The 86,367-nt window shown below is 69.9% G+C and carries 76 protein-coding genes, 3 tRNA genes, 1 rRNA gene and 2 pseudogenes; 41 read left to right on the top strand and 41 right to left on the bottom strand.

Translation table 11 applies throughout. The features are described 5' to 3' along the window. Positions 1-206: 206 nt before the first annotated feature. Positions 207-323: ribosomal RNA gene (gene rrf / locus SSMG_RS27605) — 5S ribosomal RNA — on the top strand. Positions 324-439: 116 nt separating this feature from the next. Here the strand turns inward: rrf and cobF are convergent. After that, positions 440-1,201, bottom strand: coding sequence for a precorrin-6A synthase (deacetylating) (gene cobF / locus SSMG_RS27600; RefSeq protein WP_009081420.1), 762 nt, complete (start codon positions 1,199-1,201; stop codon positions 440-442). 114 nt (positions 1,202-1,315) lie between these two features. Here cobF and SSMG_RS27595 point away from each other — a divergent pair, with 114 nt between their 5' ends. Together SSMG_RS27595 and SSMG_RS27590 are read left to right on the top strand one after the other, a co-directional pair. Beyond that, on the top strand, positions 1,316-1,522 hold the full coding sequence (locus SSMG_RS27595) for a heavy-metal-associated domain-containing protein (protein ID WP_037715058.1): 207 nt from the start codon (positions 1,316-1,318) through the stop codon (positions 1,520-1,522). A gap of 11 nt (positions 1,523-1,533) precedes the next feature. Beyond that, complete coding sequence (locus SSMG_RS27590; protein WP_009081419.1) at positions 1,534-3,765, top strand: cation-translocating P-type ATPase; 2,232 nt, start codon at positions 1,534-1,536, stop codon at positions 3,763-3,765. 390 nt (positions 3,766-4,155) lie between these two features. On the opposite strand, the gene SSMG_RS27585 is transcribed toward SSMG_RS27590, so the two are convergent. From SSMG_RS27585 to SSMG_RS27575, 3 genes are all read right to left on the bottom strand, one after another. Continuing rightward, complete coding sequence (locus SSMG_RS27585; RefSeq protein ID WP_009081418.1) at positions 4,156-4,437, bottom strand: metal-sensitive transcriptional regulator; 282 nt, start codon at positions 4,435-4,437, stop codon at positions 4,156-4,158. Between the two features lie 456 nt (positions 4,438-4,893). Beyond that, entirely contained in the window at positions 4,894-5,715 is an 822-nt protein-coding gene (locus SSMG_RS27580) for a DivIVA domain-containing protein (protein WP_009081416.1), read from the bottom strand. Between the two features lie 118 nt (positions 5,716-5,833). Next, on the bottom strand, positions 5,834-6,553 hold the full coding sequence (locus SSMG_RS27575; protein ID WP_009081414.1) for an MgtC/SapB family protein: 720 nt from the start codon (positions 6,551-6,553) through the stop codon (positions 5,834-5,836). Positions 6,554-6,636: 83 nt separating this feature from the next. Between SSMG_RS27575 and SSMG_RS27570 the strand changes: the two genes are divergently transcribed. Next, a complete protein-coding gene (locus SSMG_RS27570; RefSeq protein WP_009081413.1) occupies positions 6,637-7,257 on the top strand; it encodes an L-threonylcarbamoyladenylate synthase in 621 nt (206 codons plus the stop codon). A 969-nt stretch (positions 7,258-8,226) separates the two neighbouring features. Here the strand turns inward: SSMG_RS27570 and SSMG_RS27565 are convergent. Beyond that, positions 8,227-9,825, bottom strand: coding sequence for an FAD-dependent monooxygenase (locus SSMG_RS27565; protein WP_286156981.1), 1,599 nt, complete (start codon positions 9,823-9,825; stop codon positions 8,227-8,229). 128 nt (positions 9,826-9,953) lie between these two features. On the opposite strand from SSMG_RS27565, the gene SSMG_RS44930 reads away from it, so the two are divergent. The 3 genes and pseudogenes from SSMG_RS44930 (at position 9,954) to SSMG_RS27550 (ending at position 12,641) form a co-directional block, all read left to right on the top strand. Beyond that, positions 9,954-10,979, top strand: a complete 1,026-nt coding sequence (locus SSMG_RS44930) for a TetR/AcrR family transcriptional regulator (protein ID WP_050788298.1) — start codon at positions 9,954-9,956, stop codon at positions 10,977-10,979. Between the two features lie 35 nt (positions 10,980-11,014). Continuing rightward, positions 11,015-11,398 (top strand): YciI family protein, encoded by a 384-nt coding sequence (locus tag SSMG_RS27555; protein WP_037715054.1) that lies wholly within the window; start codon positions 11,015-11,017, stop codon positions 11,396-11,398. After that, positions 11,398-12,641: pseudogene (locus SSMG_RS27550) on the top strand (RNA polymerase sigma factor). The gene SSMG_RS27555 and the pseudogene SSMG_RS27550 overlap by 1 nt, the downstream one beginning before the upstream one ends. 546 nt (positions 12,642-13,187) lie before the next feature. Here the strand turns inward: SSMG_RS27550 and SSMG_RS27545 are convergent. The 8 genes from SSMG_RS27545 to SSMG_RS27515 all read right to left on the bottom strand — a co-directional run bounded on the left by SSMG_RS27545 (position 13,188) and on the right by SSMG_RS27515 (position 20,348). After that, the gene (locus tag SSMG_RS27545) at positions 13,188-13,583 is read right to left on the bottom strand and encodes a nitroreductase family deazaflavin-dependent oxidoreductase (protein ID WP_009081404.1); all 396 of its coding nucleotides are present in this window, start codon (positions 13,581-13,583) and stop codon (positions 13,188-13,190) included. Positions 13,584-14,401: 818 nt separating this feature from the next. Further along, positions 14,402-14,764 carry a thioesterase II family protein gene (locus SSMG_RS47225; RefSeq protein WP_286156980.1) on the bottom strand — a complete coding sequence of 121 codons (363 nt, stop codon included), beginning with the start codon at positions 14,762-14,764 and terminating at the stop codon, positions 14,402-14,404. After that, positions 14,761-15,141, bottom strand: coding sequence for a thioesterase II family protein (locus SSMG_RS47220; protein ID WP_009081403.1), 381 nt, complete (start codon positions 15,139-15,141; stop codon positions 14,761-14,763). The genes SSMG_RS47225 and SSMG_RS47220 overlap by 4 nt, the downstream gene beginning before the upstream one ends. A gap of 28 nt (positions 15,142-15,169) precedes the next feature. Further along, the gene (locus SSMG_RS27535; protein WP_009081402.1) at positions 15,170-16,327 is read right to left on the bottom strand and encodes an exo-alpha-sialidase; all 1,158 of its coding nucleotides are present in this window, start codon (positions 16,325-16,327) and stop codon (positions 15,170-15,172) included. Positions 16,328-16,406: 79 nt separating this feature from the next. Then, the gene (locus tag SSMG_RS27530) at positions 16,407-17,456 is read right to left on the bottom strand and encodes an AAA family ATPase (protein ID WP_009081401.1); all 1,050 of its coding nucleotides are present in this window, start codon (positions 17,454-17,456) and stop codon (positions 16,407-16,409) included. A gap of 43 nt (positions 17,457-17,499) precedes the next feature. Beyond that, on the bottom strand, positions 17,500-18,537 hold the full coding sequence (locus tag SSMG_RS27525) for an aliphatic amidase (RefSeq protein ID WP_009081400.1): 1,038 nt from the start codon (positions 18,535-18,537) through the stop codon (positions 17,500-17,502). A 25-nt stretch (positions 18,538-18,562) separates the two neighbouring features. After that, positions 18,563-19,189: an AmiS/UreI family transporter gene (locus SSMG_RS27520; RefSeq protein ID WP_009081399.1), complete on the bottom strand. Its 627-nt coding sequence runs from the start codon at positions 19,187-19,189 to the stop codon at positions 18,563-18,565. Positions 19,190-19,277: 88 nt separating this feature from the next. Continuing rightward, positions 19,278-20,348: a substrate-binding domain-containing protein gene (locus tag SSMG_RS27515; protein ID WP_009081396.1), complete on the bottom strand. Its 1,071-nt coding sequence runs from the start codon at positions 20,346-20,348 to the stop codon at positions 19,278-19,280. Positions 20,349-20,443: 95 nt separating this feature from the next. Here SSMG_RS27515 and SSMG_RS27510 point away from each other — a divergent pair, with 95 nt between their 5' ends. Then, complete coding sequence (locus SSMG_RS27510) at positions 20,444-20,851, top strand: MarR family winged helix-turn-helix transcriptional regulator (protein WP_037715052.1); 408 nt, start codon at positions 20,444-20,446, stop codon at positions 20,849-20,851. Positions 20,852-20,856: 5 nt separating this feature from the next. Here the strand turns inward: SSMG_RS27510 and SSMG_RS27505 are convergent, their stop codons facing one another. Further along, positions 20,857-21,339: a hypothetical protein gene (locus tag SSMG_RS27505; protein WP_100266899.1), complete on the bottom strand. Its 483-nt coding sequence runs from the start codon at positions 21,337-21,339 to the stop codon at positions 20,857-20,859. Between the two features lie 107 nt (positions 21,340-21,446). After that, the gene (locus tag SSMG_RS27500) at positions 21,447-22,193 is read right to left on the bottom strand and encodes an IclR family transcriptional regulator (protein ID WP_009081390.1); all 747 of its coding nucleotides are present in this window, start codon (positions 22,191-22,193) and stop codon (positions 21,447-21,449) included. Positions 22,194-22,299: 106 nt separating this feature from the next. On the opposite strand from SSMG_RS27500, the gene SSMG_RS27495 reads away from it, so the two are divergent. Together SSMG_RS27495 and SSMG_RS27490 are read left to right on the top strand one after the other, a co-directional pair. Next, positions 22,300-23,424 carry a CaiB/BaiF CoA-transferase family protein gene (locus tag SSMG_RS27495; protein WP_037715050.1) on the top strand — a complete coding sequence of 375 codons (1,125 nt, stop codon included), beginning with the start codon at positions 22,300-22,302 and terminating at the stop codon, positions 23,422-23,424. Next, entirely contained in the window at positions 23,421-24,611 is a 1,191-nt protein-coding gene (locus SSMG_RS27490) for an acyl-CoA dehydrogenase family protein (RefSeq protein ID WP_009081386.1), read from the top strand. Before SSMG_RS27495 ends, SSMG_RS27490 begins: the two co-directional genes overlap by 4 nt. Here SSMG_RS27490 and SSMG_RS27485 read toward each other — a convergent pair. The 4 genes from SSMG_RS27485 to SSMG_RS27470 are packed head-to-tail and all read right to left on the bottom strand — an operon-like array spanning position 24,578 to position 29,899. After that, the gene (locus SSMG_RS27485; RefSeq protein ID WP_037718073.1) at positions 24,578-25,780 is read right to left on the bottom strand and encodes an MFS transporter; all 1,203 of its coding nucleotides are present in this window, start codon (positions 25,778-25,780) and stop codon (positions 24,578-24,580) included. The genes SSMG_RS27490 and SSMG_RS27485 overlap by 34 nt on opposite strands. Next, entirely contained in the window at positions 25,777-26,265 is a 489-nt protein-coding gene (locus tag SSMG_RS27480) for a carboxymuconolactone decarboxylase family protein (protein ID WP_037715048.1), read from the bottom strand. The genes SSMG_RS27485 and SSMG_RS27480 overlap by 4 nt, the downstream gene beginning before the upstream one ends. A 48-nt stretch (positions 26,266-26,313) precedes the next feature. Next, a complete protein-coding gene (locus SSMG_RS27475; protein ID WP_009081379.1) occupies positions 26,314-27,705 on the bottom strand; it encodes a PLP-dependent aminotransferase family protein in 1,392 nt (463 codons plus the stop codon). Between the two features lie 58 nt (positions 27,706-27,763). After that, a complete protein-coding gene (locus SSMG_RS27470; protein WP_009081377.1) occupies positions 27,764-29,899 on the bottom strand; it encodes a phosphocholine-specific phospholipase C in 2,136 nt (711 codons plus the stop codon). A gap of 314 nt (positions 29,900-30,213) precedes the next feature. On the opposite strand from SSMG_RS27470, the gene SSMG_RS27465 reads away from it, so the two are divergent. Beyond that, positions 30,214-30,738 carry a hypothetical protein gene (locus SSMG_RS27465; RefSeq protein ID WP_037715044.1) on the top strand — a complete coding sequence of 175 codons (525 nt, stop codon included), beginning with the start codon at positions 30,214-30,216 and terminating at the stop codon, positions 30,736-30,738. 37 nt (positions 30,739-30,775) lie between these two features. On the opposite strand, the gene SSMG_RS27460 is transcribed toward SSMG_RS27465, so the two are convergent. The 4 genes from SSMG_RS27460 to SSMG_RS27445 form a co-directional block, all read right to left on the bottom strand. Beyond that, a complete protein-coding gene (locus tag SSMG_RS27460; RefSeq protein ID WP_009081373.1) occupies positions 30,776-31,117 on the bottom strand; it encodes a hypothetical protein in 342 nt (113 codons plus the stop codon). Between the two features lie 118 nt (positions 31,118-31,235). Then, positions 31,236-31,310, bottom strand: a tRNA-Val gene (locus SSMG_RS27455). Between the two features lie 34 nt (positions 31,311-31,344). Then, positions 31,345-31,416: transfer RNA gene (locus tag SSMG_RS27450), tRNA-Val, on the bottom strand. A gap of 83 nt (positions 31,417-31,499) precedes the next feature. Next, positions 31,500-32,690: a GAF domain-containing protein gene (locus tag SSMG_RS27445; RefSeq protein WP_199786003.1), complete on the bottom strand. Its 1,191-nt coding sequence runs from the start codon at positions 32,688-32,690 to the stop codon at positions 31,500-31,502. Between the two features lie 164 nt (positions 32,691-32,854). Between SSMG_RS27445 and SSMG_RS27440 the strand changes: the two genes are divergently transcribed. Further along, positions 32,855-34,672 (top strand): NAD(P)/FAD-dependent oxidoreductase, encoded by a 1,818-nt coding sequence (locus SSMG_RS27440; protein WP_009081368.1) that lies wholly within the window; start codon positions 32,855-32,857, stop codon positions 34,670-34,672. Between the two features lie 143 nt (positions 34,673-34,815). After that, a complete protein-coding gene (locus SSMG_RS27435; protein WP_009081366.1) occupies positions 34,816-36,315 on the top strand; it encodes a class I adenylate-forming enzyme family protein in 1,500 nt (499 codons plus the stop codon). On the opposite strand, the gene SSMG_RS27430 is transcribed toward SSMG_RS27435, so the two are convergent. Next, the gene (locus SSMG_RS27430; protein ID WP_009081362.1) at positions 36,316-37,725 is read right to left on the bottom strand and encodes a PLP-dependent aminotransferase family protein; all 1,410 of its coding nucleotides are present in this window, start codon (positions 37,723-37,725) and stop codon (positions 36,316-36,318) included. On the opposite strand from SSMG_RS27430, the gene SSMG_RS27425 reads away from it, so the two are divergent. Continuing rightward, positions 37,724-38,644 carry a DMT family transporter gene (locus tag SSMG_RS27425; RefSeq protein ID WP_037715042.1) on the top strand — a complete coding sequence of 307 codons (921 nt, stop codon included), beginning with the start codon at positions 37,724-37,726 and terminating at the stop codon, positions 38,642-38,644. The two genes, SSMG_RS27430 and SSMG_RS27425, sit on opposite strands and share 2 nt — an antisense overlap. 86 nt (positions 38,645-38,730) lie before the next feature. Here SSMG_RS27425 and SSMG_RS27420 read toward each other — a convergent pair whose 3' ends face one another. After that, positions 38,731-40,992 carry a helix-turn-helix transcriptional regulator gene (locus SSMG_RS27420; RefSeq protein WP_037718067.1) on the bottom strand — a complete coding sequence of 754 codons (2,262 nt, stop codon included), beginning with the start codon at positions 40,990-40,992 and terminating at the stop codon, positions 38,731-38,733. A 146-nt stretch (positions 40,993-41,138) separates the two neighbouring features. Between SSMG_RS27420 and SSMG_RS47215 the strand changes: the two genes are divergently transcribed. From SSMG_RS47215 to SSMG_RS27395, 6 genes are all read left to right on the top strand, one after another. Next, positions 41,139-41,378 (top strand): hypothetical protein, encoded by a 240-nt coding sequence (locus tag SSMG_RS47215; protein WP_037715040.1) that lies wholly within the window; start codon positions 41,139-41,141, stop codon positions 41,376-41,378. 32 nt (positions 41,379-41,410) lie between these two features. After that, positions 41,411-42,571, top strand: coding sequence for a serine hydrolase (locus tag SSMG_RS27410; protein ID WP_037715037.1), 1,161 nt, complete (start codon positions 41,411-41,413; stop codon positions 42,569-42,571). A 23-nt stretch (positions 42,572-42,594) separates the two neighbouring features. Beyond that, complete coding sequence (locus tag SSMG_RS27405) at positions 42,595-43,446, top strand: hypothetical protein (RefSeq protein ID WP_037715034.1); 852 nt, start codon at positions 42,595-42,597, stop codon at positions 43,444-43,446. Positions 43,447-43,469: 23 nt separating this feature from the next. Beyond that, the gene (locus SSMG_RS27400) at positions 43,470-44,558 is read left to right on the top strand and encodes an alpha/beta hydrolase family protein (RefSeq protein WP_009081354.1); all 1,089 of its coding nucleotides are present in this window, start codon (positions 43,470-43,472) and stop codon (positions 44,556-44,558) included. Positions 44,559-44,654: 96 nt separating this feature from the next. Next, positions 44,655-44,816 (top strand): hypothetical protein, encoded by a 162-nt coding sequence (locus SSMG_RS47210; protein ID WP_159396485.1) that lies wholly within the window; start codon positions 44,655-44,657, stop codon positions 44,814-44,816. A 45-nt stretch (positions 44,817-44,861) separates the two neighbouring features. Beyond that, complete coding sequence (locus SSMG_RS27395) at positions 44,862-45,755, top strand: NADP-dependent oxidoreductase (RefSeq protein WP_009081350.1); 894 nt, start codon at positions 44,862-44,864, stop codon at positions 45,753-45,755. Between the two features lie 148 nt (positions 45,756-45,903). Here SSMG_RS27395 and SSMG_RS27390 read toward each other — a convergent pair whose 3' ends face one another. The 3 genes from SSMG_RS27390 to SSMG_RS27380 all read right to left on the bottom strand — a co-directional run bounded on the left by SSMG_RS27390 (position 45,904) and on the right by SSMG_RS27380 (position 47,839). After that, positions 45,904-46,578 (bottom strand): GDSL-type esterase/lipase family protein, encoded by a 675-nt coding sequence (locus SSMG_RS27390; RefSeq protein ID WP_199786002.1) that lies wholly within the window; start codon positions 46,576-46,578, stop codon positions 45,904-45,906. A gap of 48 nt (positions 46,579-46,626) precedes the next feature. Beyond that, complete coding sequence (locus tag SSMG_RS27385) at positions 46,627-47,154, bottom strand: hypothetical protein (protein ID WP_199841229.1); 528 nt, start codon at positions 47,152-47,154, stop codon at positions 46,627-46,629. A 61-nt stretch (positions 47,155-47,215) separates the two neighbouring features. After that, entirely contained in the window at positions 47,216-47,839 is a 624-nt protein-coding gene (locus tag SSMG_RS27380; protein ID WP_009081343.1) for a DUF4291 domain-containing protein, read from the bottom strand. 357 nt (positions 47,840-48,196) lie between these two features. Between SSMG_RS27380 and SSMG_RS27375 the strand changes: the two genes are divergently transcribed. Next, positions 48,197-49,528 carry a PQQ-binding-like beta-propeller repeat protein gene (locus SSMG_RS27375; protein ID WP_100266898.1) on the top strand — a complete coding sequence of 444 codons (1,332 nt, stop codon included), beginning with the start codon at positions 48,197-48,199 and terminating at the stop codon, positions 49,526-49,528. A gap of 383 nt (positions 49,529-49,911) precedes the next feature. Here SSMG_RS27375 and SSMG_RS27370 read toward each other — a convergent pair whose 3' ends face one another. The 3 genes from SSMG_RS27370 to SSMG_RS27365 form a co-directional block, all read right to left on the bottom strand. Next, positions 49,912-50,478 carry an alkaline phosphatase family protein gene (locus tag SSMG_RS27370; protein ID WP_286157068.1) on the bottom strand — a complete coding sequence of 189 codons (567 nt, stop codon included), beginning with the start codon at positions 50,476-50,478 and terminating at the stop codon, positions 49,912-49,914. A 345-nt stretch (positions 50,479-50,823) separates the two neighbouring features. Further along, entirely contained in the window at positions 50,824-51,069 is a 246-nt protein-coding gene (locus tag SSMG_RS47205) for an NUDIX domain-containing protein (protein ID WP_009081335.1), read from the bottom strand. A gap of 602 nt (positions 51,070-51,671) precedes the next feature. Next, positions 51,672-51,863 (bottom strand): hypothetical protein, encoded by a 192-nt coding sequence (locus SSMG_RS27365; RefSeq protein ID WP_009081334.1) that lies wholly within the window; start codon positions 51,861-51,863, stop codon positions 51,672-51,674. Between the two features lie 813 nt (positions 51,864-52,676). On the opposite strand from SSMG_RS27365, the gene SSMG_RS27360 reads away from it, so the two are divergent. Both SSMG_RS27360 and SSMG_RS44430 read left to right on the top strand, forming a co-directional pair. Then, positions 52,677-52,883 (top strand): hypothetical protein, encoded by a 207-nt coding sequence (locus SSMG_RS27360; protein ID WP_009081332.1) that lies wholly within the window; start codon positions 52,677-52,679, stop codon positions 52,881-52,883. 243 nt (positions 52,884-53,126) lie between these two features. Then, on the top strand, positions 53,127-53,843 hold the full coding sequence (locus SSMG_RS44430) for a hypothetical protein (RefSeq protein ID WP_037715029.1): 717 nt from the start codon (positions 53,127-53,129) through the stop codon (positions 53,841-53,843). Between the two features lie 842 nt (positions 53,844-54,685). On the opposite strand, the gene SSMG_RS27350 is transcribed toward SSMG_RS44430, so the two are convergent. Beyond that, positions 54,686-55,015, bottom strand: a complete 330-nt coding sequence (locus tag SSMG_RS27350) for a YiaA/YiaB family inner membrane protein (RefSeq protein ID WP_050788297.1) — start codon at positions 55,013-55,015, stop codon at positions 54,686-54,688. Between the two features lie 312 nt (positions 55,016-55,327). Between SSMG_RS27350 and SSMG_RS27345 the strand changes: the two genes are divergently transcribed. The 5 genes and pseudogenes from SSMG_RS27345 (at position 55,328) to SSMG_RS27335 (ending at position 59,182) form a co-directional block, all read left to right on the top strand. Next, a complete protein-coding gene (locus SSMG_RS27345) occupies positions 55,328-56,896 on the top strand; it encodes a helix-turn-helix transcriptional regulator (protein ID WP_078560912.1) in 1,569 nt (522 codons plus the stop codon). Positions 56,897-57,085: 189 nt separating this feature from the next. Beyond that, positions 57,086-57,355, top strand: coding sequence for a hypothetical protein (locus SSMG_RS27340; protein WP_009081326.1), 270 nt, complete (start codon positions 57,086-57,088; stop codon positions 57,353-57,355). A 766-nt stretch (positions 57,356-58,121) separates the two neighbouring features. Then, positions 58,122-58,312, top strand: a pseudogene (locus SSMG_RS47200) (transcriptional regulator); the annotation flags it as partial. 130 nt (positions 58,313-58,442) lie between these two features. After that, positions 58,443-58,754, top strand: a complete 312-nt coding sequence (locus SSMG_RS45620) for a hypothetical protein (RefSeq protein WP_158688100.1) — start codon at positions 58,443-58,445, stop codon at positions 58,752-58,754. Then, a complete protein-coding gene (locus SSMG_RS27335; protein ID WP_037715024.1) occupies positions 58,721-59,182 on the top strand; it encodes a hypothetical protein in 462 nt (153 codons plus the stop codon). Before SSMG_RS45620 ends, SSMG_RS27335 begins: the two co-directional genes overlap by 34 nt. A gap of 1,638 nt (positions 59,183-60,820) precedes the next feature. On the opposite strand, the gene SSMG_RS27330 is transcribed toward SSMG_RS27335, so the two are convergent. From SSMG_RS27330 to SSMG_RS27320, 3 genes are all read right to left on the bottom strand, one after another. Next, positions 60,821-60,894: transfer RNA gene (locus SSMG_RS27330), tRNA-Arg, on the bottom strand. A gap of 1,120 nt (positions 60,895-62,014) precedes the next feature. Next, the gene (locus tag SSMG_RS27325; protein WP_078560910.1) at positions 62,015-62,437 is read right to left on the bottom strand and encodes a peptidase inhibitor family I36 protein; all 423 of its coding nucleotides are present in this window, start codon (positions 62,435-62,437) and stop codon (positions 62,015-62,017) included. Between the two features lie 189 nt (positions 62,438-62,626). After that, positions 62,627-63,667: a LacI family DNA-binding transcriptional regulator gene (locus tag SSMG_RS27320; protein ID WP_009081320.1), complete on the bottom strand. Its 1,041-nt coding sequence runs from the start codon at positions 63,665-63,667 to the stop codon at positions 62,627-62,629. A gap of 144 nt (positions 63,668-63,811) precedes the next feature. On the opposite strand from SSMG_RS27320, the gene SSMG_RS27315 reads away from it, so the two are divergent. The 8 genes from SSMG_RS27315 (at position 63,812) to SSMG_RS27280 (ending at position 77,931) form a co-directional block, all read left to right on the top strand. Beyond that, positions 63,812-65,824, top strand: a complete 2,013-nt coding sequence (locus SSMG_RS27315; RefSeq protein WP_009081318.1) for a cytochrome c oxidase assembly protein — start codon at positions 63,812-63,814, stop codon at positions 65,822-65,824. A gap of 102 nt (positions 65,825-65,926) precedes the next feature. Then, positions 65,927-67,603: an energy-dependent translational throttle protein EttA gene (ettA, locus tag SSMG_RS27310; RefSeq protein ID WP_009081316.1), complete on the top strand. Its 1,677-nt coding sequence runs from the start codon at positions 65,927-65,929 to the stop codon at positions 67,601-67,603. Between the two features lie 19 nt (positions 67,604-67,622). After that, positions 67,623-70,181, top strand: a complete 2,559-nt coding sequence (locus SSMG_RS27305) for a hypothetical protein (RefSeq protein WP_009081315.1) — start codon at positions 67,623-67,625, stop codon at positions 70,179-70,181. 685 nt (positions 70,182-70,866) lie between these two features. After that, a complete protein-coding gene (locus SSMG_RS27300; protein ID WP_009081313.1) occupies positions 70,867-75,846 on the top strand; it encodes an NAD-glutamate dehydrogenase in 4,980 nt (1,659 codons plus the stop codon). Further along, entirely contained in the window at positions 75,843-76,265 is a 423-nt protein-coding gene (locus SSMG_RS27295) for a thioesterase family protein (protein ID WP_009081311.1), read from the top strand. The genes SSMG_RS27300 and SSMG_RS27295 overlap by 4 nt, the downstream gene beginning before the upstream one ends. Beyond that, positions 76,258-76,893: a hypothetical protein gene (locus tag SSMG_RS27290; RefSeq protein WP_009081309.1), complete on the top strand. Its 636-nt coding sequence runs from the start codon at positions 76,258-76,260 to the stop codon at positions 76,891-76,893. The genes SSMG_RS27295 and SSMG_RS27290 overlap by 8 nt, the downstream gene beginning before the upstream one ends. A gap of 46 nt (positions 76,894-76,939) precedes the next feature. Continuing rightward, on the top strand, positions 76,940-77,209 hold the full coding sequence (locus tag SSMG_RS27285) for a hypothetical protein (protein ID WP_009081308.1): 270 nt from the start codon (positions 76,940-76,942) through the stop codon (positions 77,207-77,209). Positions 77,210-77,484: 275 nt separating this feature from the next. After that, positions 77,485-77,931: a DUF6292 family protein gene (locus SSMG_RS27280; protein WP_050788296.1), complete on the top strand. Its 447-nt coding sequence runs from the start codon at positions 77,485-77,487 to the stop codon at positions 77,929-77,931. A 6-nt stretch (positions 77,932-77,937) separates the two neighbouring features. On the opposite strand, the gene SSMG_RS27275 is transcribed toward SSMG_RS27280, so the two are convergent. Both SSMG_RS27275 and SSMG_RS27270 read right to left on the bottom strand, forming a co-directional pair. Further along, positions 77,938-78,834: a fatty acid desaturase gene (locus SSMG_RS27275; protein WP_009081305.1), complete on the bottom strand. Its 897-nt coding sequence runs from the start codon at positions 78,832-78,834 to the stop codon at positions 77,938-77,940. A 393-nt stretch (positions 78,835-79,227) separates the two neighbouring features. Further along, positions 79,228-79,431, bottom strand: coding sequence for a cold-shock protein (locus SSMG_RS27270; protein ID WP_009081304.1), 204 nt, complete (start codon positions 79,429-79,431; stop codon positions 79,228-79,230). A 385-nt stretch (positions 79,432-79,816) separates the two neighbouring features. On the opposite strand from SSMG_RS27270, the gene SSMG_RS27265 reads away from it, so the two are divergent. After that, entirely contained in the window at positions 79,817-80,005 is a 189-nt protein-coding gene (locus tag SSMG_RS27265; RefSeq protein WP_009081303.1) for a hypothetical protein, read from the top strand. Positions 80,006-80,449: 444 nt separating this feature from the next. On the opposite strand, the gene SSMG_RS27260 is transcribed toward SSMG_RS27265, so the two are convergent. The 3 genes from SSMG_RS27260 to SSMG_RS27250 are packed head-to-tail and all read right to left on the bottom strand — an operon-like array spanning position 80,450 to position 83,449. Further along, the gene (locus SSMG_RS27260; RefSeq protein WP_050788295.1) at positions 80,450-82,039 is read right to left on the bottom strand and encodes a glycoside hydrolase family 13 protein; all 1,590 of its coding nucleotides are present in this window, start codon (positions 82,037-82,039) and stop codon (positions 80,450-80,452) included. Beyond that, a complete protein-coding gene (locus SSMG_RS27255; protein WP_199786001.1) occupies positions 82,039-82,428 on the bottom strand; it encodes a globin in 390 nt (129 codons plus the stop codon). The genes SSMG_RS27260 and SSMG_RS27255 overlap by 1 nt, the downstream gene beginning before the upstream one ends. 28 nt (positions 82,429-82,456) lie before the next feature. After that, complete coding sequence (locus SSMG_RS27250; RefSeq protein WP_286156979.1) at positions 82,457-83,449, bottom strand: mechanosensitive ion channel family protein; 993 nt, start codon at positions 83,447-83,449, stop codon at positions 82,457-82,459. A gap of 420 nt (positions 83,450-83,869) precedes the next feature. Here SSMG_RS27250 and SSMG_RS27245 point away from each other — a divergent pair, with 420 nt between their 5' ends. Then, positions 83,870-84,322 carry an HNH endonuclease gene (locus SSMG_RS27245; RefSeq protein ID WP_050788293.1) on the top strand — a complete coding sequence of 151 codons (453 nt, stop codon included), beginning with the start codon at positions 83,870-83,872 and terminating at the stop codon, positions 84,320-84,322. 100 nt (positions 84,323-84,422) lie between these two features. On the opposite strand, the gene SSMG_RS46405 is transcribed toward SSMG_RS27245, so the two are convergent. Beyond that, on the bottom strand, positions 84,423-84,740 hold the full coding sequence (locus SSMG_RS46405) for a hypothetical protein (protein WP_199786000.1): 318 nt from the start codon (positions 84,738-84,740) through the stop codon (positions 84,423-84,425). Between the two features lies 1 nt (position 84,741). Here SSMG_RS46405 and SSMG_RS46400 point away from each other — a divergent pair, with 1 nt between their 5' ends. The 3 genes from SSMG_RS46400 (at position 84,742) to SSMG_RS27230 (ending at position 85,930) form a co-directional block, all read left to right on the top strand. Then, entirely contained in the window at positions 84,742-84,897 is a 156-nt protein-coding gene (locus SSMG_RS46400) for a hypothetical protein (RefSeq protein WP_199785999.1), read from the top strand. Positions 84,898-85,206: 309 nt separating this feature from the next. Continuing rightward, the gene (locus SSMG_RS27235; RefSeq protein ID WP_037715018.1) at positions 85,207-85,461 is read left to right on the top strand and encodes a hypothetical protein; all 255 of its coding nucleotides are present in this window, start codon (positions 85,207-85,209) and stop codon (positions 85,459-85,461) included. Beyond that, positions 85,448-85,930, top strand: coding sequence for a DUF5130 family protein (locus tag SSMG_RS27230; protein ID WP_009081291.1), 483 nt, complete (start codon positions 85,448-85,450; stop codon positions 85,928-85,930). Before SSMG_RS27235 ends, SSMG_RS27230 begins: the two co-directional genes overlap by 14 nt. The last annotated feature ends 437 nt before the right edge of the window (positions 85,931-86,367 follow it).

Genomic DNA, 86,367 nt, shown 5'->3' with positions numbered 1-86,367 from the left:
GAGGTATCCCACCCCATGTGGGTTAAGGCCCCCAAGAGACGATTGGGTTGATAGGCCAGAAATGGAAGCACAGTAATGTGTTGTCGAGTTGACTGGTACTAATAGGCCGAGGACTTGCCCACAAAGATCGCTCGCATCCACTCTACGGTTCTGAAACACCACACCGGCTGTCACGACAGTGACAGGTGTGTGTTGTTTCGGAGTGTTTCGGTGGTTTTAGCGTCAGGGAAACGCCCGGTCCCATTCCGAACCCGGAAGCTAAGCCTGACTGCGCCGATGGTACTGCAACCGAAGGGTTGTGGGAGAGTAGGACACCGCCGAACTTAACTTAAAAGAAGGGGCGGGGCCCCGGTCGAGAACCTGAATAAGGTTTTCCCGGAGCCCCGCCCCTTTTTTTCATGCCCGAAAAAAGGCAGGCCGCGAAAACGGCCCGCCGCCTTCACTCCGGCCGGCGCAGCAAGTATGTGTCCATGATCCACCCGTGCTGCTCCCGGGCCGCGGCCCGCGTCTCGCGGATCTTCGTCGCCAAGGCCTCATCCAACGGCCCGGACAGCAAGATCTCGTCCGGAGTGCCGACGTACGCGCCCCAATAGATCCACAACCCCTGGTCCGCGTACTGATCGAACGCGGTGTGCGCGTCAAGCAGCACGAAGACGTCATCGGCGTCGCTCGGCCAGCCCTCGGCCAACCGGCGCCCCGTCGTGAGCTGCACGGCACGGCCGATCTGGTTCATCGTCGTGCGATGCCGGGCCACCAGCGCGGAGATGCTGCTGATCCCCGGCACCACCTCGTAGTCGAACGCCACGTTCCCACGTGCCAGCACGGCCTCGATCAACGCGATCGTGCTGTCGTACAGCGCCGGATCGCCCCAGACGAGGAACGCGCCGGTCTCGCCGTCGGCCAGCTCGTCGCGGATCAGCCGCTCGTAGACGTCAGTGCGGAGCTGGTGCCAGTCGGCGACCGCGGTCCGGTAGTCCGCGGGCTTCCGGTCGCGGTCCGGGTCCTTCGCGCTCACTACCCGATACCCCGGCCGGCTCACGAACCGCTCCAGGATCTCCTGGCGCAGCTGCACCAGGTCGGCCTTCGCGCTGCCCTTGTCGAGCACGAAGAACACGTCGACGCGATTGAGCCGGTCGACTGCCTGCACCGTCAAGTGTTCCGGGTCGCCGGCGCCGATCCCGATCGCGTAGATCTTCCGCATCCGTGAAGTCTCTCCCGGCGGGTAACCGGGTTCACGACAGGGTCCTCTGGCATGCCGCTACCCCCTAGGGGTATAAAGGAGGTATCAGCGGAGAGCACGATAGGGAGTGTGGCGATGACCGAAGCGACTTACACCGTCCAGGGCATGACGTGCGGGCACTGCGTCGGATCGGTGAAAGAGGAGGTAGGCGGCCTGGCCGGGGTGCAGAAGGTCGACGTCGACCTCGCCACCGGCGCCGTGAAGGTCACCAGTGCAGAGCCGATTTCGCGCGAGGCCGTCGAGGCCGCCGTCGCCGAGGCCGGCTACCAGGTCGTCGCGTAAAAAGGAGTGACATGAGCACCACGACACCAGCCCCCGTGCAGTCAGTCGAACTCGCCATTGGCGGGATGACCTGCGCGTCGTGTGCTGCTCGGGTCGAACGGAAGCTCAACAAGGTCGAAGGCGTCACCGCGAGCGTCAACTACGCGACCGAGAAGGCGCACGTCGAATACCCCTCCACCGTTTCGGTCCACGACCTGGTGGGCGTCGTCGAAGCGACCGGGTACACCGCGCAAGCGCCGGAACCGGAGAAGCCGGAAGCGCCCGAGCAGGACGAAACGCGGCCGCTGCGCGACCGGCTCTTGTACTCGGCGATCCTCACCGTGCCGGTGATCGTGCTGGCGATGGTCCCCGCGCTGCAGTTCACGAACTGGCAGTGGCTGTCGCTCACGCTCGCCGCGCCAGTCGTGGTCTGGGGTGCGTGGCCGTTCCACCGCGCCGCCTGGACCAACCTCCGGCACGGCGCGGCGACGATGGACACGCTGATCTCGCTCGGCGTCTCGGCCGCCACGCTGTGGTCGCTGTACGCGCTGTTCTTCGGCATGGCAGGCATGCCGGGCCTGCGGCACGGCTTCGAGTTCAGCGTGTCCGGGGGATCGGGAACGGACAACATTTACCTCGAGGTCGCGGCGGGCGTCACCACGTTCATCCTCGCCGGCCGGTACTTCGAGGCGAGGTCCAAGCGTCGCTCCGGTGCCGCGCTCCGGGCACTGCTCGAACTCGGCGCGAAGGACGTCACAGTCCTGCGCGATGGCCGCGAGCAGCGGATCCCGGTCGGCCAACTCCGGGTCGGAGACACGTTCGTGGTCCGGCCTGGCGAGAAGATCGCCACGGACGGCGTGGTTACCGACGGTAGCTCGGCAGTCGACGTCAGCATGATTACCGGGGAGTCGGTGCCGGTCGAGGTCGCGGTGGGTGACGGCGTGACCGGCGCGACGGTGAACGTCGGCGGCCGGATCGCGGTGCGCGCCACCCGCGTCGGCGCGGACACGCAGCTCGCGCAGATGGCCCGGCTCGTGGAGGAAGCGCAGAACGGCAAGGCAGCAGTCCAGCGCTTGGCCGACCGCGTCTCGGCAGTGTTCGTGCCGATCGTCCTGGTGCTGGCTCTGGGGACGCTGATCACCTGGCTCTTGACCAGCGGAGACGTCACCGAGGCGTTCACCGCCGCGGTAGCCGTGCTGATCATCGCCTGCCCCTGCGCACTGGGCCTCGCGACCCCGACGGCCTTGCTGGTCGGCACCGGTCGCGGCGCGCAGCTCGGGATCCTGATCAAGGGTCCGGAGGTGCTCGAATCCACTCGCCGGGTCGACACCGTGGTGCTCGACAAGACGGGGACCGTCACGACCGGGCGAATGAGCCTGGTGGACGTCCACGTCGGGGAAGGCGTCACGGAGCGCGAACTGCTGCGTTACGCCGGGGCAGTCGAGCACGCCTCGGAGCACCCGATCGCGAAAGCGATCGCGGACGGCGCCCGCGAACGAGTCGGCGACCTCCCGTCGGCGACCGAGTTCCGCAACACCGAGGGTCTCGGTGTCTCCGGCCTGGTGGAAGGCGCAGCAGTCCTGGCCGGCCGCGCGGCCTTCCTGGCCGACTGGAGCGTCAAGATCGACGACCAGTTGACCTCCGCGAAGGCCGCAGCGGAAGAACGCGGCGCGACGGCAGTCTTCGTCGCGTGGGACGGCGTCGCGCGAGGCGTGCTGGTGGTCGCGGACACGATCAAGCCGACGTCCGCGCAAGCCGTCGCCGAACTCCGTTCGCTGGGCCTGCAGCCGGTACTGCTGACCGGCGACAACGCCGGCGCCGCGCGAGCGATCGCCGACGCCGCGGGCATCACCGAGGTCGTGGCCGAGGTGCTCCCCGCGGAAAAGGTGGCCGTGGTGAAGCGCCTGCAAGCCGAAGGCAGAGTGGTGGCAATGGTCGGCGACGGCGTCAACGACGCGGCCGCGCTCGCCCAAGCCGACCTGGGCCTGGCCATGGGCACGGGAACGGACGCGGCGATCGAAGCCGGAGACCTGACTCTGGTCCGAGGAGACCTGCGAGCAGCAGTAGACGCGATCCGCCTGGCCCGGCGCACGCTGGGCACGATCAAGGGAAACCTGTTCTGGGCGTTCGCCTACAACGTCGCGGCACTGCCGCTGGCAGCGTTCGGCCTGCTCAACCCCATGATCGCAGGCGCGGCGATGGCCTTCTCCTCGGTATTCGTGGTCTCGAACAGCCTCCGGTTGCGGCGGTTCCGAGCAGCGTGATGTCCCCCGGGACGGGCCAGTGGCGGGTTTCCACTGCTGGCCCGTTTTCGCGGCTGGCCTCTGGCGCTGGTCTGCCTGGCGATGACTCGCTCTGAGGCCCCCGCTGCGGTACGACGGTTGGCGGACGGCGAGCCGTCGACCTTGCCCGGAGTTGCGTCAAACGACCTGAACCAGCGACCGCTCGGACCCCTGCGAGGCACCGTCGCGGTTCAAACGCGGACTTCTGTCCCGGCGAACACTCCCGCGGAAACAAACCCGCCCTCCGGAGCGTCGAGCACCACGCACACGCTCTGCGCGGAGGAATTCTTTTCGCCCGCACCTGTGGTCTGGATGCGCAGCCGTCTCGTTGGCAATGGCGAGCCCGCTAGGAAGCAACTGCCGTGCGCTACCTCAGGAACGCACCAACCGCGCGATGGCATCGGAGGCCTCGCGCACCTTGAGGTCCGCTTCCTCCCCGCCCGCGGCCGCCGCCTGGACGACACAGGTCGCCAGGTGCTCGTCGAGCAACTCCAGCGAGAAGGACTGCAAGGCCTTCGTCGCCGCGGACACCTGGGTCAGGATGTCGATGCAGTACTTGTCCTCCTCGACCATGCGCTGCAGGCCGCGGATCTGCCCCTCGATCCGGCGAAGGCGCTTGAGGTAGGCCTCTCGTTCACTGCCGTAGCCGGTCATCGCACATCGTCCCTTTTTGTCGGCATCCCCGTTGGTTCACCACCGAGTATACCCACCCGGCGTATCCAGGGCCGGTGCTCGACATGGTCGGCCGCCAAGCAGGTGCGCCCGCCGGGCCTCGCGGCTGATGCGGCCGCAAAAGCCGCGGTGCCCGCCTGCGAGAGAGGAACGCAGGTGATGGTTCGGGAGGAACTCGACCTTCGCGCCTGTCGCACCGAGGGACCACGTGGTCTCCTGGGCCGAGGCTCAGCCAGTCACACCGCAGCTTCGATAACTTCTGCGAGCGTCGAGACTCGGCATCGATCAACCGCCGTCGCCTCCTGGACGGATGCTCGACCAGTCAAAGCGTGGCTTTGGCAACTTCTGCGAGCGGCGTGACCTGGCACCGATTCGGAACGAGGTCAGTGTTCACCGGGCCGACCAGTAAGCAGTCCGCGCCTCGGCCGACACCGGTGATCAGCCAGTCGGGGCGGCCTCGGCGACTTCGGGCAGCACTGAGTTGCGTCGCTGGTTTGGCACCGGCGTGCCGTCCGGGGCGAGGTCGGCGTTCGCGGTTGCCAGAAGTTCGCGGGCACCGCGCAGTGCGGCCTTCACCCGTTGCTGGACGGCGACGAGTTCGGCGACTCGCTGTTCGGCGTCGGAGACGATTCGGGTGGCGTGGTCGGTGGCTTGGCGGACGCGCGCGTCGGCTTCGGCGCGCGCGGCTGCGGTGCGGTCGGCGATTTCGCGGAGCGCGTCGGTGCGGCGGTCGGCCAACGTGCGCGTGAGGTGCTCTTCGAGCCGCTGGCGTTCCTTCGCCGCCGCTTCGTCCGCGGCCTTGCGTTCTTCGACTGCGCGGCGCAGCAGATCTTCGTGTTCCCGCCGCTGCTGCTCGCGATCCGCGGAGACGGCTTCGACGAGCGCGCGTTCCTTTTCGGTGAGGCGGACGGCTTCCGCCTTGGCGTCGGCGATGATCCGCGCGGCGGTGTCCTCGGCGCGTGCGGTGATCTCCGCCGCTTCCTCGCGCGTCAGCTCGACCATCCGGCGGGAGCGTTCCTGCAAGGCGTCCGGCGCGATGGGGGTACGGCTGATCCGGTCGACCGTCGCGCGCAGTTCGCGATTGCGCTCGGCGAGTTCGGCCGCTTGTCGTGCCGCGGCGTCGCGTTCCGCGGCGAGGCGCCGGAATTCCGCCTCGACCCACGTGACGAATTCTTCCACCTGGCCGCGCTGATAGCCGCGCCAAGCCAAGTCGAAGGACGGCCGGACGGCCATCAGGTCCTCGCCACCGCCGGGGGCCATGCTCTCACCTCCCATTTGGATGGTTTCTCCTCGGCGCTCGTTTTTCTTGCCGCGCCGGGGTTTCCGCACTGCCTCCAGTGTGCCTGAAGTCCGGCGATCCGTGTGAACCCGGGGCGGGTCAATCTTCGAGCGGATCCTCCGCGCCCGTCGCGGTGCTTCGCACGCCGGGCAATTCGGCCAGTTCCGCCGTGAGTTCGGGAAGATCGCCGCGTCCCTGCAACAGCAGGGTGACGACCGCGATCCGTTGCCCCTCCTCGGAAACTGTCTCGCGGTCGACCGCCACCCGGTGGACCGCCCAACCCCGATCGGTGCAAGTGGCGAGCACGGCTCGCAATACGCCGTGCCCGTCGGCATAACTCAACCGGAGGATCGGCGGCTGCCGCCGATGGCGCGCGACGAACCGGGAAATCCGCGGGAATCCGCGAGTGATCACCACCAGCCCTGCGGTGGTCGCGACAGCCAGCACCGGCAGCCCGGCACCGCACGCGACTCCGACGGCTGCGGCGAGCCAGACGGTCGCCGCGGTCGTGAGGCCGCGCACCGCGTCGCGCCGCACGAAGATCAGCCCGCCGCCGACGAACCCGATGCCGGACACGATCTGCGCGGCGATCCGCGACGGGTCGAGCGCCACGTGCTCGATGCCGAGCAAATCGGCGAAACCGTATTTCGACACCAGCATGAAGACCGCCGACCCGACGCCGACCAGCGTGTGCGTGCGCAGGCCGGCCTGTTTGTTGCCGACCTCGCGCTCGATGCCGATCACCGTGCTCAGCAGCAGGGCGAGCAGCACCGGCGGCAGCAGTTCCCACTGTTCGCCGGTGGACCAGAGAGCATGCACGGACCTACCTCCTCGCCCGTCACTGTGCCCGGCCCCCGGAGAGCCCGCGCGCCCGGCCCGGCGGGCACGCCTAAGCTCGGGCAATGGCCCGCTACTTCGACGTGCACCCGCAGAACCCGCAGCGCCGCGCGCTCTCCCAGGTGGTCGACCTGCTGCGCGACGACGGGCTCATCGCCTACCCGACCGACTCGTGCTTCGCGCTCGGCTGCCGGCTCGGCAACCAGCAGGGGATGGAACGGATCCGCACCATCCGCAAGCTCGACCACCGGCACCACTTCACGCTCGTCTGCCAGGACTTCGCCCAGCTCGGCCAGTTCGTGCACATCGACAACGCGGTGTTCCGGGCGATCAAGGCCAGCACCCCGGGCCCCTACACGTTCATCCTCCCGGCGACGAAGGAAGTCCCGCGGCGGCTGCTGCACGCCAAGAAGAAGACCGTCGGCGTGCGAATCCCCGACCACGTCGTGACCCAGGAACTGCTCGGCGAGCTGGGCGAGCCGATCCTGTCGAGCACGCTGCTGCTGCCCGATTCCGGCGAGCCCCTCACCCAGGGCTGGGAGATCAAGGAAGAACTCGACCACGTCCTGGACGCCGTCATCGACTCCGGCGACTGCGGCGTGGAACCCACCACAGTGATCGACTTCTCCTCCGGCGAGGCGGAGGTCGTGCGGCACGGGGCGGGAGACCCGTCCCGGTTCGAATGAGCGGTGCGGTCATCGGTTTTGTCGCCTCCTGAATGGGTCGTAATTCGATCTTTATGCGGACGGTGTTTCCGGGTCGCTCGGCGCGACGGTTGTTGACGCGGGTTGCCTGACTCGACGGCTAACCCTGACGGCTTCTTGACGCGCCAGCCCTCGACGTGACAGCCGCCGACCTGGTCTGCGCGAACTGGACCTGGTCTGCGGGCACTGACGGCCACCGGCGACCGCGCCTTGAAGCGACCGCTCCTGGCTCGGATTGCTCGCGGCGAGGCTGCCGGCTCAGGTCGCGTGGCAGACGCGCACAGTTCGGCCCCTCTGCGGACCTAAGCACTCGTTCGCTTTGGCTCGGACTGCTCGCGGCGAGGCTGTCAGTGCAGATCGCGTGGCCAACACCCGCAGTTCGGTCCCTCTGCGGCCCCGAGCGCTCGTCGACGTAGGCCGCTTGAAGCGACCACTGCGGCTGGTCGGCGGATGGTTGTGCAGGTCGCTGGCGGACCTCCCTTCTGATGCAGACTGCGGTTGGTTTCTCCTGGCCCGAGACGCCGAGCACCCTCGGCGTCGACGAGCACGTTCCGGTGGCGGATCTGGGGTGCTCCGATGCGCGCACTGCGTGAAGCGCAGTGGGTGGCCGCTGCCGCGCCTCCTCGGCTCTGGTGCGCGAGGCTGTGGGCAACGCGCCCGGGTCTGACTCTCTCTGGCTTCCCGTTGAGGCGGACCACAGCGATCCTCGCTGTCGTCGGCTGCTCTTCTCCCAGCACGAGCCGCGGTAAGTGCGGGCTGGCACGGTGGCGTGGCTCGACCTGGTCAGGAGAGGCAGCCGCGGATCGCAACCGGTCGGTGCCGAAGCGGGCTGGCTGGTACCGGCACCCGGATCCGCGCGTTCAGGTGTGTTCGATCAATGCTCCTCTCTTTCGGCAAAGGCGTGGCAGATCCAGTGCGCGGGGCGGGCGAACCCGAGCACCGTCGGCGAGGTCACACGGTTGCCTCCGCTCGGGTGTGGAGGAGGCGGGACAGGGCTTCGGCAAGCGGGACCCCCGACGAGGAATGCCACCCGACGATGGCGTCCGGCCGGAGCAGCAGCGCACCGTCGGCAGGCAATTCCGTCTCGGCCAGCCATGCCTCGTCCGAGACGGGAACGACGCGGAGGCCCAGCCGGCTGGCCTCGGCTGTCCACCGGGCGTGGTCCGGTCCGCAGAGCAGGGCGAAACCAGGCATCGCCAAGTCCACTGTGGACGTCGTGCCGTCGAGCCAGGCGTGCGGAACTCGGGTGCCCGGACGACCGGCCGGGCCGTACCGGTCCTCCGGGGCGGGACCGCGTCCGTCCGGGATGAAGGCGCCGCGTTCGTATTGCACGCCGAACAGCGCGGCCAACGGGTCGATGCGTGGTGCGTCGTCGCTGGTGATCGTGGCGAGCATGGTGCCGAGATGGCCGCTCACCATGCTGGAGAACTCGGCCGTCGCATACCCGATCGGGTAGCGCTCCGCGTGGTAGGTGTCGAGCAGGGTGGGCGCCGCCCTGCCCGACAACACTGCGGCGAGCTTCCAGGCCAGGTTGGCGACGTCCGCGATCGCGGTGTTCGCGCCCGCGGCGGCCATTGGCGGCATCGCGTGCGCGGCGTCTCCGGCAAGGAAGACCCGGCCGGAGGAGAAACACTCGGCCACGTACATCCCTGACTCCCACTGCATCCGGCTCAGCACTTCGACCTCGAGGTCCGGCACGCCGATTACAGTGCGCAGCAGCTCGCGCCAGCCGTCCTCGCTCAGAGAGTCCGAGCCGGGGAAGTCGGAGGTGGAGAAGAGCCAGCGGTCGGTGCCGTTGACCGACACGAACGCGCCGGACGCCGCCGGATTCTCGATCCGGCACAGGTTGAACGGTTTGTCCCGGACCAGCTCGGTCAGGTCGGCGCGGAAACAAATGTCGAGATTGTCGGCCAGGTGCCCGTGCCCGCCGCGAGGGATGCCGAGCGTGGTGCGGATCGGACTGCGCGCGCCGTCCGCCGCGATCAGATAGTCCGCGCTGACCTGGTACGGCTCGCCGTCGATTGGGCGCAGTTCGGCGGTTACCCCAGCGTCGTCCTGCTCGAACGACACCAGTTCGGTGCCGAAGCGAACCGAAACGCCGCGCTCGACCGCGGCCTGCCGGAGCACCGGTTCCAGCACGTCTTGCGGGCACAGGACGCTTGGCGCTGGGCTGAGGTCGGGCATTTTCGCGTGCTGGGCGAACCGCTCGCGCATGTTTTCAGTGACCTTCGGCCAGGTCGCGTCGGCCAGGGTGGAACCGGAGAGCATTCCGGTGAACGACGCGAGCGGTGCGCTTGCTCGCTCGACCTCGTCCATGAGGCCGAGCCAGCGGAACACCTCGGTGCTGCGCGGGTTGAAGCGGCGGGCCTTCGGCTGCGGGGAAGTGCCAGCGTGCTTTTCCACCAGCACCGGCGCGACTCCCTCGCGGTGCAGCAGCAGTGCCGCGGTGAGTCCGGCGATCCCTCCGCCGCAGATCAGAACAGGAATTCGAGCGGTCATCTCATAACCCCCAGGGTCGTGTACGTTGTACATCTTGTGTACGTTGTACATGACGATGTACTGTGTACGCAAGCGGGCTGGAGACAAGGAGCTGAATGGGAGATCAAGGGCCGACACCGCCGATTTGGGTATTGCCTGAGCCGCCGGAGCGCGGATGGGGCCTCGGACGAGTCGACATCGTGAACGCGGCTGTGCGCCTGGCCGACCACGGAGGCGCGGAGGCGCTCACGATGCGGGCTGTGGCGAAGGAGCTGGGCGCGTCCACTCCGATGTCGCTGTACCGCTACGTGCACAACAAAGACGGTCTGGTGGACCTGATGCTGGACCTCGCGAACAGCGAGGTGCGCACCCCGGAAGTCCCGGGCGAGGACTGGCGGGGCGAGCTGACTGCCGTCGCGGTCGACACGTGGGCGATGACGAAGCGGCATCCGTGGTACGCGCGGCTCGTGCACCAGCGGCCGCCGGCGGGGCCGAACGCGAGCCGGCGGACCGAGTTCGTGCTGGCGACGTTCGACCGGCTTGGCCAGGACCTCGCGTCGGCGCTCGGGTACGCCCGGCTGCTCGACGGGTACGTCCTCGGTCAGGCGCTGCAGTGGGCGGAAGAGCGGGCGATGTGGCAGCGCAACGCGTTCGTCGACGTGGTGGACGTGCAGCGGCACGCGCGGGCTTGGTTCGGCGATGTCGCACCCGAGGACGGGCCGTATCCGCTGCTCGCACGGGTGCTGGGGAGCTTTCTGGCCGAGGGGCACGAGGCCCCTGGCGAGGCTGCTGACGCCGGCGCGGGCGGTGCGGGAGCGGAAGCGGAGCCGGATGCGTCTGGCGGGGTGACCGGGGCTGGTACGCCGGGGGCTCGGTCGGGTGCGGAGGCGGCCGAGCGCGAGCGGTTCGCTGAGGCGGACCGTGCGGGCACTGGTTCCCGCGAGGCGGCTGAGGCTGGCGCGGCGACGGGCTCCGGTCGAGCGGGTGGGGCTAGCGCGGCTGGGACGGTCGATGGAACTGGCCAGCCGGCCGGGACCGGCCGGGCGGCTGGCACGGGCCGGATCGCCGGGCCGGGGCAGGTGGCTGACTCGGGCCGGGCGGTGTCGGGCCAGGCGGCGGACGCTGCTGGCGCGCGGAAGGTGGCTGAGGCGGCAGCGGCCGAGGACGCGCAGTTCGAGCTTGGCCTCGAATGTCTGCTGGACGGCATCGCCGCGCGGCTCCGCTAGGTTGGTCGCCTGAACCGGCTGCTGGGGAGGACGACGTGAAGTTCCTGCTGACGATGCACATGAACCCCGACGTATGGGAGGGGCTGAGCGAGGAGACCCGACAGGAGGTGATGGACGGGCACGCGGACTTCATCGCCAAGATCCGCGCGTCCGGCGAGATGATCAGCACGCAGGCGCTCGGCGGGCCGGAGGACAGCGCTGTCGTGCGGGTGCGCGGCGGGGTGCCTGCGGTCACCGACGGTCCGTACGCGGAGTCGAAGGAGTTCCTCGCCGGGTTCTACCTGGTCGAATGCGAGAGCCGCGATCGGGCGCTGGAGGTCGCCGCGATGATTCCCGACGCGGGGATCGACGGGCTCGGCATCGAGGTCCGGCCGGTCGTGTTCTTCGCTGACGCGGAAACACAGTCCGAACTCGGCTGATGGCGGACGTCGGCGAGCTGCTCCGGCCGCTCGTGCCGCAGGTGCTCGGGACGCTCGTGCGGCGGTACGGGCAGTTCGAGGCGTGCGAGGACGCGGTCCAGGAGGCGCTGGTCGCCGCGGTCGAGCAGTGGTCGGCAGGCGAGGTGCCGGACAACCCGCGCGCCTGGCTGCTGACGGTCGCCACGCGCCGGTTGACCGACCTTTGGCGCAGCGAGAGCGCTCGGCGACGGCGCGAGGAAACCGTTGCGGTGCAGGACGTCGCGCTGACCGCGGTCGTGGCCGGGCCGGAGGACGAGCAGCCGCCGGCGCAGGACGACACGCTCACGTTGTTGTTCCTGTGCTGCCATCCGGCGGTGACGCCCAGCTCGCAAGTCGCGCTGACGCTGCGCGCGGTTGGCGGGTTGACGACTGCCGAGATCGCACGCGCGTTCCTGGTGCCGGAGGGCACCATGGCGCGACGGATCACGCGGCGAAGGAAAGCGTCGCGGCGGCCGGTTCGACCTTTACGCCTCCGTCCGCAGAGGATTGGCCCGCGCGGCTGCAGGTCGTCTTGCATGTGCTGTACCTGATTTTCAACGAGGGATACACGGCGACCTCGGGTGAGGATCTGCACCGGGTCGAACTGTCCGAGGAAGCGATCCGGCTGACCCGGGCCGTCCACTCGTTGCTGCCGGACGATGGCGAGGTCGCGGGGCTGCTCGCGCTCATGCTGCTAACCGACGCCCGACGGCCGGCGCGCACCGGGCCCGACGGAGCGTTGACGCCGCTCGCCGATCAGGACCGTCGACTGTGGACAGTGCCGTTGATCGTCGAGGGCCTGGAGCTGGTGAACCGGGTGTTGGGCCGAGGTCCGGTGGGGCCGTACCAGGTACAAGCTGCCATCGCGGCGCTGCACGACCAGGCGGCGGGCACCGACTCCACGGACTGGGCGCAGATCCTGGAGCTGTACGGCCTGCTCGAACACCTCGCGCCCGGCCCAGTGACGACGCTGAACCGGGCGATCGCGGTCGCGATGGTGCACGGACCGGAGAAAGCGCTGGCTCTGCTGGCCACCCTCGAGGACGACGCGCGCCTGAAGCAGGGCCACCGGTTCGACGCGGTTCGTGCGCATCTGCTCGAACTCGCTGGCGACACCGCGGGTGCGCACGAGCACTACCTGCGCGCGGCGAAACGGACGAGCAGCATGCCGGAACGCCGATACCTCCAGGCGAAGGCGGCGAAGTTCCTGCCGCGCGGAAGGTAGCTGGCGGGGCGTGACTGAATCTTCGGTCCGGTCGCGCGGCGGCCGCCCGGGTGGAGGACCTGTGGCGATTGCTGGGGTCTCCGCGAGGTGCCGAGGGAAGGCCGGCCGGTTAAGTGGCTGGGTGGAGCGCTGGTGGTGGCCGCCGCGACTGCGGTTCTCCGCGAAGTGTCGGAATGTGAAGCGGCCGGAGGGCGGACAGGCCGGTCGGGTGGTCAGCTAGGGGCTAGTGGTGCTTGCGGGACGGGGGAGTTCTGCGAGGTGCGATCGGGCGGAAGAAGGGCCGGTTGGCTGGGTGGACTGCTGGTGGCGGCTAGGACCTGGTGTTCTCCGCGAAGTACCCGAGCGAAGTGCGGCCGGTCAGGTGGGCTGGTGGAGGGCTACGGGCGGGGGCTGGGCGGGGATTCCGCGAGGTGTAGCTGGCGAGGAGAACCGCGAGGTGCAGCTAGCGAGAAGAACGGCCAGTCAGGCGGCCGGGTTCGTGGGTTCCAGGAGGAAGACCCGGATTTCGCGGTGGGCGGCTCGTTCGGCGTAGCGGTTGTAGGCGGGCTAGTAGGAGGCGACGGCGTCCCACATTTCCTGTCGTTCGGTGCCTTCCAGGAGGCGTCCTCGGACCGGCAGGGTGCGACCATTCACTGAGACTGTCGCGTTGGCGTCGGACAGGAGGTTCGCCGTCCACGCGGGGTGGTTTTCGCCGCCCCAGTTGGAGCCGATTACCACGTAGCCGCCGGAGCGTTCGACGTACAGCAGCGGGACCTGGCGGGGTTCTCCGGTCGTCCGGCCGATTGTGGTGAGCAGGAGGGTGCGCAGCCCGACCGCCGCGCCGACGCCCAGGCGGCCGCCGGTGACGCGGAGGAGGAGGCGATCGGCGGGCATCATCGCTTGGCCGAACGCGGCGAATGCCTTGCTGCGTCCTAAACCGGTGAACATCCTGCGCAGTTCCATGGGCGGCAGCCTACGGGGTGGGGGAGCGGGGCCTGGTGGGATGGCGGAGCAGCCTTGGCGGGGTCGCGGAGCGGAGACTGGCGGGTGGCGAAACGGAGCCTGGCGGATGGCGAGGAGGGGGCTTGGCCGGGTGGCGAAGAGGGGGCTTGGCGGGCGGCGGAGCGGAGACTGGCGGGATCGCGGTGCAGAGCCTGGCGGGTGGCGAAACGGGGCCCGGCGGGGTCACGGTGCGGGGCTTGGCGGGGTGGCGGAGCGGGAGCCTGGCGGAGTGGTGGAGAAGAAGCTGGCGTGGCGGCGGTGCGGAGCCAGGCGGAGTCGCGGTGCACAGCCGGGTGGGTGGCGGAGCGGAAGTTGGCGGGTGGCGGAACGGGATTGGCGGTGGCGACGATGCGGGCTTGGCGGAGTCGCGGTGCACAGCCGGGTGGGTGGCGGAGCGGAAGTTGGCGGGTGGCGGAACGGGATTGGCGGTGGCGACGATGCGGGCCTGGCGGAGTCGCGGTGCAGAGCCCGGCGGGATGGTGGAGCGGAAGCTGACAGGTGGCGCAGCGGAAACTGGCAGGGGTGGCGGAGCGGAAATTTGGTTGGCAGCCGAAACACCGTGGCGCGGACTGGAGCGCCAGTGGTCGGCGGCGAACTTCTTCACCGGACCGCCGCGATGGTCCGGGTCTGGAATGCGTGCGCGGCCACGGCGAAACGCGCGCTGTCCGGGGCCGCCGCAGAAGGCATGCGGAAGGTCGGGACAGGTCTGCGGAAGGCCGAGATAGACGTCCGCAACCCGAGATGGGGAGTAATGGGCGGGCTGCGGAGGGCAGAGAGACCTAAAACCCGCTCGTAGTCAGTTTCAGCAACGCGTCCGTGAGAGCCGCCGCGTGGTCCGCCAGGTAGAAGTGGCCGCCTGGGTAAGTGGTCAGGGTGAAGTCGCCGTTGGTGTGGGCCGACCAGGCTTGTACGTCGGCCACGGGGGCGTGCGGGTCGGCGTCTCCGGTGTGGGCGTGGATGGGCGCGGAGATCGGGCCTGGGCTCGGGCGGTAGGTCTCGATGGCGGTGTAATCGGCGCGCAGGGCCGGCAGGAACCAGTTCTCGCAGTTTCGGGATCTCGCAGGACCCTCGGGTCGGTGCCGGCGAGGCCTTTCGATTTCGGACAGGAGGCCGTCGTCGTCTTGGAGGTGGAACTCGTTCACCGCACTAGGCGGGACGGGGCGCGTCGGCCGGACAGGACTAGTGCTTCCGCGGGCGTGCCTCTCGACTCGAGGCGCAGGCCTACCTCGTACGCGAGCGTCGCGCCCATGCTGTGGCCGAACAAAAACACCGGCAGGTCCAGCCACGACAGGAGGGCTTGGGTGACGCCGTCCGCCAGTTCGTCGATGGTGCGCAGGGCCGGTTCGGCCATCCGGTCTTGCCTGCCGGGGTACTGCACCGCCAGGACGTCGACGGCGGGGGACAGCGACTTCGACAGCGGATGGAAGAACGGGGCTGCGCCGCCCGCGTGCGGCAGGCACACCAGACGGGCGGGGGCGTCGTCGGCGGGGTGGAAGCGGCGTAGCCACGGGTCCGTCATGCGGCCGATTTTACCGGGGACCCCCGTGTCACAGGGGCAAGCGGCGGAATTCGATCCGTTCGTACGCGCTGGTGACTCCGGTTTCGAAGAGGACGCCGACGGTGAAACGGTCCGGCTGCACCAGGTCGGAGTAACCGGCGGGGGCGTCGGCGACCACGGTGGACGGCTGCCAGGTTTTGCCGCGGTCCGCGCTGGTCCTCAGCTGCATCGTGTGGCGGGCCGTGGGGTCGGACGGGCCTGAGTAGAGGAGTACGCGGCGGTTCGTCGTTTGCAGGACGCTGCCTTCCACCTTCGGACCGGACAGGGTGGGCTGCACTTGATACGGGCGGGTCAGGGTCCGGCCGCCGTCGGTGCTGTAGGCGGCTAGACGATGATCCGGAGCGGAGCCTTGGTTGCGGCTCGAGAAATAGACGGTGCCGTCCGGCAATTCGGTGGCGGTGGTTTCGTTGGGGGCGAGGACGCCGTCGGTCGGGTCGTCGGTGAAGCCGATGCGCCAGGTGCGGCCGTTGTCGTCGCTGTACAGGTCGTGTCCGCCGTAGTACTTGGCTTCCGTTCCGACGTCCGTCGAACCCGCCGGGGGCGCGCTGGAGTGGTTGGCGGGCACGATGATCCGTCCGGCGTGGCGGCCGTGCTGGAGGAGGGTGGCGTGGCCGGGGGCTGTGGCGTACCAGCGCCAGGACGGGAGTTTCGCCGTGGCGGTGATGTCCGCGGCGGGGGTCCACGTGCGGCCGTTGTCTGGGCTGCGTTGGACGAAAACTCGTCGGGTGTCTTGCGAGGACACGGTTCCGGACATGATGGCTTTTTCGCTGACAGGTCCGTTGTGGACAGTCAGGAGGACGAGGTCGCCGTTGCGGGCTACGACCGGCGTTGGGTTTCCGGCGGTGGCTTCGCCGTTGCTGTCGACTACGCGCAGGTCGCCCCAGGTGCAGCCGCCGTCTCGGGAGGTTTTGGCGACGGTTTGGATCGCGCCCGAGTCGCCGGGGGAGTCGCGGCGGCCTTCGGCGAACGCGAGGAGCGAGCCGTCCTTCGCGCGGACTGCCGCGGGGATGCGGAAAGCGTGGTAGCCCTCCGTGCCGGAGACGAACGGGGTCGATGAGGTGCACCCGCTGTGCGCGCTGGCCTGCGGGGCTGGGATGACGCTCAAGATCGTTGCGGCGAGCGCAAGCGTGACTGTTCTCGGGAGCACCGGGGGACCGCCTCTCGCTCCGGACGTGGGATGTCCGACGTCCTATGTCCGGAGAACTTAGAGAGGCGGTCGCGCGGCGTCAAGACTCCGGATCGGTGGCGGTCGCGCGGACGGTTCCGGTCGCGGCGGTCGCGGTGATCCGCAGCGGGGCCGTGCCGGTCGGGCGCACTCGCATGATTTCGGCGGCTACCGGGGCGGCCAGGTGGGTGCGGAGCGTTCGGCGCAGGCCGCGGGCACCGTAGACCGGGTCGAAGCCTTCATTGGCTAACAGGCGGACGGCGGATTCGTCTACCTGGAGGTCGACGCCGCGGCGGCGGAGTCTCGCGCGCAGCAGGTCGGTTTCGAGGCGGGCGACTTGTTCGATGGTGGTGCGGTCCAGTTCGTCGAAGATCACCGTTTCGTCGATGCGGTTGAGGAATTCCGGGTCGAAGAACGACTGAAGGGCTTTGTCGACGACCGCTCGGCGGGTGTGGCCGCGGTCCAGAAGCGTGCGCCAGCGGGAACCTCGGCGGCGGGCGAGTTCTTTTGAGCCCAGGTTTGAAGTGAGGAAGACGAAGCTGTTGCGGAAGGAGATCTTCTCCTGACCGTTCGCGAGGCGCAGCATTCCGTTGTCTAGGACGCCCAACAGGGCGCGCAGGACGGTGGGGTGGGCTTTTTCCACCTCGTCGAAGAGGACGATTCCGGGCGTGTACGGGTCACCCTCCACCGTGGAGCGATCGAAGACGGTGAAGGCTTCTTTGCTTCCCGCGTACCCGGGCGGCGCGCCGTTGAACGAGGCTGCGTAGTGTTCTTGGGCGAGCGAGTTCATGTCCACCCGGCACAGATCGTCCGGGCCGGAGCGCAGGGCGGCGGCGACTTGGCGCACCAGTTCGGTTTTGCCCACGCCGGTGGGGCCCAGGAGCAGGACTGTCGCGGGTGGACGGTCGGGTTCGGTCGCGCCCGCGCGGGCCAGGGTGATCGCGCGGACGACGGCGTCGATGGCCGGGTCTTGGCCGAGGACGCGGCGGCGCAGGCGTTGCGCCAGGGCATCGGGGGTGTCCGGAGTGGACGAAACCGGGGCGGCGGCGGCCGGAGCGGCTGGCTGCCGGTTCCGGTTCTGGTCGTGGTACCTGTCGGTGATGAACGGCATGGTGTCCTTTCCCTGAACCGAAAAACCGGCAGCCAGCGGGGAATCAGGCCTGCTTGGTCTTCTCCGCGGGCAGCTGGCCGACCGGGCATTCGGCGACGCCGATCGTGCTGCGCGTGATGGCCTCGACGTTTTCCTGCGCCTTCTGCGCGTCGGTGACCCACGTGCGGTAGAACTCGAACGGGCAGTCCGCGACGCCCTTGTCGCCGTCGCCGGCCGCGTGCACGCCCGAGTAGCCCCGGTGCAGCAGCTTGAACAGGTGGTTCTGCGACTGGTCGTACTCGCGCGCGTCCCGGATCGCCGAAAGCGACAGCTGGGCGAACTGGATGCCGTATTCCTCCTCGCCGGTTTCGCCGAGCGTCCGGCCGTCGAACCCGATGATCGCGGAGTGGCCGAAATACGAGTACACGCCGTCGAATCCGGCCGCGTTGGCGACCGCGACGTAGCAGTTGTTCGCCCACGCCATGGCTTTCGCCATCAGCACCTGCTGGTCCTTCGCCGGGTACATGTAGCCCTGGCAGCGGACGATCAGCTCGGCGCCCTTCATCGCGCAATCCCGCCAGATTTCCGGGTAATTGCCGTCGTCGCAGATGATCAGGGAGATCTTGAGGCCCTTCGGGCCGTCCGTGACGTACGTCGAGTCGCCCGGGTACCAGCCCTCGATCGGGCACCACGGCAGGATTTTCCGGTACTTCTGCACGATCTCGCCGTGGTTGTCGATCAGCACCAGGGTGTTGTACGGCGGTTTGTTCGGGTGGTCCTCGTGCTGTTCGCCGGTGATCGAGAAAACTCCCCACGTGTCGGCCTCGCGGCAGGCGGCGGAGAAGATCGCGGTTTCCTCGCCGGGCACGGTCGCCGCGGTGTCGTACATTTCCTGTTCGTCGTACATGATCCCCTGCGTCGAGTACTCGGGGAACACGACGAGGTCCATTCCGGGCAGGCCGCCCTTCATGCCGACGACCATGTCGGCGATCTTGCGCGCGTTGTCCAGCACCTCGGCCTTCGAATGCAGCCGCGGCATCTTGTAGTTCACGACCGCGATGCCGACCGTGTCCGGGCTCGAGGAAATGTCGCCGTGTCGCATGGGAGTTCTCCTTCTGGGTGGAGGGTCAGGCCGCGGCCGCGGCGCGGTCGGGGACGGAGCGGGGCTGGCCGCGGAAGCCGAGCACCGCGGCGAGAGCGACGAGCAGGACGGCGATCGCCGCCGCGATGAGGGCGGCGGTCGCGGTGGAGCGGTAGCCGCCGGTGAGCGCGAGGAACGCGGGCAGCGTGCAGGTCGGCTGGCTCAGCAGGACGGTCGTCCAGCCGGTGAACCGGGTCAGCCCCTCGCGGCCGAGCCCGAGCACGAGGAAGAACAGGCCCCACAACAGGGCCCAGGACAGCCAGATGACGCCGAACACCGGATCGTCCTGCCGCCAGAACGCCAGTCCGGCGTACACGAGCGCGGCGCCCGCGACGAACAGCGAGAACCAGCCGATGCCCTCGGGTTCGAGCCCGGCGAGGTTCGCGATCCCGACGTACAGATAGGTGAAGCCGAACAGGAACAGCCCGGACGCGCTGAGGATCGCCTCGGAATCCCCGTGCGCCTGGATGATCAGCACCGTCGGCGTCACGCACTGCAGCCCGCCCACGAACAGGTTCAGCGCGGCGGCCGACCGCGCGGGCACGCGCCCGAGCAGCATCAGCCCGTTGACCAGCAGTACCGCCCCGACGTAGAGCAGGCCGACGTTGTTCATCGCACGCTCCTCAGTTGGTACCAGATGAAATACTGTCAAGTGAAAATAAATGGGCGGACGGCGGCCGTCAAGAGCGGAGCGGGACGGGTCAGAGCCGGGTGATCGGATCGAAATCGCAGCCGTGCGCGGCGGCGAGGTGCACGTGCTGGGCGGCTTGCTGGCCGTGGAATTCGACGGTGCCGCGCGGTCCGTCGTACGCGACGCCGTCGATTGCCGCGTTGAATGCGCGCAGGTCCGGAGTGCCTGCGCGGCGGGCGAGTTCGGCGAGCGTATGCAAGCCCTCGTAACAGGATTCGGCCGCGTTGTTGAGCGGCGGCGCGGCCGGGCCGTGCAGGCGGACGTAGCGGCCGAGCAGATCCATCGCGTCCGCTGTGACGAGCGAGCGGAAGTACGCGGCGGAGGCGAAGAGGTTTCGGGTCGCCTCGGCGCCGCTGGCGAGCAGCATGTTTTCTTCCATCAGCGGGCTGAAGCGCAGCATCTGCTCGTGGAGCCCGCGCGCGGCGAACTGGCGGTTGAACCGCACCGCGTCCTGTCCGACGAACAGCATGAGAACCCCGTCGCACGCCGAGGTCTCGACGCGCCGGACGAGCCTCGCCATGTCACCGGAACCCAGTCCGACGAAGGCTTCTCCGGCGATCTGGAGATCGAGTTCCCTTGCGTAGCGCCGGATCGCGTCCGCGGAACCGCGCGGCCACACGTAATCGTCGCCCGCCACGAACCAGCTCCGCGCACCGCAATTGTCGCGCAGCCACCGCAGGGCGGGTTGGATCTGCACGCGCGGAATTTCACCGGAACAGTAGATGCCAGAACGACTTTCGCCGCCCTCGTAGAGCGACGTGTACACGTACGGAACGCGGTCGGCGAGGACCGGCGCGAGCGCGTTGCGGACTGACGAAATGTGCCAACCGGTGACCGCGTCGATCTCGCCCGCGTCGACCAGCCGGCGCACCGCCGACGCGACCTGGGCAGGAGGCGCGCCGCCGTCGACGACTTCCAGCGTCACCTCGCGGCCGAGAATGCCGCCCGCGTCGTTGAGTTCCCGGACCGCGAGTTCGCTGATCGCCTCGCACGAGGGCCCGAAAAGGCCCGCCGGTCCCTGCAGCGGGACGACCAGCGCGACGCGCAACGCGCTCGCGCGGCTGGCGACTCCGAGTCCCATGCCGGCTCCGGGCTTCTTTGCCGGTTGACTTGCTTCCATTTGGAAGTCTTACAATGCGAAGGCATTTGCGCAAGGGCGGGAACGAGGGCAGGCGGATGAGGCAGGCACAGGCGGCCGGGGCGTCGCTGATCCGCGAACTCACCCGCACCGCACGCGCGGTCACGCTGCGGATCGAGCCGCTGCTCAAGGAAGAGGGCCTGACCCTCGACGGCTGGCTGGTGCTGGACGCGCTGGCCGCGGGCGACGGCCTCACGATGACCGAGCTGGCCGGGCGCACGCTGGTCACCGGGCCGACGCTGACCCGGGTGGTCGACCGGCTGGTCACCACCGCGGCGGCGTATCGCGAGGTGGATGTCGAGGACCGGCGGCGGGTCCGGGTGTACCTCGCGCCGCGCGGACGCAGCGCGCATCAACGGGCGACGGCTCGGCTGGCCGAGGTCGAACGCGAACTGGACCCGGACGGCGGGGTGCTGGCGAAGCTCTCCGGCCTCGAGGCGGAGTAGCACGGTCAGCTCTGCGGGCGTTGCGCCCAGGGCGTTCGGAAGACGGCGAAACTGTCGAACAGAACCAAGGCGAGCAGTGCCGCGCCGCCGTAAGCGAGCATCGCCGGGAGAAGCCCGGCTCGTCCGTAGAGTTCCGCGGAGGCGTCGAAAACCGCGAGCGGGAGCAGGACGGCGCTGGCGGCTTGGGCGGCGTTCACGAGCATGGCTGCCCAGAACACCCAGGTCTTGCCGGTCAGCGCGAGCAGGCCGACCGCGTTGCCGGCGAGAAAGAACCAGCCGGCCGTGCGCAGTCCGGTCAGGAAGCCCGGCGCGTCGGAGGTGCTGCCGCGAGCGGACTCCAGTGCGAGGCGGACCAGGTCCACGTCGAGGATCAGGAGGTTCTGCAGGAGCGTCCCGGCGGCGCAGACCAGCGAGCAGACGGCGGTGGCGACTTGCAGCGGACGAGTCCACGCGGTGGGGCAGTACTTTCGGCCAGGCGCTGGGGACATGGGACTCCTCACCGATCGCGGACGACGTGCGGAGTCCAGCTTCGCCTTGTCCGAGCGCGCGGACATCGGGTGTCATCCCCGAATGGCGACCCCGGAATTCCCTGAGGCTAAGGCCGTTTCCGCCATTCGCGCCGGTGCCGGGTCAGCACCTCGATCAGCTCGTCCTTGCGCTCGGCCACCTCGGTGTGGCTGCCCATGATCCCGACCGCGGCGACGGTCCGGCCGTCCTCCACGACCGCGACCGACACGCCGTCCGCCTCGGTCGACGCGCTCGGGGCGGCGACCAGGCCTTCGGCGCGGATCCGGGTCAGGTCCTGCACGAAACGCTCGACCAGTTCGGCGTCCGCCGGCGGCAGCGAGCCGATCTGCGGCCACAGGTCCCGGTTTTCCATGGCGGCCAGCAAGATCCAGCCGGTCGACGTGCGGATCGGCGAGCGGCGCACGAAACCTTCGGCGAGGTAGGCGTACCGCGGATCGTGCGAGGCGTGGTCGACGTAGTAAAGGTCGCTGCCCACCATGATCGCCAGCACCGCGGTCATCCCGGTTTCCTCGTGCAGTGCTTCGAGATCCTCGTGCGACACCGTGGTGACCGTGGGGCGGCCGACCAGCCGGACGAGCAGGAACGGGGCCGGGCCGAGGGAGTAGCGGCGGTCGTGCTCGTCGAGGTAACCCGTCGCGACGAGGCCGTTGACCAGGCCCTGGATCGAGCTCATCGGCGCGTCGAGCTCGCGGGCGAATTCGGTGAGCGTGACCCCGTTCCGGGAGCGCGCGGCCCGCTCCAGGATGGTCGACACCCGGTCGATCATCCGGTGGTGCGGCCTCGGGCGGCCGTCCGGCGTGGGGTGCGTCGGCATCGGTGCTTTCTCTCCTCGGGTGATCGCGAACTCTACCCGGACCTGCAGGTTGCGTAAATACGTAGTTCAATGCCAGTATGCGTAGCGAGGAGGTGCGCTCGTGAGCATGCCACTGGACGGTGTCGTCGTCGCGGATTTCAGCCGGGTGCTGGCCGGTCCGCTGGCGTGCGTGAACCTGGCCGACCTCGGGGCGACGGTGATCAAGGTCGAACGGCCCGGTTCCGGCGACGACACCCGCGGCTGGGGCCCGCCGTGGACCGCGCACTCCAGTTCGTACTTCGAATGCGCCAACCGGTCCAAGCAGTCCGTGGTGCTCGACCTCGGCGATCCGGACGACCTGGTGCTGGCGCGGGAACTCGCGCGGCGCGCCGACGTGCTCGTCGAGAACTTCCGGTCCGGCGCGCTGCGACGGCGCGGGCTCGACTACGAAGCGGTCCGCGTGGGTAATCCCGGGATCGTGTACTGCTCGGTTTCCGGCTTCGGCGGCGACGCGGACCTGCCCGGCTACGACTTTCTCGTGCAGGCGATGGGCGGCTTGATGAGCGTCACCGGCACCGACGAACCGACGAAGGCCGGCGTCGCGCTGGTCGACGTGCTCGCCGCGAAGGACGCGACCATCGGCATCCTGGCCGCGCTGCGGGCCCGCGAGCAGACTGGACGGGGGCAGCGGGTCGAGGTGAATCTGCTGTCCAGTTTGCTCGGTTCGATGGCCAACCAGGCCTCCTCGTATCTCACGACCGGGCGCGCGCCGCGCCGGATGGGCAACGCGCATCCGTCGATCGCGCCGTACGAAACGTTGCGCTGCAAGGACGACGTGCTCGCGCTGGCCTGTGGCAACGACGGGCAGTTCCGCCGGCTCGCCGAGGTGCTGGGCGTTCCGGAGCTGGCCGGCGACGAGCGGTTCGCGACGAACGCCGAACGCGTGCGCCACCGTCCGGAGCTGCGGGCCGCGCTCGAAGAGCAGCTCGGTACCGACACCGTCGAGGCGTGGGCCGCGCGGCTGACCGAGGCCGGGGTGCCCGCCGGTCCGGTCGGCGATCTCGCGGACGGGTTCAAGCTCGCCGAATCGCTCGGGCTCGCGCCGACTGTGCCTGTCGGCGGCGATTCGCCGCCCCAGGTCCGCCATCCGATCGGCTATTCGGAGACGCCGGTCGCCCGCTATTCCGCCCCGCCCCGGCTGGGGCAGCACAGCGACGAGATTCGCCGCTGGCTCGCAGAGGAGAAGAAATGAGCGCCACGAAGTCCCTGCCGCCGCTGGATCCGCGCGACCCCGCCGGGCTCGGCGACCTGTTCACCGAAGACGAGAAGGCGATCGCGGCCGCGGTCCGCCGCGTCTGCGCGGAGCGGATCGACCCGTACGTCGGCGACTGGTTCGAGCGCGGCGAGCTGCCGGACGTGCGCGGCCTGGCCAAGGACCTGGGCACGCTCGGGGTGCTCGGCATGCACCTGGAGGGCTACGGCTGCGCCGGGATGTCGGCGACCGAGTACGGGCTCGCCTGCCTGGAACTGGAGGCGAGCGACTCGGGCATCCGCTCGCTCGTTTCGGTGCAGGGGTCGCTGGCGATGTTCGCGATCTGGAAGTGGGGCTCGGAGGAGCAGAAGCAGCAGTGGCTGCCGTCGATGGCGGCGGGCGAGGCGATCGGCTGCTTCGGGCTGACCGAACCGGACGCCGGCTCGGACCCGGCCAGCATGCGCACCCGCGCGCGGCGCGACGGCGACGACTGGGTCCTCGACGGCCGGAAGATGTGGATCACCAACGGAAGCGTCGCTGACGTCGCCGTGGTGTGGGCGCAGACCGACAAGGGCGTCCGCGGTTTCGTCGTGCCCACCGACACCCCAGGCTTCTCGGCTCCGGAGATCAAGCACAAGCTTTCGCTGCGCGCCTCGATCACGAGCGAACTCGTTCTCGACGGCGTTCGGCTGCCCGCGGACGCGGTGCTGCCGGAGGTCACCGGGCTGAAGGGACCGTTGAGCTGCCTCAACGAAGCCCGCTTCGGCATCGTGTGGGGTTCGGTAGGCGCGGCGCGTTCCTGCCTGCAGGCGGCGATGTCCTACGCCGAGGACCGCACGCAGTTCGGCAAGCCGATCTCCGCGTTCCAGCTGACGCAGCAGAAACTTGTCGACATGACGCTCGAGTACACGAAGGCGTTGCTGCTCGCGATCCACTTGGGACGGCGCAAGGACGCCGGGGTGCTGCGGCCGGAGCAGGTGAGCCTGGGCAAGCTGAACAACGTCCGCGAGGCGATCGAGATCTGCCGCACCGCGCGCACGATCCTCGGCGCGAACGGGATTTCGCTGGAATACCCGGTGATCCGGCACATGAACAACCTCGAATCGGTCCTCACCTACGAGGGCACGGTCGAGATGCACACGCTGGTCGTCGGTCAGGCGATCACCGGGCAGTCGGCTTTCCGCTGAGGGTTCCGCTGACGTTTCCGGCGCGGGACGGCCATGGCCGCCAGCGCGGCGGCCGCGGCCAGCATCCCGAGCCCGGCGAGCGTCCAGCCGAGGAAGCCGAACGTCAGCACGAGCGGGACCAGCACGAGCGGACCGGTGATGCGGGCGAGGGCGGTGCTGGTGGCGAACAGCGCTTGGTACTGGCCCTGATGTCCTTCCGGGGCAAGGCTGAACGCGAGATGCCAGGCTCCGGCGGAGGCGGTCGTTTCGGCGACGGTGAGCAGCAGCGCGCCGACGAGCGCCAGGATTACCGGGTGTGCTGAAGCGCTGAGCGAGCCGAAGACGGTGCAGGCGGCGATCAGGAAGATTCCGGCCACCACAAGGGATCGGCGTGCGGTGCGGGCGTCGCGGACCTGTCGGCTGATCGGCAGCTGGAGGAACACGACGAGGATAGTGTTGGCCAGCAGCACCACTGCGGAAGTCCATTGTGGAGCGGAGCTGCGGGTGACTATCCACAGGGGAAGCGTGACGCTGAGGATCGGCATGGTCAGCTGCGTGACCGCCGCCAGCACCGTCAAGGTGACGTAACGGCGGTCTCGCAGGGCTGGCCAGCCGGTTTGGCGTTCCGCGGGTGCGTCCGGCCCGGCGTGCAGGTACAGCGCGGTGGCGAACACGAAAAGACCGGCGTCGGCGAGGAAAACGGTGCCCGCGTTGGTCCCAGCGGCCAGGACGAGCGCGCCGATTCCGGAGCCCGCGCCGATGCCGATGTTGACGGCGGTGTGCAGCAACGCGCGGGCTCGGACCCGGCCTTCGGGAGCCACCACCGTCGCGACGACGGCTTGGCGGCCCGCCGCGAGCGCGCTCTGCCCGCAGGCGAAGAGCGCGCACGCGGCGATGTACAGCGGAACAGTGTGCGCGACGGCGAACAGCAGCAGGCCCGCGACCGCGGCGGCGGTGGCCGCGGCGAGTGCGCGGCGGGCGCCGATCCGGTCCAGCAGCGTCCCGAACGGAACGGTGGTGGTCAGGCTCGTCGCGGCGCCGAGCGACAGCCCGAGCGCCACGATTCCCGCCGGCAGGCCGACCCGGGTGGTGAAATGGACGGCGGACACGGCCAGTACCGCGCCGTCGCCCGCCGAGGTCAGGGCTTGTGCGGTGGCGAGCCGCCGGATCGCCGTGCGCGCGGTGGTCATGCCGGGCTGACCGACCAGCAGCGGGTCGTCACGCCGACCGTGTTCCACATGTTGATCGCGGTGATGAGCGCGATCACCGCCGCGGCGCCTTCCTCGCCGAGTGCTTCGACGGCCGCGGAAACGGTCGACTCGGGGACGTGCGTTTCGGAGAGGCGCGTGACGTCCTCGGTCAGCGCGAACGCGGCCCGCTCGGCCGCGGTGAACAGGCCGGATTCCGCCCAGACCGCGAGCGCGTCGACCCGCTGCGCGGTGACGCCTTCCTTGCGCGCGGCCTGCGAGTGCATGTCGACGCAGTACGCGCAGCCGTTGATCTGGGACGCGCGGAGGCGGACCAGTTCGCGCAGGCCCGGGTCGATGCCGGCGTGGTCGAGCTGCTGGGTCGCGGCGTCGTCCAAAGTGCTCATCGCACGGGAGAAAATCGGGGCCAGAGCGTCGAAATCGAGACGCTGGGGGATCGGGACCAGAACGGGGTTCGTCGTTGTCATGGACCTAGATTAGGACGCGAATGGACCGGATTACCGGCCAATCTCGCGCTAGAAACTCAGACCATTTGCCAGCGCGTCGGCGGCCAGCGCGAGGGCGCGCGCGGCGCGGGCGGACGACACCGCGCCGTAGCCGATGACGACTCCGGCCCGGTCTGGGTTGCCGCCGGGAGCGCGGTAGTCGGCGAGACCTTCGAGGGCCACGCCGAACTGGCGGGCGGCGGCGAGCGCGCGTTCTTCGGCGGCCGCGTCCGGCAGTTCGACCAGGCACTGCAGACCCGCGGCGAGACCGCCCGGCCGCAGCTCCGGTGCGCGTTCGGCGAGGAGCTGGGCGAACAGTTCGCGGCGGGTCCGGAAGGTGGCCCGGCGCCGGCGGACGGCGCGGTCGTACTCGTGGGAATCGAGGAAGCGGGCGAGGACCTGCTGGTGCAGTCCGCTGGGCGTGACGCCGCTGAGGCTTCGCTGCCGGAGCAGTTCGGGCAGCAGCTCGGGCGGGGCCACCGCCCAGGCGACGCCGACGGCCGGGGCGAGGGCCTTGCTCGACGTGCCCAGGTACACGACCCGATCCGGCGCGAGGGCTTGGAGCGCGCCGATGCTGCGGCGGTCGTAGCGGAATTCGCCGTCGTAGTCGTCTTCCAGGATCAGCGCGTCGCGGGCGTTCGCCCATTCGACGGCGGCTCGGCGCCGTTCCGGCGAGAGCGGCACCCCGGTCGGGAATTGGTGGGCCGGGGTGAGGAAGACCGCGTCGGCTTCGGCGTCGGCGAGGTCGGCCCCCTCGGAGTCGACCGGGATCGCGACGATCTCCAGTCCGGACTCGGCGATGATCCGCCGGTGCCGCTCGTGGCCGTACTCCTCGACGGCGATCCGCTTGCCGCCGCGCGCGCGAATGGCTCGGCAGGTCAGCGAAAGCAGGTCGCCGAAACCGCTGCCGATCAGGACTTCCGCCGCGGTGACCGCGACGCCGCGAGTCCGGGCGAGGTACCCGGCGAGGGTGTCGCGGAGTTCGACGGCCCCTTCCGGCGGGGCGTAGGCGAACGCGGAGACCGGCATTTCCGCCAGCGCTCGCCGGGTTTGGGCGCTCCATTGGCTGCGCGGGAAGTCGCCGGCGTCGGCGAGGCCGCCGCGAAGCTCGTACTCCGGCGGCGATTGTCGTTGCGCGACAGCCGGTTGCGCCTGTCGCGGGAAGCCCGCGATCCAGGTTCCGGCTCCGACACGGCTCTCCAGCCAGCCTTCGGCGGCTAGCCGCGAGTAGACCTCGGAGACGGTGCTGCGGGCGATGCCGAGATCGGCGGCGAGGGCGCGCGAGGCGGGCAGCCGGGTGCCCACCGGGAGCCGTCCGTCGACGACCGCGGCGCGCAGTGCGGTTTCGAGCGCGTGCGCGGGGCGGGTCGTGGAGACGGGCAGGTAGAGGTCCAGTCCGTCGGACACCGATGCGCGCTTCATGGCCGGACTTTAACCCGGCGCCCGGCCGGAATCCTCCGGCCGGGCGTTCACCCTGCGGCTACCGTTGCGGACCGGGGTCGCTGAAGCTGGGCCGGCCGGTCTCGTTGTGCCCGGCGAACCGGCGCAGGTAGCCCGGCGCGGCCGGGTCGGTCAGCGAGACGTCGAACCAGCCGAACGAGGACGCCGTCTCGCACTGCACGCGCCGGGTTTCGCCGGGGCCGAGCACGATCGTCCGGTCGGCGCTGCGGCTGTAATCGTTGCGCAGCTTCAGTTTCCGGCGCTGGCGGCCCGGGTTCGTGACGGTCAGGGTCAGCAGCGGGACCCCGTAGTTGTTCGTGGACACCGAAACCTCCGGCTCGGTCGTGTCCGCGGTGACGCCGGTGAACTGCGCGAGGTAACCGTTCGCGCCGGTGACGCGCAGGTCGTAGTTGCCGTGCTCGTCGGTGCCCGGCGCGCCTTCCCAGGTGTCGCTGATCGTGTCGTGCGCGGCGACCGTGTAGCGGCGGGGCGAATCGCCGTGCGCGTAGACGTAGAAGTACGCGCCCGCGGTGCCGTCGTTGGTGAACTGCACCGAAACCGAGCGGCCGTCGCGCTTTCCGGCGAGCGCGGTGGTGAACCGGTACGGCAGCGCTCGCGCGGGGCGGACGCCCGGCTCCTGCTTCGGCATCGCCTGCGGCAGCTTCACCGAGAACGGCTGGTTCTTGCTCGGCAGCGGGGCGGGCGTCGGCGTCACGACCGGTTTGGTCTGCGGGCGGGAGAAGTCGAACGCCGAGGTGAGGTCGCCGCACACGGACCGCCGCCACGCGCTGATGTTCGGCTCCGCCACGCCGAAGCGGGCTTCCAGGAAGCGCAGGACCGAGGTGTGGTCGAAGGTTTCGGAGCAGACCCAGCCGCCGCGCGACCACGGCGACACGACGAGCATCGGCACCCGGGAACCGAGCCCGGCGGGGTGTTTGCCGGTGAGCGAGACGCCGGTCGGCGCGCCGCCGGTGCCCTTCGGGAGCTTGTCGAAGTCGAGGGTCTCGTCGGGGAGGCTCGCCGCGAGCGAGCGCGAGACCAGGCCGTCCGTGCCCGGCTGGTTGAGCAGCGGCGGCATCGGCGGGACGACGTGGTCGAACAGGCCGTCGTTCTCGTCGTAGTTGATGAAGAAGACGGTCTTGCTCCACACCTCGGGGTTCGACACGAGCGCGTCGAGGACGAGGTTCAGGTAGTACGCGCCGTCGCTGGCGGACGCGGCCGCGTGCTCGCTGTACTTGTACGGCGGCACGATCCAGGTGACCTGCGGCAGCTTCCCGGCCTGCACGTCAGCGCGGAACTCCTTGAGCGTGTGCGTCGAAACGCCCTGCTCGACCAGCGGCCCGGACGCGCCTTCCTTCGGGTGGTACTTAGCGAAGAACTCGAGCGAGTTGTCGGTGTAGTTGTCCGTCGGCTCGCCGGGGATGCCGCTGCCGCCCTGGTAGAGCTTCCAGCTCACGCCGGCCTGCTGCAGCCGTTCGGGGTAGGTGGTCCAGCTGTAGCCGTTGGTGTCCGGCCGCTCCCACAGCCCGGGTCCGTTCTGCTTGCTGCCCAGGCGGTTCTGCGTGTCGATCGTGCCGGACCACAGCAGAATCCGGTTCGGCGCGGTGTCCGCGGGAACGGAGCAGTGGTAGGCGTCGCAGATGGTGAACGCCTCCGCGAGCGCGTAGTGGTACGGCAGCTCGGACCGCTGCTGATACGTCATGGTGAACACGTCCTGCTTTTCGTTCACCCAGCCGTCGTAGCGCCCGCCGTTCCACAGCGGTTCGCCGCTGCCCCAGCCGTGGTGGGTGCCGGCGATGTGCTCGCTGGTGCGCAACGCGTCGAGCGGGAACGGCAGGACGTACTCGGCGTCGTCCGGCAGGCCGCGGCTCTTGTAGCCGGAGGTCCGCACCTTGGCCGGGGGCTGGTAGAACACCGGCCGCCCGTTGGGCAGCAAGTGCGGCCGGGGGTCGCCGTAGCCGCGCACGCCGCGCATGGTGCCGAAATAGTGGTCGAAGGACCGGTTCTCCTGCATGAGGACGACGACGTGCTCGACGTCCTCGATCGTGCCCGACCGGCGGGCCGGTTCGACCGCGAGAGCCTTCCCGATCGACCCCGGCAGCAGCCCTCCGGCCGCCGCTCCGGCGAGCGAAGCGCCCGCCATGCCGAGAAAATTCCGGCGACTCGTACCCGCCATGGTTGCGTCCTCCGTGTGCTCGCGGCGAGACAGCGGTCGCCCGGAGTTACCGGCCGCCGCTCGCCCGGGGAGAGCATGAACGAGCCGAGTGTCCCGGATCTGGCGCGCGGGTGAATACTTTCGCCGGGGGAAGCGGGGCAGACTTGAAGCAAGATTGGCGGAAGGTTCTGCCGGTGGGCGCGGGAGCTGTCGGCAAGCAATGTGTTGCCCCTGGCGGTGATCCGTCGTTCCCTTGTCGCGGCGGGAGAATCCGAACAGCGGTCTGGACGACCGCCCGTGAACCTGGACGAGGGGGGTGCTCGAAGGCGTTGGACATGACGATGTTCCGAGCCGATCTGACCGCGTTGTTCGAGACCGCCGGGATGACCGGCGTCGACCTCGACGCGGCGGTCGTCGACGAGCACGTCCGCTCCGCTGCTTACCGGCGCGTCGTCGCGGCGCGCGGCGGGGCGGCTCCTCGCGAGCTGGCGGCGGTGCTGGTGCGCGATCCGGAGCCGCTGACGGCCAAGACGGCGGTGGTGGAGCTGGTCGACCAGGTCGCGAGAGAGACCGCCGATCCGGCGGAGTTCCGGCGGCGGGCAGCGGGGATCGTCGCGGAGGCGGACCGCCTCGGGCCGGTGAAGGACCGCGAGTTCGTCCGGCAGCGGGCGCGGGACTGGGAAGTGTGGCTGGAGACCGAAAACGGCCGGGTCCCGGACGTCGCCGAACTGGAGTCCGTGAGCGACTGGATGCAGCGGCGGCTGGCCGATTTCTCCGCTTCGCGGCAGGTGCTGGCCGTGATGGCCGAGCACGGTCGTACGAAGAAGATCCGGAACACTGCCGCGAACCGCGCCGCCTGAAACACCGGCCCGGAAACCGGGCGGTCACTCGGCTCGGTCAAGCCGGGGGAGCGGCCTCGGCTTCCTCGACCATCTCGACGAGCTCGGCGACGTTCTCCCGGGCGCCCTCGTTGCCCGGGAACCATTCTTCGACCGCGGCCGGCAGCTTCTCCCGGATCACCTTCATGATCTCCGCGGCCTGCTCCGCGGAATAGTTGCCGAGCGAGAAGAACGCGTAACCTCCGGCCACGAAGTCGCGCAGGTCCGCGGCCAGCGCCGGGTCCTCGACCTCGTCCGCGATGAACCCGAGGACCCGGCGCAGCAGCCCGCGGCTCGGCATCCAGTCGAGGAAGTCCAGATCGGCCTTGCCCGGCGGATCGACGATGAAATCAGCGGACACGGGTCACCTCGCGAGGGAGACGGACGGTTCGGAGACGGGGGCCTCGCTCAGCCAGGACCCGGCCGGAAATCACGAACGGCCCGCCGGCGAAGATCGTCGGCGGGCCGGGTGACCATGCTGGTGGGCGATACTGGGATCGAACCAGTGACCTCTTCGGTGTGAACGAAGCGCTCTCCCCCTGAGCTAATCGCCCGTTGTGCAACGCACCAGCCTGGGGTGGGCTGGAGTGCGCGATACTGGGATTGAACCAGTGACCTCTTCCGTGTCAGGGAAGCGCTCTCCCGCTGAGCTAATCGCGCTTGCTGCTGTGCAACGTGTCGTAAACATTAGCGGACGCCCCGGCGCCGCTCGCACCGGGGGCCCGTTTATCGGAGTGTGCTGGTCACTGTCCTGCGTGGACAGTCATGCGCACGCCGTCGGCGAGCCGGTAGGGGCGGGTGTCGACGATGGCGCCCAGGAGGCGGCGCAGGCGCGAGACCTCGGCGCGGACGGTGACCAGGTGTTCGGCGTCTCCGTAGAGGGCGTGGCTCAGCGCGACCGCGGACAGGCCGTCGCGGCCGGCTTTTTCCAGGCGGACCAGGATTTCCGCGTGCCGTTTGGTGATCGGGCGGCGCCAGCCGGTGTCGCCGGCCTGGAGGCTGAGCAGCGGGGCGGGCGTGAGGTCCAGGTCGAGCCGCACGGTGCGGGCGGTGCTGGCGGGGCGGACGAGCCAGCCGTCGGCGATGGGTTCCGGGAGGCAGGCGCCCAGCCCGGGGACGGCGACGACCTGGCCGGCCTGGGGAGCGGCGATGCGCTCGCCCGCGGACACGCCGACGCTGTGGGCGACCCAGCCGTCCTCGTCGACGACCAGGGCGGGGCCGGAGGACAGGACAGGTTCAGCCATTTGGCGCAGTCGTTCGAGGCGCTGGCGGTGCGTGCGCCACAGTTGCGATTCGGCCAGCCGCTTGCCGGTTTCGACGAGGGCGCCGATGGCCGGGTGCAGGGTGAGCGCGGGGCCGCTGACGTCGATGACGCCGAGGAGTTCGCCGGTGCGCGGGTCGTGGATCGGCGAGGCGGTGCAGTACCACGGGTGCTGGTTCTGCTCGAAGTGTTCGCCGGCCAGCAGCTCGATCGGCGCGGCTTCGGCCAGCGCGGTGCCGATCGCGTTCGTGCCGACGCGGGCTTCGGTCCATTCCGAACCTTCGATGAAACCCAGCGTGTCCGCCTTGCGCCGGACGGCGGACGAGCCTTCGCGCCACAGGATGATGCCGTCCGCGTCGGTGACTACCAGGAGCATGTGCGCCGAATCGGACGTCGCGCCGACGACCTGGCGGAGGTCTTCGATGACGTGCCGCAGCGGGGAGCCGTGCCGGCGGCGTTCGACCTCCTCGCCGGGGACCGAATCGCGGGCGTTCATCCCGTCCGCGGTCAGGCCGAGGCTCAGCACGCGGGACCAGGAGCGCGAGACGAGCGGACGCGGCGGCACCGCCGGACGGCTGCCGCCGATGACCGCTTCGTGCATCCGGACGAGGTCGCGCGCGTGGGTGGGCAGGTTGCGGCCCGGAGGCACCGCACTGTGCACCACCACAGTCACCTCCCGCACCATCGCGTCAGCGGCCCAGCATAGGTGACCTGCGCCGACGTTGTCATGCCTCGGCGCGTGCAACTCGCTGCAACCCTTGCCGCCCGGCTCGCCCGCGGAGTGTGATCGGCGCTACACCACCGACGACGCTGGCATCGCGAGCAGATGGAGGAGCCATGACACAGACGGTCGACCGGATCGCGCAGGCGAGCACGCCGCAGGCCCGGGTCGAGGACTGGCTGGCCCGGTTCGAGGCCGCGCTGGCCGCCCGCGACATCGAGGCTGCCTCGGCGTTGTTCGCCGTCGATTCCTACTGGCGCGACTTGGTTTCGTTCACCTGGAACCTCAAGACCGTCGAGGGCAGGGACGGGGTGGCCGGCCTGCTCGGCGGCTGCCTGGAGGCGACGGACCCGAGCGGATTCCGCACCAGCGAACCGGCCACCGAGTCCGGCGGCGTCACCGAGGCGTGGATCGAGTTCGAGACCGCCGTCGGACGCGCGAAAGGGCATCTGCGGCTGAAGGAAGAAGGCGCGTGGACGCTGCTCACCAGCCTGCGCGAGCTGAAGGGCTTCGAGGAGTCGCAGCGGGAACGGCGGCCCAAGGGCGTCGAGCACGGCGTGGTCCGCGGCCGCCGGTCGTGGGCGGAGAAGCGGGCGGAGGAGCAGGAAACGCTCGGCTACGAGCAGCAGCCCTACGTCGTCGTGATCGGCGGCGGACAGGGCGGGATCGCGCTCGGCGCCCGGTTGCGCCAGCTCGGCGTGCCCTCGCTGGTGGTGGAGCGCAACGACCGGCCCGGCGATTCGTGGCGCAAGCGGTACAAGAACCTCTGCCTGCACGACCCGGTCTGGTACGACCACCTGCCCTACCTGCCGTTCCCGGAAAACTGGCCGGTGTTCGCGCCGAAGGACAAGATCGCCGACTGGCTCGAGATGTACACGCGGCTGATGGAGGTGCCGTACTGGACGCGTTCGGCGGTCACCTCCGCGGTCTGGGACGACGACGCGAAGCAGTGGCACGTCACGGTGGACCGCGACGGCGAGCAGGTGGTCCTCACGCCGCGGCACGTCGTGTTCGCGACCGGGATGTCCGGCAAGCCGAATCTGCCGTCGTTCCCCGGGATGGACGAGTTCCAGGGCGACCAGCACCATTCGTCGCAGCACCCCGGCCCGGACGCGTACGCGGGCAAGAAGGCGGTCGTCGTCGGGTCGAACAACTCGGCGCACGACATCTGCGCGGCACTGTGGGAGCACGGCGCGGACGTGACGATGGTGCAGCGTTCGTCCACGCACATCGTGAAGTCGGATTCGCTGATGGACCTCGGCCTCGGCGACCTGTACTCGGAACGAGCGCTCGCCGCGGGCGTCACCACCGAGAAGGCGGACCTGATCTTCGCGTCGATCCCGTATCGGATCATGCCGGAGTTCCAGATCCCGGTGTACGAAGCGATCCGCGAGCGCGACGCGGACTTCTACGCCCGGCTCGAAGCGGCGGGCTTCAAGCACGACTGGGGCGACGACGGGTCCGGCCTGTTCATGAAGTACCTGCGCCGCGGTTCCGGCTACTACATCGACGTGGGCGCTTCGGAACTCGTCGCCAACGGCAGCATCAAGCTCGCGCACGGCCAGGTCGACCACCTGACCGCGAACTCGGTGGTGCTGGAGGACGGGACCGAACTGGAAGCCGACGTGGTCGTGTACGCGACCGGCTACGGCTCGATGAACGGCTGGGTCGCCGACCTGGTCGGCCAGGAGACCGCGGACAAGGTCGGCAAATGCTGGGGCCTCGGCTCGGAGACGACGAAGGACCCGGGTCCGTGGGAGGGCGAGCAGCGCAACATGTGGAAGCCCACCCAGCAGGAGGGGTTGTGGTTCCACGGCGGGAATCTGCACCAGTCGCGGCATTACTCGCTCTATCTGGCGCTGCAGCTGAAGGCGCGCTTCGAAGGCTTGGAGACGCCGGTGTACGGGCTGCAGGAGGTGCATCACCTGTCTTGACCGAGTGCCGGAAAACCCGGTGGCTGCGCTCGGCGCGGGCACCGGGTTTTTCTTACGGGGGCTACCATTCGGCTGTGGTCGAAAAGGTCGCCTCGGATCAGCTCGGCTTCCTCGCCGTCCACCTGACCCAGTGAGGACGAGCGATGACGCGTATTCACGACCTGCTCCGCACCGCTCCGGCGGACGCCGTCGGCTGGACGGCCGGTTCCCGCGACATCCGGTTCGCCGAGATGGACGCCTGGTCGGACCGGATCGCCGCCGATTTCCTGCGGCGGGGCGTGCGGCGCGGCGACCGGATAGCGGTCAACGGGCGCACGACGCCGGAGTGGCTCGCGGTGTACTTCGCCGCCGCGAAGACCGGCGCGGTGGTCGTCGGGCTGAGTCCCCGGTACCGCGAAACCGAATTCGCGCACATCCTCGCCGATTCCGGCGCGCGGCTCGTGGTGACCGAACCGGCGGCGGGCGACGTCGATTTCCTTGCCCTGCTGGGAAACCTCGAGCTGCCCGGCGTTTCCGTCGTGACCTTCGCCGAACTGGGCGCCGGGGAGCCCGGCGAGGCGGTGAAAGCCGCGGCGGCGGAGGTCGAAGCGGACGATCCGATGATGATCATCTACACCTCCGGCACCACGGGCCGTCCCAAAGGCGCGACACTGACCCACCGCGGCCAGCTGGCGTCCGCCGCCGCGGAGTCCGATCACCTCCAGCTGAGCCCCGACGACGTGTTGCCGGTGGCCGTTCCGCTGAATCACGTCAGCGGGATCACCTGCTGTGTCCTGTCCGCTTTGGTCGCGCGCAGCCGGACGGTGCTGCTGCCGTCGTTCGACGCCGGAGCGGCCGCCGATCTGTTCCGGACGGCCGGGCTGACGATGTGGGTCGGCGTGCCGACGATGCACACGCTGCTGCTGAATCACGAGCGTTTCGCCGGCGTCGACACTTCGGCGATCCGGGTGGTCGTGACCGGTGGCGCGAACGCGGAACCTGCTTTGCTGCAACGCCTTACGGCTGCGTTCCCGAACGCGACTGTGATGAATCTGTACGGGCTGAGCGAAGTTTCCGGGGCTGTGGTGATGACGCCGTGGAATGCCGGCACGGAAGCGACTGAACGCTCTATCGGAGTCCCTTTCCCTGGCGTGGAAGCGAAAATCGCGGCTCCGTCCGGAGAAGCGCTGCCGGTCGGCGAAACCGGCGAATTGCTGTTCCGGACCCCGTCGATCATGGCTGGCTACCACAATCTGCCGGAGGAAACCGCGGCCGCGGTCGACGCGGACGGCTGGCTGCACACCGGCGACATGGCCCGGGCCGACGAGCACGGCTACCTGACACTGCACGGCCGCGCCAAGGACATGTTCGTCCAAGGCGGCTTCAACATTTATCCGGTCGAGGTCGAGAACGTCCTCGCCGCGCATCCCGGAGTGCTGCTGGCGGCCGGGGTCGGCGTGCCCGATCCGGTGCTGGGGGAGATCGGCCGGTATTACGTTGTCCCGGCCCAGGATTCGTCGGTCACCGAAGCGGAACTGAAGGAGTACTGCGCCGGGCAGGTGGCGGATTACAAGGTCCCGCGCCAGATCGTGCTTCGGGACAGCCTTCCGCTGACGCCGTCCGGGAAGGTGCAAAAAGCCGCCCTGCGCGCGGAAAACGGCTGATCAGGCGTTCGCCGCCACTGCCTCCTGGATCACCCGCGCGGCGTCGGCGAACGCGTCCGGGTTCGGTCCGGCGTAGTTGAGCCGGATGAACCGTCCGGTCGGCTCGGCGGGAAACCATTCGTCGCCGGGTCCGATGACCACCCCGGCGGATTCGCAGTCGCGGACCACGCGCGACAGGTCGACGGTTCCAGGCAGTCGAGCCCAGAGGTTCAACCCGCCCTGCGGCACGGATTCCACCCGCACCGCGGGCGCGTGCTCGCGGAGGCCGGTGAGCAGCAGGTCGCGGCGGGTCTTGAGCTGGTGCCGGACCCGCCGCAGGTGGGTGCGCCACGCGGGCTGGGTCACGACGTCGAGCGCGACGGTCTGCAGCACCGTGCTGACGTACATCGATTCCGCCAGCGTATCCACGAGAATCCGGTCGCGCGCCGGGCCGCGGGCGATCAGCGCGGCGACGCGGATCGCCGGCGAGACGCTCTTGGTGAGGGAGCGGAGATAGACCACGTGGCCGTCGTCGTCCCGGCCGGCGATGGGCTGGGGTTCCGCGGTGATGCCGAAATCGTGCGCGGAATCGTCCTCGATCAGGAACGCGCCGTGCCGGCGGACGGTGTCCAGGACCCGGTCGACCAGGTCGGGCTGCCACAGCGCCCCGGTCGGGCTGGCGAAACTGGGCTGCGCGTAGAAAGCCCGCGCGCCGGTCTGTTCGAACGTCCTGGCCAGCACCTCGGGGTCCGGTCCGTTCGGGCCGCTCGGCACCGGCACCACCGCGACGCCCGCTTTCGTCGCCGCGAGGATCGCGCCCCAGTACGTCGGAGACTCCAGCAGGAGCGGCTGCCCCGGCCCGACCAGCGCGCGGAAGGCGGTGACCAGGCCGCTTTGGCTGCCCGGCGTGATCACCACGTCCCGCGGGGTCACCGGGGCGATGCCCGCCGGGGTGGCCGCGCGCAGTTCCGCGGCGAACCAGGCCTGCAGTTCGGGAACGCCCGCGGTCGGCGGCCGTCCGACCAGCGCCGCGGTCCGCGCCGCCCGGGCGAACGCGCTCCGGACGAGGCGCTCCGGCAGCAGTTCCGGGTCGGGATAGCCGGAATGAAGCGCTACTGAGTCGGTGGATACCGGCTGCAGCGACGCGGGCTGGTTGAGCAGCCCGTGCCCCGGGGTGCCGAGCGCCGCGGTCTGCCAGCCATAGTCGCCGGACCCGGTGGCGGGCGCGGCACGGACGAACGTGCCGACTCCCGGCAGGCTTTCCACCAGTCCTTGGGAAGACAGGGAGCGCAGTGCTTTCTGGACAGTCACCGGACTGGCCGAGTACCGCGCGACCAGCTCCCGCGAGGACGGCAGTTTCGCTCCGGCCGGGGCGGTGGCGATCCACTCGCGCAGTGTCGAAGCGATCCGGGAGCTGCTATCGTCGGACATGAAACTGAAGGATAGCGCTACTCTCCCGGAAGCACCGGCGCTACCCCGGGCCGGTCTCTGGTGGGGACTGCTCGGCGTCGCGGCGTTCTCGTTCACCGTGCCGTTCACCCGGGTCGCCGTCGAAAACGGCGGCCTCTCGGCGATGTTCATCGGCTCCGCGCGCGCAGCGGTCGCCGCGGTGCTCGCGACCGTCGCGCTGATCGCCACCAAACAACGCCTTCCGCGCGGCACCCAGTGGTTCCGCCTGGCCGTCGTCGCGGGCGGAGTGGTGGTCGGCTTCCCGATGCTGACCTCGTACGCGCTCACCACCGCCTCCGCCAGCCACGGCGCGGTGGTCATCGCGCTGCTCCCCGCCGCGACAGCCGTAGTAGCGGTACTCCGCACCCACGAACGTCCACCCGCGATTTTCTGGGCACTTGCCGCCGTCGGCGCCGTCGCGGCGGTCGGCTTCGCTGTCCTGCAAGGCGGCGGCCTCAGCGGAGTGCAGTGGTCGGACGCGCTGTTCTTCGGCGCCGTGCTGGCCGCCGCGGTCGGTTACGCGGAGGGCGGGTTGCTGGCGCGGGAATTGGGTGCGTGGCAGACCGTTTCGTGGGCGCTGGTGGTGGCGTCGCCGTTGATGGTCGCGTTGACCGTCGTATCGATGGCTCAGCACCCTCCACATGCGACAGTGGGCGAGTGGGCCGCTTTCGCCTACCTGGCGGTGGTGAGCATGTATCTGGCCTTCTTCGCGTGGTACCGCGGGTTGGGGCTGGGGCCGATGACGCAGGTCAGCCAGGTGCAGTTGGTGCAGCCGGTGCTGAACCTGTTGTGGGCGGCGGTATTCCTGGGCGAGGAGCTGACCTGGCAGACCATGCTGGGCGGGTTGGCGGTCATCGTCTGCGCGGGGAGCGCGGTGCGGGTGCGGACTGCTCGGGGTTAGGTCCAGCAGTCGCGGTCAGGCAGCTGGAGCCAGACGTCGGGGGGCCCGGTGACTGAGCGGTTGTCGGTGGGGCGCAGTCTGCCGGATCAGGCGGGTGTCCGGTACGCGCGACCCAGATGATCCTGAAGCCGCACATGGCGAAACTGGTACACCGCCCCCGCCTGCCGCAGCACCCCGCGCTGGTACGCGTCGTCGAGAAACGCCGGCACCGCCCACGGCAGGCGGCCGGTCAGCGGGAGCCAGATGCGCGCCAGCAGCACCCACTGTCCCCAAGCCGTGAACGCCAGCACGTAAGAAAGCCCGCCGCCCAGACCGCCGACGGCGCCGATCAGCAGGCCGGACGACAGCGGCCACCGGAGCGGACCGAGCGGGCCTTGGAGAAGTTCGACCAGCAGCCGCCCGCCGAAAGCGATCGCGAGGGCGACTGCCGGCACCAGGATGAGCAACTGGCGCAACGCCGTCGTGCGGTTCGTGGCCAGCAGGCCGAGCGGGGTGGCCGCCGATCCGACGTCCAGAGGGATTTCCAGCGCGGCCATCAGCCCGAACACCAGTCCGGCCGAGAGCCCGAAGACGAGCCCGTAGACGAGGGTCGGCACGAGCATTTTCTCGACCAGCGACTTGCCGTCCGGCGGGAATCCGAAGAGCAGGCCGTGCAAAGCCGTGTTGACCGGGCCGTATCCGAGTCCGATGACGAACCCGCCGAGCAGCGTGGCGCCGAGGCGGGAGGTGTAGGCGCGGAAGAACTGCCTGCCGGTCCGATGTCGTCCTCGCAGCCGGATCTGGACGCGCGACGGTTCGATTATCCGCCCGCGGCACACGATCGTCAGTCCGTGGACCAGCCCGAACGCCAGACCCACCATCGGGCCGATCAGGAGCCCGTCCATCAGGCCTGCGCGGAAGGTGAACGCGGTGCCGCGATCGATGAGGTCGAGCGGGACGAAGACGAGCCAGTTCAGCACCGCGATGGCGAGCGTCGAAGCCAGCACGACGGCGAGGATTCGCGACGACCGCCGCAGCGAACTGCCCAGCTGCCACCACGCCAGGTCGTGCTCGTCGAGGTGACCGACGTGCTGGGCCAGATATCCCAGCCACCGCTGGGCGCGTTCGGGATCCCAGCTGCGGAGCGGGCGGGCGATGTGCGGGGGCCGGTGCTGGTAGACGGTGGGCACGAAGCTGGCGAGCAGGTGGTCTTCGAGCGCCTCCGAGGTCGGGAACCGGGCGGGGTCCAGCAAAACCGCTGGGTCCCGGCCGTCGCTGTAGACGGTTCGCGCGAGAGTCACCATCAACGGCGTTCTCAGCGCAGCGGCGAGGTTTCCGTCCGGAGCGGCGCGCAGTTCGGCGAGCACCGGGTCCCACAATTCTCCGGCGCGGGAGGACGTGCGGGGCAGGTAGTGGGCGACGTCGGCGGGAGTCAGGTCGAGCAGTTCCACACCCGCGGTCGAGGTCGGCACGTCGGTCGCGGCGACCGCGGTCGCGTATTCGACGGGACGGCTGGTCAGCAGGAACGGCAGCGAGGTGGCGCCGAGCGCGGCCAGCGCGGCGGCGTGCAACCCGGCGGCGAGTTCGTCGAATCCGTCCAGAACCGGGAGCACGCACCCGGTTTCGACCAGCTCGGCGGCCAGGGGACCGGCGAGGCCGGGATAGTCCGGGTAGTCCTGCGGCAGGCGTTCGATCAGCCAGTCCCGCAGCGTGCTGGCCGTCGGGTCCCACGTGCTGACGTTGAAGACCGCCGGCACCGGCTCGGCGGCGGTGCGCGTGCGGAGGTAGCCCAGCACGAACCGCAGCGTCAGGATCGTCTTCCCGGAACCGGCCCGGCCGAGGACGACCAAGCGACCGGACGGGATCCGCCGGTAGACGTCCGCGATGCCGTCCAGTTCGCCGTCCAGGTCCAGCGGTTCCGCGACCCCGCCCGGCCGGACGCCGCGGATGTTGTCCCAGCGATCGGTCAGCCGCGGCGAAGCCCGCTGCCAGCGCACCGGCAGCGGGAAAGGATCGTGGACGCGGCGCTGCTCTTCCTCGCGTTGCCAGCGGGAAGCCACTACTCGCGCGAACTGGTCCGCGGCTTCCGACAGCGCGCTCCGGAGCCGCGGCGGCCCGGCCTCCGCCGGCGCCTCTTCCGGCGCGGGGGAGACGCCGAACTCGGCCAGCAGCGCGCGCTGCTCGGCCGGCGTGGTTCCCAGCGCGTCGGCGATCAGTTTCACGGTGCCCATCCGCGGATCGACGGGACGGCCGTTCTCCAGCCTCCGGATCGTGCTGACGCTGACGCCGGAACGTTCGGCCAGTTGCTCTTGCGTCAGCCCCGCCTGCCGCCGCGTCTCCCGCAGCAGAACGCCGGCCCGGCTCGTCACCGCGGAGACCCCCCACTTCGCGTCCGCTTGCCCCGCAACGAGCTTACCGCGCGGACCGGTCATCTCTGACCGGCTTGTGCTCTGGTGCGGTGACCTGCGGGAACCCGACGATGATCGGCACCGGGTCACCTCGTCATCGGAGAAACATGGCCGCCGATTTTCGGTACTGGTGCGGCGAATGCGGCTACCGGACACCTTGGCTCACGCAGGCGCAGAGCGCCGAACAGCGGGCGCGGCACTACGCCCGGTGCCATCCCGGCGTTCCGCCAAGGGGGCAGGCGGAGCGCCGCCGGTCGGACAGCGGCGGCATCGGCTGTCTGGTGCTGGTGGGGGTGCTGCTGCTGATCGTCGTGGCGGTGGCGGTCTGGCGGTACCAGGCGAGGTGACCCCCTTTCGACTTTCGAGCAGAGGAGAATTCGTGCGCAGACTGAGACGGGCAGTTTCGATCCTGGCGAGCGCGGCCGCCGCCGTGGCGCTGGCCGCACCGGCGTCCGCGGCCGACGCGCACGCCGACACCCAGGCGGTCCTCAACGGCTACCAGTCCCACGCCGGACCGGGCGCGGCCGTCTACGCGGGCAACGCGTCCGGGTCGTGGCAGCTGTCCGCGGGCAGCGCGACGATCACCGGCGCCGCGCGGCCGCTCCGGCCGGACGAGCACTTCCGCGTCGCGAGCCAGACCAAGACCTTCACCGCGTCGGTGGTCCTGCAGTTGGTCGACGAGGGCAAGGTCGTGCTCGACGCGCCGATCGAGCGGTACCTGCCCGGGCTCGTCGACGGCAACGGCTACGACGGCAACCGGATCACCGTCCGGCAGCTCCTCCAGCACACCGCCGGAATCCCCGCCCCGGATGTGCTGGCGTGGGCGCAAAAAGCCGCCGGATTCGTCAAACCGGACGGCAGCATCGGCCTTCGCGACCTCGTCCAGGTCGGGCTGCGGAACTTCCCGCCCGCCTCCGCGCCGGGCGCCGGCGTGCTGTACTCGAACCTGGGCTACCTGATCAACGGCCTGCTGATCGAGCAGGTCACCGGGATGTCCGTCGGCGACGCGATCACCGCGCGGATCATCGACCGGCTCGGCTTGGCGCAGACCAGTTTCCCGCGCGCGGGCGACCGGTCCCTGCCCGCGCCGTACCTGCCCGGGTACCGCGGCGTCCGGGCGGGCCCGTTCTTCTTCTGGACCGAGACGACGTCGGCCCCGGTCGTCTCCGAACCGTCGATCGAAAGCTCGGCCGGCGCGATCGTCTCGACCCTGGCCGACATGTCGACCTTCTATCGCGCGCTGCTCGACGGCAAGGTCGTCTCGCCGGCCGCGCTGGCCGAGATGCGCCGGACGATCCAGGTGCCGGTGCACGATCCCGCGTACGTCGGCTTGGGCCTCGGCCTGCAGGCCATCACGCTGTCCTGCGGCGGCGAGGCGTGGTTCCACAACGGCATCGCGGCGTCCGGCTACACGTCGTGGACCGCGGCGACCGACGACGGCCGGTACGCCGCGATGATGACCAACGCGTGGGAGGAGACGAGCATCCGGCCCTCGCCTCTCGACGTGATCGACTCCGCTCTCTGCGGCAGCAGGCAGTGAACCCTACGAATCAAGGAGCGTGCGTGCGCACCCGACGTTTCCTCGCCGTGCTCGCGGCGATCGTCCTCGCGGTCACCGGGACGGCCAGCGCCTCGGCCGAGCCCGCGAAACGGGTCTTCAACTCGATGCAGATCCTGTTCGACCTGAGCACTCCCGACCATTTCTGCACGATCGGGGCGGTCGGCACCGACAAGTACGACCGGAAGATCGCGATCTCGGCGGGACACTGCCTGATGGACCCGCCGGACCGGCAGTACTCCGACCGGGACATCCCGGAGAACATCGAGCCGGTCTACGACCGCAACGACACCGGATTCGGCCCGATCGGCTACGTGCGGTACTTCAAGAACCGCGAGGGCTCCATGACGGGCCACCCGACCAAGGATTACCTGATCATCGAGCTGGTGCCGTCGGTGACCCTGTCCTCGCAGGGGCCGTACCTGAAGCAGACCGGCGAGCTGGAGGTCCCCGACGGCCAGCCCAGCCCCAACGCGCTCAACCCTTCGCTGGCCAGCGAACGCCTTCTCGGCGCCGCGCTGAACAACAACAACGAACTCGTGGTGTCCGGTCAGCTCGGGGTCTGGTACGGCCGCGTCACCAACAACTCCAACGGCGTCTACCAGTCCTGGGCCAAGCACCAGGCGAACGACTCCGGCGGCCCGGCGATCTGGCACGTGCCCGGCACCGAATATCCCGGACAGGGCAACAACTTCCAGGCAGCCGGTCCGTGGGCGGGCATCACCAAGGCGATCATCCTGGGCATTCCGCAGTACGTCTACACCAGCTCGGCGAACATCCTCGCCGACCTGCGGGCCCGCGACGCCGCGCACCCCGGCACCTACGGCGCCGGCTTCCACGTGACCCAGAACCCGTGATCCCCGCTACCCGGAAAGTGACCATGAGACTGTTGCTCAAGCGCGTGCTGGTGTCCGCCGCGGCGGCGATGCTGGCCTTGACCAGCCCCGCCGCCGCCCACGCCGACACCCCCTCCGTGCCGACCTTGACCGACGGCTTCGGCCTCACCCAGGTCGGGACCGCCCAGGGCACCGCCACCAACTTCGTCGTCACCGTGACGACCCCGGCGGTCGCGGGGCAGCACCACATCCGCGTCATCGTCCCGAGCAGTTATTACGCCGAAACCGCCAAGCGCTACCCGGTGTTCTACTTCCTGCACGGCGTCGGCGACGATCCGGGCAACCCGAATCTGGCGTACCCGGCGATGCTGGCCAGCCAGAAGATGATCACCGTGATCCCGGACGGCGGACTGCGCGGCTGGTACACCGACTGGGTGCGCCAGGACACCGCGGCCGGGGCGCAGAACTGGGAAACCTTCCATCTCAACCAGGTGATCCCGTTCATCGACGCCAACTTCCGCACCATCGCCGCGAAATCCGGCCGGGCGGTCGGCGGCCTCTCGATGGGCGGCTTCGGCGCGCTGCACTACGCCGAGGACCGTCCGGAGTTGTTCGCGCAGGCCGTTTCGCTGTCCGGCGCGATCGACTTCAACCTGTACTGGGTCCGCACGGCGATCCGCGGCACGTTGTCCAACGTCGGGTTCGCCATGTCGGGCACGTCCGGTTCGGGCGAGGGCGCCGGCGGCAGCGGGTTCGGCCCGGCCGTGCCGACCGATTCGGCGTTCGGCTCGCTCAACGAGGCGGGCGACATGTCCGCGGCGCTGGCCCGCGGTCCGGTCGTGAACGCCGGAAAGCTCGCCGGCGTCGGGGTTTCGCTCTACACCGGGTCCGGCAACGGCAACCCGGTCAACGTCCTCCTCGACGAACCGGCGTTCGCCGAATCGGTCACCGAGGCCGCGCAGCAGAACATGAAGGCGGCTTTGGACAAGGCCGGACAGCGTTACTACGCCGTGGATTACGGCAACGGCAAGACCTGGGGACCGAACTGCCAGGGGAAGCACACGGCCGGATGCTGGGGACAGGATCTGGCCGACTACCTGCCGCGGCTGGAGCAGGCTTTCGCTGCCGCGTAAGGGAATGCTGGGGGTGCCCCGGACGGATGCGTTCCGTCCGGGGCACTTGTTTGTCCCCGGGTGCCGGAGGTTCGGGCGGGTCGCGGTGCCGGGCGCATGCCCTCGGATCCGGGACTGTCGACCGGGGTGATGCGCGAGGTCGCGACTGTCCCGCGGCTGGAGTTCTCCGGCGTCGAGCCAGCGGGAGTAAGCCCTACTCGTCCGCACCTGCCCTGCGACCGCGAGGCCCAGTCGCAGCGGATCGGCGGTCGGCCATGACACTAACCGTTGCAAAATACTAACCGTTGTTGTTAAGTTGGCGGCATGAGAGCAGTGCGCTTCGCCGCTTACGGCGGCCCCGAGGTCCTCGAACTGGCCGACGTCCCCGAACCTCACGCCGGCCCCGGCCAGATCCGCGTCGCCGTGCGAGCGGCGGGCGTGAACCCGCACGATTGGCGCACTCGCGAGGGCCAGTTCCAGCGGATCCGCCCGCTCGAGCTGCCCTCCGGAGTCGGCCAGGACGCTTCCGGAGTGGTCGACGAGGTCGGCGAGGACGTCACCGACATCGCGGTAGGGGATCCGGTGCTGGGCCGAGGCTCGAACACCTACGCCGAGTTCGCCGTGCTGAATTCCTGGGCGCGCCTGCCGTCCGGTCTGACCTTCGCCGAAGCGGCCGGGTACCCGTCGGTGGTCGAGACCGCGCTCCGTGTCCTCCGCCTGGTCGGTGTCCAAACTGGACAAACGTTGCTGGTGAGCGGAGCGGCGGGCGGAGTCGGGTCGGCGGTTCTGCAGATCGCGCGCGACCGGGGGATCAAGGTGATCGGCACGGCCAGCGCCGCGAACCAGGACTACGTGCGCAGCCTGGACGCCATCGCGACCACCTACGACGAGGGCTGGGTCGACCGGGTGCGCCAGCTGGGCCAGGTCGACGCCGCGCTGGACCTCAACGGCGCCGGCGTGCTCCGCGGTCTGCTGGACCTGACCGGGGATCCGGAGAAGGTGATCACGATCGCCGACCTGGAAGCCCCGATGCTGGGCATCCGGTTCGCCGGGGTGGGCGGCGACATGAGGGAAGCCCTGGCCGAAACGGTGACCCTGATCGAGCGAGGGAAACTCCGCATCCCGGTCGACAAGTCCTACCCGCTGTCCGAAGCCGCGGCGGCACACGCGGACAGCCAGGCCGGACACACCCGCGGGCGGCGGGTTTTGCTGGTCTGAGCCTCACGGCGCGAAGGGGCGGCACCGGGCTTGATCGGTGCGCCCCTTCGGGTTGCATTCGCGGACCCCTTGCCGTGCGGAAGATCCGGTGCCGGCGATCCTGCCGATGGCAATTTATGCGGCCGCAGGTAGCTAGGCACCGGTGAATTCAGCCGATTCCGGTGACCCGCCGCACTTCGTCTGCGATCACGTGGGCGAACCGTTCGTGCGAGGGCACGCTGAAGTGCGTTCCGTCGGCCCCCGTCTCCGTGACGGCACCAGCATCGACGAACGCCGCACCGCGCGCCGCCGCGAGCTCCGCGAGCGGCCCGGCCAACTGCTCCGCTTTCTCGGCCGAGGTCCTGTCGTAAAAGGCCCCATTGACCTCCGCGAAATCCGGCGCGGTGACGTCGATCCGCGGCGGCGACACGAGCACCACCTTCGGCGGACGCTCGGCCTCCGTCCACCCGTATGCGGCGACGTCGTCGAGGAGCCCGGCGATCGCGGAAACCACCTCCGCCACCGTGCGCTCGAACTGGATCTTCAGGTCATTGGTGCCGAGCATCAGCACGACGACATCGAGCGGATTGTGGCTCAGCAACGCGGGCAGCAGGTAAGTCCGCCCGTTGCGGCCCGGTCGGTCCATGGACGCCGGGTAGTCGAAATCGGTCGTGCGGCCGCCGAGGCCTTCCTCGACCACGTGGTATCCCTCGTCGAGCAGGGTCGCCAGCCGGCCGGTCCACCGGATCTCCAGTGGCCACCGTCCCAGGTAGCCTTCCTCGGAACGCTGGCCGTAGGTGTTGGAATCGCCGTAGCAGAGCACGTTGATCATGCTGCTTCGCAACGCTTTCTCCGTTTCGTCATTCCCGCCTTGCTATTCGCGGCGGGACGTTCAGAAGCCAAGGGGATGATCGGAAAGCCAGTCAGCGTGACGCCGTTTCAGCCGATCGCGTTCGCCGGTCGTGGGCAACAGCACGTCGGCGCCTCCGTCGTACGGATGATGTATGCGGTCGAAGGACAAACTGGCGATCATCACGTTGGCAGCGACGTCGTCGGCGACAGCGCGGAGCAGGTCGTCCGCAAGACCGGTCCGCCAGGATCTGCGCCTCACGAACAAATGCGTGTACCTGATGAAGTCCGGGTCGGTTTCATTCTCGTCGGTGCGCAGGCTCGTCCAGTGCCGGGCACCGGGATTCCAGAGCGCGTGCTGCGCGGACAGCACCGGGGGCGCGGAGGAGCCCGACCAATCGGTAGTCACTATCCAAACTTCCTGCTCGCGGAACAACTCGTCCAAAACCGTGTTGTAGCGGTGGAGCACGATGTCGTACTCAGCGTCGGCAGCGGGATAGCGTTGAGACTCCGGCAAACTATGAAACCGGACCCATCGGTCGCGGTAAACATGCTTCAGCCGATGAGCCACCGGAGGACACTCGGGCCATTGCCGCCACCAGCGCGCTGACAGGTTCTCCGGCGGCTCGGAGCTAGCCATGTTCGCTGGCGCCGATCATCCCGAGAATCGGCGCAGGCACCGGATAAACCCGTTCGCCCGGCAACTCTTCCCGCGCGGCTTCAAGACGACCGGAGCTGACGTGACGGTGGATCCGCTCGGCGAACGGGGTGATGTCCGTGATCTTGGCGATCCACTGGTCGAGGTAGCGCTCGACCGCCTCGCCGGAAAGCCCGATCTGAATGGCCCGCCGGTCGAGCGGCGCGAGGGTCAGCGAACGGTCGGGATCCCACTGGATGCGGACCGGGCTGGTGCGTTTGCGCTCAGCCCAGTGCTGCTGGCCCGCGTAGGCGCCGGGCTCGTAGCTGCTGAGGGCGGCGTGCGCGAGCGCCCACTCGAATCCTTCCCTGGTGAGCTGGATCTCGAGGATGCGTTCCTGCTCAGGTTTGGTCGCCCACCCGGATCGGTACATCATCCACAGGAACGAAGGTTTGATCCACGTCATCCGCTCGCGCTTGAACGGCGCCGCGAAGGTCTGGGATTCGACTGCGACGTCGGCGATGTGCCGCGAGTACGCCTGGTAAACGGTGATGGTCTGGTCGGTGTAGCCAGCCCGCACGTCCCGGCGCGGGACGCTGGGTCTGAACTGGTCGGGCACGTGGTTGTCTCCATGGTCGTGAGGTGAGGCTGATTGTGCCTGGTAGACCACGGCAGTGTCGCTGGAATTTGGTGACGGTTGAGCTCAGGAAGGCCGTACTTCGGCAGAGGAGACGGCGGAGATCGATCAGCACTTCACGTGGATGGTCAGGAATGCGGACGAACCTGTTCGGGACCCAGCATTCGGAAATCCCGCCACCCTCGCCAAAAGCGCCGATGAGACGCCATTCCCGGGACGAATGGCGTCGCTGGTTAGCCTGGACGGCCCGCGTCGCTCGGGGCTGTCGCGTACCGGGCCCGCGCGGGATACTGCGGTGCCACTGGAGTCATCGGCCCCCTCTTCGGGAAGTGGTGCGTGATGAACGGAACTGGCTTCCGCACAGCGATCGCGAGCGCGGCCGCGGTGCTGATCATCGTCTCGCCGGCGGCGGCCGCCGGTCATTCCCGGCCGGTCGTCGCGAGTGATTGGCCGACGTATCACCGCGACAACGCGCGTACCGGCGACGCCGCCGATCTCGCGCCGCTGGGCACGCTCGGCATGGCTTGGCAGGCCACTTTGGACGGTGCGGTGTACGGCCAGCCGCTGGTGGTCGGCGGGCAGATCCTGGCCGCCACCGAGAACAACACCGTGTACTCGCTCGACCCGGCCACCGGCGCGACCCGCTGGTCCGCCCATCTCGGCGAGCCGGCGCGCCGCGCGGAGCTGCCGTGCGGGAACATCGATCCGCTCGGCATCACCAGCACCATGGTGTACGACCCGGCGACGGCGCGGGTCTACGCACTCGCCGAACTCACCGGCGGCCAGCACGTGCTCGCCGGGGTGAACGTGGGAACCGGTGCGGTGGAAGTGCGCACGGAACTGGAGCCGCCGCGCGGCGACTGGATCGCGCACCAGCAGCGAGGAGCGCTGACCCTGTACAACGGCCGGGTCTACGTGCCCTACGGCGGACTGGCCGGCGACTGCGCGAACTACATCGGCTCGGTCGTGTCGGCCACGACCGCCGGCGCCGACCCGATCAGCTATGCCGTGCCGACCACCCGGGAAGCCGGGATCTGGGCGCCGGGCGGCGGCGTCGTCGACGGGCCGCGGCTGCTCTACTCGGTGGGCAACGGCGAATCCACCATGGCCTACGACGACAGCGATTCCGTGCTGGCACTGTCGCCTGACCTGCAACGGGTGGACCTGTTCGCCCCCGACACCTGGGCCGACGACAACGCCCAGGACCTCGACCTCGGCTCGTCCAGCCCGACCCTGCTCGGCGACCACGTGCTCGCGGTCGGCAAACGGGGAACCGGGTACGTCCTGCGACACGACCAGCTCGGCGGCGTCGGCGGGCAGTTGGCCCAAGCCGAGATCTGCAAGTCCTTCGGCGGCAGCGCGACCAGCGGAGACACCGCGTACCTGCCCTGCACCGACGGCCCCGCCGCGGTGCGCGTCGACGAGAACGGCACGCCCCAGGTGGTCTGGCGCGCCGCACTCTCCGCGAACGGCTCCCCGACCGTAGGCGGCGGCGCGGTGTGGGTGGTGGACTACAACGCTGGCGTCCTGTACGCCTTGAGCCCGGCCGACGGATCAGTGCGCGGGCAGCTCGACCTGGGCGAGGTTCCGCATTTCGCCTCGCCGACTCTGTCCGGTGACCACGCCTATGTGGGCACGATGACCGGCGTGGCGGCGGTCTCCGGGGCCTGATTCCGGCGGGGCGGATCCGGTGCCGCACACTCTTGGCTGGGACCGGTCGAACGCAGAGCGGTCCGCGGCGAACGGCGGAAGGAAGTGTCCGGTTGTGGTCCGACGAAGAGGAATCGGGAACGACCCGCGATATGCGCAAGACCCGAAAAGAACTAAAGCTCTGCCTGCTTCTGTGTGTCTTCGTCGGAACGCCGCTCATTGTCGTGGCCAGTATGTGGCTGGGCAGAGTTCAATGGGTAGCCGTGATCCTGGACGGATTCTCGGTTGTCGGAATTTCGGTTTTCCTGATCGGAACGAGGCGATGGAAAGGCGCTGCCGAGAACGATCGATGACGCACCTCCCGCACCGGCCTGGACTCCGGTCAAGGAAACTGACGACTCAGGCTAGCTCTTCGTCGTCAACGGCACGTCGTTCGGCGGAGGCAGAGTGCCGCCGCCCCGAAGCAGGATCGGCCCCACCGGCGCCGGTTTGGCGACCGGCGGCGGGGGCACCGGCGTCGGGGTAGGGGTGGGTTTCGGCGGCGTCGGCTGGGTGATCGAGGTGCCGTGGGCCGGGGGCGGCGGGTTCAGTTTCGCGCCGGCCGAGAGGTCCACCAGGTCGGCCAGCCCGTGGTCGCCGTCGACGCGCGGGACGCCCAGCTTCGGCAGCTTCAGCAGGTCGATGACGGTTTTCGGGATGCTCGGATGCCAGGACCAGCGGTGGTCGATGCCCGGCTTGACCCGGCCGCCGAACATCAGCAGCGGCACCCGCGGGCCGTAGGCGAGCTGGACGCCGTCCGGGGTGATCTCGACGTTCGGTGTGGCCACGTGGTCGTCGAAACCGCCCCAGTCGTCCCAGGTGCTGTCGCGTTGGCGATGCGTTCGCGGACGCCGATGGTGCGGTAGCCGGCGGCGTGGTGGAGGGCGAGGCTGACGCGATTGTCGGCGAAGACGGAGGTTGGCAGGGACCAGAGCCCGGAGTCGCCGGCGGCCATGAATTGCTTGCGCAGCAAGGATTTCCCGCGGTTGCGGCAGCGCAGCCGACGGCCCCGCCGTCGAGTTCGGCGACCCGCCGGTGCCTGGGGCCGCGTATGCAGCGACCTGCCAAAATCAGCGGAATGACGCGGAACCGCGGGGACAAGCCGATCAGCGACTCAGCGACCGACTGTCCTCGGCGAGGAGCGCCTCGCTAGCGGCTCAACAGCGAATTCGGGCAACCCGGCATCAACGCGTCCATGACCGATGCCCGCGCCGGCCAGCGTACGTACTCACGAATACGGTCGCGATCCGCCGGGAACATCCCGTCCCAAGCATGGTTCAGAGGAGTCCACGCCGCTGGCCGACCTTGTTCCGCCACCACGGGAAGAGAACGCTCGACGCCGCGGCATACGACAACCCGAGCGTCGGCTGCCAGTCCGCGCGGTAGGAGCGAACGCAGACCGCGGCTGGTGCAGGCACTAGCTGGCCGCGAATCCCGGTCGCCTCCACTAGCTCGCGGGCCGCAGTTTCCCGCGGCGTCTGTCCCCATTCGACTTTGCCCCGGGAGGAACCCGTCCGCGCCATCGATGCTGGACATTGCTGAAAGCGCGATCGGTCACCCAAACCTCCGCCGCGAATGGTTCCAACGGCTCCTTCGCCGCCGCGGCCAGCCATCGGCGAGCGTCGGCGGACTCGGCGACAGCGCGACCTGCGTCGGCCAGTGCTGCCTCTGCGGTCCGTTGCCCGGCTTTAGTGCGAATCGATCCTCAATGCGCCACAAGTTGGTCGATGAGCCAAGTTGTCTCAGGTGCTGCCGAGCGTTCTCCGCACCGGATCAGACCGATGGGCGAATCTGCGTTGACGGGGCGTCAGGACGCACTGGCTCGCAGCTTCCTTGTCGACCGTCGAGACCTCGGCTTTCTTGCCGTCATCGACAGCTTCGACTTGTCGACGTCCAGCAGACGAGCGAATGAACGGGCAGCTGAGCCGGCATTGGGGCGCTGCCGCGGCAAGTGCGCGGGCTGTGCGCCGCCGAGCGGATGTCGAGCTCAGTCCGTCTGTTCGCGTCCGAGACCCTGGATCTCCGTAATCCCCTTCCGAACCAGCGACAACCCGCCCCGGCGCGGCAGCGGGTCCGGAGGCGCCCCGGGCTGCTTCCGGACCCGCGGCCATACGCCCGCCAGCCGCTAGACCAGCACGTCGAGCACCGAGCCGACGGGACCTCCCACCACAGGCACGATGCCAACGACGCCGGTGACGAGGCCGCCGGCGGAAACGTTCGGAGCCGACACCTCCGCAACGGCGGGACCGGCTACCACCAGGACGGCGCCGACAGCCGCCGCGGCCGCGACACAGATTCCGGCAATACGTGCACGCATGAATTTCTCCTCAAGACAGGCGGAACCCCGGAAACCAGGGACCGCACAAGGGACTGCGAATGCGGCACAAGCCAAACCCGCCGACCCGATGCGCGCCGCGCGAACCCGCCGGCCTCACCCGGACGGTCGACACGCCGCCACCCGACCCGGCGACACGCGAACCCCTTCCCTGCGAGGAGAACCCCCGAGGGGCAAGCCCTCAACTGGGCGCTGTCCTGCCCCGCCCTCGCCGACCCGCCCGACGGAGCCGGGCAAATCCGGGCACTCGCTGACCGCGCAGACTACCTTCTCACCGGAGCCGACGGCCGCATGGCCAACCTCGAACTCGCCGCCCAGCGCATCGGCGGCGAATAGCAAAACCCTGACAGCCAGCCCCTCCGAGCAACGCCGCGTTGGCCAAACTCCAGTTCCCCGCCGCCTCCCGGGACTCGCCGCGACCGGGGTCGCCTGCAACGACCTCGACACCTGGACCATCGACACCGCAGGCGCATGCACGATCACCGCGAACTTCCGGGCCGCCAGCCCTGCGCCGGAGCCGTTTCCGCCGGCAACCCTCCTGCGGCGACCCCGTCCTCCTCGTCCCCGGAATCCCCGTCTCCTCCATCCGGGGCGACTTCACCGTCTCCGGAACTCGCTGCCTCGCCGCCGGAACCCAGATCTGCCTCTGGTGGCGGAACCAGTCCGGCACGGCCCAAGCGACCGCCACCGCCCGCGTCGCCCTCTGGCGCACCGGAGCCTGACCCGCGCGGGCGGGGTCCGCGCGCGGGGAACGCGACCCCGCAGGTCCGTCCACTGTGCACGAAAGGGGCCGTCATGGCTCAGCCCGGCGACCTCGTGATCACGATGCGGGAACTCCAGGACGAGGTCCGCGCCGTCCACGACGAAGTAAAAGGTGTCCGCAATGAACTGAAAACGCGATCGGCCCGCGGATCGACGACCACGAAACCGGATCCGGTCCCTGTAACGGAAACTCTGGGCCGCGGCGTCACCGAGACCCTGACCCGTGTCTTCGGAGGCTGACCGACGGCCGTGATGTTCGCGATCGACATCAGCCACCAGCAGGACCAGAGGCTCGACCTCACCCGGGCCCCGCGACGGGTGCGAGCTGTGCATCGTCAAAGCGGGCGAGGGATCGTTCTTCACGGATCCGGATTTCGCGTCGAACCTGGCCGAGGCCGGCGCAGGGCCAGGCAGCTCGTCGCGGCGTACTGGTACCAGCGCGCGGCCGCCACCGCCGCGCAGCACGTCGCGAGGATCAAGGCCATGGTGCCGCGCGAGGTCCTGGTGATCCCGGACGTCGAGGCGAACAGCGGTGATGCCGGTCTGGCCCGGGAGATCGTGCGGCTGCTGCGCGAGGCCGGGTGCCGTTCACCTGTCGTCCGCGCTGGTACTGGCAGCAGCTCGGGCCCCGTCGCTGGCCGGTTTGCCGCAGTCCTGCTCCAGTTCACCAGCACTGCCCGCATCGCCGACTACCAGCTGCTGGACGCCCCGGCGGCACCGATTCCGACCAGCCAGAGGCGGACGACATGTCCGTGTTCAGCGAACGGGCCCGTGCAGGAACCGGCCAGCATCGATATGCCGACCGTCGGCTGCACGAAACTGCGCATCCACACCCGCTTCGGCAACACCTTCTCCGTCCGCGCGGTCCTGTTCTCCGGCGACACCGGCACGAATCCGGACGGCACCGGCGTCGGTGTCGGCTGCGACGGCGAGTTCCGCATCCCGGCGCAACCCTGGCCGTGGGAGCCGAACCGGCCCGGCCCGCTCGACATCCCGCCCGGCGCGACCACCTACCTGCACCGGCCTGCACGACGCCGCCGCCGCCGACTTCCGCGTCTCGGCGGCCGCCGCGTGACCGCCCCGCCGCGGCCCGGCCGCGCCGGTGCGGAGCCGGTTGCGATCGCGCAAGCCGTCCGCCTGGCCCTCGCCGCGATCGTCGCCACCGGATGGATCGCCATCCCCGACACCACGGTCAACTGATCATGTCGATCACGGGAGCGGTCGGGTCCATTGTGTCCACGATCGTCGCGCGGAGGCGAGTCACCCCGGTCGCGACGCTTCCCTCCGGTGACGGCGCCGGTTCACCCGACGTCCTTGGCAAACTCAGGTGAACCGACGCCCCGCTGGGCCCGAAGGATGAGCGCACCGTCGGCCCGGCGGCATCCCCTCCGGCAGCGCAACCCGGCAAGATCGCGGCCGCAGGAGACACGCCCCGCCGTCGGCCGCTGGGAGGGCGAAGCCCACGACGGAGCACAGGCAGGCTACCCCCGCCGCGGCCGGACAGGCACGCGGACAACGGAACGTCGTGAACTATTCACGACACCGGCGAAACAGGGCGGGCCCGGCGGCCCGAGGGGGAGGGTGCCGCCGAGCCCGCGACACGAACGCTACCCGCCCGCCGCAGGTTCCTGTCGAAACCACGCGGCAGACGGCACCGGTTCACCCGGGCCTCCACAACCCGGGCGAACCAGCACCCCGCGCCGGCCGGAGCATGCGGGCCCCGGCCGACGGGACCCTCTTCGGCTGGCGGACCCGCCAGCCGAAGAGGGAAACACGGGCTCCGCCGCAGGCAGAGGGGCATGACATCGGCTGCGGCGGAGCGTGCTCACGCTAACCCGCCCAACCGCCGGAAGCCGCCCCTGCCGCACTGGAACGCGAACAATTCACACAACCCGGTGACCACGCCATCCCCCGACACGACAAACAGGCCCCTTCAAGCAACCCCATCCGGGGTCGCCTGGAGGGGCCTTTCGGCGTTTCAGGAATTGTCGGGAGCTGCGATCAGGATCTGGCGTCATGCGTTTCCGCTGCCGAAACCCGTGTCACCGGCCCGTGCCGGGGCCGGCATCCGCAGTGCTGGCCGTGCCGCTCGTGCCGAACAGGTCGTGCTCGGCCAGGAACCGTTCCAGCCGGGCCTGGTCGACCCGGTGCACGACGCTCGCGGCGTCCTGCCGGTCCCGCACGCACTTGGCCAGCGTGAACGCGGACGTCACCACATACAGCACCGCCAGCCCGAGAAACGCCCGCACCCACGAATCAGCAGGCGCGCACGCGATCGCGATCGACACCGCGACCAGCGACACCGCGAACGACGCGACCGCCTGCACATAGAACGCGGACGTCGTAGCCGGAGAAGGAGGTGTAGTAGCCATGCCAGCCATCATGACGGCCGTCCCGGGACGCCCGCATGAGTAGAAACCCCCGAATGCCGGAAGGCATGAATAGTTCATGCCGGGCAACGGATCAGGCGGTGCGGGACGATGGGAACCCCGATCGGGAAATCGAGGAGGGAACCACCGTGCATCGACGTTTCGCCGTCGCCGCGGCGATCGCCTCTGTCGTCGGGTCCGGTCCCGCCGGGTGCTCGTCCGCCCAGGACTGCGCCTGCGAGCAGTTCACCGCCGATACGCAGGCCGCCGGAAGAGGCCCGGTAAGCCCGGCGCGAAGGCGTGCCTGGACGTCCAATGCGCCAGCGGCAAAGGCAAGAGCTGCAAGGACATGATCGAGCCCGCCAACCAGCTGCGCGACGCAGCCAAGGCAATCTCGAGGGCGTCGACCCGGACTCCGAAGGCGCCAAACGAAGCCGTCGACAACTACTGCGCCACCAACAGCTAAAACAACACAGCCCTCCAGGCAGTCGTCAGACGGCCCGGAGGGGCCTGCTGGGCGCCGGAGGAGGGTGCGATGAACGCGGTGGCCCGGCCAGGCCGGACGAGCAGAACGACGACCTGCGCGCCCGGCATCCGCGCTACGAGTCGCGACTGCGCGAGCTGATGGTGGTCCGCAAGAACTGGTACACCCCCACGAAGCTGATCCCGGAGTTGCGCAAGTACGGCTACGAGCTCGACCCCAGTTCGATGTATCGCCTCGTCAGCACCGAACGTCCGCCGAGGATGCCGAACGAGTTGATCCTGGCGTTGTGCGAGATCCTCGACTGCCGTTTCGAGGACCTGGTGGTGCAGATCGAGCCGCAGCGGGCCCGACGCGGAGCTACCGCCGCCACCATCGCGCGCGACGGCGGAGCCGAAGTCAAGGCCGCCGCCAAGGTCGCTCTCGACGGCATCCTCGCCGGCCTCCGCGACTTCCTGCAGACCGGGCAGTACAAGGCCCGCGAGCGGGACGAGAACACCGCAGCCCACATCGCCACCGTCAACCACGACATCGCCCTCGCCGCTACGCCGCCGCCCAAGCCGCCCAGTCCGCCGTCGACGCCTGGGCTCAGGCCGACGCCGCGCTCAAAGCCGCCGACGCCGCCACCGCGTCCCAGCACCGCGCCCGGGCCGACGCCGCCCGAGCCGCCGACTACGCCCGAACGGCCCGAGCGGCCGCCACCGGAGCCAGCACCCGCGCGACACAGGTCGAACACGCCGCACGGCAAGGCCGCACCAGCCAACGCGACGCCCAGCGAGCCGTCGCCACCGCCACCACCGCCGAACGCCGCGCCGCCGGCTACCACCTCAGCGCCCTCCGACGACACCTACCGCATCTTTCTCGCCAAACAACTCAACGAAATCAAACTCCGCAACGTCAGCCCCGAACAGAACACGAGCAGCGGCGACGTGGCCGGGCTGGACCAGTCAGCCGTCGGCGGCAGCCTCAGTGACGAGCGCTACGAGGCGTTGCGCGGGATCGGCTACACCGGGTCCAAACGCTTCACGTGGCAAGAAGCCCTCGACTTCGCCGCCCGCGGCCTCTGGCCCCAAGCCGAAGTCTGCTACGCACTCGGCGGCACTGTCGACCAATGCCGACCCGGCGGAGCGGGCAAGATGCTCAAAGCCGCCGGCGAAGCAGGCAAACTCGCCCAGAAGGCCGCCAAAGCCGTCGATTGGCTCGACGACACCGCCCGAGCTAACGTCAAAGCCAAACTCAAAGACTTCGGCGACGGCATCCCGAACCGGAAGGACGGCACACGATGGTTCGACCCGAAGAAGCCCAAGGGGAACACCGTCCGCATCGAAAAGGGTAACCCCAGCTCGCCCTTCCCGTCGCAGCAAGTCGACCATGTCCGCGCCGCCGAAGACGGAAACTGGTAACCCGGGGCAGGGCAACGCATCCAGGAAGGGCAAGGGCAGAAGACTTTCCGGCAGACACACATATTCCACTCAGCGAATGGCTAACCTGGCGAAGCTGGAACAAACCGTGGCCACGATCGAATATCCGATCTTCGTACGCAAGTCCTGTCAGCCGTAGAGAATCTCGCAGACCGCGACTATCAGGAGCGCGTGTGGGTACGACTGGAGTTGCCGCACCCCGACCACGCGGACAACCTGGACATGAACATCCACATTCTGTTCGACGATACTTCCCTACTTCCAGACCCGCTCTCAGGTGTCGGCTGGTACATATATGCCGACGAAGTGGAGCCGTTGCGACTGCTTGGTGCCGTGCTCGACCCGCTTATCGACGAGATTGGCGATGATGTCGATAGCGCCATTTGGCTCATCCTCTTTGGGATGAGGTCGTTCACCGCGCAGGCGTCGCATTACAGGTGATGCAAACGCATGAGGAGACAACCTGAAACGAGGCCATGACCGCCACAAGTCGGGAAGCCCGGCGACATGAATTTCGATGTCGCCGATTTAGAACCGGCACCACCGAAGCTGCCGGTCATTGACACCTGTGAACTTCAGCGCACACCTCGGACCGGTGTCGCCGGTCGGCTCGCCTCTCGCAGCATGGAAGCTACCGAACCGGGCAGCCTTGGCCGGAGTGCGAGATGATACCGCCACAGTGGAGCTTATAGTCGGGCTGATCAAAGCCGTTATCCCCGAGCATTTTCCACCGGTGGCACTGTGGGCGGCCGTAGGGCGGATTCGCGCGCGTCGGCGACGCAGAAGTCGCGCAACTGCCTGACTCCTTCACAACCGTCGCTGAGGGGTACCTCGCCGCAACCCGGACGGTCCGGGTCCGACCAGAGGACCCGCTTCGGCGGGGGAACCAGGCACTCCTCGCGCTCGACGCCTGAACGTCGGACGGCCCCCGCTCGCGCGGGGAAGACACTTCTTAATCTGCGATATTATCTCATTGTCGGTGTATTTTCATTCACTTCTGTTCGGTCTCCGATTGCTCGCGAAGGGAATCCTTTGCTGTGGGTTCTCGGGACTTGCCGTCCTGCGGCGCCGCTCCGACGCAGGTTCGAGCGTGCCGGAACGAAACCCTCGTCAGCGGCTCATCTCGCGCCCTGTGCGCCCTCGGACGCGGCTGCCTAGGACGCACAGGTCCAGGCAATGGCCGGGACCGTAGGGGACACTGGATCGCATGGCCGGCACCCATCGCGAGCTCGCCGATTCCCTGCGGCGCGCCCGTGCTCAGGACGGCCCCGCGCGGGCCGGGCTGCCACCGGACGGAGTCGCGTGCCGGGCCTGCGCCGGGAGGAAGACGCCCGGTTGGCTGCTGGCGTGTCGACCGACCATTACGCTCGTCTTGAACAGGGACGCCGCTTCACCCCCGTTCGCGGCGGTCGGCGGGCTCTTTCGGCTGTGGGCTGATGTCGACGTTGCTGTCGCCGAGGTCCCGTAGCTGCCCGTAGCCGATCTTCGGGCCTTGGCCCGCGGACTTCGCGGTGTCCGCGTAGGTGTTGTGCTTGTCGAGATTCTGTTGCGCGATCTCGTTGTATTGGTTGATTTTCGCTTCGGTGTCGGTGGTCCGCCAGAACCGTGCCTTGTCCAGGAACGTCCGGTGCGGCGGAGTCTCGGCATCGGCCGCAGCGCCGCCTTCAGCTGGTCGAACCCGTACGCTAGGTCGCTGGCGTTCTGCGAGTTCGCGGTGAACATGTGCGACGCGGCCTGCGACACGTCCGCCAGCGGCTTGATTCGCGCCTGTGCGGCGTCCGCGCCGCCGCCGGTCCAGGAGATTCCATGCCCGACATCAGCTGCTGGACGCGGCCGCTGACCTGTGCGTGCTGCTCGGCCAGTTCGGCGGCTTGGTCGGCGCCGCCGTGCCAGTCCGGCGCGCCCTTGCTCGCCATGATCTGCTTGACCAGCTCCGATTGGGGGCACGGCCTGCTCGTCGAGGTTGCCCTTGAACAGATCGCCGAACCATCCGCCGACGTCGCTGGCCCGGTCTCCTACCGACTCGACGGTGCCTTCGACGGCGTGCCCGACGGCTTTCGCCGCGTCGCCCAGGACATAGAAGATCGACATCACGAACCCGCTTTGTGCTTCAGATTCGTCATCACCCGCTGCGCGCAGTTGTGCGGCAACGCGGCCGACGCGGATGTGCTCACTTGGCGGGCCGGCGGACGTCGGGCGACCGGAACCGGAATTGCCAGGGGAGCTGCGGCCGGCCGCGACCGCGGCGAGCACGACCAATCTGGCTGACTGCGTGAGTGTGCGCGAAGCCATCAGGCGAGTCCTCCGCCCGAGTTCGCGGCGTTCTGCACCGCTCCCTCCGCGTCCTCGTCGCCGCTCTGGTGATGTGCAGGGCCTTCTCCAAGTCGTTCGATCAGCGTCGAGACGTAGTCGCGTTCGCGCTGAATGTGGCCCAGGCCGTGGCCGAACGCGCTGGCGCCCGCGCCTGATCCGGAAAGAAGCGCGTTGTAGCCCTTGCTGGCGGGGGTCCTCGGCAGGCGGGTCCAGATGAGTGAGATGTTCTGCCTTGGGGATCATCTTCGCCAGTTCGTCGCGGATGCCGCGCGCCATGTTCAGCATGCTCATCGCCTCGTCATGGCTGAGACTGAGCTCCTGCCCGCTCGAACCCGGACCGCTGCCCGCGGCAGCCCCGCCTCCGACGCTCGGCGGGTCCCGATGTTGAACACGGGCCGCCAAGCCAGCTGCCTGCCTTCGACGCAGGTTGACCCACGATGCGCATCCCTCAAGCGACATGCCACCACCACGCTGGGGCAGCCCGCGCGAGATCTCCGCAATCATGACTGTAATCGACCAGTAACGCCAAGGTGTAAAACCGCCTATGTCGTCAGGCCAACCTCGCGGTCCTGCAGGCGTTTAATCCGGATGTGAGAGGCAAGCAGATCGATCTTGGCAGGACGTATACCGACAGGCTCGTCAAAGCGGCGCATTGACGCTGGCCTGCTGTGCCCGGGCGTTGGCTGCGTCCGGGCACAGCGTCAGTGCGGCAGCGGCGGATGTTCGGTGCGAGGGAGCACATCGACGCTGTGATCTTGCGGCTTTTCGGTCTGTCTCGGTGTTCTTGGCTTCGGTGTCGGACGGATTGGATCGCTATCGGCTGTTTAGGGTGTAATTCGCCGGTTGATTTGCTTGAGGGTGCGATCTCGGCCGATATTCCGGGATAATCGTGTCCTGGCGCGGTCGGCGTCAGGATATTCGCGGATAGGCCGCGATTGGGTTTCTGCGCGCTGCTCCGACGTGATCGCTGGATCGTCCTTGACGCGCCGGCTCTTGTCGTCGGAGCGCGAGGGCCAATGTGGTTGGCGGCTAGGCGGCTTCGTCCGATGCGGTGGCCTTTGTGGACGGTCGGCGCGGCGGCGTTGCGGGCCTCCGGGCGACGTCGATGCCGAGGGTGAGTTGTCCGGGTGGTCGAGGGGCTTTGGTCGGCTGGGCTGGTTGCTCTGCGGTGGGCAGGTTCGTGGTTGGTCGCGGTGTGTTCGCTGTCGGTGGGTGTGGGTGGCGGGCGAGGTGGTGGAGTTTGCGGAGGTGTCGTTGGACGAGTCCGGCGCGGCGGGCTTCCTCGAAGAGGGCTCGGGCGGTTCCGTTTCGGGTGAGTCGGTTGGGGTGGGGGTGGTCGGGCATGGCGGGGTTCCTGGGGTGGGTGAGCTGGCTTAGGGCAAGATCACGAATGCGTTTCGGGCTGGTTGAGGCGTCGTGATGGCGGGTGGCGGGACCGCTCGAGCGGGTGGAAGTGTCGTCGCGGCTGGCCCTTGCGGGGGAGGGATAGCCGGATGCGCACGGCTATGGCCGCGTCGTGTGCGCCGTTGGTGCGCCGCCTGGTTCCCGGCCCTCGGCCGGGCCTGGTCAGGGATTCCCTGACCAGGCCGTTTGTGCCCCCGGCAGGACTCGAACCTGCGACCTAGAGATTAGAAGGCTCTTGCTCTATCCAGCTGAGCTACGAGGGCCCGGGTGGCTGACAGCTGCTGACCTCCAGCATGGGCAGCTTAGTCATCGCCAATCTCTCGATCGTTCGACACCGTCGAATCGTTTCAGCTTCCGTTCGTCGGATTTGCGGGGCTTCGGGGGAGGAATGCCACAGCGCGCGACGGTTCCGGTACGCAGTGCGCGGGGGAGGGGTGCGGTGTGGTGAGCGGACGGCGGTTTGTGCAGCTTGAGCACCTGGATCTCCTGGCGGGGCGGCGGGCGGGACGGGGTTCGGAGGCTTCGCGGCTGGGCAGAATGTGGCGATCTTGTGATGTAGGACGGCGGACCTGGCGCAGGACGATTGGGCGGTTCGGCGGTTGCGGCCAGACCGTGGGATGTCGTGCGCCGGTTGCCGGGTCGGCGGTGCGGGGTGGCGTGGGTCTGGGCTCGTGGTTGGCAGTGCCGGGAGGTGCGGTCTGGGAGTGGCTGCGGTGCCGGGTCGGTGACGCCAAGCGGTGTGGTTTGGGCGAGTCCGAGGTGACGGGGCAGTGGGGCGCCGACGTTGAACGGTGTGGTCTGGCGAGTGGCGGGGTGCCGGGTCGGTGATGCCAAGCGGTGTGGTCTGGGCGAGCCGGAGGGGGCGGGGCAGTCGGTCGGCGGTGTCGGGCGGTGTGGTCTGGCGAGCGGCGGGGTGCCGGGTCGGTGATGCCAAACGGTGTGGTTTAGGCGAGTCGGAGGGGTCGTGGCAGTGGATCGGCGGTGTGGGTCTGGGCAAGCCCGAAACACCGGGCACCTGGTCGGCGGTGCCGGGTGGCCTGGACAAGCGGCGAGGTGGCGAAGGCGAGGTGGCGAAGGCGAGGCGGCAGGGATCGGAGGCCCGAGACCGGAACAGACGCCAGGAGCGCGCCTCCCGACGCCGCAGGAGCCCGGGCCTCGCCTCCCGACACGGCAGGGGCCTGGGCCTCGCCCCCGCTCCCAGGTCGGGGGCCGGGGAGCGGGAGGCGAGGGGTCTGGGGCCCGTGGGCGCGGTGGTTCCGGGCTGCGCGCCCACGGGCCTGGGGCCGCTCGGGGGTGCGGCCCCCGGGCCGGCGAACTGGGGCTGCGAGTCGACTCGGCCTGGAGCGGCCTCGTTCGCCTGGCCCGGCTCGGGGGTGGGAGGGGCTATTCCCACACTTTCAGGGCACGCACCGCGAACGGGGACTGCGGGACGTACGTGCCACCGCCCGGATAGGTGATGAAATCGCCTTCCGTGGAGCAGTCTGCTCCTTGGTAGATGGTGACGTCGCGGGTCATCCGGTTGACGAAGGAATGGCCTTGGAATCCCTCGGGCAGGGGAATGCAATCACCCGGATTCGCCGTGCGCAGGTCATAACTCTGGACTGTGCCGGAATAGGTTTCCGTGTCCCAGAGGCAGAACTCGCCCGCACCGCAAGACGGCGAAGGAGGCGCGGCTTCAGCCAGGCCGGAACTGGTCAGGAGGCCCGCGGTGACCAGCAGCAATACCGCGGGCAGACGGGACGCGGAGGCGGCGGGCCGGGTGCGGCGGCCGGGAAAGGGCAGGGACGGCAGCAGGCGGCGGAACATGTGGGAACTCCCCCTCAATCGAAGCGGTGCCGGGCGAAGCGGCCGGCGGGTATCCCGGGGAAACCGGGTGTGTCTTCAACCTTGGCGGGTTCCGTGCGATTTGTCTGCCCGCATTCTTACGTCTGTGGACAAGTAGTTTCCCTTCACCCGGAAGAGACCTAGTTGTCCACAGATCGCCGAACGGTCTTGCTAAATCGCCGCGGTGCTCTCCCGGACGGCCAGCGACACCGGCAGTTCGACCGGGGGCGGGGCCGGCTCCCCGGCCAGCAGGTCCATCACCAGCTCTCCGGCGACGCGACCCTTGCCGGCCAGGTCCTGGCGGACGGTCGTGAGGGGTGGTTCAGACCACGCAGCCTGCGGGGTGTCGTCGAAACCCACGATCGAGACGTCGGCGGGCACGCGCAGGCCCAGCCGGTGGGCGGCGGCGATCGCGGCGAAGGCCAGTTGGTCGGACATGCACAACAGGGCCGTCGGACGCACTGAGGCGGTGAGCAGGTCAGTTGCGGCGGCGCGGGCAGTTGAGGCCGAGAGCCAGGGGGCTTCGGTGATGGTGATGTCGCTGATCCCGGCGGCGGCCAGGGTGTCGAGGTATCCGGCCAGGCGTTCGCGGGTGCCGTGGAAGCTGGAAACAACGCCGGAATGGCGTGGGGCGGCCAGGATTCCGACGCGGCGATGGCCCAGCTCCACTAAATGGCGGGCGGCCAAGGAGGCGCCGCCGCGGTCGTCGCAGCCGACTCGGGCCGTGTCCGGGAGAGGGGGCTGGTCGATGACGACCAGCGGCAAACCCCGTGCCCGCACGGCTTCCAGCGCGGGAGTGCCGTCGGCGAGGGAGTACGCCACAGCGATATCCGCTTGCGCGGCCAGGACTCGCGACGCGGGCGGGCCTTCCTCGGCTTCGCGGCCGGGCAGCAGCAACAGCGCGTTCCCCGTCGGTTCCACGGTTTTCGCGAGCGCGTCCAGGGTGATCGACAGCGCGGGGTCGGAGAAGGCCGCCGACAGCGACGAATCCAGCAGGAAAGCGATCGCGCCGGTGCGGCTCGTGGCGAGGCTGCGGGCGGTCGGGTTCGGGCCGGGGTAACCGAGTTCACCCGCGACGCGCAGGATCTGCTCCCGCAACCGCGCCGACAGCTGGTCAGGCCGGTTGTAGGCGTTCGACACAGTGGCGCGCGACACCCCGACCGCCTCCGCGACGTCGTCCAGCGTCGGGCGGCGGCGACGGCTGCTGGTCATCGGCGGAGCATAGAGGAAAGCCTTGCCCCGCACCGGATTCCGCCCGTAAACCCGGCTCGACCAGCGCAAACACCGCGAGCGAGCGAACCGGCGGCCAGCCCGCCCCCTGTGCCGCCGCGCGCGCGACCGGCCTAGTCTCGTACTGTGACCTCGGAACCTGTGACGAAACCGAACCGCGGACGCAAGACGAGTGTGCTCCCGCTGCTTTCGGTCGGCGTGGTGCTCGCCGCGGTCGTCGCGGTCGGGCTCGTCGCGCTCACCGGCGGCGCGGGCTACGTCATCGCCGGGCTGCCGGACCCCGGGCTCGTCACGCGGTACGGCGTCACGGTGGTCCGCGTGCTGGCCGAGGCCGCGTCGGTCGTGTGCGTCGGCGCGTTGCTGCTGGCCGCTTTCCTCGTGCCGCCACAGAAATCCGGCACGCTCGCGCCCGAGGGGTACGCCGCGGTCCGCACCGCGGGAATCGCCGCGTGGGCGTGGTTCGCCGCCTCGATCCTGTCCGTCGCCTTCACCGCCGCGGACAGCGCGGGCAAGCCGTTCGGCGACGTCCTTTCCCCGGACACCTTGCTGAGCCTCGTCGGCGCGATCGAACAGCCCAAGGCGTGGCTGTGGACGGCGCTGATCGCGCTCCTGCTCGCCCTCGGCTGCCGCCTGGTGCTCAGCTGGGGCTGGACGGCGGTGCTGTTCTTCCTGTCCGTCGCCGGGCTCGTCCCGGTCGCGGTCACCGGGCACTCGGCCAGCGGCGGCTCGCACGACCTGGCCACCAACAGCCTGCTGTTCCACCTCGTCGCGGCCGCGCTGTGGGTCGGCGGGCTGCTCGCCGTGCTCGCGCTCGGCTGGCGGCGCGGCAAGAACCTCAGCCTCGCCGCGCAGCGGTTCTCCAAGCTCGCCCTGGTCTGCTGGGTCGTGATGGCGGTGTCCGGCATCGTCAACGCGCTCGTCCGGATCAACCTCGGCGACCTGTTCACCACCGACTACGGCCTGCTCGTCGTCGCCAAGATCATCGCGCTGCTGCTGCTCGGCGTCTTCGGCCAGCAGCAGCGCAGCCGCGGCGTCGCGAACCTCGTCGGCGAGCTGGGCGGCAGCCAGCTGCTGCGGCTCGCCGCCGTCGAAGTGCTGATCATGTTCGTCACCATCGGCATCGCGTCCGGCCTCGCCCGCACGCCTCCGCCACCGGACGCGGTCACCCAGCCGGGCACCGTCGAACTGCTCATCGGCTACGAACTCCAGGGTCCGCCGACGTTCTGGCGGCTGCTCACCGACTGGCGGTTCGACCTGATCTACGGCACCCTCGCGCTCGTTCTCGCCGGGCTCTACCTGGCCGGGGTGCGGCGGCTGCGCAAACGCGGTGACTCCTGGCCGGTCGGCCGGACCGTGGCGTGGCTCGCCGGCTGCCTGGTGATCCTGCTGGCCACGTCGTCGGGCATCGGCCGGTACGCGCCCGCGATGTTCAGCGTGCACATGGGCAACCACATGCTCCTGTCGATGGTCGCGCCCGTCCTGCTGGTGCTCGGCGGCCCGGTCACGCTCGCCCTGCGCGCGCTGCCGCCGGCCGGCCGCGAAGCCCCTCCCGGACCGCGCGAATGGCTGCTGGCAGCCGTGCACTCGCCGGTGTCGCGGTTCCTGACCAACCCGATCGTCGCGCTGCTGCTGTTCGTCGGTTCCTTCTACGCGCTGTACTTCTCCGGCCTCTTCGACAACGCGCTCAACTACCACTGGGCGCACCTGGCGATGAACGCGCACTTCCTGCTCGTCGGCTACGTCTTCTACTGGCCGGTGATCGGCGTCGACCCCGCGCCGCGGCGGCTGCCGCCGGTCGGCAAGCTCGGGATGATGTTCGGGGCCATGCCGTTCCACGCGTTCTTCGGCGTGATCCTGATGAACATGCAGACCGTCATCGGCCGCGAGTTCTACACGTCGCTGAAGCTGCCGTGGGTCGGCGACCTGCTGACCGACCAGCGGCTCGGCGGCGGCATCGCGTGGGCCTCGGGCGAGGTGCCGGTGCTGCTCGTGCTGATCGCGCTGCTGGTGCAGTGGGCGCGCCAGGACGAGCGCGAGGCGAAGCGGCGCGACCGGCGCGAGGAGACCACCGGCGGCGAGGAACTGGCCGCCTACAACGCGATGCTGAAGAACCTCGCCGAGGGCAAGCGGGCGGAATGAGCCCGCGGAAATAATGTCGTCCGCGTGATCTCGACCTGACCCTCGGTAGCGCGGTGGTGACCGCCGTCAGGCCGCCGGAGGAGCCACTCTACGATCGACGGCATGGCCGAGTTCATCTACACCATGAAGAAGGTGCGCAAGACCGTCGGGGACAAGGTCATCCTCGACGACGTGAGCACCGCGTTCTACCCCGGAGCCAAGATCGGCGTCGTGGGCCCGAACGGCGCCGGCAAGTCGACCGTTCTCAAGATCATGGCGGGGATCGAGCAGGCCAGCAACGGCGAGGCTTTCCTGCAGCCGGGCGCGACCGTCGGCATCCTCATGCAGGAGCCGGAGCTGGACGAGACCAAGACGGTCCGGCAGAACGTCGAGGAGGGGCTCGGCGACACCAAGAAGAAGCTCGACCGCTACAACGAGATCGCCGAGCAGATGGCGACCGACTACAGCGACGAGCTGATGGAGGAGATGGGCCAGCTCCAGGAGGAGCTGGACCACGCCGACGCCTGGGAGCTCGACTCGACCGTCGAGCAGGCCATGGACGCGCTGCGCTGCCCGCCGCCGGACGAGCCGGTCACCCACCTCTCGGGCGGCGAGCGCCGCCGCGTCGCGCTGTGCAAGCTGCTGCTGTCCGCGCCCGACCTGCTGCTGCTCGACGAACCTACTAACCACCTCGACGCCGAAAGCGTGCTGTGGCTGGAGCAGTTCCTCTCCAACTACAAGGGCGCCGTCCTGGCCGTGACCCACGACCGGTACTTCCTGGACAACGTCGCCGAGTGGATCATGGAGCTCGACCGCGGCCGCGTCGTCGGCTACGAGGGCAACTACTCCACCTACCTGGAGAAGAAGCGCGAGCGGCTCGAGGTCCAGGGCAAGAAGGACGCCAAGCTGGCCAAGCGGCTCAAGAGCGAGCTGGAATGGGTGCGGTCCAACGCCAAGGCGCGCCAGACCAAGTCCCGTTCGCGGCTCGACCGCTACGAGGAGATGGCCGCGGAGGCGGACAAGCACCGCAAGCTCGACTTCGAGGAGATCCAGATCCCGCCGGGCCCGCGCCTGGGCAGCGTCGTGGTCGAGGTCGAGAAGCTGCGCAAGGGCTTCGACGACCGCGTGCTGATCGACGGGCTCTCGTTCAACCTGCCGCGCAACGGCATCGTCGGCGTGATCGGCCCGAACGGCGTCGGCAAGACCACGCTGTTCAAGACCATCGTCGGGCTCGAGGAGCCGGACGGCGGCTCGGTCAAGATCGGCGAGACGGTCAAACTGTCCTATGTGGACCAGACCCGCGGCGGGATCGACCCGAAGAAGACCGTGTGGGAGGTCGTGTCCGACAAGCTCGACTACATCCACGTCGGGCAGACCGAAATGCCCTCGCGCGCTTACGTGAGCGCGTTCGGCTTCAAGGGCCCGGACCAGCAGAAGCCGGCCGGCGTGCTGTCCGGCGGCGAGCGCAACCGGCTCAACCTCGCGCTGACGCTCAAAGAGGGCGGGAACCTGATCCTGCTGGACGAGCCGACGAACGACCTGGACGTCGAAACGCTGGGCTCGCTCGAGAACGCGCTCGAGCAGTTCCCCGGCTGCGCCGTCGTGATCTCCCACGACCGGTGGTTCCTCGACCGGGTCGCGACGCACATCCTCGCCTGGGAAGGCACCGACGAGGACCCGGCGAAGTGGTTCTGGTTCGAGGGCAACTTCGAGGGCTACGAGAAGAACAAGGTCGAGCGCCTCGGCGCCGAAGCGGCTCGTCCGCACCGGGTCACCCACCGCAAGCTGAAGCGCGACTGACCGGCGCGGGGGGTCCCGAGTGGAAACCAGCAGGCACAACCGGCCCAGCCCGTCCGCGACCGCGGACGGGCGGCCCGCCGTTGCCAGTGGCGGGACCCTCTCCGACCTCGGCCGGCTCATCGACCGGGCGGAATCGCTGCGCTTCCGGGCACCCGAGCTGTCGCTGGTGCTCGGCGAACGCTCGGCCGCGCTCGCGGAGGCGGCGGGCGCGGACGGGCACTGGATCCGGGCGGAAGCGCTCGTGGTGTCCGCTCGCGTGCGCACCGGGGCGCGGACATCCACAGTCGGTCGCGCGGTCGCGGCTTTGCGCGCGGCCGAACACGCCGGATACGCCACGACGGCGGCGCGGCTGCGCGTCGACCTCGCGATCTGCGCGCGCAGCCTCGGCGTTCCGCTGATGGGGCTGGCCGCGCTGCGGCCGGTGCTGTCCGAGGACGTGCCGCCGTCGCTGCGCGCGGAGGCGCTGTGCCATCTCGTCGGGTGCCTCGCCCAGTTCGGCCGCAAGGCGGAGCTGGACCGGGTGCTCGTCGAGGCGGACCGGCTGCTGGTGGCCGACGATTCGCTCGACGCCGACGACCGGCTGCTGATGCGGGCGTTGCTGCGCAACGGAACCGCGGCCCACCGCCGCCGGAACGGCGACCTCACCGCGGCCGCGGACGCCGCGCGGACCGGGCTCGGGTTCCTGGAGAAGATGGACCGCCCCGGCGACGACGGCGGCCTCGTCCGGATCCGGCTCGTGCTGCAGCTGGTCAGCACGCTGCTCGACCGCGGCGACGCGGACATGGCTTACGACATCGCCGAACCCGTGCTGCGGGAACCGGTGCGCGCCGCCGGGGTCGCGCCCGCGGCGTGGCTGCGGCTGGCGGTGGCGACGCGCATCCACCTGCCCGCCGGTGCCGGCGACGCGGCCGCCGAGCTGGTGAGGGAGGCCGTCGCGGCCACCGACCGGCACGGTCTCGCCGCGGTCACCGCGCGGCTGTGGCTGGAGCTGGCGCAGATCGAGGAACGGTTCGGCAGCGCGGAAGAGGCCATCGGCTGCCTGCACCGCGCGCGGGCCGCGGAACACGTGCACGCGCGGGCCCGGCGCCAGGCGTGCGGGCTGATCGCGGGCGAGCTGGGCGGGGACGCGGTCGCGTCGATGGACCTCGACGACGTCCTCGCCGCTTCCGCCCCGCGCGACGGACGCCCGGTGTCGATGGAGGTCGAGCCGCGGGTCGCGGCCGAGGAGACCTCGGTGATGCCGGCGATCCGGGACGTCCCCGCCGAACGGCCGGACCCGGTCGCGGCACCGCTGCCCGTTGTCCCGGCGCAGGTCGAGGTGCCGGTGGAGCCGGTTTCGGCCTCGGGCTGGGTCGAGGCGGCGGAGAAGAAGCCCGCGTGGTCGTTCCGGCGGGCCGCGGCCGAGGCGGAGGTCGAGCAGACCTCGGTGCTCCCGGCGATCCGGGAGACGGCCGAGGAGGCTCCACGGACCGGCGGACGGCGGCGGGCCGAGGATCGCAAAGCACCGGTGCTGCCGGGGTGGGCGCGGCCGTTCGGGCGGAAGAGCGCTGAAGCGCCCGCACCGCGGAAACAGGCTCCCGCGGAGCCGGTCGGCCGGGCGGAGGCTGCGTCGGTGCAGGTCGCCGAGAGTGCGGCTGGGACGCGAGCGGCCAAGACCGCGGAGGACGCGGCGGTTCGCCGGTCTGACTCTCAGGAAGCGAAGAGCACGGCGGAGGTCGCGCCGGGGCGTCGCCGGGCGGAGACGACCGCCGCGGAGACGTCGCGCTGGCCGGAGAAGCCGCCGGCCGCGCGTCGGTCGGCGGAGGACGCTCCTCGACGGGAGGAGAAGCCGCAGGCCGAGGAGACGCCGGTCCGCCCGCTGCGGGCGGCTGACGAATCGCGGACCGAGACTCCTCGTCGCAACGCGGAAGAGGCCCCGGCCGAGGAGGCGCCGCGGTTCTCGCTGCGGATGCCGGATCTGTCGGACATCCTGCCGGAGCTGCCGCTCGCCCCGGCTCCCGCGGACGAGCCCGCCGCGCCGCTGTGGGAAAGCGCGGAATGGGCGCAGGAGGAAGCGGCCCGCCGCGACACGCGCGGACGCAAGACCCGGCACGACGCCGAACACGGATCGGTCGCCGCGAAGTCCGTGCTCGACCGGCTGGGCATCACCGCGACCGGCGGGGGCGGCGGACGGCGCCGGGCCGACGAGCCCGGACGTCCCGAGTCCGCCGCGGAACCGGAAGCCGAGGCGAAGGACGAACCGGAGCTGGCCCCCGCGCCGCGTCCGGAGGAGCCGGAACCGGTCGAGGAGCCCTGGCTGCCGCTCTTGCGGATGCCGCCCGCGCTGGACCCGCTGTCGGACATCGACGCGTGGACGCCGTCGGAGCAGCCGTTCCCGGAGGGCTACGCGCGCGCCATCGCGGAGGACGAGCCGCCGCCGGACGCCGGTCTCGCGGAACTGCTCGCCCGCGCCCTCGCCGAACACCAGGCGGGCACCGCGAGCGCGGCCGCGCTGGTGAAACGCCTCGGCCCGAACGACGAACCGAAGCCGATCAACGGCCGCGCGACCGCGGACCGGCACCGCAACAACGGCGACTGACGCGCGCCGGAATTTCTTGCGCCGCAGGGGAAACGCTGGCCCGCCCGGGCGGATTCCGCGGCGGGACAGGGAATTGCGCCCCGGTGCGGAGCAGCCCGCGGCTCCGGAGAGGTCCGTGAGGGGAACCCTCCGGGAATCAGAGTCCCTCAGGGTTCCCCTCACGGACCTCTGCGCGAGCGAAGACGCTTCGGTAGCTCGCCGCGTTTTCCGCGTTGCGCCAAGCGATTTCCCGCTCACTGGGCGGACGCGGCCCGGGATTATGCGGCACAAGCCGCCGAGGCCCGCCGATCTGCGAGCACTCGGCGAGTGCCCCATCCTGGAACCTCGGCTCGCTCAGCAACGGAAGAATTAGCCCGTACGGGTGGGAATTCTCGCAGGAGAGGGACGCAACCTTTTCGGTTCTCGCCGCGGGCGATACGGCCACTGAACCGATCCCGAAGCGGCCGCCGCGCCGGGAAAACCCGCGCTCCGGCCTCGTGCCAAGCCTTTTGCCGAAAACCGCCCGGATCGAACCCGCCGGTAGCTGAACCGATCCCGCGCGAGCCCGTCGCCGGGGACCCCGGAAACGAACCTTAAGTCTTTCCCCGCCGCGCACGGGGGCGTCTCAGGGCGGATTAGGGTGAGGGATGTCCGGCACGTTGTGGTGACGGACGCATCTCGGTCTCGCACACTGGAGAGTTGCTCAATGAGCTCGACGGGAGTCTCGTCCCCGCCCGATGTCGGCACCGAAGCCGGCGCCGCCCGCCGCACGACGGCCAGCCCGGAGCAGATCCGGGACGAGCTGATCGACACCGCCGCGGCGCAGGCACCGGAGATCGCGGACCTGATCCGCTTGTACTACCGGCACATCCCGGCCGACGAGATCGTCGGCGACGATCCGGCGGCGCTCGTCGGCGCGGTGCGTTCGCACCTGCAGCTGGCGAAGAAGCGCATGCCCGGACGCCCGGCGGTCCGCCTGCTGAACCCGACGACCGCCGAGGACGGCTGGACGCGCGACGCGACCGTCGTGCAGGTGGTCACCGACGACATGCCCTACCTCGTGGACAGCGTCACCGCGGAGTTCGCCCGCGACGGCGTGCAGGTGCAGCGCATCGTGCACCCGATCGTGGTGGTGAGCCGCGGCCTGACCGGCGAGCTGGAGGGCCTGCACCTCGACGCCGACCCGGCCGAACCGCCCGCCGGCGCGTCCGCGGAATCGTGGATGCTGGTGGAGATCGACCTCGTCACCGACCCGCAGCGGGCGCGCGAGCTGGACAACCGGCTGACGTCCGTGCTGGGCGACGTGCGCGAGGTCGTCGAGGACGCCGAGAAGATGGCGCAGACGGCCTGCTCGCTCGCGGAAACGCTGGAGCAGCACCCGCCGAAGCTGGACACCGACGAGGTCACCGAGGGCGCGCGCCTGCTGCGCTGGCTCGCCGACGGCCACTTCACCTTCCTCGGCTACCGCAAGTACGAACTGGTCGACGGCGCGCAGCCGGACAGCGACGAGCCCGCCCTGCGCGCGGTCCTCGCGTCCGGGCTCGGCGTGCTGCGCCAGGACAGCCTCGCCGCGCGCAGCCTCACCGCGGGGCCGGACAGCTCGGTCGACGCGCTCGCGCCGTCGCTGCTCGTGCTCACCCAGGCCAGCGCGCCGAGCACGGTGCACCGTCCGGTTTATCCGTATTACGTCGGCGTGAAGACGTTCGACGAGCACGGCAAGGTCACCGGCGAGCACCGGTTCCTCGGCATGTTCACCACCACCGCGCTGCACGAGAACGTGCTCGACATCCCGGTGGTGGGCCGGCGCGTGCGCGAGGTGATCCACCGCGCCGGGTTCCCGATGGAGTCGTTCTCCGGCCAGCGGATGCTGGAGGTACTGCAGAACTGGCCGCGCGCGGACCTGTTCTCCGCGGACGCCGATTCGCTCTTCTACACGACCACCGGCGCGATCACGCTGTCCGACCGCCGCCGGCTGCGGCTGTTCCTGCGCCGCGACCCGTACGGCCGCTTCTACTCCTGCCTGGTCTACCTGCCGCGCGACCGCTACACCACGCGCTCGCGGCTGGCGATGCAGGAAGTGCTGCTGGAAGAACTCGAGGGTACGCAGCTGGAGTACAGCGCGCGCGTCGGCGAGACGCTGCTGGCGCAGGTGCACTTCATGGTGCACACCGACCCGTCGAACGTGCTCGAGCCGGACACGCTGCGGATCCAGGAGCGCCTGAACACCGTCGTGCGCAGCTGGGACGACCGGCTGGTCGAGGCCATCATCGCCGAACGCCGCGAGCGCGTCGGCGACGGCGGCCCGATCGGGATGATGGGCGAGGAGTCCGCGGTCGACCGGGGCCAGCGCTTCGGCGCGGTGTTCCCCGAGGCGTACAAGGAAGATTTCACCGCCGAGGACGCGCTGGCCGACCTGGCCAAGCTCGACACCCTCGCCGACGAGGGCGACCTCGCGCTGTCGTTCTACCTGCCCTCCGACGCCGAACCCGGCGAGCGGCGGTTCAAGCTCTACCTGCGCGGCGAGGGCGTCACCCTGTCCAAGGTGCTGCCGGTGCTGCAGGCGATGGGCGTCGAGGTGGTGGACGAGCGGCCGTACGAGCTGTTCCGCGAGGACGGCGGGGCCAGCTGGATCTACGACTTCGGCCTGCGCGTCGACAAGAAGGGCCTCGAAGAAGCCGACGAAGCCGCGGCGGTCGAGGTGCGCGAGCGGTTCCAGGACGCGTTCCACGCCGCGTGGCGCGGCGACGCCGAGGTCGACGGCCTCAACGGTCTCGTCCTTCGCGCCGGGCTCACCTGGCGCCAGGCCGCGGTGCTGCGGGCGTACTCGCGGTACCTGCAGCAGGCGCGCAGCCCGTTTTCCCAGGCCTACATCCAGAACACGGTCGTCAAGCACACCGAGGTCGCGACGAAACTGCTGCGGCTCTTCGAAACCCGCTGCGATCCGCAACTGTCCGATGTGGACCGGAAAACGCACGAGGAATCGCTGACCGCCGAGATCTCCGCGATGATCGACGAGGTCACGAGCCTCGACGAGGACCGGATCCTGCGCAGGCTGCTCGCGGTCGTCAACGCGACGCTGCGCACGAACTACCACGTGCGCGACGCCGACGGGAACCCGCGGCCGTACCTGGCGCTCAAGCTCGACCCGAGCGGCGTGCCGGAGCTGCCCGAACCGCACCCGAAGTACGAGATCTTCGTGTACTCGCCGCGCGTCGAGGGCGTGCACCTGCGGTTCGGCGAGGTCGCCCGCGGCGGCCTGCGCTGGTCGGACCGGCAGGAGGACTTCCGCACCGAGATCCTGGGCCTGGTCAAGGCGCAGGCGGTGAAGAACGCGGTGATCGTGCCGGTCGGCGCGAAGGGCGGCTTCGTGGTGAAGCGCCCGCCGGTCCCGACCGGCGACGCCGGGGTCGACCGCGACGCGCAGCTCGCCGAGGGCATCGCCTGCTACCGGATGTTCATCTCCGGCCTGCTGGACCTCACCGACAACCGCGTCGAGGGCGAAACCGTGCCCGCGCCGAACGTGGTGCGCCACGACGCCGACGACAGCTACCTGGTCGTCGCGGCGGACAAGGGCACCGCGAAGTTCTCCGACATCGCCAACGAGGTCTCGGCGCAGTACGGCTTCTGGCTCGGCGACGCGTTCGCCTCCGGCGGTTCGGTCGGCTACGACCACAAGGCCATGGGCATCACCGCCAAGGGTGCGTGGGAGAGCGTGAAGCGGCACTTCCGCGAGCTGGGCAAGGACACCCAGACCGAAGACTTCACCGTCGTCGGCATCGGCGACATGATGGGCGACGTCTTCGGCAACGGGATGCTGCTGTCCCAGCACATCCGGCTGGTCGCGGCGTTCAACCACATGCACGTCTTCCTCGACCCGAACCCGGACGCCGCGTCGTCCTACGAGGAGCGCAAGCGGCTGTTCGACCTGCCGCGCAGCTCGTGGGACGACTACGACCGTTCGCTGATCAGCGAGGGCGGCGGGATCTACCCGCGTTCGGCCAAGACCATCCCGATCACCCCGCAGGTCCGCGAGGCGCTCGGCCTCGACGAGGGCGTCACGAAGCTCGCGCCGATGGACCTGATCCAGGCGATCCTGCTGGCCCCGGTCGAACTGCTGTGGAACGGCGGCATCGGCACCTACGTCAAGGCCGAGAGCGAAAGCCAGGCCGCGGCGGGCGACAAGGCCAACGACGCGATCCGCGTCAACGGCAACCAGCTGCGCGTGCAGGTCGTCGGCGAGGGCGGCAACCTGGGCCTGACCCAGCTCGGCCGGATCGAATTCGCCCGGAACGGCGGCAAGATCAACACCGACGCGCTCGACAACTCGGCCGGCGTCGACTGCTCCGACCACGAGGTCAACATCAAGATCCTGCTCGACCACCTGGTGGCCGGCGGCGAACTGGAGCACGCGCGGCGGAACGAGCTGCTCGGCGAGATGACCGACGAGGTCGGCGCGCTCGTGCTCGCGGACAACTACCGGCAGAACGCCGTGCTCGGCGTCAGCCGGGCGCACGCCGGGCCGATGGTGTCGGTGCACGCGCGCCAGGTGTCCGCGCTGGTCGCGAAGGGCGCGTTCGACCGCAAGCTGGAGGCGCTGCCGACCCCGTCGCAGTTCCGCGCGCTGGAGAAGGCGGGCGAGGGCCTGACCTCGCCGGAGCTGGCGACGCTGCTCGCGCACGTGAAGCTCGACCTCAAGGACGAGCTGCTCGCCTCCGACCTGCCCGAATCCGAGGTGTTCACCCGCCGGCTGCCGGAGTACTTCCCGGCCCCGCTGCGGGAGCGCTTCGCCTCGGCGATCGCGCAGCACCCGCTGCGCCGGCAGATCATCACCACGCTGATCACCAACGAGCTGGTCGACGGCGGCGGCATCTCGTTCGTCTACCGCCTGATGGAGGAGATGAACGCGACCGCCACCGACGCGGTGCGCGCGTACGCGGTGGTCACGCACGTCTACGACCTGCCGAAGCTGTGGGCGGAGATCGACGCGCTGGACAACGTGGTGCCGACCGCGGTCGCGGACCGGATGGTGCTGGAGACGCGGCGGCTGCTCGACCGGGCCGCGCGCTGGTTCCTCACCAACCGCCCGCAGCCGCTCGCGCCGCTGGCCGAGATCAACCGGTTCGGCCCGGTGGTCGCGGAACTGGGCCCGAAGCTGGGCGAGCTGCTGCGCGGGCGCGAACTGGAGTCGGTGGAGCAGGACGCCGCCGCGCTGGCCGAGGAAGGCGTGCCCGCCGATCTCGCCCGCCGCGTCGCGCTGCTGCTGCACAGCTACGGCCTGCTCGACGTGGTCGAGGTGGCGGAGCTGGCCGAACAGCAGGTCGGGCTCGACGCGACGCACACCCCGGCCGACACCGCCGAGCTGTACTACGCGCTGTCGGACCACCTGGACATCGACAAGATGCTCACCGAGATCAGCGCGCTGGAACGCGGCAACCGCTGGCACGCCCTCGCCCGGCTCTCGCTGCGCGACGACGTGTACGGTTCCCTGCGCGCGATCGCGCTCGACGCACTGCGGCACAGCGACCAGGACCTGTCCGTCGACGAGCAGATCGAGCAATGGGAGAAAGCCAACGCGTCGCGGCTTTCGCGGGCGCGCGTGGCGCTGGACGAGATCACCCGTTCCGGGCGGCTCGACCTCGCGACGCTGTCCGTGGCCGCGCGCCAGATCCGGAGCACGGTGCGGTGACATTCGTTTCCCACGTCCAGCCGCGATGGTCGGACATGGACGTGTACGGGCACGTCAACCACGCCAACGTGGTGACGCTGCTCGAAGAGGCCCGGGTGCCCGTGCTGTTCGGCGAAGCCGAGCGCGCGGGGCTCACCGAGCTGCCGAAGGGCGTCGTGGTCGTGAAGCTCGCGGTGCACTACCGCGCGCCGATCGTCGCGGTGCCCGGCCGTTCGGTGCGCGTGGAGATCACGCTCACCGAGCTGCGGGCTTCGACGGTGACGCTCGGGTACGTCGTGCGGACCGGTCCGGACGCGACCGATCCGGTCGCGGTCACCGCCGAGACCGTGCTGGCCCCGTACGACACGGTCAAACTCCGGCCGCGCCGGCTCAGCGACGAGGAATCCGAATTCCTCAAGCGGGTGCTGGCCGATGCCTGAGCTGCGGATTCCCGATCCGGACGACCGGGAGACGCTCAGCGCGTTCGTGGCCCGCGCGGTGCGGCTGGACGGCACGACCGCCGTCCGGCTGCGCCGCCGGGGCGACGACGTGGTCGAGGCGTGGACGGCCACGCCGTTCGAGGTCCTCGCGACCCGCGCGGTCGCCGGGACGGTGACCCCGGCGGACGTCACGGTGTCCGGCAACGAACTGCTCGCGGCGCTCGCCGTCGCGGGCGGCGAGGTGATGGACCCGGGTCCGGCGCGCGACCTGCTGTGGCACGCCGAGCTGCCGGTCTCCGACCGCTGGCAGAAGGTCGACGAACTGCCGGTCGGCGTGATCTCGGAGCTGGCCGATCGCGGCGTCGCGCTCGCCCGCGACAACGCCGGGCCGCACGGCACGCCGCCCGCCTCGCTGATGGACCAGGCGGTGCTGACCGTCACCGGGGGAGACCTCGAGGTCAAGGTCCAGATGCGATGCCTGTTCGCGCTGTCCGGGATGGGGCTGTTCGATTCGTCGATCGACGGCGACGTGGTCCGGGTGACCGCCACCGATTCGTGGCTGCGCCTCGACGCCCGCTACGGCGCGGTGCTCAAGCGGCGCCAGGCGCTGCTGCCGCTGCTGTTCTGAGGCGATTCTGCTGGCGGGAGCCGTCGGGGAGGGCCATCGTGAACGGATGACCGAACCGGACGGCGACCCGACCGCGGACTTCCTCGCCGAGGTCCGGGCCGAGGAGCCGCCGTGGCGCACCGACCGGCCCGCGGCCGCCGAGCCCGCGCCGGAAACCGGATCTGAGCCAGGACGCGCCCGGTCGGTGGTGCGCGCGGTAGGCGAGGCCGCGCCGTACGTGCAGGCGGGGTTGTTCGCCGCGTGGGCGGCGACGTCGATCGCGGAGGCGGCTGACGGCGGCTCGGCGGGAGATCTTGGCGGCGGACAGCCCGGGTGAGGTCGCGTCGTCTGTCCACACTGGACTTTTCGCCGCGCGGATCGCCACGTCGGCCGCCGATTCCGCGGGCGAAGGCGGCGTGCCGGGCGATTTCGGCTGCCGCCGGACGGGTCGATCCGGGCCGAGGGGTTGTCCCAGCGGGTAGAGTCGGAGTCCGGTCCAGCTGCCGGATGCCCGATCCGGTGCGACCCCGATCATCGCGACCGCCGGCCCTCGCGCGATTCGACGACCCCGGTTTCCGCGCGAGGCGGACACGGCGGCGGAAGAGGAGACCCATGCTCCTGTCCGGTCCGGAACGCCCGATGTCCCTGCCCACCGCCGACGATCCGCAGGTGCTGCGGCAGGCGCTGGCCGCGTATGTGCGCGAGGTCGCCGCCGCGGTCGGGGTGTCGGCGGAGTGCTCGTCGTGCGAGGTCACCGACACGATCACCGCGTATGTCGCGCTGAACGGACGGTCCCCGCGGTTTCCCGGCCGGGATCTGATGCTGTTGTGGACCATGCGGGCCGGCTGGTCGGTCGCGGTGGAGACCACGCCGTCCGAAGCCCCGCAGCCGGTGGCCCAGCTGGGCGGCGACGTGACGCCCGCGCCGGAACGGGTGCGGCGGTTCGTCGCGGACGTGCTGAGCCCGTCCGGGACGACCGGGAACCCGGGGCCGGTGCTCGCGGTGTCGAGCCGCGGCGACCTGCGGACCCGGCTCGAGGAGCGGGTCCGCAGGTCCTGAAGCCGCTCAGGCGGCCTTGAGCTTGCGGGCGAGGCGTTCCGGCCGGGGCCAGCGCACGTGCGAGGCCCAGCGGAACTTCTCGAACATCCAGATCAGCCGCGCGGAGATGTCGAGCTGACCGCGGCCGACGCCGTGCCGGGCCCCGGTCGGGTCGGCGTGGTGCGAGTTGTGCCAGGACTCGCCGAACGACGCGATCGCCAGCGGCCAGAAGTTCGCCGAGCGGTCGCGCGCCTCGAACGGGCGCTCGCCGATCAGGTGGCACAGCGAGTTGACCGACCACGTCACGTGGTGCAGCGCGGCGACCCGGACCAGCCCGGCCCAGAAGAACGCGGTCAGCGCGCCCCACCAGGTCATCGTGATCAGCCCGCCGAGCAGCGCGGGGCCGAGCAGCGTCGCGACGGTCAGCACCGGGAAGAGCCGGTCGATCCGCTGCAGGTCGGGATCGTCGAGCAGGTCCGGGGCGAACCGGCGCGGGTTGGTCCGGTCGCGGCCGAACAGCCAGCCCATGTGCGCGTGCCAGAAGCCCTTGGCGAGCGCGGCGGGCGTCGTGCCGAAGCGCCACGGCGAATGCGGGTCGCCGTCGCGGTCGGAGTACGCGTGGTGGCGGCGGTGGTCGGCGACCCAGTCGATCACCGGCCCCTGCATGGCCATGCTGCCCGCGACGGCGAGCGCGATCCGCAGGCCGCGGCGGGCGCGGAACGAGCCGTGGGTGAAGTACCGGTGGAAGCCGACGGTGATGCCGAGGCCGCTGACGCAGTAGAACGCGGCGGCGAGGCCGATGTCCAGCCAGCTGAGGCCCCAGCCCCAGGCCAGCGGCACCGCGACGGCGACCGCGAGGAGGGGGACGACGGCGAAGAGCTTCACCAGGAAGGCCTCGGTGCCGGACTTGCGGCCGGCGAGCATGGGCTGCGGCGTTTTCGGGGGACGCTGGACAGTGCTCTGGGTGTCGATGGGTAAACGCTCCTACTCGAGCTGGTCCGGCCGCCGCGCTCTGCGGGGCCGAGGCCGATGCCGCGGCGCGCGCCGCGGCGGAGGGGAGCCGCCTCGGGGATGCGCCGTGCGTTGCGAACTGACCGGGCAGGGGAGGGCCGTGAAGGCCAGTCGCGACCTGTCCTGGTCAACGGAGGATCTCGCGTCCGGGTTCCCGGAACGCGGAAGACCTTGTGCGACCGGGGAAATTCACCGGGACGCACCGGGGTGCCGAGCGATTTCGGCTGCCGTCGGCGGAAAAGTCCGCTTCGGCGCGGGTCCCCTGGTGCGGAAAGCCTTCCGCACCAGGGGAAACACCGGGGAAACTCAGATGGCGCGAACGCCGGTGGCCTGCGGGCCCTTCTGGCCCTGGCCCACCTCGAACTCGACGCGCGCGTTCTCGTCCAGGCTGCGGAAACCGTTGCCCTGGATCTCCGAGTAGTGCACGAACACGTCGGCGCTGCCGTCGTCCGGGCTGATGAACCCGAAGCCCTTTTCGGCGTTGAACCACTTCACGGTGCCTTGCGTCATAAAAACGATCTCCATCGGACTCACAACAGATGCCACCTCGGCATCCGGGTCTGGCAACCGACGGTGTGCCTTCCGAAAGAGAAACACCACGCCCGCTACATCTTGCGAGCGGGCTGCGGGACGTACCCACCGCACGAACACAAAACACGACCGCGTTCAGTAAAGCACGCCCGCGCCGGTCCCACCAGGGCCGCCGCCCGAACGGTCCACTGTGGACGCCGCGACGCGCGCGGCGGGGACGGCTCGCGGGCAGGTTGGGGGCGGGGAGTAGCGTCAACGGTGTCGAGAAGTCCCATCGTGCGCCGGCGATCGAGCCGGCGTCGTCCCCGGCGAGCCCGCTTCCCGCGTGCCGCCGGTGGCCCCTTCCACCTCGACGAGGAGCGACATGCGCTCGGAACGACGTCCGCTGTCCGCCGAAACCAGTGAATTCGCCCGTGCCCGGGTGTCCGCCGAACAGGACCTGCGGGTGCAGCAGGAGCACGCTGCCCGCACGGTCGCGGGACACGCGCACGATGTCGACGACCTGCGGGGATTGCTCGCGATGCTCGGCTTGGAGGCGGGTGCTCGCGTCTGACCCTGGCCGGGTCCGGCCGCCGAGGGGCGGCCGGGCCGGTGCTGGCCATGGCCGGGCAGGTCAGGCGGCTTTGTGCGGCCTGAGCTGCCCGAGCCGGGTGGTCGAGTTCGCAGTGAGCTTTTATCGACCGGCGGACGGATTTCCGCCGGGCTCCGCCGTGCCCGGGTGCCCGAAACGTCCGCTGCCGGACTGCCGCCGAGCAGGAGTGCGACGCCGGTGACCTGCCGGGATTGGTCACGATGCTCGGCTTGGCGGTCGCCATGGCCGAGCGGGTCAGGCGGGTTTTGAGGCCTGAGCTGCCCGAGCCAGTCGCCGAATCCGGAGCGAGTCTCCCGTCCGCGAGCGGCTGCTTTCAGCCGCGGACCGACCTGTGTTGTCCCGCGTCCGGGGGTCCGCTGAGGCTGTGACGGCGGGCGGGTCAAGCGGGCGGCCGACAGGCCTGAGCTACCCCAGCCAAGCCGCCGAATCCGGAGCGAGCCTTCCGTCCACCAGCGGGCTGCTGGTGAGCAGCACCTCTCCCGGCGGCAGCACGATCGAGCTGGCCGACGTGTTCAGCGCGCAGATCAGCCCGCCCCGGCCGCGGCGGAACGCGAAGCAGCCGGCGGGCGCGCCGAACCACTGCAGTTCGTCGCCGTCCCGGAACGCGGGGTGGTGTTTCCGCAGCTCCACCGCGCGCCGGTACAGCGACAGGGTCGAGTCCGGGTCCTCGAGCTGCCGTTCCACGGTGAGCGGAGCCCAGTCCGCGGGCATCGGCAGCCACGTCTGCGCGGTGCGCGAGAACCCGTACGGCGGGAGCGTGCCCTCCCACGGCAGCGGCACGCGCTCGCCGTCGCGGCTGAACTCCGGGCCTTGCGAGCGGGCGCGCGGGTCGGTCATCGACTCCAGCGGCAGGTCGGCGTTCGGCAGGCCCAGCTCTTCGCCCTGGTACAGGTAGACCGCGCCGGGCAGCGCCAGTTCCACCAGCGCCATCGCGCGGGCCCGGCGGAGCCCGGTCGCGCCGCCGCCGTAGCGGCTCGCGGCGCGCCAGACGTCGTGGTTGGACAGCGTCCAGGTCGCCGGTGCTCCCGCCGCACGCGGCACCGCCAGCGAGCGCTCGATCGACGTGCGCATCGCGTCCGCGTCGAAATGGGTGAGTACCAGGCGGAAGTTGAACGCCAGGTGCAGCTCGTCCGGCCGCAGGTAACGGGCCAGGCGCTGTTCGTCCTGCACCCAGATCTCGCCGACGGCCATCGCGTCCGGGTACTCGTCGAGCACCTTGCGGATCAGCTGGTGCACCTCGTGCACGCCGTCGTCGTCGAAACGCGGGTCGCCGGGCGCGCCGCCGCCGTGCGAGGGCGTGTCCGGGTCCATGTCGGGCAGTCCGGCGGGCTTGGCCATCCCGTGCGCGACGTCGATCCGGAACCCGTCCACGCCCCGGTCGAGCCAGAACCGCAGGGTGCGCTCCAGATCGGCGCGGACGTCCGGATTGGCCCAGTTCAGGTCGGGCTGCTGGGGCGCGAACAGGTGCAGGTACCACTGCCCGTCCGGCACCCGCGTCCACGCCGGGCCGCCGAACACGCTGACCCAGTTGTTGGGCGGCTCCGCCCCGCCGGGGCCGCGGCCGTCGCGGAAGTGGTAGCGCTCCCGCTCCGGGCTGCCCGGCCCGGCGGCCAGCGCGGACTTGAACCACGCGTGCTGGTTGCTCGTGTGGTTCGGCACGACGTCCACGGTGACCCGGATGCCGCGCCGGTGCGCCTCGGTGAGCAGCACGTCGAAGTCGCCGAGGGTGCCGAACATCGGGTCGACGCCGCGCGGGTCCGCGACGTCGTAGCCGTGGTCGGCCATCGGCGACGGGTAGAACGGCGTCAGCCACAGCGCGTCGACGCCCAGCAGCTCCAGGTAGCCGAGCTTGCTGCGGATGCCCTCGAGATCGCCGATGCCGTCCTCGCCCGAATCGGCGAACGACCGCACGTAGATCTCGTAGAACACCGCGTCCGACCACCAGGACGGCCGCGACGGGCGGTCCGGCCGCCGTCCCGCGACCTGGCGTCTCATCAGACGAAACTGTTCATCATGCTGTGCGCGGCCATTTCCAGGTACGCCCACAGCTGGCCGAGGTACGGCTCGGGCAGGTTCTCCTCGTCGATCGCGATCCGGATGCAGCGCAGCCACGCGTCGCGTTCGACCGGGCCGATCTTGAACGGCGCGTGCCGCATCCGCAGCCGGGGGTGGCCGCGCTGGTCGGAGTAGGTGTGCGGACCGCCCCAGTACTGGATGAGGAACAGCCGGAACCGTTCCTCCGCCGGGCCGAGGTCCTCCTCCGGGTAGAGCGGGCGCAGGACCTCGTCGCGGGCCACTTCCTCGTAGAACCGCTTGATGATCCGGCGGAAGGTCGGTTCGCCGCCCACCGCCTCGTACAGGTTCGCCGGTTCCGGCTCGCTCACAGTCGACACACCTCCATCTTGCCCTGCTTCAGCTGCGCGCCGCGCCCGACTGCTTGTCCTGCATGGACGACAGCAGCCGGCCGAGCGGCGGCTCGAAACCGGCCTCCTCGAGCGCGCCGAGCAGCTGCCCGCGCAGCTTCCGCTGCACCGCCCACTGCTTGCCCGGTCGCACCTTGACCGTCAGGCGCAACACGATTCCCTCCGGTGTGACCTGTTCGACGCCGAGCATCTCCGGCGGCTCCAGCACGTTCGCCGAGAGCGCGTCCGTTTCGACCGCCTTCGTGGCCGCGCCGCTGAGCACCTCGGTGGCCTTGTCGACGTCCGCGGAGTAGCTGAGCGGGACGTCCACCACGGCGTAGGCGAAGCCCTGGCTGGAGTTGCCGACGCGCAGCACCTCGCCGTTGCGGACGTACCAGACGGTGCCCTTCAGGTCGCGCAGCGTGGTGATGCGCAGGCCGACCGCCTCGACGGTGCCGGTCGCCTCGCCGATGTCCACGACGTCGCCGACGCCGTACTGGTCCTCGATCATCATGAACATCCCGGACAGGAAGTCCTTGACCAGGTTCTGCGCGCCGAACCCGAGCGCGACGCCGACGATCCCGGCCGACGCGATGATCGGGGCCAGGTCGATGCCCAGTTCGCCCAGCACGAGGATGAACGCGAGGCCGTAGATCAGGAACGTGGCCATCGACTTCAGCACCGAGCCGATCGTCTTGGCGCGCTGCCTGCGGCGTTCCACCACGGCGGTGCCGAGCATCTCCGGCGCGCGTTCGCGGAGCGGTCTCAACAGCGACGGGATCTTGCCGTTGCCGCCCGAGGACGGGAGCGTGGTGACCCGGTCGATCAGCCGCTTCGTGAGATATCGCACCACGAAGGCGATGACCAGGATCATGATGATCTTCAGCGGCTTCGTGACGAGCCAGCCCGCCGACGCGGCGAGCCACTCGTTGTGCGTGACCGAATAGACCTGGGCGCACCACGACCCGGTCTCGGAGATGCAGCTGGGCGGAGCGCTGAGCACGGCATTCACTGGGGGAGGAAGTCCCTTCTCGTCGCTTGTTCCCGGCAGCGCGCAGGCGGCCGGCGGGTGGCCGACGGGTCGCGGGTATGTGACACGTCACAGAACACGCGTGCGCCGGGGCCCTGATGTGTGGTCGACTATGCCTGCACCGGTGGAGGTGGTCGAGTGCCAGACCGACAACCCGTCCCCCTCGGCGGAGCCGGCCAAGCCATGGCCGAGCTGCCGCCGGAGGCGATCCTGCGTGCCTGCCCGGGAGGGTCCGCATCCGGCGGCTCCGTCCCGTCCGGGCCGGGGACCCGTCCAGGGGGAGCTTCCCGTCCGCCCGGACAGCGTAGAGCCCGCGATCCGGTCGCCCCGGCGTGGGGGCGGCGCCGGGTCCTCCTGCTCAACGCCACTTTCGAACCGCTCACCGCGGTGCCCATGCGACGCGCGGTGGTGCTCGTCATGTGCGGCAAGGCGGAGGTCGTCCACGGCGATCCGGGCGGCGTCGAACTGCACGCCGCGACGGTGTCGCTGCCCGTCCCGTCGGTGATCCGGCTCAGCACGTACGTGCGGGTGCCCTACCGGGCGCAGGTGCCGCTCACGCGGGCCGGGCTGATGCACCGGGACCGGCACCGCTGCGCCTACTGCGGCGGGCGCGCGGAGACTATCGACCACGTCGTCCCGCGCAGCAAGGGGGGTCCGCACAGCTGGACCAACTGCGTCGCCTGCTGCGCGAAGTGCAACCACCGCAAGGCCGACCGGCTCCTGTCGGAGATCGGCTGGCGGCTGCGCGTGGTGCCGCGCGCCCCGCACGGCCCGCACTGGCGGCTGCTGGCGCATTCCAAAGAGGCCGATCCGCTGTGGCGGCCGTACCTCGGGTCGGCGGCCTAGCCTTCCGGTCCCGGACACGTCGGCGCCCCGGCTGCCAATGCGGCGGCCGGGGCGAGCCGATGGAGCGTGCTCGACGTCTCTCGGTCCGGTGCTGCGCTGCTCAGGCGGCGAGGCTGTAATCCGCCTGGCAGGTGACGCGGGTGCCCATCGTGACCCGGGTGCCGCGCGTGACGCGGGTTCCCCGGGTGACCCGGGTGCCCATGGTGACGCGGGTTCCGGCGGTGACCCGGGTGCCGCGGGTGACGCGCGTGCCCATCGTGACGCGCGTGCCGCAGGTGACGCGAGTGCCGCGGGTGACCCGGGTGCCGCGCGTGACGCGGGTGCCCATCGTGACGCGGGTTCCGGCCGTGACGCGGGTCCCGCGGGTGACGCGGGTCCCGCGGGTGACGCGGGTACCCCTGGTGACTCGAGTTCCCATGGTGACCCGGGTACCCATTGTCACGCGAGTGCCCGCGGTGACCCGGGTGCCGCGGGTGACCCGAGTGCCGCGCGTAACCCTGGTGCCGGACGTGACGCGCGTTCCGGGCACGAATCCGGTCTCGCTGGGTGACGAAATGGTCTCGGTGATCGCCTGAGCGGGGGGCTGGACGCTCTGCATGAGGTGTCCTCCTGGGACCGGTGCGTGACGGGCTGAAGCTGGGGAGGCGGGCGCAAGGCCCGTACAGGTGAAAAAGCTACGAGGATTTCAGGGTTCGGACAAGCCGCTATCGCCCGGTACGGCCGCCTGTACGGCGAGTTGCCACCTTTCGGCCCGCAGCCCTTCGCCCCAACGTTCCAGCGGGCGCGGGCCAAGCGGCGGACGGCGGCTCACCGGCGACGAACGGTCGCCCCCGGTCGCCGGTGTCGCGCGGTGGCTGCCGGAGGCATCCGATACGCTCACCGGCGTGAACGTTGTCGAGACGATCCTGGTCTACGCGGTCATCCCCGGGGCCATTTACTTCGTGGTCGGCGCCGCGACCTTGCGGAAGAAGTTCTCGGGGACGCCGCGGTACCGGCCGGGGCAGCCGTGGGAGTACCCCGCGATGTGGTGGACCGCCAACCCGGACGGCGTAGGAGCCGGCCACGCACCGGCGGTTGACGTGAATGCGGCGCCCGCGGGCGCTTCGACGGCCGCAGGAGGCGCTCGTGGCAAGTGGTGAAGTGACCCGGACCGCGGTCGCGGAAAAGGACCTGGCGTTCGGCGAGGTCATCACCAACAGCGGCAGGCTGTCGGCGGCGAAAATGTACGAGCCCGCCGCGCCGACGAGCCCGTTCACGGTGCAGCAGTTGGCCCGCCTGGACGAGGCCCTGACCTTCGCCACGCGCGAGACCGGCCTCGACTTCAGCATCTACCTCGGCGACCTGGGCGAAGACACCCGAGCCGGCGCGGAAAAACTGCACGCCACCACAGACGACCCGTCGAACGCGGTGCTGCTCGGCGTCTCGCCGGCCCAGCGCGCGATCGAAATCGTCACCGGCGAACGCGCCCACTCGCGCCTCCCCGACCGCGGCGCGAACCTGGCCGTCGCGAGCATGGTGGCCTCCTTCAAGGAAGGCGACCTGACCGGCGGCCTGGTCAACGCCCTGCGCATGCTGAGCGACCAAGCGGGCCCCGCTCCCAAGCACTGACTCCCCGCACACTTCAAGAGCCGGTACGCCTTTACGCGTACCGGCTCTTTCTACTTTCCGCCCAGACTTTCCGTGAGGGCCACCTTCACGGACTCAGAGTCCCTGAGGGTTCCCCTCACGACCCTCCCGCCGGACGTGAAGGGCTCCTTGAGGGAATTAGATTCCCTCAAGGAGCCCTTCACGGACCGCTCCGCGCCGACCCCGCCGGGATCCCCCAATGTGGCATTGGGTGCGTCAGATGCACCGAACGCCACATTGGGTGCGTCGCATGCACCCAATGCCACATTGGGGCGCTCCCCGCGACCCGGACGCCGCCCCACTCAAAGCAACCACGCACCCAAGCCGCGAAAAAACCGCCGCCAGTGCACCCAAACCCCGGGGGCACCCACCCCTCCCCCAACCCCGATACAAAGCCGCCCTGCGGTTCGGGGGTGCTT

Source organism: Streptomyces sp. AA4 (assembly GCF_000158875.1).
In the GTDB taxonomy this organism is placed as follows: domain Bacteria; phylum Actinomycetota; class Actinomycetes; order Mycobacteriales; family Pseudonocardiaceae; genus Amycolatopsis.
This window is presented reverse-complemented; position numbering and strand designations above follow the sequence as displayed.

Bases quoted from the DNA above. Each gene is read 5' to 3' on its own strand.
- cobF (WP_009081420.1), bottom strand. From the start codon at position 1,201: ATGCGGAAGATCTACGCGATCGGGATCGGCGCCGGCGACCCGGAACAC.
- SSMG_RS27595 (WP_037715058.1), top strand. From the start codon at position 1,316: ATGACCGAAGCGACTTACACCGTCCAGGGCATGACGTGCGGGCACTGC.
- SSMG_RS27590 (WP_009081419.1), top strand. From the start codon at position 1,534: ATGAGCACCACGACACCAGCCCCCGTGCAGTCAGTCGAACTCGCCATT.
- SSMG_RS27585 (WP_009081418.1), bottom strand. From the start codon at position 4,437: ATGACCGGCTACGGCAGTGAACGAGAGGCCTACCTCAAGCGCCTTCGC.
- SSMG_RS27580 (WP_009081416.1), bottom strand. From the start codon at position 5,715: ATGGCCCCCGGCGGTGGCGAGGACCTGATGGCCGTCCGGCCGTCCTTC.
- SSMG_RS27570 (WP_009081413.1), top strand. From the start codon at position 6,637: ATGGCCCGCTACTTCGACGTGCACCCGCAGAACCCGCAGCGCCGCGCG.
- SSMG_RS27565 (WP_286156981.1), bottom strand. From the start codon at position 9,825: ATGTACAACGTACACAAGATGTACAACGTACACGACCCTGGGGGTTAT.
- SSMG_RS27545 (WP_009081404.1), bottom strand. From the start codon at position 13,583: ATGGAACTGCGCAGGATGTTCACCGGTTTAGGACGCAGCAAGGCATTC.
- SSMG_RS47220 (WP_009081403.1), bottom strand. From the start codon at position 15,141: ATGACGGACCCGTGGCTACGCCGCTTCCACCCCGCCGACGACGCCCCC.
- SSMG_RS27530 (WP_009081401.1), bottom strand. From the start codon at position 17,456: ATGCCGTTCATCACCGACAGGTACCACGACCAGAACCGGAACCGGCAG.
- SSMG_RS27525 (WP_009081400.1), bottom strand. From the start codon at position 18,537: ATGCGACACGGCGACATTTCCTCGAGCCCGGACACGGTCGGCATCGCG.
- SSMG_RS27520 (WP_009081399.1), bottom strand. From the start codon at position 19,189: ATGAACAACGTCGGCCTGCTCTACGTCGGGGCGGTACTGCTGGTCAAC.
- SSMG_RS27515 (WP_009081396.1), bottom strand. From the start codon at position 20,348: ATGGGACTCGGAGTCGCCAGCCGCGCGAGCGCGTTGCGCGTCGCGCTG.
- SSMG_RS27510 (WP_037715052.1), top strand. From the start codon at position 20,444: ATGAGGCAGGCACAGGCGGCCGGGGCGTCGCTGATCCGCGAACTCACC.
- SSMG_RS27505 (WP_100266899.1), bottom strand. From the start codon at position 21,339: ATGTCCCCAGCGCCTGGCCGAAAGTACTGCCCCACCGCGTGGACTCGT.
- SSMG_RS27500 (WP_009081390.1), bottom strand. From the start codon at position 22,193: ATGCCGACGCACCCCACGCCGGACGGCCGCCCGAGGCCGCACCACCGG.
- SSMG_RS27495 (WP_037715050.1), top strand. From the start codon at position 22,300: ATGCCACTGGACGGTGTCGTCGTCGCGGATTTCAGCCGGGTGCTGGCC.
- SSMG_RS27490 (WP_009081386.1), top strand. From the start codon at position 23,421: ATGAGCGCCACGAAGTCCCTGCCGCCGCTGGATCCGCGCGACCCCGCC.
- SSMG_RS27485 (WP_037718073.1), bottom strand. From the start codon at position 25,780: ATGACCACCGCGCGCACGGCGATCCGGCGGCTCGCCACCGCACAAGCC.
- SSMG_RS27480 (WP_037715048.1), bottom strand. From the start codon at position 26,265: ATGACAACGACGAACCCCGTTCTGGTCCCGATCCCCCAGCGTCTCGAT.
- SSMG_RS27475 (WP_009081379.1), bottom strand. From the start codon at position 27,705: ATGAAGCGCGCATCGGTGTCCGACGGACTGGACCTCTACCTGCCCGTC.
- SSMG_RS27470 (WP_009081377.1), bottom strand. From the start codon at position 29,899: ATGGCGGGTACGAGTCGCCGGAATTTTCTCGGCATGGCGGGCGCTTCG.
- SSMG_RS27465 (WP_037715044.1), top strand. From the start codon at position 30,214: ATGACGATGTTCCGAGCCGATCTGACCGCGTTGTTCGAGACCGCCGGG.
- SSMG_RS27440 (WP_009081368.1), top strand. From the start codon at position 32,855: ATGACACAGACGGTCGACCGGATCGCGCAGGCGAGCACGCCGCAGGCC.
- SSMG_RS27435 (WP_009081366.1), top strand. From the start codon at position 34,816: ATGACGCGTATTCACGACCTGCTCCGCACCGCTCCGGCGGACGCCGTC.
- SSMG_RS27425 (WP_037715042.1), top strand. From the start codon at position 37,724: ATGAAACTGAAGGATAGCGCTACTCTCCCGGAAGCACCGGCGCTACCC.
- SSMG_RS27430 (WP_009081362.1), bottom strand. From the start codon at position 37,725: ATGTCCGACGATAGCAGCTCCCGGATCGCTTCGACACTGCGCGAGTGG.
- SSMG_RS47215 (WP_037715040.1), top strand. From the start codon at position 41,139: ATGGCCGCCGATTTTCGGTACTGGTGCGGCGAATGCGGCTACCGGACA.
- SSMG_RS27400 (WP_009081354.1), top strand. From the start codon at position 43,470: ATGAGACTGTTGCTCAAGCGCGTGCTGGTGTCCGCCGCGGCGGCGATG.
- SSMG_RS47210 (WP_159396485.1), top strand. From the start codon at position 44,655: ATGCCCTCGGATCCGGGACTGTCGACCGGGGTGATGCGCGAGGTCGCG.
- SSMG_RS27395 (WP_009081350.1), top strand. From the start codon at position 44,862: ATGAGAGCAGTGCGCTTCGCCGCTTACGGCGGCCCCGAGGTCCTCGAA.
- SSMG_RS27375 (WP_100266898.1), top strand. From the start codon at position 48,197: ATGAACGGAACTGGCTTCCGCACAGCGATCGCGAGCGCGGCCGCGGTG.
- SSMG_RS47205 (WP_009081335.1), bottom strand. From the start codon at position 51,069: ATGGCGCGGACGGGTTCCTCCCGGGGCAAAGTCGAATGGGGACAGACG.
- SSMG_RS27365 (WP_009081334.1), bottom strand. From the start codon at position 51,863: ATGCGTGCACGTATTGCCGGAATCTGTGTCGCGGCCGCGGCGGCTGTC.
- SSMG_RS27360 (WP_009081332.1), top strand. From the start codon at position 52,677: ATGGCTCAGCCCGGCGACCTCGTGATCACGATGCGGGAACTCCAGGAC.
- SSMG_RS44430 (WP_037715029.1), top strand. From the start codon at position 53,127: ATGGTGCCGCGCGAGGTCCTGGTGATCCCGGACGTCGAGGCGAACAGC.
- SSMG_RS27350 (WP_050788297.1), bottom strand. From the start codon at position 55,015: ATGGCTACTACACCTCCTTCTCCGGCTACGACGTCCGCGTTCTATGTG.
- SSMG_RS27345 (WP_078560912.1), top strand. From the start codon at position 55,328: ATGCGCCAGCGGCAAAGGCAAGAGCTGCAAGGACATGATCGAGCCCGC.
- SSMG_RS27335 (WP_037715024.1), top strand. From the start codon at position 58,721: ATGCCCGACATCAGCTGCTGGACGCGGCCGCTGACCTGTGCGTGCTGC.
- SSMG_RS27325 (WP_078560910.1), bottom strand. From the start codon at position 62,437: ATGTTCCGCCGCCTGCTGCCGTCCCTGCCCTTTCCCGGCCGCCGCACC.
- SSMG_RS27320 (WP_009081320.1), bottom strand. From the start codon at position 63,667: ATGACCAGCAGCCGTCGCCGCCGCCCGACGCTGGACGACGTCGCGGAG.
- ettA (WP_009081316.1), top strand. From the start codon at position 65,927: ATGGCCGAGTTCATCTACACCATGAAGAAGGTGCGCAAGACCGTCGGG.
- SSMG_RS27300 (WP_009081313.1), top strand. From the start codon at position 70,867: ATGAGCTCGACGGGAGTCTCGTCCCCGCCCGATGTCGGCACCGAAGCC.
- SSMG_RS27290 (WP_009081309.1), top strand. From the start codon at position 76,258: ATGCCTGAGCTGCGGATTCCCGATCCGGACGACCGGGAGACGCTCAGC.
- SSMG_RS27285 (WP_009081308.1), top strand. From the start codon at position 76,940: ATGACCGAACCGGACGGCGACCCGACCGCGGACTTCCTCGCCGAGGTC.
- SSMG_RS27280 (WP_050788296.1), top strand. From the start codon at position 77,485: ATGCTCCTGTCCGGTCCGGAACGCCCGATGTCCCTGCCCACCGCCGAC.
- SSMG_RS27275 (WP_009081305.1), bottom strand. From the start codon at position 78,834: ATGCTCGCCGGCCGCAAGTCCGGCACCGAGGCCTTCCTGGTGAAGCTC.
- SSMG_RS27270 (WP_009081304.1), bottom strand. From the start codon at position 79,431: ATGACGCAAGGCACCGTGAAGTGGTTCAACGCCGAAAAGGGCTTCGGG.
- SSMG_RS27265 (WP_009081303.1), top strand. From the start codon at position 79,817: ATGCGCTCGGAACGACGTCCGCTGTCCGCCGAAACCAGTGAATTCGCC.
- SSMG_RS27260 (WP_050788295.1), bottom strand. From the start codon at position 82,039: ATGAGACGCCAGGTCGCGGGACGGCGGCCGGACCGCCCGTCGCGGCCG.
- SSMG_RS27245 (WP_050788293.1), top strand. From the start codon at position 83,870: ATGCGACGCGCGGTGGTGCTCGTCATGTGCGGCAAGGCGGAGGTCGTC.
- SSMG_RS46405 (WP_199786000.1), bottom strand. From the start codon at position 84,740: ATGGGAACTCGAGTCACCAGGGGTACCCGCGTCACCCGCGGGACCCGC.